This window comes from Vibrio algicola (genome assembly GCF_009601765.2).
In the GTDB taxonomy this organism is placed as follows: domain Bacteria; phylum Pseudomonadota; class Gammaproteobacteria; order Enterobacterales; family Vibrionaceae; genus Vibrio; species Vibrio algicola.
Genome location: NZ_CP045700.1, coordinates 803,544 through 918,886 on the forward strand (window position 1 = coordinate 803,544; position 115,343 = coordinate 918,886).

Here is a 115,343-nt window from a genome sequence, read left to right on the forward strand (position 1 = left end):
GTGCCATTTTTGCGACTTCCGATCAAAAGCAACAGCTAACCGAACATTTTGATGCCATGATGCAAGCCAGTCTGAATCAAGATGTTAATGCTTGGACGTTAGCGGATCTGCAATTTCATTCGTTAATATTTCAATCCACTGCCAATGATTTTTTTACCCCTTTTGGTAATTTGTTAACCACTGTGTATCAATGTTTTTTTACCCATTCTTCTGTGCGCGGTCATTTTTGCATTAAAGAACATCGAGCAGTTTATCAAGCGATTATCAAAGGACAAGCGACTGAAGCTCGTATGGCCTCGAATATTTTGTTAAAGAATAACCATGAGTTATTGTCGCTCAATCCAGCCTGATCCGCGCTTTCATATTCTATCAAGCTTGTGTCAAAACGATTGGTACCTTAAATATAAAAGCCCCGTAAATTATTATATTTACAGGGCTTTTCAGGTCATATGGTAACGGTTAGTGTGATTCAATTATCATGTCTAGATCTTCCAGTATCGTTTTCGTCACCTGTTTCGTCGCTATTTTATATTCTTTTCCCAATACTGATATAAACCATCAATATCAGAAGAGCACATTAAATCCATCGCATCTTGCAGGCTTTCTTCAGGCCATTGCCACCATTGCATTTGTTGTAATTTTTCAATCTGTTGCGGGGTAAAACGAAAACGAATATGTTTGGCTGGATTCGATCCGACGATTGAATAAGGCGCAACATCTTTGGTGACCACTGCGCGACTGGCGATCACTGCGCCATCCCCTACCGTAATACCGCTCATGATCATGGCTTCCGTACCAATCCAAACATCATTGCCGATCAAGGTATCCCCAGCACGTTCAAAACCGTCTTTGGCGTTAGAGAAATTCTTACCATCTTGGTAGAAGAATGGAAACGCGCTGACCCAATCGGGTTGATGCCCTTGATTGCCTGCCATCATGAATACTGCGCCAGAACCAATAGAGCAATAATTGCCAATGATCAGTTTATCGACATCACTACGACCCGAAATCAAATAGCGCGCACATTCGTCAAAACTATGGCCATGATAGTAACCAGAATAATAACTGTGCTTACCAACAATAATATTTTTATTGGTCACTTGTTGCGCTAAAGGCTTGCCTGCAAACGGGCTGTTGAAATAGTTTTCCATATTACCTGCTTATAATTAACGGCTACTGCCCTGTTGGAAGTACGGCCTCTTCGGTCACTTGCTTGGCGGCTAACCGACTACGATATAAAAAGCTGCCCGCGATCAAGATTAAACCGCCAATCACAATAAAGGTCGCCATATCATATCCGCTTTCAAAGGCTACACCAATAACAATAACCAACACGCCTAATGCCTGAGTTAATCGCCCTAAGTATGCCCCTTGACGACCATCGACTGGTGCTTCTTCTGCAGCCGAAATTGGCGTCGCTAGGTTAGTATAAAAAGTGTCTAATTCGACTTTACGTTGTCCGGTTGGCTCTTTATACCAAAGCGATGATAATGCAAAGAAACCACCAGAAATCACAATTTGCGCCACCAGCATCGCCACTACAGTCAAGTCGACAGATTCACGATGAGTAAAGGCATCAGCGCCAAATAAAGGCAATAACCAATTAATATTAAATAAAAATTGCATAAAGCACGATACGGTCAAACCCACCAATAATGTGCCCCAAGCCGACCAATCAGGCGTACGAACAAACACTAAAGCCAGCAAGGATGGGATCGCTAATGGCATTTGTAATAACGCGCCAAATAGCATCATTAAATCGAAAAAGCTGTACTCTTTAATTGAAGCAAATAGCAAGGCGGCCAATATCGACAATACGCCATTTACCACGGTAGAAATTTTACTTACTTTCATTTGTTGAGATTCGGTCGCTTGTGGGTTAAGCACCGATTGATAAACGTTACGTACAAAAATGCCGGCATTTCGGTTAAGGGCGGTGGTCATTGGCGCAATGGTGGCGGCGATCATGGCGGCTAAAACTAAACCTAACACCCCTTTTGGCATGTAGTATTCAATGAAATATAAATAAGCGGCATTGTTGGCATTGGAACCTAAATTCGGATAAAAACTTTGTAAATCGACATGCATGGTGGAGGTTACCCAAGGCGGAATAAACCACATCACCGGACCTATCACAAACAAGATACCGGCCACTAATGCCGCTTTACGCGCTTCTCTTTCATTGGTGGTCACCAAGAAGCGGTAACACGACATGGCATTATTAGTACCAATGGTTTGTTTGGCCATAATAAACACCACCCAGACCACGAATATTTGCCAGTAATTGATCCCCGTTCCCATCACTGAAGGAATCGAGGACTTTTCGATAAGTTGTACTGGGCCACCAATATAAATCAGCGCATAAGCCCCAACCACCATGGTGATCGCCATCAGTAAAATAAGTTGGATCACATTAGTGGCAGACACCGTCCATGAACCGCCACTGACCGCAATAAAGGTCACTAAAATGCCCACACCAATGATAGTGACGTATAAATCAATATCAAACACCGCCGCCACAAAAATGGCTAAACCATTAAGCCAAATCGCACACGATAAGATTGTGAGAGGAAATTGCAACCAAGTGTAGACTTGCTCGGATATTTTGCCAAAGCGCATCCTGATCACTTCCATCGCGGTATCCACTCGCAGTTTGCGATAGCGCGAAGCAAAGTACCAAGCCGCAACAAAGAAGCCTAACGCATTCCCCCAAAATAAAAACAATACCGCAAAACCATCTTCATAGGCTTTAGCTGCTGCACCGGTAAAGGTCCAAGCTGAAAATTGAGTCATAAACGCCGTGGCACCTGCCATCCACCACATCATCGCTCCGCCGCCACGAATAAATCCGGCAGAGGTTTTGGCAAAACGTTTGAAGATAAAAGCAGCCACAATAATGAAGATAAAGTAACCCACAATAATCGCGATATCTAACAGGTTCATGTGTTCTATAACTCTCTTTAATATGAAAAACGGGCCATTAATACTTTCGCATTAATGGCCCGATCAATTTTACACTAAATCAAAACAATATTTCATTTTTAAATTAGTTAATTTTTGCGTAGCAACCAGTCCATTGGTAAGTCGTACCAGCAAACTCAACCTTATGCTCTGTGTTTTCTAACTCAGCAGAAGCTGGACGGTTCGAAATACCAAATACATAGTTCTTACCTGAGGTCAGTGCAATCTCAATCACAGTGCCGGTTGCATTATGACCTATCACTGTCACGGCCTTAACTAAACCGCGAGCATCAATCGATGCTTCGATAGACTCATTAAAGTAACCGTGCGTTTCAAGTACTGAAGCAAATACGTGATTTTGCGCATTTTGACGCAAGATCAACGCAGGCTCCGAACGTAAGTTGAAATCGGGATCCGTTGCGCCGGTACGTGCAAAGATAAACTCGCTTTCGCCTTTACTTTCATTACCAAGATCAGCAGCAGGGGCACTTGATACTAAGCTGTAGTAGCTTGAATCATGCAACCAAGTGATCAATGTGCTACCAGAAACTTTCGCACTGCCAAGGTTCCATAAATGTTGGTAACCGTTGTCTGCACCAAGAGGTTTTAATGTGCTTTCAACTTGGTAGTCAAAATCGGTACGAATAACCTGACCTTTGTAGTGGTATGGTAAATCGTATTGATGTGGCGCATCCGCAAGAATACGATAAACATCAATCACTAATGGTTTTTCGAATTCTTCTAATTCAGCTAAGATCACACTACGTTGCATATCGATGCCATCATAGTATTGTGAAATAGTGCCACTCATGGCTTGCATGTTGCTGTTTTCAGCGTCAAAGAAATGCTTTTGACCAAATTTAGTTTCTGCTAGAGCAGTATTAAATTTGTTTTGCGTTTTTTGATCAACCACAACCGTGTTATGCGCGACCGTTTGTTTACAGTATGTTTTGTTCTCTGGGATGTAACGACCACCAAATTTAGGCTCCACGTTAACCCAACGACCATAACCGTAATCATGCAGAACTTCGTGACCACGGTTAAATACGCTTAGGTGTAAACCATCGTAGTGACCGTGATCTAACGCTGAATGATACTGATGATCTGAGCCATGTTGACCAAACCAAATCAATGCCATGGTATCGTCATCTTTGCTATCACGGTGACGCAGGATGCTTACCCCGCCTTTTTCACCCTTAGGACCGTCGGTAACAAATAAGCTACCCCAGTTAAATGGCTTGATTTCATCAGCCGCTTCAACTGCATTCGATAGAGTAAGACCAGCAGTATGAACCCAAACATCTTGTTGGTGGTTGGCCATACCAAGCAAAGTTTCAGTTTGCTCATAACGGTGATAACAAACCGACGTTGCCATGATCACGCCTTCATCATTGATGCTGATCGTTTTAGATGAATCATTTAATGCTGGTAAGGTTCCGTCTGGGAAAGCTGTTTTAAATACCGCGTAAGACGTGGTTTTAATCACAGAATCGTTAAACTCATAAATACCAAGTTCCGGCTGACGACGTTCAATCGATTCTGCAAACAGATAAATTGGACGTAATGAGAAACGGTGGTAGTAAGGACCTTCCATGTAGTAACCGTCTGGCGAGAACAATTGATCAAGTTGAGCTAAGAAACCACCACTCACTTTATCCATTTTCAAACCATATAGCGCTTTATCAACCGATGCTTGATCGTTGATTGCATAACCACAAATACCAACAGCTGCAACCGCCCATAAACCATGGTTATGTACGATGTCGAAGTCATGCCCGTAAGTCACAACAAACATGTGGATCATTTGCTTGAACAAATCATCTTCAATTTGACGCTTTTGTGCTTCTTCAAGTGTGTGGTAAACACAGCTGTATGCGCAAGATGAATACAGCATCCACATGTTTTCGTTCAATGTTTGGTGAAAAAATTTACCCGGAGGGTTTGAATCCAAGCTCACATTGCTTTCCAATGTTGGGTATACCGTCGCGTAAGCAGTCAGTAATTCAACAATGTAATCGCGGTATTTTTGTTCGCCAGTGATCAAAAATAAACGACCTGCAAGATCCATATTAATGTAGTTTTGCTTATGGCGGTTATGTTCGTAACCACCACCTTCGCCGTGACCTGGGACTTCAATACCTACGTTTGCCATGTAAGCATCCGTTTGTGCAATATCACGCGCAAGAGCTTTACCTAGTAGGCTATCCTTGCCCAGTTCTTTGCCTAATTCCGCGGCTTCTTCAAAACTTAATAATAGAGGTTGGTAGTTCATTTCTTTTTCCTTATTTTGACTGTACTTCTAATGAGTAGAATCCAGTCCAATGATAACTTTTGCCATTTGATTCAACTTTATGCGCAGTATTCTCTGTCGCATCAAGTTTGATTGCTCACCATAAAGGTAGCAATGCAATCTTGCGTTTCTATTTCAACCACAGAGCCGATGTCGGTATGAGCAATCACTCGAATGTCTTGCGCTTTACCCACGAGCATTGACCGATTGTTCAAATTCTTCGTTAAAGTAGCCATGTGTTTCAAGTACCGATGCAAACAAAGTAGAGTTTGCTTTGGTGCGTAGAATAAATGCAGGTTCACTACGTAGATTAAAACTTGGATCATTAGCACCAGTACGGGTAAAGAACACTTCTCCAGCACTGTTTGATTGTGCCGCATTGGAGTTTGTACCCAACCAAGTGTAGTAGGTATTATTTTGCAACCAACTGACTAATGCTGTGTCACTTGCCTTGCCACTGGCGAGGTTCCATAGGTGTTTGTAACCTAAGCTATCGCCTAAAGGAGATACTTCTTGATTCGCTTCATAATTAAAGTTGGTACGCAGCAATTGACCTTGATATTGATGAGAATAATCAAATTGATGCTCACCATCGTCTTCGGCTGTTAAACGATATAAATCAAGTAATAACGGCGACTCAAGCCCATCAAGTTTTAACATAAACACGCTACGTTGCATGTCAAAACCTTGGTAATGATCATTCGCAAACGCGCTCATACCATTAACCTTGGCATCATTCACTTTAAAGAAATGCGGTAAGCCATGCACCATTTCAGCACTTGGGATCTCAAAGTTATTTTGACATTTTTGATCAACCGTAACGGCATTATGCGCAATGGTTTGACGAGCGTAAGATTTGTTTTCATCGAGGTAACGACCACCAAACTTAGGTTCAACATTGACCCAGCGACCGAAACCGTATTCACGTAGTACTTCTTGACCACGGTTAAAGTAGCTGATCCCTAAAGTATCAAAGTGACCGTGATCCATCCCGTGTTGACCATAGTTCATCACCAGTTGGAAGACATCTTTGTTGTCATCTTGAGTTGAATCATCCTGCATACGGATAAAGCCTTGAGCGCCATTATGACCATCACGACCTTCATTCAATTCAACACTTTGCCAAAAAGGCAGACCGATATTTTTGCCGTCATTGGTGGCTTGTTCGTACGCACGAGAAAGCTCTAAACCACAAGGGTGAAGCCATACTTTGTTTTGAATTTTTGCCATGCCAAGCAGATTTTCATCCACACCCTTTTTCGGATCTGAATAATGTTTGCTGTATTGACTCACCGCCACTTGCACACCCATATCGGTAATGCCCATAGTATGAGATGAATCATTTAATGCAGGGAATTCACCATTTGGATAAGCTGTCGCCAGTAATGCTTGTACCGTATTGCCAATCACTTTGTCTTTAAAGTTAAAGATATCAAGCTCTGGCATGTGACGATGCAATACTTCGGCAAACACACATAAAGGACGGATCGCGAAGCGATGATAATACGGCCCTTCCATGTAATAACCTGATGGTGCGAATAATTCTGAAATTTGCGCTAAGAACCCACCAGGCCCCATTTCGCGTTTCCCTTTTTCAAAATTTTCCATGCCAAATACGGCCATGTCTAAATATTCTTTTTTGTTGACGACGATACCGCAAATGCCGACAGCGGCCACCGCCCACATGCCGTGGTTATGAATACGATCAAAATCATGACCATATTTCACAGTAAACATATCAAGCATAGGTAAGAAAAGGTTTTTCTCTACATGTTGACGTTCCGTTTCCGACATGAAGTTTGCCACACAAGAATAAGCAAGGCTGGCGTACATTAGCCACATGTGCTCATTTAAGATTTGGTGGAACAAGCGCCCAGTCGGGTTAGTGTTCTTTTGAACATGAAAATCAAACTGTAGATATTTGTCAGCGTATAACGCCAGTAACTCAGCAACAAATTTTGCGTATTTCACTTCTTTGGTGACCAAGAATAAGCGACCCGCAACGTTCATATAGTTGTAGTTTTGCTTGTGGCGATTATGCTCATAACCACCCGCTTCACCATGACCAGGAACATCGTGTCCCAACGCCATGAAGGCATCAACATCAGCTTTCATTTGAGTAATGGTTTTACCCATTAAGCTTGAACGACCTACTTCTTTTTGCAGTTCTAAAATTTCAGCTTCATTTAGCAGTACTGCGGGGATTTTCTTACTCATCCTTAAACCTCAAGCGACAATATTGATTCGAATTAGGTATAAAGTAATACAATAAGCTTAGATTTGCATCCTTCAAATGAAAAAAGAAAGAACTTAATCACATTAAATGCAGGCTTAAAAGCTTAACCAAGCTATACCTTCTCTTATGTTACACCCTCTCAATTACCGGATAAATAAATAGTATTTTTTTGATTTACATCACGATTCTCTAGGCTTATTGTATGACAATAAAACCTTTCAGGTAAGATGCCTCTATTGCAAATACAAACGAATACGATAATTAAGGATTAAAGATGACTTTTTTTAAGATTGATGACAATGAGTGGGAAGATATTGGCGACGGTATTAAGCGTAAAATCGTTGGCTATACTGACGATCTAATGGCGGTTCACCTTCGTTTTGATAAAGGTGCCATTGGCGCGCCTCATACTCATGAAATTCATGATCAAATCGGTTATGTAGTAAGTGGTAGCTTTGAAGCTGAGATTGGCGGCGAAAAACGTGTACTGACTGCGGGTGATGCATACATTGCAAGTAAACATACTGAACATGGTGCGATTGCTTTAGAAGAAGGCAGCATCCTACTGGATATGTTCTCTCCTGCACGTCAAGATTTCTTATAATATTTCGACTTAATTGGTGACACTATGACGACATTAAATATTGCTGTGATTGGCGAGTGCATGATTGAGTTACAGCAATCCGGTGAACTATTAAAGCAAAGCTTTGGTGGTGATACTCTAAACACTGCATTATACCTTGCTCGCTTAACTAAAAATAAAGCGGTGAATACCAGTTATATCACAGCGCTAGGCCAAGAAGCTTTTAGCCAAAACATGCTCGATCGTTGGTCACTAGAAGGTATTGATACTCAGCACATTGCTCGTTTAGATAACAAACAACCGGGTATGTATTACATCGAAACCGATGATACTGGTGAACGTACGTTCTTCTACTGGCGCAATGATGCTGCGGCAAAATTCATGTTCGATCAACCGCAGAGCCCTGCGTTAATTGATACCCTTTCAAGTTACGATGCTATTTACCTAACCGGTATTACCATTGCGATCTTAACCCAAAATGGTCGTGAGCAATTATTTGCCCTTTTAGAACAAGTGAAACGCAACGGCGGCAAAGTTATTTTTGATAATAACTATCGTCCTAAACTTTGGGAATGCCAACAAGAGGCGATCGACACTTACTTAAAAGTATTGTCTTTGACCGATATTGCACTACTCACTTTTGATGATGAGCAAGAGCTTTACGGCGACGACAATATTGAGCAATGCATTGCACGTACTCAAAATGCTGGCGTATCTGAAATTGCGATTAAACGCGGTAGTAAAGATTGCGTAGTGATCACCAAAGAAAGCGATAGTGAAGACAATATTCAATATGTCGCCACTAAACCTGCGGATAATGTTGTTGATACTACCGCAGCAGGCGATTCGTTCAGTGCGGGTTACCTTGCTAAACGTCTACTTGGATTCAGCGCCAAAGAATCAGCGTTGTCTGGTCACAAAGTAGCGGGTACGGTTATTCAACATCAAGGGGCGATTATTCCTCTTGAGGCAATGCCAGATATCGGTCTTTAATACTATTTTTATCTACAATATTAAAAAACCATCTTCACATATATACCCAAAGTAATTGAAGTTGCAGTGAGGCAGCAAGTAAACGAAGCCCCATGAGCTTAGCTTGCCTAAGTGATTGGGGTGAGTTAGCGCAGCCAACAAAGCTGCAGCTTCAAGTAAGACGGGTATAATGGTTGATTGATATTGTAGGCTATACATCCTTTACTGAATTAATAGAGAAGCAAATTATGTCTAATCTTGATCAACAACTTGCAAACCTTAAAGTTATTCCTGTTATTGCGTTAAACAAAGTTGAGCACGCATTACCGCTAGCAAAAGCATTAATGGAAAATGGCATGCCTTGTGCTGAAATCACTTTCCGTACTGAAGCGGCTATTGGTGCAATCAAAGCAATGCGCGCCGCATACCCAGAAATGCTCATCGGTGCGGGTACTATCCTAACGCCGGCACAAGTTGACCAAGCGATTGACGCTGGTGTTGACTTCATCGTAAGCCCTGGCTTAAACCCAACAACCGTTAAATACTGCCAATCTAAAAACATGCCAATCGTACCTGGTGTGAACAACCCAAGCTTAGTAGAACAAGCAATGGAACTTGGCCTTAAAACGGTTAAATTCTTCCCAGCGGGCCCTTCTGGCGGCGTTGGCATGCTAAAAGCACTAACAGCGGTTTACCCTGTTAAATTTATGCCTACTGGTGGCGTAAGCTTATCAAACATCGACGACTACCTAGAGATCCCTGCGGTATTAGCATGTGGCGGTACTTGGATGGTTCCTACTCAACTTATTGACAATGAGCAATGGGAAGAGCTAGGCGCATTGGTTAAAGATGCGGTTGCAAAAGTAAACTAATACACCTTGTTATACCTTAAGTTTCACCCTGAGTAATTTACATTTTATATTGATCACCCCCTGACAATATTTTGCCCTCAACGTAGTTTGAGGGTTTTTTTTAGCCTGGTTTTAGGTAATGAATACGCTGTACATTAAAAGGGTTGACCTTCCCCTACTGGTAACCTTTATGCTGATGTTATCCCATAAAATGAATAAGGTCGCATCATGAAGTTATTATCCTTTCTTACACTTTCTATCACGTTAATTTCAAGCTCAGTATGGGCGAATCAAGCCGATGATTTTAAACATCTCACCGCACCACAAGCCCTTGAAAAAGCACACCAGTATCACGGCACAGAGACGGCATCTATCCAAGTTTTCCCCGATCACATTCAAGCTAAATTTAAAGATGGTAGCAACATCAATATTCCGACTGGCGATCAGCATTTACTCTCTATTGCACCATACGAATTTAGCACTCACCCTTGCGGCTACCACGTACCAACCGGTTGCCAAGGTGAATTAGTTGAAAAATCAATGCAAGTCAAAATTACCGATTTAGATAGCAAAAAAGTATTAAAATACGGTATGGTAAAAACTCAAAAAGATGGTTTCATTGATTTTTGGATGCCAAAAGGTAAAGCGAATTTAGAGTTTACGTTTAACTACAATGGTAAAACCGTCACTAAAGTATTGAGTACCGTCGATGACGCACCTACTTGCATCACCACCATGCAATTGAGCTAAGAACAATTAAAGCTATTAGCTGACCATAAAGTGGCGACGGTTGTTATAATATCAAGCGTCGTTTTGTACCACTCACTTAATCAGGTTTATTGATATGAACATCAGCCAAGTTGCCAAATTGACCAGCCTTTCCGCCAAGTCGATTCGTTTTTATGAATCGCAACAGATAGTGGAAAGTCCTTTGCGTTCGAGTAATGGTTATCGGGTTTATAACGATGTTCATATCGAGCAGTTAAAATTAGTGGCCCGCGCCAAGGCTGTAGGGTTTAGCTTGGAGGATTGCAAAAGCTTGGTGCTCATGTCTCAAGATCCCAACCGCACTAGCGCGGATATTAAGAAAAAAGCCCAACAAAAGCTGGATGATGTTGAGGAAAAATTAGCCGAATTGAATAATATTAAACGACAATTAAATTCATGGATCGATGAGTGTCCAGGCGACTCAAGTCCATGTTGCCCGATCATGGATAACCTGCAAGGGAAGTGTGGGGAGTAGAGTTAGCAAGTACAAAAAAATACGGCATACTCAAGGTATGCCGTATTTTCATTTAGACTCTACTTTGAGTAGGCTCTAATTATTTTTTTAGACCGTTGAAGTAATCAAAGATGACAGGAACGTCGTTTTGACCAAGACCGGCATCAACCGCAGCTTGTAGGTTTGCAGAAGTACCTTGAGCGATTAGAGACTCGCTGCCTAGGTCTGAAACCATTTGATTGAAGTAACCAAGGTCTTTGTTTGCGTTTGCAACAGAGAAACCTAGTTTTTCTTCGCCGTCTACTGCGTAGAATTTACAGAATTGCATGAATGGTGAGTTAGATGGACCAGCAGACATGATGTCAAACAACTGTTGACCGTCAACACCAGCCGCTTTTGCAACAGCAAATGCTTGAGACATAGCCGTAACCGTTGTCATACCGATGAAGTTGTTGATAAGTTTTGTTGTGTGGCCAGCACCAAGTTTACCAAGGTGGAATACGTTTTCGCCTTGCTCTTCCAATAAAGGTTTTACTTTATTGAAAGTATCCATATCACCAGCTGCCATGATGTTTAATAAACCATCTTTAGCGTGTGCAGGAGTACGACCTAGAGGGGCATCGATCATGCCGCAACCTTTTTCAGCAAGTTGTGCGCCGATTTGGATAGTAGAAGCTGGGATAGAAGTACCGAAGTCGATTAGAGTAGAACCTGCTTTAATACCGGCTAACACACCATCTTCACCGTTAACGATTTTTTCAACAACCGCTGAAGTTGTAAGGCAAAACTCAACCACATCAGAAGCCGCTGCTAGTTCTTTAGCAGAAGTGAATTGAGTCGCGTTACCACGAGCAAGAACAGCATCAACTGCATCTTGGCTAAGATCCATAACGTTAACTTGGTAGCCACGTTTTTGTAGGTTTTCAACCATGTTGCCGCCCATAAGGCCAAGACCGATGAAACCGATTACTGGTTTAGACATATCTAACTCCTAAAATGTATTATTGTATGCTTTATTAAGTTTGCTAATAATATACGCCTACTGTTGTTTAAGCAATGTTTGCGTATCGAAAATTGGTGTTTAATGTGATCTATGCCTTTTTTCACTTAGGCACAATCACAAAGAGAGATAAAACCTTCAGCTGAAGGCTATTATCTCTGCTTAATGGTTATTGATTTAAATTCAGTTTAAAGAAACTCACTTGAGTGTAGTCGCCTTTATCAACACCGTTATTGGTACATTGTGAAGAACCAGTATTACATTGGTTGTAAGCACCCGCTTTAAAGTACATCCAATCTTGTGCATAGCTAGTGTCTTTTGCTTCACCTGGGTATGGCTTGCTTAGATCAACATCGAAAACCTTAACGACCTGATTGCTTTGACCGATATTTTTCTTAAAGGTTAAATGCATAACGTTATTGGTGATTGAGACATCATAAGAAAAAACTTCACCTAAACGAATGCCATCTTCCGGGTTGCTGTCATTAGCAGACAGTTTATTGTGACCGAATACGTCGTGTTTAATATCTTTACGGTCAGCTTTATTGGTTGGATTTGTTTCGTAATTCCAAGACACAGAACCGTATTCATGATTTGGTAATTTACGATAAATGATTTTTAATGGCTCATTATTTGAACCATGGATCTGACCAATAACCGTGGCATGCGCGCCAGATTTTGCATCGTTACCACTTAAACTCACCCAATCGACCGCTAAAGTTGCTGACAATTCACCACCGACAGAGCCGTAAGATCCAGCATCAGTATGGCTTGCTACCACAAAGTTATTCTTTGGATCGTTGTAACCATCCGCGAGCATTGCTCGTAGCTCAGTACGTGCATTTTTGCTGTTTGGTGTGGTTACCGCTTGGTTTGGTACACGAAATACCATGGCGCCAGTTTTAGCATCGGTAAAGAACCAATCTGGATTAGAGAACGCTGGTACTTGGTTATTTAATTGATCTTTTGATAATTCCATCACCTTACCGCGACGCTCTGGTTTGTCGTCTGGATAAGGAAGGTTGATTTTCCATTTAGTTAGATCAAAGTTTTCCGATGGCGCTTTAGTTACGTCTAATTGCTTAGAAAGCGCTTGTTGGTATGCGGTTGGCTGAGTCATTGGTGCCGTCATTGGCACAACTGATTTGGCCGTGGTTTCATCACTAGAAGAACAGCCCGCAAGCACGCCAGCAACTGCCAACGCTAAATATACTTTTTTCATTATTTTATTCCATTATGATTACTCGTCTACGCTAACTATAAGGTCTTATTGTATGATTTAATGTGATCTGAAATGAATTTCTACCATTTCATTGTTCTGATAGCAGAAAACCCCTCCTTCTAAGCGACTCATTACCCCCTATTCAACGAATTAAAAACGCTAATTTGATACCAACAAAACCTTAGTAAATGTGTGTCTTTTAACCAAAACCAGTTTGTCTATTAAAAGCTACAAGCCTTTTAAGTGGTGAATATAAAAAGTGTGATCAACAACAGTGCACTGATTATATTTCGAGCTAAATAAGTTTGTCAGATATGAAGACCATCAGTATTGAAACCACTGAAATCACTGGCATCATGCTGTTTATCATTGGTGCATCGACCATTATGTCTTGGGCGATGGCATTTACTGGCTTGCCAAGCATGATCAGTGATTGGATGCTGTCAATCTCAGATAATCCAATTATTATCTTCATTCTAATGAACATCATCTTGTTGATCATTGGTATGTTTATGGATTTAACCCCAGCGTTATTGATCTTTACCCCTATCTTTATGCCAATCGCGACTCAGTTAGGTATGGATCCTATTCACTTTGCAATGATGATCATCTTTAACCTTTGTATTGGCATAGCCACCCCTCCAGTAGGAACCGCCTTGTTTGTGGGTTGTAGTGTAAGCGGAGCCAAAATTGAAGATGTCATCCGCGCGATTTTGCCTTTCTGTGCGGTATTGATCGTCACATTAATGTTGATCACTTTTGTGCCAGCACTAAGCTTGTACTTACCAAAAATGTTCGGATTGATTCAATAAGCTTTACAATTTTTAATCTACATAATTCATGTAAAGCTTAGATTATCAGTATCAGCAATACGCACAACGGCAGGCTATAAGTACTCATTCTATGGCTTGTCGTTTCTTTATTTTTGTTATACCAATCGCGAACTTAAACCCTAGATTCTAACAATAAACTACCCAATTCTTAATCTGTGATAAATCTCACTACGTGAATAATTGTATTATAATAAGATGTTTCTGTTGGTTTGTTTTCAGCTTGCTTGAATATCGTGTAGTCCAACACCCCTATTTAACATTAATAATTAAAACGATAACAAGGACAGACAATGTTTAAAAAATTCCTCTACATGTCAGTGGTTTTAGGTTTTTCTGCTAACGCAATGGCACAAACTCAAGGCCATCTTCCAGTACCTGCCGATAAATTCAATATGATGAATTGGAAAATAACAGTACCTGAAGACAGAGATCAAAATGGCAAGATTGATGAGATTGAAGGGGTGGCGATGTTTAGCTATTCAAACCCTGATTTTTTCTATCTAGATGATAATGGTGACATGGTTTTCCAAGTACAAAATAAAGCCATCACCACATCGGGTTCTTCAAATGCTCGTTCTGAACTACGCCAAATGCTACGTGGTACGGATTTAACGGTTGATGTTAAAGCGCCAGCCAATAACTTTGCAATTCCGGCTCATAAGAATGCCGATCAATATGGTGCAATTGGCGGCAAGTTGTCTGCTACCTTGAAAGTAAATCATGTTTCAACGCATGCTAACCAGCCAGATAAGTTCCCGGCATACTCTGTGGTAGTGGGTCAAATTCACGCTAACAAAGATCCAAAACTTATTGCCGCTAATACCACTTTTGGTGAAGGTAATGAACCGCTTAAAATCTTTTACAAAAAATGGCCAGGACACGAAAATGGTTCAGTATTTTGGAACTACGAACGTAACCTAGCTAAGAAAGATCCAAACCGGGTTGATATTGCTTACCCAGTATGGGGCAACACATGGGATAACAAAGCCGATCCTAAAGATGCGGGTATTGCGTTAGGTGAAGAGTTTAGCTATGTGGTGAATGTTGAAGGCAATATTATGCATTTAACCTTCACATCGAAAAATCATAAGACGGTTAAATACAATATTGACCTGTCTAAAAATATCGATGCTAACGGTAAAGTCGATCCAAAAGATAACCCACACGGCTACGCACAAGATTCTTTCTATTTCAAGGCCGGTGCTTACGGTCAATGTAGTGTGAAAGATGATGCGGGCTTCTGGTCTCCAGGTTGTGCTGGTACTGGTGATTTCGCCACGGATATGAAAAATGGCGACTACAACAGTGTGTCTTTCTCTGCGCTAGAAGTAAGTGGTCCAACGGCTAAAAAATAAGCCTGATGTACTTATTAATAAACACAATAATTAACTAACGTCAAAGCCCGCTTTCTCCCCAAGTTAAGCGGGCTTTTTTTGATCAATATTGATGAGATTGGCGCAACTTGGTTCCGCTTATCTCGAGCGTGGAATGGGTGACTATGCTTGTTCTATGCGTGAATAAATCGAATTAAATTTAAGATAACAAATTGCCAAAATTGGAAGGAATAGAAAGATGACAGATAAAAAGAAAGTGCTCGTATTCGGTACTGGTTTTGCAGGCCAAGGTCACACCAAAGCATTTCGCGATGCGGGCGCTGAAGTTGTCGGAATTGTCGGTCGTAATATTGATGTGGTGAAAGAGGTCGCACAAAAATTAGATATTCCTTTTTTTGGTTCCGATTGGGCGAAAGCATTAGAGCAATGTAAGCCGGATATCGTATCGATTGCCACTCCAGGCGGCGCTCACGTTGAACCTATCACCCAAGCCATTAATGCTGGTTGTCATGTATTTTGCGATAAGCCCCTTTCTGAAAGTGGCGATAGCGCAACTAAACTGTACCAATTAGCACAAGAAAAAAAGGTTAAAACCGCTTTCGCTTCTAGCTTTTGTTACATGCCGCATATTATTCAAGCCAAACAAATGGTGGCAGAAGGTCTTATCGGTGAACCATTAGAAGTTGAATGTATTTCTCATTTCAATCTCGATAAACACATTCCCTTTGGCTGGTCACATCGCATCGAAAATGGTGGCGGTCGTCTAAATAACAACTTCACACACTTAGTGTCGATTGTGACCTCTGTGATTGGCGAAAATATTTTATCCTTTCACGGTGAAGTGCGTAATGACATGCCAAAAGCGCCGGTTGTTCAAGGGGTACATAACTTCATGGAGCGTCGTAATTTCATTCCTAACGACTTAAATGATCCGTCTTTAGAGTGGAAAGATTGCGATGTGGAATGGTCTTACACCGTACTGATGCAACTTGAAAGCCGCATTCCAGCGAAACAACCTGTCTCTGTGTTATTTAAACACGGCGGTTTAGTTCCTCGTTTTAACGAAGATCATATTGTTTTTCATGGCAGCAAAGGTTCTATTTATATTAAAGGTAACTACGGTGCGGGTCCTTTGTACCTTCTTGATCAAGAGGGAGATAAACAATGGCAAGAAGTGACTCTACCGGCTGAGATTAAAAAATTACTGCCAAATATCGAAGATGATACACAAAGAAGTTGGACCCACCTTGCGATTCAATTAGTCAAAGATGTGAGTGGCGAAACGGTTGAACCTTACCAAACGTTTAAAGAAGGTTCTGAGTACCAAGAGATCATCGATGTGATCAGAAACGGAAATAAATAACATGAAAATTACTGGCGCAGAAGTCTTTGTTGGTGGCCCAAATAAAAACTATGTCACCCTTAAAATTATGACCGATGAAGGCATTTATGGTTTAGGTGATGCCACTTTAAACACTCGTGAAACCTTACCGGCTCATTATTTACAAGAATATTTGATCCCGTGCCTAATCGGTATGGATCCGCGTAAGAGTGAAGATATTTGGCAATATTTTTACCGTGGTGCTTACTTTCGTCGGGGCCCGATTGCGATGGCGGCAATTGGTGCTATCGATATGGCATTGTGGGATATCAAAGGCAAAATTGCAGGTTTGCCACTGTACCAACTTTTTGGTGGTAAAAGTCGCGATGCGGCAATGGTTTATGCTCATGCCTCGGGTAACGATCTGGCAGAGTTGATGGATTCAATTGCTTACTATCGTGAACAAGGTTACCAAGCGGTACGTGTCCAATGCGGCATTCCGGGGATGCCAAAAGATGGCGGCTACGCGGTGGCTGAAAAAGGCAATACTAAAAACTACATTACCAATTTTTCAGGCAATGGACCCAAAATCGAAACTTGGAACACCGATAAATACATGCGTTATATGCCAGATGCTTTAGGAGAAATACGCGATAAATTCGGCTGGGACATGAAATTATTACACGATGTGCATCACCGCTTATTACCACGTGAAGCGGCGCAGTTTGCTAAAGAAGTCGAACAACATCGTTTGTATTGGTTAGAAGATCCAACCCCAGCGGAAGATCAATCGGCGCTTGAAATAATTCGCCAGCACTCCACCACCCCGATTGCTATCGGCGAAGTGTTTAACTCGATTTATGATTGTAATAAGCTAATCCAAAGTAACTTAATTGACTTTATCCGTGTATCGGCCACTTATGCTGGCGGTATCACTTCGGTCAAACGTATTGTGGATTTAGCCGCGTTGCATAATGTGCAAACCGGTTTCCATGGCGCGCCAAGTCACTCACCATTATCAATGGCGGCACAAGGACATTTGAATGCTTGGGCTCCTAACTTTGGTATTCAAGAATACTTAGTGTTAGGCACACCCGAATGTGACGCATTATTCCCATCAGAACATAAAATGGAAAATGGGTTCTTCTATGTCAGCGACGCGCCTGGCTTAGGTGTCGACTTTGATGAAAAAGAAGCCTCACGCTACGAATTTAAACGTGGTTACCATCCAGTCACTCGTTTAGAAGATGGGACGGTGTGGAATTATTAAGACCGACTCATAACAAAACAATCACGAGTGATTAGAGGCCGTTATACCAAAATAGTTACCGCCCCTTAATATAACTCATGAGCCACAAAGCCCGTTTACGTCCAAGTTAGCGGGCTTTTTCATTTTGCATCTTACACCAGATCATTTGATGTTCTTTATTTCCCACCACATGATAATTAACGTCATAAAAACCATAAGCACCATTGATTCGTGACGTTTAATTGCACTTGCTCCCACTTCGCCTAACTGCCAATGCGTATGCTTATCGCTCGACCATAATTGTTAACAATAATTTAACACCATGGCTGAGTAGAATAATAAATCGAGATCGAGCGATGCTGGTCGATACTCATTAATTACCCTAAGTTATTGAAGGGTATGTATAGGACATACGAAAAGGATGTAAGTTGATGATAAAATTAAAACAACTCTTCGCTGGCGCAGTGATCGCAACCACTTCACTTCTCTCGGTTAATTCTGCTGTCGCGGCCGATTACCCACCACATACTATCAATATGGTTGCTCCATCGGGTGCAGGTGGCGGTTGGGATCTCACCATCCGTACCGTCGCGAAAACCCTAAAAGATACTGGCATTGTGAATTCTAATATGCCCGTGATTAATCGTCCTGGTGGCGGTGGCGCGGTCAACTTAGCCTATATGCAAACGCAAAAAGGCAAAGGCGATTTGATCTCAGTTTACTCACCACCCATTTTGTTAACTAACTTAACCGGCTTAACGCAATACAGTTATAAAGACACCACCCCTCTCGCACGTTTGATCACCGATTACGCCGCTTTTGTGGTACCTGAAAATTCGAAATACCACTCAATTAAAGAGGTGATGGAAGCGCTTAAAAAAGATCCGAAATCAGTCAAGATTGGCGGTGCATCTGCCGCCGGTTCTATGGATCATATTCAATTCCTTTTAGTGGCCAAAGCCGCAGGTGTTGAGAACCTTCGCCAAATTGATTACATCTCCTTCCAAGATGGCAGCCTAGTGGCTCAAGCGCTCGGTGGGCATGTTGATCTTATTTCAACCGGTCTTGGCGATGTTGCCGGCCTAGTTGAAAGCGGCAAATTGCATGCACTGGCACAAACGGCGGATAAGCGCATTGGTTCTGGTCTAATTGCAGAGATTCCAACCGTAAAAGAAGAAGGCATTGATGTGACGTTCGAAAACTGGCGTGGTCTGTTTGGCCCGAAAGATATGCCAGCCGATGCAGTTAAATACTGGCAGCAAGCGTTAGAAAAAATGGTTGCAACGCCAGAATGGAAAGCCGCGCTAAAACGTAATGGTTGGGATAATGCTTATCAAAATGATAAAGATTTTACCTCTTTCCTATCCACCACTAATGAACAATATAAATCATTGATTAAAGAAGTATTTGGTCGATAAGTTCGTTATCAAAAGTAACAGGCAAGAAGGGGTTGCGCTCTTCTTCGCCTTCTTTTAACCATGACAAGTGAAGGTGAGATATGTCAAAACAACCAAATTGGGATGGCCTAACGGGGCTATTTAGTATTGTCTTTGGGCTGACTTATGGAGGTTATGCCTACAACATGCCTCAGCCCATGTTTGGCAATCCACTTGAAGCGATTTTTATGCCGCTTGCTATATCGGCTATCGCAATTTTTATCGGTGTCTTGCTTATCATTAAAGGCGGGATACAACCTTCGATTCTGGCCATAAAATCGTTGCTCAATGAAAGCCAACAAAGAAAAGTGGATCGTCGTAAGATCGCCATCACTTGTGTGATCAGTTTTTTATACGCACTGACTTTTGAGCATCTTGGCTACGTTGTCAGTACTTTCTTCTTTATGTTTGCCATGTTGATGGTGACTTGTGGACAACAATACTGGAAAAAAGGCGCATTAATCGCTTTTGTTTTCGCCACTGGGGTTTTCTTCACCTTTAATGACTTACTTTCAGTCAACCTCCCTCCTTTTCCATTATTTAACTAACGGAGCTAATCATGACGGATATTTTAGCGAGTTTAATGGATGGTTTTGGCATTGCGCTGCAGCCTTATTATTTATTTTTGATCACATTGGGCGGTATTTTAGGCACAGTGATCGGGATGCTACCGGGTCTTGGCCCTGCAACTGGCGTGGCTATTTTGCTTCCAATGACATTTTCTATGGGGCCAACCGCTTCATTGATCACCATGACTGGTGTGTACATTGGCGCGATGTTTGGGGGTTCACGCAGTTCGATTTTAATCAATACTCCGGGAGATGGTGCCGCGCTTGCCGCCACCTTTGATGGTTATCCTATGGCAATGAAAAGTTGACGCTACGCGCCAGAGCTAAATATGTATGAGCCATTTAGTTCGGCTATCGATATCAAATAGTTAGAACCAACAACATTGATTAAGCGATGCAGCGGTTGACTATTATTTACGTAACAACATCACAGCGAGTGTCACGACTGCACACCCAATAAGAACTATGCCTAAATTTTGTACCACCCCCGCCAGAGCTAAGCCAGCAGCAATGAGCAAATAATAACTCAGCCCAAATAATGCCCCTGCACTGCCCACTTGTTGTTTATAGTCGTTCAAAGCCATACTCAGCACATTTGGGATCGCGATACCAAATGACATCACCACCAGCAGCATCGGAATAACAAAGCAGATAGACCCTAACATCATATATACCCCAATTGCGCCAATAGTGAGTAATATCACCGCTAACCACAATAAAAAGCCTTGTGACAGTTTTTTACCTAATAACACTGTATTTAAGTAACTGCCGAGCAAGCTGCCAATCCCCAATGCGATACCGCTATAACCAAACTTATCCACTCCAAAACCGAGCTCGGAAAAACGAAATGCACCAAGTTGGTAATAAGAGAAAAGAGCAATATTGTATGACGCCACTAATAATGCCGATAACCAAATGTGTCGGTCTTTTAGCATACGAGCACTTAAGCTGGCTATTGCTACAGGCTGTGTTTGTTGTTGTGTTTCGGGAAGCTTAAATAGATTATAGCTAAATAGCACTAACGCCATAATAAATAAGGCGGAAAATACATATTGATAGCCTCCTATTAAAGACAATTGACCACCCAAAAACATGCCCAAAACGGGGCTAATAGAGATCCCTATCCCCATGAGACTAAAAACTTTACCCAATTCTTGCGCACTAAAAACATCACGAAGCATGGTCTGTGTGATCACTGACGCTACCGCGATACCGAATGCACTGAATGCCCGAGCAAGCATAAGAACGGTGAAGTTGTTTGTTTGCATCGCCACTAAAGCTGAGCAGGCGTAAATAAACAAACCCACAAGCATCGTTGGACGCCGCCCCCATTTATCCGCCAATATTCCCCACACAACCACACCAATCGCAAAGGCAGAAAAATACACTGAGAGTGTTTGGGCTGCTTGTGGGTAGCTCACAGAGAACGATTGAGCAATCGAGCCTAAAGCAGGACTGTAAATGGTTTCAACGATTTGTGGAAACATCAACATTGTCACCATCAACCATAAAGAAGGTTTTGTATTCATCTTGTTCTACTCATTGTGAATTAACTTGGCGGGCAGTATAGATGACGCTATCATTTGCCCATTAACAACATTAAAACCAAAAACAATAAGATTAGGACAAATGGCAATTATTAATGAACACTCCCAATTCAATGCGGATGCATTAAAGAGTGCCGTGATAGGAATCGCAGCGGATGTTGGTCGACATGACTCAGGCATGCACCAGCATCAAAAAGGACAGTTGCTCTACGCCTCTCAAGGATGTATGAGTTTTGCTTTAGAGCACTCATTGTGTATTTTGCCACCAACAAAAGCGGTTTGGATACCCCCATCCACTCCACATCGAGCGATGATGACCAACGTCGTCGCCTACCGTTCGCTTTATTTCGATTGCGAGATTGTAGACAGCCCTAATGACATCAAGATTATCGACGTTGATCCTCTCTTAAAGGCGCTCATTGATAAAATGGCATTATGGGAATGGGGTAAACCTGAAGATGAAATGAAAAATACAACCGTGCTTTTCTGGGAAGAATTCTACGCAGCTAAATGCCATTCTTTCCAATTACCTTTACCATCAAATCGTCGACTTGAAAAATTTAGCCAACAACTGATGCAAGAGTCTTTTTTGATCCCGCCGCTTAATGTCCTCGCCCAATCCGTTGGCGCAAGTACCAAAACACTGACACGACTATTCAAAGCCGAAACGGGCATGTGTTATCAAGATTGGAAACAGCAATGGCGCTTATTAAAATCGATTGAATTATTGTCGAGAGAAAAACAAGTCAGTGATGTTTCCCATTGGCTAGGCTTTTCTTCGGATAGTGCTTTTATCGCCTTCTTTAAAAAACAAACAGGAGAAACACCGCTGCGATTTATGAAGAAAACGACAGATTAAAACTTAATAAATTCAATATATTGTATATTCATCGATTAAAAAGGATGATGCGAAAATACATCTTCGATCATTTGTTCTAAAACCGCTTGATCATCACACACCCTGGCATAACTACGTAAACCCGCGATTTGATTTAGAAGTGGTTTTAGGCTTGTCACAAAAAGTGATCAGTAACTACGTCAACCATGTCGCTAAAACGCCAATGGATAGTCGCTTTGCTGAGTTTGCTTGGAAGTAATATTTCATTATAAAAAAATGGCTGCGGATATAATCCGCAACCATTTTTATTTAAATACCCTTGTTATCCCTGAATTTAGGTCTAACCTCGAATGATTTGATCAACCGTGGCGCGATCCAATCTTTCTGCTAATGCGGTGAGCAGTTTCACCGTATTCAAGTAATCTTGTTTATGGATCATTGATGTGTGTGAATGGATATAACGAGATGGAATACCAATCGACAATGAAGGAGCACCAGCGCCATTGATATGCATCGCACCCGCATCTGTACCACCACCATTGAGTACTTGATATTGATACGGAATGTCAAGCTCGGTACAAATTTGCAATACAAATTCGCGTAATGCTTTATGCCCAACCATAGAGGCATCTTTTAAGGTGATTTGTGGCCCTTTTCCCATCACACCTTTGCTATCACATCCCGGTGTATCATCGGCAATACCCACATCAACCGCAAAAGCAATTTCAGGATCAACGACATTGGAAGCGGTACGTGCGCCGCGCAAACCCACCTCTTCTTGCACAGTGCCAACGGCGTAAATTTCATTAGGATGAGATTTACCTTGCAGGTTATCTAGTACATCTAATGCAATCGCACAACCAATGCGGTTATCAAACGCTTTACCAACTAAATAATCTTTGTTGATCATCTCGCGAAATTCGATATAAGGGGTGATCATATCTCCTGGCTTAATACCCGCCTGATCCACTTCCTCTTTACAGCTGACACCCACATCAATATACATTTTGTCGATTTCAACCGGAGTTTTACGCTCTGCTGGAGTGAGAATATGTGGCGGTTTACTGCCAATCACCCCAAGAATTTTTTCGCCACTGGCGGTAGTAATTCGAACTTGTTGCGCCAACATCACTTGGTTCCACCAGCCACCTAAAGGGGTAAACTTGATAAAGCCTTGCTCATTGATTTCAGTCACCATAAAGCCAACTTCATCCATGTGACCCGCCATCATAATGCGTGGTCCATTGGCGATACCGATTTTTTTACCTATGATGCCACCAAGGCGATCATATTGGATCTCATCCACTTTACCGGCTAAACGCGCTTCCATGTATTGACGGCATTCCGCTTCATTACCTGGTACAGCATCAAGCTCTGTCAGAATTTTTAATTGTTCAATTTTATTCGTCATTTTGATCCCTATTATACTTCTTGAGATTGAAGATCTATATTTTGTTCGTCATCAGAACCGCCTCGTTCGATACGATCACTGGCAGCCAAGATTTTCTTGATAAGAATCGAACAGATAAAGGCGACCGCCACGATACCCACAGCTAATATAGTCAACAACTGAAAATAATCACCATAAGTATTTTGCACGAACTGCTGAGAAATCTTTTGACCTTTATCAAGTGCAATTGAAGTCGAGAATACTGCGCCAACTACTCCACTTAGTGCAATAGCAACCGAAAACAAACTCACAGAGAAATTTTCGATATGCTTTGGCGTAACAGACAAAATAAACGCCACCGCTAAACTACCTACAATCACTTCCGAGAATGCTTGGAATGAATGTGCAAGGAAAAAGTATTCCGGCACGATCACCGCATCAGAGCCCACAGATTGCGCCGCAAAAGTTAAAGTCCCAAATGCCAATGTGGTCATAATAAATGCAAATCCCACCTTTGTTGCAGTGGTAAAAGTGATGCCTTTTTTCTCAAGGTTGACGAAGATAAACGTAATAATCGGGCCGGCAACCATACACCAAAGCGGGTTCAATGCCATGGCAGCTTCAGGAGGAAGAGGAATAAAACCAAATAAGTCGCCGCGTAATGTGTTGATCGCAACCATATTCATCGAAGTCATCATTTGACCGTAATAAATAAAGAATGCCACCACTAGGATCAACATCAGTAAGATGGTACTCATGCGCATCGCTTCGGCTTTAGGTGCACGTAGCATCAGCAATATAAAGTAACCTATTGCGCCAAGTGCTAACGCATAGATAATGTATTGACCCACATCCATATTTGAGAACATAAAGAATACCGTGCCAAGCATGGCAGCTGACAAGACTAAGAACTGAATCATTTTGTTGGTTGGAATAGGCGCTTTATCAATATCAGTTGAAATCGCCACAATGTCTTTACGCAATATATATAAAACCAGGAAACCAGTGAAAGCCACAAAAGCGGCAATTGCGAAACTAAAATGAAAACCAATGACGACGACAATAATTGGGAACAAATACTGAGATAAGAACGCCCCAACATTATTGACTGAATAGTTAATTGGATAGGCATTTTCAAAGTCATTTTCATTTTTAAACGTGCGACGAAATAAACCAGGGAATGTCGGTGACATTAAAGCAATGCCAAACCATGAATAAGTTAGAGGCAATGCTGGAGTATTTATATCAACGTGACATCGCTGATATTGATTGGGCGGACATTGCTATGCGCTTTGGATTTAGCGACCAACCCCATTTGATCCGCACTTTAAAAAAACAAATTGGATTAACCCCTCAACACTACGCGAAACAAAGAGGCTTGACGATTGATGTGTATAGCGGAGTACAAACCTGATCAGAGCTTTGCATCCTTGTTGCCATATTGCTCCACTTTCTCTCTCAATTTTTGTTTTTCGGTATCACAGATAAAGCTCGCTTCAATCGCATTAAAACTTAACGCCATTAATTCCTTATTGGTGATGGGTAGCGCCTTCGCCACTGCAATAAAATTCGCCGTCATATAGCCGCCAAAATAAGCCGGATCATCGGAATTAATGGTGACACATAAGCCTTGGCGTAATAATTCAACAATGTTGTGTTCGGCCATGGTTTCAAACACGTTCAGTTTGATATTTGATAATGGGCATACCGTCAGTGGGGTTCGCTTAGCAATGAGCTCTGCCACCAGCTTGGGGTCATCGACACAACGTACACCATGATCAACCCGTGAGACGCCAAGCAACGAGATCGCATTATCAATATTCTGCGCAGGCCCTTCCTCCCCTGCGTGGGCAACGGTTAAAAAGCCATGCTCGATGGCAGTTTGAAAAACCTCGGTGAATTTTTGTGGCGGATGACCCTCTTCGGAGGAATCTAACCCTACCGCAATGATCTTATCTTTAAAAGGCAGCGCTTGTTTTAAGGTTTCAAAGGCTGAGTCTTGATCTAAATGACGCAGAAAACACATAATAATTTGGCTTGAAATACCAAGTTCTTCCTTTCCTTGTTTTAACGCTTTATCAATGCCATTAATCACCGTATCGAACCCAATACCCCGCGCGGTATGAGTTTGGGGATCAAAGAATATTTCAGTATGAACCACGTTATCTTGTCGGCAACGTAGCAGATAAGCCCAAGTCAGATCGTAAAAATCTTGCTCATGGATCAAGACATTAGCGCCTTGATAATAAATATCGAGAAACGATTGTAAGTTATTGAATTGATATGCCGCTTGCACTTCTTGCGGTGAAGAGAAAGGAATAGAAACTTGGTTGCGCTTTGCCAGCTCGAACAGTAAATCTGGCTCAAGAGAACCTTCAATATGCAGATGCAATTCGACTTTAGGTAAGCCTTGAATAAATTCGAGTTGTTTTTGCTTCATTGTCTACTCCCTTGTTTCAAACTGATTGATCAAAATGAGCGAGTAACGATTCGTTGCTTTGAATGATAAAATTCACCAATATGCATATTAAGTGTATACGCTAAAATAAAAATTGCAGTCAGGTATTCCTAACCTGACTGCGATGCCCACAAGACTTCTGATCTCAATTAAAATCAAGGGATAAAAACAGCCGAGTCTTATCTATTGCGGTCAATTCAGGAGAGCGGTGGACTAAGCCTGAGTCTTCATTTCCTAACCACATTTCGCCTTTCAATAAAGCCACATCCCCCATTCTTAATTGTTGAATCGAATCGCTGTCAGGATATAAACCAGATTGATGATCGGGTAAACCTTGATTTCCAGCTCCTAAGCGCTTTCGATTAACCTCATGGTGCGCCAACCACTGAGTTCCAACGCCACTGTAGGTCGTCACTAACCTACATGGCACATTATCAACATGAAACCTTGGACACATTGCCCGATCTAATGTTGCGAGTCGTAATCCGACATGGCGTAATTCAAATAAGCAGCAGAACATTGCCACTAATATTGAAATATCTGCGATTAATTCATCACGACACTCCCAATCTTCCAAGCTTGGAAAAATATCCGCTTTAACGCTGTCTGGGGTAACGGTCTTTTTAATGTTTACAGTTAAACCTTGAAGCAAATGAGCTTGGATACTCGCCTCTAGATCATGAGATACTTTTCTTTGCCAAATTGAAATATTATTTTCTGGTTGATAAATCTGACTTAAAATTTGTGCATGTTCACCTATTGCGACTTTTTGAATTGCAGTGTCATCTAAAGCAATATGGCGCGAGGATTCAGCGTTACGCATGAGCAAACTCCCAGATTGGAAAAGGGTCGGTAAAATCTTGCCAAGCGCCTGTTTTTAATTCCTCATCATTAAGCAAGCACATATCCAAAGCTTGGATCATCGCTTCTTTATTGAGTCCTTGCCCAATAAAAACAAGTTGTTGTCGTCGATCGCCATAAGGTTCAAGCCAAGCTTTGTGAATTTCATCAAGTGAGGCTTTATCAGTGGGCCAGTCTTCTTTGGCAATCGCGCTCCAAAACATCCCCGCAAAGCCATGATCGGCGATACCACCAGCCTGACTCCATTGTCCGACCATATCAGCTCGACTGGCTAACCAAAAATACCCTTTCGATCGGAGAAGTTTACCGAACGGTTCTAGCGCATGCAGAAATTGATAAAAACGTTCAGGATGAAATGGGCGACGAGCGAGATAATGAAAACTACTAATGCCATATTCTTCTGTTTCTGGAACATGCTCTCCACGGATCTCTTTTAGCCATCCAGCTGCTTGCTGTGCGCGTTCAAAATCAAATAGATGAGTATCTAAAACAGACTTGATGTCCACTCGACCCTGTGAAATAGGGATAATCCGAGCGGTGGTATTTAATGTTTTTAGAATAGCGGTTAATTGCGCAATTTCACTCGCCCCGATCAAGTCAGTTTTACTCATTAAAATGACATCCGCGAACTCAACTTGATCGATCAATAAATCAGCAACACTTCGTTCATCGTCATCACCAAGATGTTGCGTGGTGTCTTGTAACATCTCAGCGTGTTGATAATCGTTTAAAAAATTAACCGCATCCACCACTGTCACCATGGTATCGAGCGTCGCTAAGTCTGATAACGATTGGCCATTATCATCAGTAAAAGTAAAGGTCTCTGCAACCGGTAAAGGTTCAGAAATGCCGGTAGATTCAATCACTAAGTAATCAAATCTTCCTTCTTGAGCTAGCTTAGTAACTTCGATCAATAAGTCTTCTCGTAAGGTGCAGCAAATGCAGCCATTGCTCATTTCAATTAATTTTTCTTCACTATGATTAAGCGATACACCGCTTCTTACCATTGCGGCATCGATATTGAGATCGCTCATATCGTTCACGATCACCGCCACTTTTTTACCTTTTCTATTATTTAGAATATGGCTTAAAACCGTGGTTTTTCCCGCGCCTAAAAATCCTGATAGTACGGTAACAGGCAGTCGATATAACCTTGTCTCATTCATCTTCTTCTCATTCACCATTAATACAATGGAAATGTTATAACATAACAACAAGGTGTTTTAATAGCCTATTTTCCCATTGACTTGCATATAACGCACAACTCTTAAATCAAAAAAAACCTAAGTAAACGAATTCACTTAGGTTTTATTTATGATTTTAAGCTGGTTAACGACAAGGCGTGGATTATTTTTTCTGTTCCATATGCGCATTCATGACGCGATGAGCTTGCTGCCACTCTGGTGTCGATTGCAGTTCATTCAAACTAAAGCTTTGTTGTTTTAATAATGACATCGCTTGTGGCACTTCGGTGATCGGCAAGTTGTCGAGCACTTCAATCGCGGCTTTGCGGTTATTGCACATCAGCACCATGTCACAACCGGCTTGCATCGATTTAAGCGAACGCTCGGCAGGACCGCCCATAATGCTCGCCCCTTCCATGTTTAAATCATCGGAAAATACGATCCCTTCAAAGCCAAGTTGATCTCGTAATACCTTTTTTAACCAATAGCTTGAACCACTAGCAGGTTGATCATCGTAATTAGGATACACCACATGCGCGGGCATCATGGCATCGAGAATTCCGGCTTCAATTTGCGCTTTAAAAATCGCCATATCAGTTTCAAAAATATCATCGCGCTGATCAAATGGGGTTTCGTAATGCGAATCGACCACCACCCCACCATGACCAGGAAAATGTTTACCTGTGGTGGCCATGCCGACTTGTTTCATGCCTTGCATATAAGCGCTGCTGTATTTCAAAATGGTGGCTAAGTCTTCGCCAAATGCGCGGTTGCCTATCGCTTTACATTGGAAGGTTTTATCCAAGACTGGCGCAAAACTTAAATCGATATCGTGTGCGATCAGCTCAGCTGCCATTAGCCAGCCACCCATTTTTGCCGCATTGACGCCATCGAGCATGTTGGCGTAATCTTTGGCGGCAGGAATCGCGGTAAAACCATCACGAAAACGCTGTACACGCCCACCTTCTTGGTCCACACCAATTAAAATCGGACGCTTCGCTGCTGCTCGAATCGATTTATTGAGTGCCAATAATTGCTCGTTATCGTGGTAGTTACGCGCAAATAAAATCACGCCGCCCACGGTTGGATGCGCCAGAATTTCTTTTTCTACTGCGTCGATTTCAAACCCTTCGACATCTAACCACAATGGACCCATTCGTTATTCCTTTTAAAATATGACTAAATCACGATGCTATCGCCATATTTTGACACTATATGAGGGTATACTCAAAGCACAATATTGCTGTTAAAGGACGATTTATGGAAAAGTACATTGGCATTATGTCGGGCACCAGTTTAGATGGGGTCGATACCGCACTAGTTACTACAGATGGCAAACAAATCAAATTGTTAGCGCATGATTTTTTCCCGATGCCGCCCGATCTTAAAGCCGATGTATTGGATGTGTGTATTGGTCAGCAAACCAACTTAATTAAGATCGGTGAAATCGATCATCGCCTTGGGCATGTGTTTGCCGATGCGGTCAATCAATTGCTATCCACCAGCAATACCGCCCCAAGTGAAATAACAGCAATTGGCAGTCATGGTCAAACCGTGTTTCATGCGCCAGACTCAACCTACCCATTTACCATGCAAATCGGTGATGCCAATATTATTGCCGCCAAAACTGGCGTGACAACTGTGGCCGATTTTCGCCGTAAAGATATGGCATTAGGCGGCCAAGGTGCACCTTTAGTGCCAGCATTTCATCAAGCCTTATTTGATCATTTAGACAATAATATTGTGATTTTAAATATTGGTGGTATTGCCAATTTGTCGATTATTAATGGTGACCAAACCTCCGGCTATGATACCGGCCCGGGCAATATGTTGATGGACTCATGGGTACAAAAGCATTATCAGCAAGCTTACGATAAAGACGCTCAACTCGCGCTCAGTGGCACAGTTGATCAAGCGCTGCTACAAACCATGCTGCAAGAAGATTATTTTAAACACCCTGCGCCTAAAAGTACCGGACGTGAATTATTCAACCTGCCTTGGCTTGAAAATATCCTCGTGAATTTTTCGACCTCTATTGCCGATGTACAAGCAACGTTAGCCGAATTAACCGCCCTCACGATTGCAGAAGAGGTGAAAAAATTTGAACAACAAAATAACCTAAACGAGTTGTTGGCTTGTGGCGGCGGCGCACAAAACCCTTTACTGATGCAACGACTGGCACAGCTTCTTCCCCAGTGGCAAGTGGGAAACACCCTACAATATGGAATAGATGCCGATTACATGGAAGCAATGGCGTTTGCTTGGCTTGCTCATCAAACTATCCATCGCCTACCGGGTAACTTGCCTGCCGCAACGGGTGCATCTCGCCTTGCTGTGCTCGGTGCGATTTACCGCGCAGATTAAGTACACTTCCTGTTCGCATTTTTAACTAACAAGTTTTCACTTCAAAAAAATCGTCAAAAACACCTCCCGTTTTTGGCGATTTTTTTATCTCCATCGCAAATTTCCAATGAAAAAGCATACTTTTATCAATCCTAATGAATGAAATTAAACTGTAACATTTGCGACATCAATACTTCACAATTCTCTTTTAGAGTAATCGCAACCCCAAAGAAGACATGTAAGTCTCATTAAATCAATAGGATCAATACAATGAAAAAAGCAGTACTGGCTTCCGCTGTTCTTGCAGCACTTATTTCAACTTCTTCAATCGCCGCTTCTGTCTACAAAGATGACAGTTCAGAAATCACTTTAGGTGGTCGTGCTGAAGCTCGTTTTAATGTGTCAAATAATAATGAATATGATGCCGCAGGTTTAAAAACGAAAAGTAACTTTGACGATAAAACCCGTGCTCGTATCAATATCTCAGGTAACACTCAAATTAGCGATGGTTTAACCGGCTTTGGTACTTATGAAAATGAAGTCTACACCAGTGGTGAACCTATTTTCACTCGTTACCTATTTGCTGGTATTGGCACTGAAATTGGTAATTTCTCATACGGTAAACAAGATACTGCATTAGTGATGATCACCGATTTTACCGATACCATGGCAACCTTTGGCGCAGATGCCGATGGCGAGTTAGCGATTAACGCAGGTAAAGATAAACGTGGCAATAACTTTGCTTATGAAGGTGAATTTTCTGGTTTAACCATTGGTGCTAACTATGTCGCTGGCGAAGATAAAGACAGCGATCAATATTCACTTGGCGCTAAATACTCATTTGATTTTGGTCTTGATCTTGGTGTGGGTTATGCTGGCGGCAAATCGGCTGATAACGACGTAAATCAAGTAGACTTAGGCGCACAATACTCTATTGCTGACTTCACTTTTGGTGCCCTATACGAAATAAGTAATAATGATGATAACGCCATTGGTGACAATGATGGCTACGAAATCTCGGCTCAATATAAGTTCCAACAGTGGACCTTCGTTGGTGTTTATAACTACGCAACCACCAATGATGGCGATGACGATGCAGTCGATAACTTCGCGTTGGAAACCGTTTACAAATTCAACAGCAACCTACGCACTTATGTCGGTTACAAGTTTGAGCAAATCGACGACTTAGATGACCAACTGCAAGCGGGTATCCGTTACGATTTCTAAGCAACAATCTACATAAAATATCGATTAAGCCAGGCTCATTTGTCTGGCTTTTTTTATGCCATAACGCCTATCAAATTCACCTTATAAACCGTTTAAAGACCAACAAGTTATTTTTATCGTGACAGGAAAAATATTTCACAAGACGTGACTTCACATAATTGTTAAGGTCCGCAACATTCGCTACTCATGACGTTAATAACTTGTTATATTCAATAAAGACCTACATTTTATAGTGGCATGAAACTTAACCTTAGTGATCAAAAAACTATGACAGATAAAATCATCGTTGGATGGCGTGAAATGCTTTGCTTGCCTGACCTTGGAATTGATCTCATCAAAGCCAAAATTGATACTGGTGCGCGCAGTTCCTGTTTACATACCTTCAAACTCGAAACCTTCGAGCGCGATAATGAGCTTTGGGTTCGCTTCTGGATTCACCCATTACAAAATAACGATGAATATGTAAAAGAGTGTGAAGCCAAAGTGCTCGATCAAAGGACAGTCAAAGACTCTGGTGGTCATCAAGAACAAAGATATGTGATTGAGACTACACTTAGGTTTAACCATCAAGACTGGCCAATCGAAATGACCCTCACTAATCGAGAAAACATGTTATTTCGCATGCTCTTAGGCCGCACCGCGATGCAAAATAAAATCATCGTCGATCCTAGCGCTTCATTTTTAATTACTTAATTTCAACTATTTCTCAAGGACAGTTCATTATGAAAATCGGAATTTTATCGCGTAATAAGTCATTGTATTCAACCAAACGTTTAATTGAAGCGGCACAATCTCGTGGTCACGAAGTGAAAGTGATCGATGCCCTACGTTGCTATATGAACATCAACTCAGAGCAGCCACAAATTCACTTTAAAGGTGAAGAATTAAAAGATTTTGATGCCATCATTCCACGTATTGGCGCATCGGTGACCTTTTATGGTACTGCGGTTTTACGTCAGTTTGAGATGATGAATGTTTACCCTGTCAATGAATCGGTGGCGATCACTCGTTCGCGTGACAAGTTACGTTCAATGCAGTTACTTTCGCGTAAAGGCGTTGGCATGCCAATTACAGGTTTTGCCAGTAAACCGGATGATATTAAAGACTTATTAGAAATGGTTGGCGGCGCGCCCGTGGTGATCAAATTGCTTGAAGGCACCCAAGGTATCGGGGTGGTATTAGCCGAAACTCGTAAAGCAGCCGAAAGCGTACTGGAAGCCTTCATGGGGCTTAAAGCCAACATCATGGTACAAGAATATATTAAAGAAGCGGGCGGTGCGGATATTCGTTGTTTTGTGATTGGCGATAGGGTGATCGCCGCCATGAAACGTCAAGCGGGCGAAGGTGAGTTTCGTTCAAACCTACACCGAGGCGGAACGGCATCACTGGTGAAAATCACCCCAGAAGAGCGTAAAACCGCCGTCGCCGCAGCAAAAATTATGGGCTTAAACGTCGCAGGCGTGGATCTACTACGCTCTTCTCGCGGTCCATTAGTGATGGAAGTCAATTCCTCACCAGGTCTTGAAGGCATTGAGGCAGCAACAGGGAAAGATGTTGCAGGGATGATCATTGAATTCATTGAAAAGAATGCATCTGAAAAAGGAACCAAAACCCGTGGACGAGGCTAAATCGAAGTCAATTAAAGCAACCGATACTCAACCAAATGAGAATGTTGCTGCACCCGCTAAAAAAAGGGTGAAAAAGAACCCAGCTTTCGAATTCATGGGCAACTCAATTGCTGCCGGTGAACGTAAAGTAATGGAAATTGAAACAGCGAAGTTGTACACCAATTCACCATTATCGATCCCGGTTGAGATCATTCATGGTAAATATGCCGGTCCGACTTTGCTATTGGATGCGGCGATTCATGGCGATGAACTCAATGGCGTAGAGATCGTGCGTCAGATTATTGAAAAAACCGATGCCAGTAAATTAAAAGGCACCTTAATTGCTGCGCCGATTGTCAATGTTTTTGGCTTTATTCATAAGTCACGCTACCTGCCCGATCGCCGCGATTTAAACCGTTGCTTCCCGGGTTCAGAGAAAGGCGCATTAGCTTCACGTATTGCGCATACTTTCTTTACTAAGGTGGCACAACAAGCCGATTACATTGTTGACTTACATACTGGCGCGATCCACCGCACTAACTTGCCGCAAATTCGTGCTTGTTTAGACAATGCTGAAACCATACGCATCGCAAAAGCGTTTGGTACTCCGGTTATTATTGATGCCGCGTTGCGTGATGGATCTTTACGCGCCGAAGCAGAAAAACACGGTATTCCAGTATTAACTTACGAGGCTGGTGAAGCACTACGCTTTGAGCCGATCGCGATCAGTGCTGGTGTATTGGGGATCACACGGGTAATGCAAGAACTTGGTATGTTGCGTCCAGCGCGTAAAAAAGTGCCTGAATCGGTGATTGCGAAATCCAGCAGTTGGGTTCGCGCCGACAGTAATGGCATTTTGCGCACTATGGTGACATTGGGGGATCGCGTCAGCAAAGGGCAAGTATTGGCGTATATTAGTTCGCCACTTGGCCATGTTGAAATTACCATGAAAGCGCCAAAAGAAGGCATCGTAATTGGCCAGCAAACACTGCCTTTGGTCAATGAGGGTGATGCGGTATTCCACATAGCTTACTTTACCGAAGATAACGATTCGGTCGGCGATAAAGTCGAAACCTACATTGGGGATGTGATTGAAAATGTAGAGTTACGAGATGAGAGCATCACCACCGGCTTTATTGCGGTTCCTCATCAAGTAAAACCTTAATCTTCAATTAAAAGCAGTTCTAAATACATAAAGCCAGATCATCAGATCTGGTTTTATTTTTGATGCTTAATAATGATGTTTTAAACGTATAAAGAGGCCGCTTTACCCATTCAGAAAATTTAATGAGCGAACAAAATTGGATGCAGAGAAAAGTGTCAAAGGCCATGGATGGCCTTTTCTCAAGCGACCAAGGACGGATCAGCGTCTTTTCGGCGTATTCAAATTGATCGAATATTAAATGGAATTGGTATAATAACCAATAACCAATAACCAATAACCGATTTATTTTATTGCTTCTTTTTCATCTTCTGGCTGTGCGGTATCGTCGCTTTCTATTGATTGATTGTCGCTGGAATACTCTTCTAACGCTTGCTCCACAATGCCTGCCACCTCTTCCGTATGTTCAGGCGCCGCTTTTTCAACCGTCGAAAGCACATCGGCGACGGTATGATCCATATCAATCGCTTCTCTATCCGCCGCGCGCATATTTTCCGTTGCTTCAGTGACGCTATCGACCCACTGTTGAGTAAATTCAGGGATTTTTTCTGGGTCAACTTCGGCTAAAATTTCCATCACATTGAGCTTCTCATGTTCATTCGCCGAACTTATCGCCGCTAATGAAGAATATGCACTTTCAGGCCCTTTATGAATAAGCCATTCCACCAGTTTTTGCGCTTGTTGATAATCCGATTTCGTCGCTACAACCACATATTCAGCCAATTTATCAGGTGCACTCAATTCTAAAATCCGATACAACAAAATAAGATCAACACCACCTAAATCCGAAATCCGAAATCCGAAATCCGAAATCCGACTGATCAAAGGCACCACCCAATCAGGCTCTTCTAGTGAGACAGAACGCAAATAACGCACCGCTTCATTACTATTCTCATCAAGATTATCTTTATCGAGTAAACTTACTAATTCTTCATACGCGAGCTCAAAGGGTTGAGAGTGCTCTTGATATTCAACACGGGGATCCAACTCTTCCGTAATAGCTGATGGACTGTGCATCACAAAGCTTTCTTGATCTTCCACTGGACGCGCCTGGCGCACCGACATTCGATACAAGATAAAAATAACCAAGCTCAATTCAAGTAAGATGAACACTCCAAATAGCGCATCATTACCCCAATATTGCATCGCGACAGAGGCGGTGTATGGACCAATAATCGAGCCGACCGCATAAATACAAAGCAAGCCTGACAACACTGGCACTAACTGAGTTTTTAAGGCGCGATCAAAGGTTTCTGAAATGCTTAGCGGGTAATAACAAGCCACTCAGTCCGTGACTGGCCATTAAAAAAAAGGAACTAACACACAGCAGTATTAGGGGACGTATCGCCGCCATCGCATTCATAATAATCCTTTATGACTTCATGCTTTTAAATCGGTAACATCTTAATACTTCAGATGATCTTCAACACAAAATAATAACATAAAGCCATAAACGATAACATAATGAAACAGCGGATAGCTAAGTGATCTCAAGAGACACGGCTTAGATACTTAACTGCCCACTTTAGATTTTAGATCTGCTCAATCAGGGTTAAAACATCTTGAGTCGAACCAGTTTCAGCCATGCGAGGGAAGATTAAGTTCACGCTATTATTATGGGTATCAAGATTTAAATCTGTCATTGCATCTGTCGCTAAAGTCACGTTATAACCCAGCTCCCATGCTTGACGAGCAGTTGATTCCACGCCAATGCTGGTCGCTACACCGACGATCACAACTTGAGTAACGCCTTGCGCTTTTAAATATTGATCAAGGTCGGTATTAACAAATCCGCCCCATGTTTTTTTAGTCACAAGGTGATCGCTTGCTTGTACATTTAAACGCGCATCCAGTTGTATAAATTCGGCTGGGAACTCACCATGTGAAGCGCCTTGATCGGTACGACCCGGCGCACCTGCCGCAACATTAACAAGAACGACCGGTAGATTTTTGTCACGAAAAGCCGTCACTAACTGACATGATTTTTCCACCACAGGATCGGTATCGTGGCAAGTTGGCAGGGCCAAAATTCCTGTTTGTAAATCAATCACGATTAAGGCAGTTTTTGGATCTAAGGTTGTAATAGACATCGGCTCTCCGGCTTTAGATAAAATAAGTAATGATAATAATGTAACTAATCGCAATCATAGACCGGAAAGCGTGATCTTGGTTCAATTTTGTGTCAGGTTTATCGATTCTCTTTCCACCTTTACTAGGGGCTGTTGATCTTTCGTGATTAAATTTTGTTCGAGATAAAAGCCTTTTAATCGAGGCAAAAACAACCACGAAAGATCAACAGCCCCTAATACTAATTCAGTCAATTTAATGATCGTTCAAAATTGAGTACAGAGAAAAGTGTCAAAGGCCATGAATGGCCTTTTCTCAAGCGACCAAGGATGGATCAGCGCCTTTTCGGCGTATTCAAATTGATAAAATATTAAACGAAATTGGTATGGCATAAAAAAACGAGCCACAAAGTGATCCACTTTCGTCGCTCGTTTTTATAGAGAAAAAATTGAAATTTATCGTTTATAGATATTCACACAAGTAAGCGGTGGGAGTCGCTACTCTTAAATCAAACGATGAGTCACCAATGACATCAAAGGCTTGTCCTGCTTCATAAGTAACCCATGCTTCAGTGCCTGGTAATTTTACCGTTAGCGCGCCTTTTACTACCGTCATTTTCTCTGGCGCGGCGGTGCCAAAGGTGTATTCACCAGCCGCCATCACACCAACACTGCTATCGCCATCGGCTTGAGTAAAACCTAATGATTTTACTGAACCTTCAAAGTAAGTACTTTCCTTGATCATTTTGACTTCCTTAATAAATTGACTTGTCATACTTGAATCTAATAAATGGACATTTCTTTTTATCTGAGCTTGGATACGTACTCAAGATTTATTTTTATTAGTGCGGAGTTTTACTCACTTTAATAACGATTTTTCCACCAAGCGCTCAAAGGCTTGCATGGTTTCGTCGGCTTTCATGATTCGGTTATGTCCATACCCTTGCACGCTAATCAAATCGACCCATTGACTTTGCTCACTCATTTCAACACTAATACTATGGTTGGCAAACTTATCCTCGCTGTCATGCACGATCATAGTAGGTGCTTGACGCTCGATTAAACGTTTTTGTGGATCGATACTTTGCAAAGGATATTGATATTGGCTTTCCACTTCTGAAATCACTTCATTAAATAATTTAATCGAAAAACCAGAGCGTTGGATCATCAGCATTAAGTTATCAAGATAATTGACGACCGGGGCTACAAGCAACAAAGGCTTGTCTTTTAAATTGCGATGTTTCGATTCTAAAACCGCGGCGCTGCCCATGCTATGAGCGACGATACCGGCAATATTATCAACAGAATCTGCCATCGCATCCATTGCATTAACAAAAGCGGGTAAATGGCCATAACGCCCACCACTTTCACCATGCCCTGCGTAATCAAAGGCTAAAGCGGTAAACCCTTGCGCGGCAATATGCTCCATTAAAGGAAAAAATTGCGATGTCGAGCCCGACCAACCATGCGTGATCAGCCATACCGGCCCTTCCCCTAATGAGTAAGTGGCCAGTGGTCCTTCTTCGCACGCGACTTTGCCTCGGATCAGATTTTGTGGATCTGGGTTTTTCGCCTTTAATCGCGCTGGAGTTAACAGCAGTTTTTTGGCAGTTTTAATCGCATGTTTACGAGCAATCGTATGATGTAAACGTGTGGTCACATTCACCATGCTGCGCTTAACACTAAAGCGACCGGGAGTATTAAAGTAAATCTTATTGCTCATAAAGTGATCTCATGTCTTTTTAAACTGGGTGCATTGTCATATCTTCACAAGTAATATCATATTGAGATAATTAATAATAATGGAATTTGTTAAAATTAAGTTAATTGCCGTTTTACTGATACTATCTTGAACATAATATCTTTTTTATTTGTATTATTTATACTGGAATCTGTCTTTTTCTCCAATCTAGCACCGTTTTTCAATTATTTTACGGATCAAGCATGAATGAACTAATACAACACTTCGCTTTTTCGGCCTCGATTACCGGCCCAATATGCTTGATGATCCTACTTGGGGTGGTATTGCGTCGTTTTGAGGTGATCAATGATAATTTTATTGATGTGGCCTCTAAACTGGTGTTTAAAGTCACCTTACCTGCGATGCTTTTTTTAAGTATTATCAACTCAACCTCAATTGGCACTGAAAGCATCCCGTTAGTCATGTTTGGCGTAATAAGCAATACACTCTTTTTTCTGTTTACCGCTTTTACTGTTCGCTTTTTTATTAAAGATCCTAGTCAAAAAGGCGTCGTGGTTCAGGGTGGGTTTCGAGCAAATACGGCAATTATTGCTTTAGCCTATGTCGCCAACGCTTATGGTGAAACCGGTGTGGCTATCGCTGCCGTTTATGTGGCTTCTTTGACCATGCTATATAACATTCTCGCGGTTATTGCTCTTACTCCTAAAGGAGAAAATTCAAACGCTAAGGCGTATCTTGGCATGATAAAGTCAATGGCGAAAAACCCTTTGATACTTTCAATTTTATTGGCTCTCATTGTCTATACATTAAGTATTCCTGTACCAGAAATCATCACCCATGCTGGGCAATATTTTGCCAATATGACACTGCCACTGGCGCTATTATGCACAGGGGGGTCACTTAACATTCGTGAACTTAAACATGACCGATTTCCGAACATTATCGCCACCGGTTACAAACTGATTTTAGCGCCATTATTTATCACCATTACGGCTTATTATTTTGGTTTCAACAATCAAGAGTTGGGTATTATCTTCTTTATGAGCGCCGCCCCTACCGCTGCAGCCAGTTATGTCATGGCACGCTCGATGGGAGGAAGCGCGACCTTAGCCGCCAATATTATTGCGTTAACCACAATCGGATCGATTGTTACTTGCAGCTTAGGCATTATGCTGCTTTCAAGCTTGAATTTAATGTAATACCCTTGAGCGCTTAGCCCAAATTTCAGCCTAATGAGATCAATGTGACCCAACAATTAAAACAAGACATTACCCTGCTCGGTGGTATTGGTCAGCTATCGACCACTTTACTCGGCACTGGGTTATTTATGATCCCCGCCATTGCCGCCAACTTAGCAGGCACTTGGTCACTGTGGGCATGGCTAATTCTATTTATTGCCATTTGCCCTATCGCTCTCACTTTTGCCATTTTAGGACAACGTTATCCTAATGCCGGTGGCACAGCTTATTTTGTCCGTCAGGCTTTTAATCCGAAAACCGAACGCAGTGTCGCTTGGTTATTTTTAAGTGTGCTTCCAGTCGGTTTGCCCGCCGCTATCACCTTAGCCGGCGGATTTGGGCATGCGTTATTACCTAACTTTCTTAGCCATGGTATCGGTTTTTTAAACGGCCATTATTTAGCCGAATTGCTTACCATCGTGCTTATTTTGACTATCACTTTAATGGGCAGTAAGTCTTCGTCCCATTTTCAGACTTTAATTGCTTTGAGTATTTTTGCGCTGGTTGGAGTGTTCTTTTGGCAAGGGCATATTGGTTTAGATGATATTTCGATGCCGAGCTTAAATTCTTCAGCCATACTGCCGATTGGTACTGCATTAGCGGTGATGTTTTGGTGCTTTGTTGGGATTGAAGCTTTTACCCACATGGGAGAAGAGTTTAAAAATCCGCAACGAGATTTTCCTATCGCGATCATTCTGGGTTGTTTTGTGGCCGGCTTTATTTACTGGGCATGTTCGGTAGTGATCTTAAAATTTCATGCCTTTGAGCCCAATATTTCCGCCCACAGTTCAATCCCTTGGTTAAGCGAACAGTTACTTGGCAATAAACTGGCCGCCGTTATCACGGTGATTGGCTATTTCGCTTGTTTTGCCAGTATTAATTTATACACCCAAAGCATGATACGTTTGGTTTGGTCACAAGCTCGAGACTATAAACCCAGCAGTCGCTTAACCCATTTATCCAAACGTGGCGTGCCCACTACCGCGACATACGCTGTAGCGGTAGTGCTGTTTTTATCTATCACCTTTGGACACCTCACCAATCTCGATTTAGAAACTTTAGTCAAACTGGCGAACAGCGTCTTTGTGTTGCTGTATTTGCTTGCGATGTTATCGGCCTATCGATTATTGACTGGTTGGGCAAAATATCTCGCAGGGTTCTCAACCTTATTATGCAGCGTAGTATTTCTATGTTTAGGTTGGAGTATGTTGTATGCGATCAGTATCTTCGCAGTACTGATACTACCGTGGGGCAAGTGGTTAAAGAAAGGTAAGCCGTCATTATCCAACACCCCTTAAGTTAATAAGTGCTGAGCTAAGTTTGCTAACCGATGAACACGTTTAAATTGAACTGTTAATCTCTGAAACTTGGCACATCATTTTTATTCGATTCTTGTTGCTGATTAATATCTTGTGCCCATTGTCTATCCGCAACATCCGCCTCTAATCCTTCTTGATTTGAGCCATAAGCAGGATTATAGACAAGTCGAGTAAGCAAAGAGAAATGATCCGATCCAATAGATGGTAAACGCTGAATCGATTTCAAAGTAAAATGCTCACTATGGAAAAGATGATCCAACGGCCAACGTAAAAAGAAATAATCGACATGAAAGGTATTAAACATCCCTCTCCCAACTCGTGGATCGAGTAAGCCACTAATTTTTCTAAACAGCCGAGTAGTGGCCGACCATGCCACATCGTTAAGATCCCCCGTGACTATGATGGGTAAATCACTTTCCGCTACACTTCGACCGACGATCACCAACTCTGCATCTCGCTCTGTCGATTCTTCATTTTCAGTTGGGCTTGGCGGCGCAGGATGCAGGAAATGAACCCGAATCTTATCGCCCGTGGGTAATACTAATAAAGCATGAATAGAGGGAACATCCTCTTCAATTAAAAAAGAAATCGTAGGATCTTCGAGCGGAAAACGTGAAAAAACATGCATGCCATAAAGGTTATCCAATGGACACTTAATTCTATAACCCATCTCATCACTCAGTTCTACCAGCTGATCTTGCCACCATTGATCCGACTCCAATGTGACCAATACATCCGGTTTATGCTCCCTCACCAACTCAATTAACGCCTCAGCATTGCGGTTAGGCGTTAATACATTCGCGGTTAAGATGCTAACTTCACTGTCAGGGCGATGATCTCTCGCGGTTTTTACTTCTTTTTTCCACAAAGGGGTATAAGGCAAAATCCACCACAGTTGCCAACTTAAACATACCATCGATGTCAATAGTAAAGTCCAACTGCTCCCCAAATTAAAGTCGAGAAATACTACATCGGCAATCACTAAAAAAATCAAGAAAAGAGCAATTTGTAGCCGAGGAAAGTCCATGGCTCGCACTATCCAGTGAGGGTGACGAGACAAAGGTACAACACAAAAAATCACGCATAGCACAGTGCAAAAAAATAGTAACCAAAACATGATACCGGCATCCTTACTGGTTATTTATCATCCAAATACAATACAGGCTCTGCGCTAAACGACAAAATTAAAGTGTGTCACCATTCACCAAAGACCAATGGTGAGGCATCAGTTCTCGAATAGACTTAAAGACCAGTTTATTATCAGCAGTGGTGATCGCAGCTTGTACATCACCGCCCCAATGCACTAGCCGTTCTTGGCAAATACCGCACGGCGTCAATATTAAAAATTTGCTGTTTTCATCTTCACGACATAGACACAGTGAATGAGTCACTCGTTCATTGAGTTTATGCGCTTCTAAATAAGCCCCCACCTCCATACACAGTGATAAGCCATCATTTTTAACATCTGGCGCGATGCTGGTCAGTATCTTACCCGACTCAGTTCGAATCGCTGCCGCACCACCCCAACCTGCAGGGTAACGTGATTCAATAAGATTAATTGCGGCTTGATAAAGCGACATTTCAATATTATTCATAACATTCTCATACTCTCTTTTGATGAAAAGATAGCCAGTTAACACAGCAAAAACAACGGATCTTAAAAAGAGTTATTAATAAATTTGATAGAAGTTCGCTTATTGGTAAAAACACGCTGACGCCACTAGCTATGATCCTATACACTGAATTGGGTTTTTAATTTGCAGGAAGCAAGTTTGATGTTGATTGAATGGCAAAAAGATCGAGTATGGTATGAGGATATGCCATATCGAAAGTTTGGATTAACGCATATTCAGCGTATGATCGTGGTGAAACTCGAACAAGATAAATTGTTGGTGATCTCTCCGATTGAACTCAATACGCAAAAACAATTAGAGTTATCCAAACTTGGCACCGTTAAAGCAATCATTTCCCCCACCGCGAGCTACCATCAATACTTATCTGAATGGTGGTTGGCTTATTCTAAAGCCTATTTTTACGCCACTCATGCCTTAATTGAAAAGCGTACCGATCTCAAATTTGATGACGTTTTATCCCATCGCACTCCTAAACTATGGCAAGGCCAACTGCTACAGACCTCAATTGTGAGTGACGATCATCCTAATAAAATGATTTTTTGCGATCCCATCAGCCGCACCTTATTTGTCAGTAATAACCTGATTGCGATCCAACCTCACTTACCGACTGGGCAAAAGATACTGACCTTGGCACAAGGGGTAAATCACGAACTCAAGCTGCCTTTTTATCAACGTCGAAAGTTTAAAAACAAAGCCAGACTCAGAGTGTCGGTTCAAGAAGTAATGACCTGGCCATTTGATCGTTTATTGTCATCCAACGGCTTAGTGATTGAGAAAAATGCCAAAGATGCTTTCTATCAAGCGTTTTGGTGGGCGTTTCAGTAATTCCACAATTGCCTTCAATTTGCCTCATTCATAAAAATTGACCATCAAATGACTTTTCTTTATGCGGAAAGCGTGACAACCTACGCATCTAAATCAAGGTGATGATCCGCATCGCCTTTCAGTTAACGGTATTCTGGTCAATGAACTATTTCTATACTTACCTCAAAGGCGTTGCGATGGGCGCAGCGGATGTTGTTCCTGGTGTTTCAGGCGGTACGATTGCCTTTATTACTGGCATTTACGACACCTTACTTGGCAGCATTCAAAAAATTAACCCTAGCCTATTGGGTTTATGGAAGCGTGAAGGTTTTAAAGCGGTTCTGCTGCACATCAATGCCGGATTTCTAGTCGCACTATTTGGTGGCATTTTAACCAGCATCTTAACCTTAGCCAAATTGATTTCTTGGCTCTTGGTGACCCACCCTATTCCGTTATGGTCATTCTTCTTTGGTTTGATTTTAATTTCTGTGGTGCATATTTTAAAACAAGTAGAAGGCCGAAAACTCAGCTATTTGATTTTCTTGGCGCTAGGGGTGGCTCTCGCCTACTCCATCACTGTTCTACAACCATTAAATATGCAAGCCACTCCGATTAATTTAATTATTGCCGGTGGTATTGCCATTTGCGCCATGATTTTGCCGGGTATTTCAGGCAGCTTTATTCTATTGCTGTTGGGTATTTATCCAACCATTTTAGCGGCGGTGAAATCTCTCGACCTTGGCATTATTAGCTTATTTGCGATTGGCGCGGTATGTGGTTTATTAACCTTTTCACATCTACTGGCTTGGCTGTTAAAACGACACCGCGATGCCACTTTAATTTTCTTAACGGGCTTAATGGTGGGCACGCTACCAAAGATTTGGCCTTGGAAAGAAACCGTGAGTTGGATGATGAATTCGCATGGCGAAAAAGTGCCACTGCTGCAACACAACTTATTGCCAACCACCTTTGAACATACCATGGGGCAACCTTCGCAATTGTTACTGTCCATCGTATGTATGTTAGGTGGGATCTTAGTGGTGTGGCTGCTGGAGAAGTTTGCGCAGCACGATTAATATCTGAAGTGACACACTCAAATAGACACCGCCCAGTTTCGATTGAATCTGGGCGTTTTATTATGGAACCATTAGCTCACAAACCAATAACAAATACTGCTCCATTTGATACCTTATGGTAACATCATTATCAGTCACCATATTGATAGGACAGGGAATTGTCAGCAAACTCAGCCTCAAGTAAGCCAAGTAACGCCTCTAAATTTATTCCGATTTTATTGATTGGAATAGCTTTAGTGGTTGGTTTTTACGCCCCCAGTTTTTATTCCTTTATTAAGCAAAATAAGGCTTTCACATCGACCGCACCTAAGTGGGATTTATCGCGTTATTGCGCCTTATCCACCACTACATGCCAACAAAATAATGTCAATATCACCTTAGATAACGATATTGTTCGCCCGTTAGACGAAACACATATTAAGGTCGAGTGGCCGAATCAAACCAGCGATAAGTTAATGCTTACCCTACGCGGGTTAGAAATGGATCTCGGCGTGGTGAAATTCCCCGTGCTCAAACAAAAAGATGGCAGTTATCAAGGAAGTATTGTTTTGCCAATTTGCACCTACACTAAAATGACTTGGATTGGCTCTTTAACCGATAGCCACCAACAAAAAATTTACACGTCAGTTAGGATGGAAAAATGAAGACGTCTTGGATTATTTTATTGATTTTAGCCTCTATGATTGGAGTGGGGGCGAATTTATATCTCAGCAATTCAGCCTTAAATAGCGCAAAAAATTCCACCTTATCAAACAGCACTGTATTGCAAGCCGATGACGGCAAAGAGGTGAATATTTTTGACCCGCAAGATCCGCGTATCCGAGTGGTGTATTTTGGTTTTACTCGCTGTCCAGATGTGTGCCCAACCTCACTGGCCATGTTGTCTGCGGCTTTAAAACAACTGCCTCAAGCGGAGTTAGATAAAATCCGCCCCATGTTTATTACTCTCGACCCTGAGCGCGACTCTGGCACCGATGCTCAAAAATACGCCCATTACTTTCACCCAAACATTGAAGGATTTTCAGGCTCTGTCGACAATATTTCCAGCTTGGCACATCGCTATGGAGTGATATTTCAAAAAACCGAGCTGAAAGATTCGGCATTAAAATACACCATCGATCACAGTTCTTATTTCTACTTTTTAAAACCCGATGGTACCTTGCTTAAAAAAGTACCACATACCCTCAACCCACAACCGATCATTGTTGCTATTGAGCAATTAGAAAAGGAAAACTCATAATGAAATGTAAAGCAGCCTCACTCGCGACTCTTTCTCTTAGTGCGCTACTTTTAAGTGCCTCAGCCTTGGCTCATGATGGGTTAAAATACGACAATCCTTATGCCCGAGCCACGCCGCCAAATGCGGTTAATAGCGCCGTGTTTATGACCATTGAAAATCATCAAGATAAAGACCGAAGCTTAGTTTCCGCTTCCAGTGATGCAGCTGAAAAAGTCGAACTTCATACGGTTGAAATGAATGGCGACATGATGAAAATGCGCCAGGTAAACAACATACCATTGCCATCAAACGGTGAGTTAGTGTTAAAACCGGGAAGTTTTCATATCATGCTGCTGAATGTAAAACAGCCATTAGTCGAGGGGAAAACCATTAGTGTAACGCTTACTTATGCCAATGGTGACACTGAAGAATTAACCGTTCCGGTCAAAAAAGTCATGGCAGGCATGAAAAATATGTCGCATCACGGTGAGCATAAAAAAGGCGAGATGAGCGACGAACATTCAATGGATCATTAAGATTCAATCTGAAATGGAATGTCCATCAAAATGGGATACGAGATACAAATATGTGTTAGTTTCTTATCAACTAACACATAAAAGAACGTTTGAATTTTTCATGGTTTTCAATGTTACTTTGTAAATCGTTGATATCCCAGATTTGTAATTCCCAAGGGAAATAAAAATTAGATTTATTTTTGAAATAAACATGTAGACCGCGATAACCTTCTTTATCACGTAAGTACCAATTTTTAAGATTCAGCTCTTCTTGCCAACCATCAAGTTGTTCCATGATAGATTCTATTTCATCCGCACTTAAGATAACCCGTGCACCAAAAATATCGTTAAGCCAATTATTGACGGGGTATTGATCGTCGCGCATTGAATATCGACTGATTTTATCATCAATACTTTCACGCGTTTTTACTCGATAAAAATATTTGATATCAATATCCGCCGTCATTAAATAATCATTAATGCTTTCATGCAAAGTTAAGCGATAAGTGTAAATGTGGTTAACTGGCACCTTGCTAATCGTGCGAAATAGATTCATTGGCTCAATTCTGCCAGCTTCAAAATAATCGCGAAAAAATTGAAGATGTAAGCGGTTAACTTCGTTGATCAGCTGTTTCACTAAGTTAATTTTGTTCATGCTAACTCTCCAACGTATCCGATTTAGGAAATAACAATTTTATGAGAATATTTCACTTTGCATCTTATGGAAAAATGAATAAACCAGCAATCCATAAGCCTATGTAAACATTTAGTGTGATACTTTACCTCTCAACCACAAGACTAGCTTTAAGAGTTTGCATATTATGGCCAAGCCTCAAACCCTCTCCATCACAGTGCTATTCACCGTTATTGCGCTGATCGCCTTTGCGGCTAATTCGGTACTAGGCCGTTTGGCATTAACCGTGGCTCACTTAGATCCATACAGTTTTACCATTATTCGCTTAACCTCTGGCGCGATGATGTTGTGGTTGGTATTACAAGGTCGAAACGTCTTTTCTGCTGCCACCAGCTCGGACAAAAACAACCATTCTAAAGCTCAAGGCAGTTGGCTATCGGCCTTGATGTTATTTCTGTATGCGGTCACCTTCTCTATCGCTTATCTCTCGCTCGATACTGGGGTTGGGGCGTTGATCTTATTTGGCGCAGTACAAGTCACCATGATTTTATATTCATCACTCACTGGCGCTAAATTAAAAACGGCAGAATTATTGGGCATCGCGTTAGCTTTTTGTGGCTTCTTATACTTAGTTTTACCCAACTTAAGTTCGCCATCTTTAAGTGGTTTTGTGTTGATGTCGATTGCTGGTATTGCATGGGCAGGCTATACCATTCGTGGTAAGCAATGCGATGATCCTTTATGCGATACCAGCGGAAATTTTATCCGCAGCTTGCCTTTCAGCTTATTGTTATTATTGGTTTTTATCTTTATCCCCCCTCAATTAAGCTTTGATGGGACATTATTGGCGATAACATCAGGGGCAGTCACATCCGGCATAGGGTATGCATTATGGTATGTGGCGTTGCGAGGATTAAGCGCCACTCAAGCGGGCGTGGTGCAATTACTGGTTCCGGTGATCGCGGCGCTAGGTGGCATGATATTGATTGCCGAGCCGATCACCTTATCGTTTGTGGTCGCCTCTTTGATGATTTTAGGCGGAATTTTGCTGGTGATCTTACAAAAAAATAAAAAAACGCCTTAATGATGAAATAAGTGCATCAATAAGGCGTGTTCAATTTTTACTATTTAAATCAACAAATAAAGCCTTTAAATTTCGGCCGAAATATTCGTATCCGCTTCTTGTTTGTGATATTCGTTTCTTTGCAATTCGACGATATTACCTTCCGCAACCGCCTCTCGGTAACACGCACTTAATTTGATGGCAAGATACATATCGGAACGAATAATAATACCGCCATCCCCGACGGGTATCCCCATGACATCGCACCAAGATCGTAACTGACGTTTACGCCCTGCCAAAATCAAACGAACCCCTTGTTTTTTAAGCTGTATTTGCAAGTCACTGATCATCGACATGACACTGACATCCATGTGCGTAAAACAGGCCACCGAGTCAATGATCACGCAGCTTAGATCTTTCTTATCAGTCAAATAAACATGCTTTAACAACTGACGTTTAAAGTATGGCGCGTTGAAATAGGTTAATGGTGAGTTAAAGCGATAAATCAGCAACCCAGGGATAGGCTTGGCTTTATTGCCACTGTCGATCGTTCTTACTCGCCCTTGCTCACTCAGGCCTAAGATTTGATCGCTCGGGCGCATCACAATTCGTACAAATTGGAATAAACCAAGCAAAACAGCCAAAGTAATACCCGGAATAACACCAATCGCCAATACCGCAATAAAGGTGGTCACAGCTAAGTAAAAAGCGCTTTTATCTCGCCGTCTTAACGCCCACAGCCCTTTAAGATCAAGCAGTGAGAATGAAGCAATGATCAACACCATACCGAGTGCTGCAATCGGAATGAATTCCAGTGGCTGGTAGGCAAAAATGGCAATTAAACCAATACTGACCCCGGCAATAATAGACACCAATTGCGATTTACCACCATTGGCATCATTAACCGCAGTACGAGAATCAGCGCCACTAATCGCAAAACCAGACGACAAGGCAGAAGCAATATTCGCAAAGCCTAGCGCTCTAAATTCTTTATCTGCATCAATCTCATAACCATTTTTAGCCGCAAAACTACGCGCGGTCAGCATCATGCTCACAAAGCTCACCATTGCCAAGTTAAAAGCAGGCATCACCAATTCTTGACCATCAGCAAGACTAAATAATGGCGCTTGGAATACTGGAAAACCGCCATCAACAGTACCCACAATATCGACACCAAAATTATTTAACTGCCCAGCCCAAGTTGCCAACGCGGCCAAAGCAATGGCAAACATCGCCGCCGGCCAAGTTGGTTTAAACCGCTTGCACACAAAATAGATAATGGCAGTCGCCGCACTGATCATCACCGTTTGCCATTGCACATTAGTCAGCATTAAAGGCGTTTCAATCAATTGCTCAAGCATCTGATCTTTATTAAAACTAAGCCCTAATACTTTGGCAAATTGACCCACAATGATGGTGATCGCCACCCCATTTAGTAAACCAAGCAAAATCGGACGGGATAAGAAGTCGGCTAAAATACCTAATTTGAAATAACTGGCTAATAAACACCATCCTCCAGTCATTAAGGTCATCGTGATCACTAATTGCCAATACACCACAGGATCGCCCCCTGCAAGCGGAGCAACTACTGCGGCCACCACAGCGCAAGTGGCCGCATCGGGCCCAGTAATTAACTGCCGAGAGGTACCAAAAAAGGCATACACAATCATCGGGAGGGCACACGAATACAAACCAACAATTGCACTGACACCCGTTAATTGGGCATAAGCAATAGCAACCGGTAAGGCCACCGCGATCACCGAAAATGAGGCGCGAATATCATCGCCTAACCACGCTCGTTGGTAATCTTTAAATTGGTAAAGTCCCGGAGCCCAATAATTTATACATCCCTTAATCAACTCAATTTACCCTTAAATTTTTCAATCAAAAAACCACGCCGAATCAGCTAATTATAGCCGAGAGTGTTAAAGATTCGATCATTTATTTCATGAATAATCAACAATTATCCAATTATTTTTTTTGCTGTGACTTCACACTTTCCCGTTTTCATATCAATTTTTTATGATTCTCTAAAAATCATACTGAAAACTGTGCTACCACCCCGATACATAAAGGCTAAGCCTTGTTTTAGCCCTTTAAAATTAATTACATCACTAATCATTACCTTATCTTTTAACATAAATACATCAACACTTATTTATCCAATAAAAACAATTGAATAGCCATTAAATTCATATTAACCCAACAAATTAGGGGTTGAATTAATTCATCAGCACGTTATGATCCCCCTCGAAATTGATTAGTGCACTAAACAATCCTCATAGACATTGATGAATTGAGCACTGATTGAAATGACTAACCCACACCCATAATGTTTATGGTGTGAGAAAAAGAAAAATAGGGCAATGATGATTACGGCACCGTGGGTTGCACACCCCGAAAAAGTGACCAGCACTCAGGACGAGTGGACATTTAGAAAACCCGAAATAAGCGATGGTACTCAGGTCAACAATCTGATCGAATCGTGTCCCCCTTTAGATACTAACTCGGCGTATTGCAACTTTTTGCAAACCTCCCATTTTAAAGAAACCTGCGTGTTAGCAGAAAAAAATGGTGAACTGGCCGGATTCGTTTCCGCTTATCTCAAACCTAATACCCCACCCGAACAACCGGTATTATTTGTTTGGCAAGTGGCTGTTTCACCCAACAGTCGCGGTTGTGGATTAGCGTACCGCATGATTAAAGCTTTGCTTGAGCGTGATGGTTTAGTGGATGTGTCTGCAATCGAGACCACCATTACCAAAGATAACCTCGGCTCGTGGCGCTTATTTCGCAAAATTGAGCGAGAAGATGGCGCGCCTGGCAATGTGTCAGTATTTTTGGATAAAGAGCGTCATTTCGATGGAGAACATGACAGCGAATTTTTATTCCATATCCCACTCGCAAGCTAATACTCTTGCTGCTAAAACGCTTTAGTTTTATTACTTAATAAACTTTATTGCTTAATAAACACAAAGCGTCTTATTAAATCGAACATAAAAACAAATTCACTCAGATCAATCTGAAGCATAAACACATCTATAGATTGATAAAAATGAAATGGAAGACAGGATCAGACATGAATATCTTTAAAAAGCACGAATCAAACGTTCAATGTTATGCCAACAATTTCCCCGTTGTATTTTCATCTGCAAAAGGTTGCTGGCTACACACCGAAAACGGCGATCGCTACTTAGATTTTCTTGCCGGTGCAGGTTCATTGAATTACGGACACAACAATCCCGTTCTCAAAAAAGCATTACTTGATTACATCGATCAAGACGGGTTAACCCACGGTTTAGATATGCATTCAGAAGCTAAAGCGCATTTTCTAACCAGCTTCACCGAGAAGATTTTACAGCCGCGCGAACTGGAATATAAAGTTCAGTTCACCGGCCCAACTGGTACCAATGCGGTTGAATCTGCTATGAAATTGGCGCGTAAAGTAAAAAATCGCACCAATATCGTTGCCTTTACCAATGGTTTCCACGGAGTTTCTTACGGCGCATTAGCCGCAACCGGTAATCAGCATCATCGTGGTGGCGCAGCAATGCCGCTCTCTGGTGTGACGCGTATTCCATACGAAGGTTATGCCGATATCGATGGTTTAGCATTATTTGAAACCATGCTCAACGATAACTCAGGTGGCCTAGATAAACCCGCTGCCGCGCTCGTTGAGGTAGTGCAAGGCGAAGGTGGTTTAAACGCCGCATCAAATGAATGGTTACAGCGTTTAAGTAAGATTTGTAAAGACAACGATGTATTGCTGATTGTCGATGACATTCAAGCGGGTTGTGGTCGTACTGGTACCTTCTTTAGTTTTGAACCTGCCGGCATTAAGCCCGACATGGTGACATTATCAAAATCAATCGGTGGTTACGGCTTACCAATGGCGATCATGCTCATGAAGCCAGAGTTAGACCAATGGGCTCCGGGTGAGCATAACGGTACTTTCCGTGGTAACAACCATGCCTTTATCACCGCCGCCGAAGCGATTGATACTTATTGGCACAATGATGATTTTGAGACTCATATTAAAGATCGCGCCGCGCAGTTAAATAAAGCACTGCAAAAGACACTTAAGCAATATTCAAACTTATTTGTCGGGATTAAAGGTCGCGGATTAATGCAAGGTATTGAGTGTAAAGACGGTGATGTGGCTGATTTAATCACCAGCGATTGTTTTGAAAATGGCATGGTGATCGAAACCGCCGGCCCGAATGACGAAGTGGTGAAATTCTTCTGTCCATTAACCGTCAGCGAGTCTGAGCTTGAACAAGGTATTCATATCTTCGAAAAAGCCGTTGCGAAAGTATCGACTCAGTTAACTCGGAGGGCTTCCTAGCCACTCGGATTGTTTGACCACAAGCCAATCGCTGAAAGATGAGATCTTAGGGGGTCTCCCTCTCAATAAAATACCAGTGTGGCAAGCGTTAGCAATACGCCAGTAAAGCTTAATAGAATTAAAGCTAAGATTTAAAGGATTAGAAATGATAGTAAGAACATTAGAAGAATGCCAAAACAGTGAACGTCGTGTCGTAGCAGAAACATGGGAAAGTGTGCGTATGTTATTGCGTGACGACAATATGGGTTTCTCGTTCCACATTACCAATATTTATGCCGGAACCGACACCCATATTCACTACCAGAATCACTTAGAGTCGGTGTACTGCATCTCTGGTGAAGGCGAAATTGAAGTGGTTGATGGTGAAACTTACCCAATCAAACCTGGCACGCTTTATATTCTGGATAAACATGATGAGCACCAACTTCGCGCTTATAAAGACGCCGATATGGTGATGGCTTGTGTCTTCAATCCGCCAATCACTGGCGCAGAGACGCATGATGAGAATGGTGTCTATCCACTGATCGACTAAATCCCCATCTTAATTGAATGACTATGTTCATGAGGCTGCACTTTCTTGTCGCCTCACTGCAACATCAATTACTTTGGGAGTTGATCAATAGAAACGTTCAATTCCAGTTAACTTCGTATTCATGTTTTATCAATTTTTATCCCGACCACTTGTGACCACTTTCCAAGTGAACCGGATATACAGGAGACTATTTTGACTTCTTCAACTAGAAGCCACACTTCAGATTCAAAAACTTCAGCCGCTGCTAATACCCCTAACAACCCGTCAATCGGTCATAGCGTCGAAAAGATCGGTGGCACGTCAATGTCTGCCTTTGACGCTGTATTAGACAATATTCTACTGCGCCCAGAAAACCCATATAACCGCATGTTCGTGGTATCGGCTTATGGTGGCATTACCGATGCATTATTAGAATGTAAGCGTACAGGCAGCTCAGGTATCTTCCGCTTAGTCGAAAATCGTGATGATACTTGGACAGATGCAATGAATGAGTTAGAGCAACGCATGCTATTGATTAATGAAAACATGTTTGCCGATCCAATCAGTCGCCGTCGCGCCGATACGTTTATTAAAGATCGCCTTGCTAAAGCCAGCAGCTGTATCAGCAATATCATGGAAACTTGCCAATACGGCCAGTTCTCAATGCCACATTACCTGCCTCAAATTCGAGAGTTTTTATCTTCTATCGGTGAGGCGCACAGTGCCTACAATACTTGTTTGAAGCTAAAAACTCTTGGCGTTAATGCGACCTTTGTTGACCTTTCAGGTTGGGACAGCGATGAAAATGGCCAAGTAGTTTCAGGCAAACTAGATTGTATTATTGAAAAAGCATGGTCGAAAATTGATGTCAGCAAAGAACTGCCGATTGTTACCGGTTATGTGTATTGCGATGAAGGGTTAATGAAAACCTACGACCGTGGTTACAGTGAAATGACCTTCAGCCGTTTAGCGGTATTGTCACAAGCTCAAAAAGCAGTGATCCATAAAGAGTATCATTTAAGCACCGCCGACCCACGTGTTGTCGGCCCTGAAAAAGTGCGCCCGATGGGAAAAACCAACTACGATGTCGCCGACCAACTGGCTAACTTAGGAATGGAAGCCATCCACCCTAATGCCGCCGCCGGCTTGCGTAAAAGTGGCATTGAGCTGGTGATCAAAAACACCTTTGAGCCAGAGCATAACGGCACCTTAATATCGCACAGCTACGATCCGCACAGCGATGCAGACAGCGCCGATAAAGTCGAGATCATCGCCGGTCGTAATAAAGTCTTTGCATTGCATGTGTTTGATCAAGCGATGGTCGGTCAGGTGGATAACGTCGGTTATGAATTAATGGAGATCATTAATGATGAGCGCGTTCAATTAGTCGGTAAAGAGATGAATGCCAACTCGATAACCTATTACTTAGGCGGCAATTCAAATAGTAAAAACAAAGTGCTATCACGCGCCGAGAAAACGTTCCCGAACGCAAAAATCACCGGCAAGATGGTCGCCTTGATTTCAGTTATTGGTGCCTCGATTGATACCAACAAAGCATTAAGCCACGGCATGATCGCGTTAATGAATCAAGACATCACCCCAAAAGCCGCCCACTCTTCAATGCGAAATGTAGACGTACAATTTGTGGTCGATGATGAAAATTACGAAGCGGCAATCTGCACCTTGCACGATGAATTTATCGAACACAGCGTGACAGAAAACCTGCGTAAGAAAGTAAAAGCAGCGTAGGTTGTTGCGTTGTTAATTTAGATTAAAGCCAGCTGAGAAGCTGGCTTTTTTGGTTTGCCGCTTTCCCTCAAAATACTGGAGCTTGCTGTGATGCTGGTTTAGATGATTTAACAGCTTTGGATCTAACGCGGTTTTGGACAATTTTGAGTTAGTGATTTTACTAATTTAGTAAATTACGGATTAGTTGATGTATGGAAAAAGTAACGCCGCGTTAAGCGGACTAAAATTGCGGGTTAAAATGTGTAGCGAAGCGAAACGTAACCCACTGTTTTAGTTCCGTTTAAACGCCTTGTTAAGTTGCTTCTAACCTATACTGATCACGAGACATCTGAGCCTTTATAATTTTAGGATTACATGTATCACTCATGGATAATGTATGTACTAAACTTTTTAAAACATCAAAGTCATCATCAGAAATATTAACACCGCCGATAACTTTCGTGATCATACTTCGATCAATATTATGGATGCCAGGGCCTTTCTGCATTGCAAGCACTCTATATTCTGACTCATATTTCCAATCAAGAGACTTAGTCAAAAACACGTCTTTAACTGCATTGAAATCTCTAGTTCCCGCTGTAATCATTGGCATGTTATTTGAATATTCAACATCCCACCCAAATAGTTTTTCTTCGACATTGCCCATGTGCATTTCATAGTCTTTGTGTGACAAAGTAAATTCAATTACAAAGCCTTTATGATTATCTGCATAATGCGACCACATCAGTAAATTGTCGGGTGTTTTTGTTAAGCAACATATTCCAACTTCACCAATAATCCCTTCGTGAAACTCTCCAGTTTCTAATGAAGCCCTCATTTGACTAAGCATCTTATCTTTTGTTTGCTCAAGGCCAATTTTTGACAATCCCAATTGTCTCCCTGCTTCACTAAATATATCTGGTCGAGTGTTTACATACTCCATCGACTTTTCAATGTCATAAGCTGTTTTACAATCAAAAGGATCATTAAAATCAGAATAATGGCTAAACTTCATAGTTCCATCAGACAATATGCGTTTTGAGCCTTCCGAGAATGGTAGATATTTATAAACTTTCAATATGTGAGTTCCTGAAATTTATGATTGCAACTTAACGCCCGCATTTGCGGCTGGTTTGGAGCGCAGCGGAAAACCAGTCCGACAACATGCGTTTGTTAGATTTTTACTGGCGATAAATTACGATGGCCGAAGTACACTAGGAAAGATGCGAATATACAAAATCCTGCTCCCACCCATACATACCAATCAGTTTTTCCATTAATCAAATGCCAAACGGCAAAACACCCAAAGCCGCCGTAAGCTATTGAACCAAAGTATTTCATAAACCTTGGAGATTGCATTAGCTGATCGAACTCGCCGACTATGGGAAGTAGACGTAATATCTTTGATTGTGAACTAGATAGACGTATACCGTCGGACTTAACTATTTCTTTTACACCTTTTATTTTTCCCGCGATAGAAAATTCCTCGCTGGAGCTTCCGTTGTGTATTATTTGAATTACCAGATAGTCTGCATGATCAAGAAAATCAAAATCTATTGAAAACACAGCCCCTTGTTCTTGCTGAGTCACTTCACCCAAAGTTACTAAGTTTGACTCAGTGCTAACATCAATGATTTGTATATCAAGAAGCTCAATGCCATCAGGAGTAACTACTCTTAGCTGGTCTCTTTCAACCAAGTCAGATTTATCAATCGTATCTCGCCCAGCGTTCCAGAGTACTAATTTGGTAACGCACACACGCTCTTGGGCCTGACCTTTATAATGCACTTCTAATCCATCAAGAGCTTGGTTCAAGCCTTCTATAATTGTGTTGCTTGAAGAGTCGTAACAAGGTGTCTTATCTTTTTTAGATCTGACATAGAAAATAATTGCCAAAACAATACCAAATAGGGCTAAGGCGAAACTGCCCAAGGTTATATATGGGTTTTGCGAAAGTGTTTGAAGGTCTATTTGCATTCTTGCTCCTGAAATCTAACGCTTTGCTAAGCGGCTAAGTACAATTTGCTATAATGCGCGGAGCGCGAGCAAACTGTACGTGTCCGTTTGAGCAACTTGTTATATGCCTTTATTCAATGACATTTGAGCATCTTGAATTTTTAAAGTGATATCAATACTACTTTCAAGTTTTGAAGATGTAGCAAAGCCTATTTTATCTTTCGTTCGTTGGACTTCGGGCCAAACTTCAGCGTAAACAGCTAAACATGCCTTAACAACCTTAAAGTTTACGTCCAGAACAATATGGGCTAACCAATCAAACTGTTCTTCTTTGCCTTTAAACCCAACAGCACGATTTTCTTTCTTAATACTGCCGTCCTGTTTAAGTTCATACTTCCTTGTTTTGACTTCTATTTTACCGAATTTTTTGTTCTTAATATCAAATCCTTGCGTAACAGCAGTTTGCTTTTCTCCGCCTAAGGCTTCTAAAACAAGAAATTCACCGTAATCACCTACTAAATCTCGAATTCCATTTTTAGACAAGAATTGGTTTATCTCAATTTGAGATTCAATAGCTTCTTTTAGTGACGATATTGGCATAGTGCCTCCTTGGCATATAACAGTGTATTAGCAAGAAATTCGGATAAACCCGAATGGATTTTACACACGATCGCTGCTAATCACTTCATTTATTCCCATAAGATACTCTAATAACAGTTTTTTAAAAGCATTTAGCCGATTTTATGCGATGGAGAAAGCGAGAACTGAGTTTAGCGAGCCAGTTGTGACAGGTGTGAACTTTCAATGTTTATATATTATGGTTAATTAACAATGCTTTATCATGAAATATATCAAATCACATCTAAGCATAAGTTCTCGCTTTCACACAAAACCGCTTATTACCAAAAAAATCGAATTATAACTGTATAGACATACAGAACGAGACAGAAGACGATTTACCTTTCAGAAGAATACTTAATGTATTGAGCAAAATTTTAGTCTTAACTAGGAATGGTGTAGTAACGCTCCAACCCTGCCTAAATTTTGCTTGGTGGAAAGGCTCGATTTGATACACCAATCATGGATGATTGGTGAGGCTTCTTGCGCACATGGATGTGCGGTTGAAGCCGTTATCAAAGTAGAGTGTTGTAACCAAGGTCAACAAAATTTCTAGCAGCGGCCTTTTTGCCACCTTTTTTGGCTGTTGAAAAAAGGTTGGTCGCCGAAGGCTGTGCGATGGACTCGTCACGATATCAAGATTCAAATAAGCTACTATGGTTCAACGTATTAGAACGAGTTTTCAACTAGAGCATTAGGCATTTAAAAGTAAGAATGGAAAAGCGAGATTCCCTGTCTATTCGCTTAGACTCACGCATGGAATGACGGGGATTTACCAACAAAATCAGTCATCTCGGGAACGAGGGAGGAGTTATCCGTGATCTCGCTTTTAATCTTTATCTTCCGTTCTCGAGTATCGAGAGTCAGGGCTTGCTTGGTGAGCGTTGAAATAACCACGACAACTCAACCACCCCCTCCCTTTACCAGATGCATTGCCGTTAAACATCTGAATTGTCAGGCAAGGGAGGGCTGGGGCGGGCTGTTGCTTTGATATACAGTGAAGTACTAAATCGCTTTTGAGCAAAAACACCAACCCAAAGCGGCAAGTTAGAGTTATAAATCAGGCTGCTAACTGAGCTATTGAAAGCTGAAGTAAGTAATGTTCAAGCTCTGAATCTGTGACAATTTCAAAGTCTGTAAACAAGGCGACTGGTTTAATTGACTTACCATGACCTTGCTCTAAGCGCACAAAACCTTTTTCGTTTAATGCTTTAAGTGTATTTGATAAGTTAGATTTAGCGCGCCCTGTTAACTCGGACAATTGAGTTAAACTATCAGGTCTTTCAGAGTCAATCATACGTAATAAGGCGATATTCTCAGGGCAGAGGATCTGAGAAACTGCGTTAATTGATGTGTACCAAACTTTAGGTTCATTTGATTGAGGTTTGTATTTACCTTGAGCAATTGCCAGTAGCCTCATACGAATGAGCTTTTCAGACATTATTCCGATTTTTGCTCGCATATTATTTCCCCTCTATTGCAGCAATGGTTTTGTCTATACCCTCGAAGAAATCCTGCAGCAAGCTATTGAAAGAGCAATTCGCCAACCTTTCAATGTTACAAAAGCGTTAAATATATACATATTGGTCGCATATCTGAACGTATTCCTTGTTCTGCTAACGTAATCTAGGTCAATTAATGGACTATACCCATCTAACTTGAAGCTATGCCTTCAATGGTTTTGGGTCAAAAAATAAGGCTAAGACAATGGCGAACCAAGCAACTCGCAGCGATTTCGATCAATATATGACACCGACTTATGCTCCTGCCCCGTTTATTCCTGTTTCAGGTAAAGGCTCGGTGGTCATGGATCAAAATGGCAAAGACTACATCGACTTTGCCGGTGGTATTGCAGTCAATGTTTTGGGACATGCCCATCCGAAACTTAAACGTGCATTGACTGAACAAGCAGAGGCGTTATGGCATACCGGCAATGGTTACACTAATGAGCCGATCCTCAAGCTGGCGCGTCAGTTAGTCGAAAGCACTTTTGCTGATAAAGTTTTCTTTTGTAACTCCGGCGCTGAAGCCAATGAGGCGGCATTAAAACTGGCGCGTAAATACGCTCGTGACCATTTTGGTGAGCACAAAAACCAAATTGTTGCGTTTAACAATGCCTTCCATGGTCGTACCCTCTTTACCGTTTCTGCTGGCGGGCAACCTAAATACTCCCAAGATTTCGCTCCGCTTCCAGGTGGGATCAATCATGTGGAGTATAACGATTTAGCCGCCGCCAAAGCCGTCATTAATAACAATACTTGCGCTGTAATTGTCGAACCAATCCAAGGCGAAGGTGGCGTGATCCCAGCGGATACTTCATTCTTACAAGGCCTGCGCAAACTGTGTGACGAACATGGCGCCGCGCTGATTTATGACGAAGTACAAACCGGTGTCGGCCGCACAGGTGAGTTATATGCTTACATGCATTACAACGTGACACCGGATATTTTATCCACCGCTAAGGCTCTGGGTGGCGGCTTCCCTATCGGCGGCATTCTGACGACCGATAAATTTGCGCCATCATTAGCGATTGGCACTCATGGCACCACTTATGGCGGCAACCCAATGGCAGGCGCAATTGGTGGCGCGGTGCTTGAAGAAGTGAATAAACCGCAATTCTTACAGGCGGTAAAAGATCGTCATGATCAATTTATTGACCGCATGACTCAAATCAATCAAAAATTTGACCTCTTTAAAACCTTCCGTGGTGTCGGCTTATTAATTGGCTGTGAATTGAATGATGCCCATAAAGGCCAAGCAAAGTTGATCAGTAATATTGCTGCAGAGCATGGTTTGATGATGTTAATTGCCGGACTTGATGTAGTGCGGTTTGCCCCTGCGTTAAATATTACCGCGCAAGAAGTTGATACCGGTTTAGATCGCTTAGAAGCCGCGCTCGGAGCTTACCTTAGTCAAGGATCATAATTATGATGATACTGCGTCCGGCAAGATTGAATGACATTGAATCGATTCTAGCCTTGGCAAAAATCAGCGGCCCAATGGTATATACCTTACCTGCGGATCGTGAGGCATTATTGCAAAAAATCGAACGTTCTATTTCAGCATTCGAGCAAGACGTATTTTGTCCTGGAGAAGAGTTTTATTTCTTTGTATTAGAGGATTCAAGGAATAAAAAACTCGTCGGAACCGGCGCGATTAATGCTTTGGCTGGGTATGAAGCGCCGTTTTATGCGTTTCGGAATGACACCTTGATCCATTCATCACGCCAGCTCAATGTACACAGCCGCATCCATGCACTGACACTCAGCCACGATCTCAGCGATCACTCTCAATTGTGTTCGTTCTATGTGCTGCCAAACGTCACCGATAGTTCGCAGGCCGATCCCTCTGAACAAGATATTTACCGTCATTGTTTGGAGTTAATTACTTTGGGTCGCTTGTTATTTATGACCACTTACCCAGAGCGATTTTCTCGTAATTGGATGGCGGTATTACCGGGCGTATTTGATAACAATGGTCGAGCGCCATTTTGGGAGCATGTTGGGCGTAAATTCATCAACCTCAATTACCATCAAGTAGAAGAACATCATGGTACTCAAGCCAGCACCTTTATTGCCGAACTAATGCCTCATCATCCATTGTATGTGCCACTTATCGCTCCTGAAGCGCAATCTGTGATGGGACAAAATCACCCTCGCACCGAAAGACAATGTCACTTGTTAAGCGAACAAGGGTTTAACTCAGATAAATACGTCGAAATATTCGATGCTGGGCCTATTTTTGCTGCCCCTAGGCATGCGCTTGATATCTGGCAGAAAAAGCAATCTGTCAGCCTGAAAATAAAAGAAAGCATTAATAACAAAATCAAACAAACCCACCGCTATTTAATTGGCATTACCGATAGCCAAGGTTTTCGATCGTGCTTTATTGAAGGTGTATTACAAGGTGAACAATTGCATGTCACTCAAGAACACGCACATCAGGCGCATTTAACTCAAGATCAATCACTCTGGTGTCTCGCTTTGTAAGTAAGCCCGATGTTTATCAGCGAACCCGATCATTACTCGACTATTTGAAAAGCTGTGGCTTCAAATACCAAGAGTAAATTCAAGGAATGAAACCCAATATGATGATAATTAGACCCATTAATATCAATGACAAGCAAGCCATCTTAGATTTTGCCACCAAAACGGGCACCGGCTTTACCTCTCTTCCGCAAAATGAAGAGCGGTTATTAGCGCGATTAACGCGAGTGTTAAATACTTGGACTGGTGATGCTACGCCTGCCGAACAAGGCTATTTGTTTGTTTTAGAAGATACGGATACTCAAAAAGCCGTCGGTATTTGCGGCATTGAAGTTGCTATTGGATTAGATGAACCTTGGTATAACTTTCATGTTGGCACTCAAGTTCACGCCTCGAAAGAGCTTGGTGTTTACACTCAAATGAAGACCTTAGTGCTTACCAATAATCACACAGGCTATAGTGAATTGTGCACTTTATTCCTCGACCCTGACTATCGCGAAAATATGAATGGTCACTTGCTGTCTAAAAGCCGCTTAATGTTCATTGCTCAATTTCAGGATAAATTTTCCGAAAAACTGATCGCTGAAATGCGCGGTATGCACGATGAAAACGATCAATCGCCGTTCTGGGAAAGCTTAGGTCGCCATTTCTTTGCGATTGAATTTAGTCAGGCCGATTACTTAACAGGGATTGGGCAAAAAGCCTTTATTGCTGAGCTGATGCCTAAACATGCCTTATATGTGGATTTCTTAACCGATGAGGCCAAAGCGGTAATGGCAGAAGTGCACCCAAGCACTGCGCCAGCACGCAGAATTTTAGAAAATGAAGGCATGCGCTATGAAGGCTACATCGATATTTTTGATGCCGGGCCGACCCTTGAAGCCTACACCAAAGATCTGCGCGTGGTGCGAGACAGCCAGCATCGACAAGTTCGCATTACCGACCCATCTAATTTAACCGGCGATCACACCATCTTGATGAGCAATGATAAATACCAAGATTTCCGCGCGGTGATTGGTGAGCCATTAATTGATGATACCCATATTTCCATCTCTCTGGCTCAAGCCGAAGCATTAAAAGTGCAAGATGGCGATCCGATCCGATTCGTTCAACTTCATAAACAGGAGAACAACTCATGATACAGCCTTCTCATTTTATCGACGGACAATGGCTAACGGGCAGTGGCATTCATTTTTCCAAACAAAACCCAAGTGATAATGCCACAATCTGGCAAGGTACTGAGGCAAGCGAACAAGAGGTTTCTCAAGCGATCCAAGCCGCCAGAAAAGCTTTTCCATCTTGGGCAAAAACCGAATTGAAGCAACGCATTGAAATTTTAGAGCGTTTTGCACAAGAGTTAAAAAATGAGCACCATCCGTTAGCCGCGATTATTTCCCAAGAAACCGGCAAGCCAGAATGGGAAGCCAGAACCGAAGTGCAAGCCATGATCAACAAGGTGGCGATTTCAATTCAGTCTTATCATGAAAGAACGGGAGAAAAAATCACCCCAATGCCCGACGGACAAGCGGTATTACGTCACAAACCGCACGGCGTTTTAGCGGTCTTTGGTCCCTATAATTTCCCGGCCCATTTACCGAATGGTCATATTGTTCCAGCATTATTAGCCGGTAATTGCGTGGTATTTAAACCGAGTGAACTGACCCCGTGGACCGCGCAACGTACGCTGGAAATTTGGCAAAAAGCAGGCCTACCCAATGGCGTCATCAACCTGATCCAAGGCGCTAAAGACACCGGTATCTCGCTCTCCAATCATACTGGTATTGATGGCTTATTATTCACCGGCAGCGCCAATACCGGTTATCACTTGCATCGTCAACTGGCCGGGCAACCTGAGAAGATTCTCGCGCTTGAAATGGGCGGCAATAATGGATTAATTGTTGAGTCATTCGAGCAACTTGATGCTGCGGTCAATATCGCGATCCAATCCGCTTTTATTAGTGCTGGGCAGCGTTGCACCTGTTCGCGTCGATTATTGGTGCGTGAAGGCGCGCAAGGTGATGCCTTTATCCAACGTTTAGTTGAAGTGAGCCGAGATATTCAAGTCGGAGCATGGAACGCCGATCCTGCGCCATTTATGGGGCCCGTTATTTCCAATCAAGCCGCCGAAAATATGATGACGGTTCAACAACAGCTCTGCGATCTAGGAGCGAAATCCTTACTTGAAATGACAAAACCCACGCCCGATACCGCCTTTCTCACCCCTGGCATTATTGATGTGACTCAAGTGAATGCCCTACCTGATGAAGAATACTTTGGTCCCTTGCTGAGCGTTATTCGCTATCAAGATTTTGATCAAGCGATCGAGATTGCCAATCAAACTCGATTTGGTTTAGCGACCGGTTTAATTTCAACTGAACGCCGCGATTATGACCAACTATTAATTGAAGCTCGCGCGGGTATTGTAAATTGGAATAAACCATTAACTGGCGCATCCAGTAATGCGCCATTTGGTGGGGTTGGCGCGTCGGGTAATCATCGCGCTAGTGCTTATTATGCTGCGGATTATTGCGCGTGGCCGATGGCATCGGTGGAATCGGAAACACTCACAATGCCAGCAAGCAATTTACCGGGTTTACGTTTTTAACTGTGAAATTTTACGTTTCACACAGCACAAGGATGCCGCATGTCAGCATACGAAGTTAATTTTGATGGTTTGGTTGGGCTAACTCACAACTATGCGGGGTTGTCGTTTGGTAATGTCGCTTCAACCTCAAATAAAAATGCCATCGCTAATCCGAAACAAGCGGCGTTGCAAGGGCTAGATAAAATGAAAGCGCTGGCCGACCTTGGCTTCAAACAGGGTGTATTGCCGCCGCAACAACGCCCATGCGTCAAAACACTGCGGTCATTAGGTTTTAGCGGCAATGATGCCAACGTATTGCAACAAGCCGCCAAAACAGCGCCACATCTTCTAGCAGCCGTGGGTTCCGCCTCTTCAATGTGGGTCGCCAATGCAGCAACGGTGTCACCATCTTCAGATACTGCTAATCACAAAGTGCATTTTACTGTGGCCAACTTGAATAATAAGTTTCACCGTGCGATTGAAGCGCCAACCACCAGCAATGCACTGCAAGCTATTTTTGCCAATCAGCAGCACTTTGAGCATCACGCCGCTCTGCCTCAGCAAAGTATTTGGGGGGATGAAGGCGCAGCCAATCACAACCGTTTATGTTCTGAGCATGGTGCATCTGGAGTCGAAGTGTTTGTTTATGGCTGCCAAAAATATGGCGTCCAAGCTGATGCGAAATACGTCGAACCAACCAAATACCCTGCTCGCCAAACCAAAGAAGCCAGTCAAGCCGTGGCAAGGTTGCATCAACTCGATGACAATAAGACCGTGTTTGTACAGCAAAATCCCGATGTGATTGATCAAGGTGTGTTTCATAACGATGTGATTTCAGTCAGCAATGGCAATGTATTATTTCATCATCAACAAGCGTTTTTAAATCAAGCTCAGGCGTTTAATGAGATCCATCACAAACTTGAAAACCTTGGGGCGCAATTTATGCCCATTGAAGTGCCCACCGCGAAAGTCAGTGTGGAGGATGCAGTAAAAACCTATTTATTTAACAGCCAATTACTGACTAAACCCGATGGCAACATGTTAATTGTGGTGCCCGAAGAATCAAAAAATAACCCTCGCGTGTGGCACTACTTAAACGAGCTCATCCAAAGCGGTGGCCCAATCAATGAAGTCCGAGTGTTTAACTTACGCGAAAGTATGTGCAATGGCGGTGGGCCTGCTTGTTTACGCTTGCGAGTGGTGCTTAACCAAGCCGAACTTGATGCCACCAATCCGCAAGCCATGCTCACCGACAGCAATTACACTGCGTTAACCGCTTGGGTAAATAGCCATTACCGCGACCGTTTAAGTGAAGCCGACTTAGCCGATCCACAATTATTAATCGAAAATTATACCGCCTTAGATGAACTGACTAAGATCATGAGTTTAGGCTCAATCTATTCATTTCAATCTTAGCAACATCGCCTGTCTATCTATTTAAATTATGGATAAACAGGCGAAGTGAACATGTTTTATGAAAAGAACCAACAAGGAAGGGTATGTTTGATTTTTTAGCCGAATCACTTGCAGGTGATGATATATCATCCGCGTCTGGAACAATAAAGAGCAGCGCATCGTCGATAAATTGGCACCGCCCAGACACCGGTATAATTGTCTTTGAACCGACTCAAGATGTGAGTGGCAAACCAGATTTAGAACATAGCATTGATAAAGATGTGGTGATCTCGTGCGCCATACACGGCAATGAAACTGCCCCAGTGGAAATTGTTTCTGAGTTAGTACAAGGTTTACTCACCGGACAATACCCTCTCAAGGTTCGTTTAATGGTGATTTTAGGCAACCTGAATGCGATGCGGCTAGGTGAGCGTTATATTGATATCGACTTAAATCGTTTATTTTGTGGCGCTCATGCCAACCATTCGTCCAATCTTGAAACCCTACGTGCAGAAAAATTAGAACAACAAGTCGGTGAATTCTATCAGGCAGAGCCCCAACACTCACGTTGGCATTTTGACTTACATACCGCGATCAAACCTTCCCGTCACATTCGTTTTGGTTTATTGCCTTTTGTTGAGTCAGGGCAATATTGCCCAAGTATAATGAACTGGTTACAAAGCGTAGGATTAGAAGCATTGGTGATCAATCATGCCCCTGCCTCGACCTTTAGTTATTTTACCAGCCATCTATTTAATGCCGAAAGTTGCACCTTAGAACTTGGTAAAGCGCTTCCTTTTGGCAGTAATGATTTAAGCCAGTTTGAAGGCATCCGCAACGGCTTGATCCATTTAATAAACAATAACTTCTCAAGCACCAATCCCGATCAAAAAGCGGCGCCAATCATATATAAAGTGGCACAACAACTGACCAAAGTGACTGACCAGTTTCGCTTTAATATCAATGAAAACAGTCACAACTTCACCGAGTTTAAACAAGGCACCCTACTTGCCAGTGACCAAAACACACTATATATGGTCAAAGAAAATGCCGAGTATCTTTTGTTTCCTAACAGCAAAGTCAAAACAGGATTTCGAGCGGGGTTGATGTTGAAACGAGTGGATACATTAAAGCACTTACTTATTAAAGGTGAAAAAAGCGGCATTGCTGATCATGATTTTGACTCGTTTATCAATGAACTTGATAGCGAACAGCAGAAAGAAAACCTTTCAGATTAACCCACCAAACTCAACAACCACAATACCAACCACCAAACCATAGTTAAAACCGAGATCACTAAGGTAAAAGCTGAGATGTTCAGCCACACATGAAACGTCCAACCAAGTAGTTCGCTTTGATTGGATAGTAAGTAAATCGAGGCAAACCATGCCGCGCATAATACCGCGCCAACCAGCAGGCCCCCTTTCAATGCGTGTTTAAAATCCGCAGTACTCGGCACGCAATGAAAACACACCAATGAGGCCAATAATAACCACAAGACATTGAGCCAACTGGTGGTCGAAAAAGTAAAAATCTGCCCCCATAACATCAACGCATGCTGCCAAATCGACGAGACCAACTCTAACAATGATGGGGTAAATAAGTGACGGCGACTGGATTCAACTAAGTGAATGTCAAGATGAGTCGCCAGCCCCCATAGTGCCAACATCGCCACCAGCATGGGCGCTATCGCAATAAAGAACATCCCTACCGATTGATATATCGAGCGTCGATTCCAATTATGTTCGACATAACCTAAGCGTCCATCTTGACCAAACTGGAAAAATTTTATCTTGTGAATTTTATGCCTAAACAACAACGCCATCACCGCGTGGGATAACTCATGCAATGGCGTCCCAAACATCGCCGATGCATAAAACATCCCTTTAGACAAAGGACGCTGCGCAATCTTACGCCCAAGCGCACGGCTTAGCCCTTGATGGACAACAATCAGCAGCGTGATAGGGCTAAGTAGTAATAGAAAAGCAATCGCGAAAATCAGCATAAAATGGCATGTAGGTCGGAAGTTAGAAGTAGTGGCATGTTAGCACGGATCAAAGCTGAACTTTTATCACTAAGACTCGAATTTAAGGAACATAAATAGCAGTCGTATTTAATAACTATTGTATTTAATAACAATCGCGTCGAATAACAACTGGGTTCACAATTTGTGAATGGTGTAATTTGATGCTATATTCACATTTAGTGAACCAAGAGGGGTTTTATGCACGTCATATCAAGAAAGCCATTTAGTGATGCATCTCGAAAATATCCTAATGATGCTACCGCGATCGATGCATTATATAAATCATTAAAAAATAACAACTTCTCAAATCCTTTAGAGATGAAAAATGTATACCCTAGTTTAGATAACTTTAAATACAAAGATAAATGGTATGTTTTAGATATCGGTGGCAATAATTTACGTCTAATCACCTTCATTGAATTTAGAGATCATCGAATGTTCGTAAAGTGTATTGTCCCTCATGCTGAATACGACAAGCTATGCTCAAGGTATGCCAAGGAGTCCAAATGAAAAATTTCAATCAACTAAAATCAACAGCATTAGAACTATTTACCATGGCAAGCTTTGTCGGTCATATCTCCAACGATGAAGAATACACAGAAGCATTAGCGCTGATGGAAGAACTCATTGAGGAGTATGATCTTTATAAGCCTTTAATCGAAGTTCTCGCAGTATCAATAGAGCGTTGGGAAGATAATGCGGATGAGTTTGCCGAATTTAATCGTCGGATTGAAGGTTTAGATAACGGCGTTGCGACTTTGCGAGTATTAATGGATCAATACCAATTGAAAGCTGACGATCTAAAAGATGTTATCGGCGGAAAAAGCTTGGTATCGATGATCTTAAATGGGTCGCGAAAGCTAACCAAAGAACACATCCAAGCCATTTCTTCTAAATATAACATTAGCCCTGCGTTATTTTTTGCTAGCGTATAAAACCGAACTTGGCCGCTATTTGGCATGAATCGCGGCCGGATATTCGCTCTCCCAAAAAACCACTCTTTACAGTGTAAATTCACCCATTCAGGACATCACTCACATGGGGGCGCTAAATGGATCAAAGCCAAGCCGCCGAGTGAGGTTTCTCGGTATTTTCGGTTCATGTCTTTGCCGGTTTCAAACATGGTCGCGATCACTTTGTCTAGCGATACCACGCTTTTACTGTTGCGCCTTAATGCCATACGCGAAGCATTGATGGCCTTCATTGCGCCCATAGCGTTACGTTCAATACAGGGCACTTGCACTAAGCCGCCAATCGGATCGCAAGTCATGCCGAGTGAATGTTCCATTGCAATTTCTGCCGCCACGCAAATTTGCTCGTTAGTGCCACCGCATAACGCGGCTAAACCAGCCGCAGCCATCGATGATGACACGCCGATCTCACCTTGGCAGCCAACTTCCGCACCAGAAATCGAGGCATTGGTTTTGTATAAAATGCCGATCGCCCCTGCAATTGCAAAAAAGTCGATTAACTTATTGGTATTTAACGCTTCAATAAAACGATGATAGTACATCAATACTGCAGGGATCACGCCAGCGGCACCATTGGTAGGAGAAGTCACCACTTGACCACCCGCGGCATTTTCTTCACTGACGGCAAAGGCGAACAAGTTAATCCAATCCATAATTTCCATTGGATCGGTACTTAAATGGGAGCCACTTTCTAAACGCATGCGTAAGTTTGGCGCACGACGTACCACCCCTAATCCGCCGTCTAAAATACCTTCCGTTTCAAAACCGCGTTGCATGCACTGACTCATCACTTGCCAAATTTGATCTGATTTAGTCCGAATGGCGTCCATTTCAAAAAATGACAATTCATTACGCAACACCATTTTGGCTAACGATAAGTTATGGCTATCCGCTTGTTGCAACATCGATTCGGCGTCATGGAAAGGAAACTCCACCGCCACCGTTTCCTCTTTTCCTCTATTTTGCATTTGAGTCGAGGTAAGAATAAACCCGCCACCGATCGAATAATAAATTTCACTGACTAGCTCTTGATCATGTTTATTTAACGCGGTGATCACCATGCCATTTTCATGCAGAGGTAAGTTGGTTTTAAGAAATTGAATGTCGCTATCGTAATCAAACTCAATGCTATTCGTGTCACTTAAAGCTAACTGCTGACGCTCTAATGCCACCTTTAAAGTTTGATTGGCCGCAGCGATATCAATGGCGTCGGGACGATTCCCCAGCACGCCCAGAATTACTGCTCGATCGGTATGATGACCAATGCCGGTTAACGACAATGAACCGTATAAATCGACCCGAATACGACTGACATTGTCTAAGTGCGGTTGCATTAATTGACTGAATTGAAACCCTGCGATCATAGGGCCATTGGTGTGAGAACTGGACGGCCCAACGCCTATCTTAAAAATATCAAAAATGGATAACATCATTACCTCAAAATAAATCATAGCCACTATGAATATTATAGTTAAATTTGTTAATAGGTGATGCTTAAAAAATGAAATGAAATATAAATGACATCGAATCAACTAAAAACTGAAAGATAACTGCAGGCAAAGTGTCACATTTGTTGTCTAGGATGCGTTATGTACTTACTTACCACGCTGTATTTACTGACCTAGTCCAAAGGAATCGACACTATGAAACGTTTGTTAATCAGTACCACTTTAATGGCAACGCTTTTTTCTGCCCATACTTTCGCCCAAAATAATGACATCCAACCTTTAATTGATGCCGCTAAAAAAGAAGGTCAGGTTTACAGTATTGGCATGCCAGATACTTGGGCTAACTGGAAAGGCACTTGGCAAGACTTGCAACAACAATATGGCTTAAAGCATCAAGATACCGATATGAGTTCGGCGCAAGAGATCGCAAAGTTTGATGCCGAAAAAAACAACGCCACCGCCGATATTGGTGATGTCGGTTTTGCATTTGCACGTATCGCGGTCAAAAAAGGTGTCACTCAACCATATAAACCGACCACATGGGACAGCATCCCAGATTGGGCAAAAGACAAAGAAGGTAATTGGGCACTGGCTTATACCGGCACTATCTCTTTTATTTCCAATAATAATCTGGTTAAAAACCCACCAAAAACATGGGATGACCTGTTAAAAGGCGATTACAAAGTCACCGTAGGAGATGTGGGTGTTGCCGCGCAAGCCAATAACGCCGTTCTAGCGGCAGCCTTCGCTAAAGGTGGCAGTGAGAAAAACCTGCAACCTGCGCTTGATTTATTTGCCAAACTCGCTAAACAAGGTCGTTTATCTTTTACCGACCCAAGTGTTGCTAACCTTGAAAAAGGCGAAGTCGAAGTTGCCATTTTGTGGGATTTCAATGCGCTTAACTACCGTGACCAAATCGACCGTAGCCGTTTTACGGTGAGCATTCCTCAAGACGGTTCAGTTATTTCCGGTTACACCACCATCATCAATAAATACGCTAAAAACCCGAATGCCGCCAAACTGGCGCGTGAATATATCTTTAGCGATAAAGGCCAAATCAATTTAGCCGATGGTTATGCCCGCCCTATCCGCACCAGTGTTAAGTTGCCACAAGCGATTCAAGATAAATTATTGCCTAACTCTCAATACACTCATGTTCACCCAGTCAGCGACTTTGCGGCATGGGAAAAATCAGCCCGTCAATTGCCGCGTCAATGGCAAGAAAACGTGTTAATCAGTCAGCAATAGTGTAGGAAATAGCATGAATCACAAGGTCATCTTAGTGCTCCTCGATGGCCTCAATTACCAAGTAGCTCATGATTGTATGGGCTACTTAAATGGATTAATTGAGCAAAATCGAGCAACACTATTTCAACTTCAATCCGAGCTACCTTCAATGTCTCGGCCTCTTTATGAATGCCTTTTAACCGGCGTTCGACCTGTAGATAGCGGCATCGTGAATAATCAAATTGTTCGCTTATCTAAGCATGAGTCCGTATTCAGTTTAGCCAAGCAACAAGGGAAAGTAACCGCTGCTGCTGCCTATCATTGGATGAGCGAGTTGTACAACCAAGCCCCTTATGATGCAGTTCGAGATAGATTTACTCATAATACATCGATGAATATTCAACATGGTTATTTTTATCACTGGGACCATTATCCCGATGAAGCGTTATTTCTTGATGCCGACTATTTACGTCGCCGTTATCAACCCGATTTTTTGTTAATACACCCAATGAACATTGATGATACAGGGCATAAATTTGGCTTAGATTCGCGCCAATATCGTAACTGCGCTCGCGCTGCCGATATCCACCTTTCCAATTACATCGACCAGTGGTTAAGCGATGGCTATCAAATATTGGTCACTAGTGATCACGGTATGAATAATGATTTGTCTCATGGCGGTATTTTGCCACAGGAACGAGAAGTGCCTTTATTTGTGATTGGCGATGCGTTTAACCATCAAGCTCCAACCAATAAAGAGGCACTCCCTGCAACAATAAAACAAACTGAGATCTGTGGCAGCGTATGCCAATTGCTGGGGTTAAACCACAACAAGGCTTATTACTCGTCCTTTTTTACGACCGATGCCACCTGTACATTGGCAGCGTCTTCATCAACCAACAATACGGCCTCAAACCATGACCAGAAGTAGTATTGATATCAGCCAGTTATCAGTAAAAAAAGCTGAAGCACACTATGAAAAACAATCCGAAAACGGCTCTAACAATCCAGCAAGTAAACCCGTTAAATCAACAATGTCGGTTTGGTTGAAGCGCTTTAAGCCTGCACTGTGGTTTATTCCATTCTCAGTGGTTTTCTATTTATTTCAACTAGCGCCCATGTTTTGGGTCTTGGTCAATAGCTTTATTTATGACGGTGAATGGTCGGTAACAAATTATCATGACATTCTTAATTCTAAGTTTATGCTGCAAGGTTTCAGTAACAGTATTTGGTTGTCCGCTTGGGCGAGTATTTTAGGTTTAGTGATCGCCGCTTTACTGGTTTCGTCATTACGACATCTAGACAATAAGATCCGTGATTGTGTGATTGCCTTTACCAATATGAGCAGTAATTTTTCCGGAGTGCCGCTCTCATTCGCTTTTATCATTATTCTAGGCGTGAATGGCGCGCTCACCTTGTTACTAAAGCAATATGGATTGATCGATGACTTTAATCTTTACGGAAAATGGGGATTATTAGCCATCTATGTTTACTTCCAAATTCCATTAGCGGTATTACTGCTCTATCCCGCTTTTGACAGCCTAAAACCCGATTGGAAAGAAGCCGCCGCGTTACTGGGAGCCAACACCTATCAATATTGGTGGCGGATCGCGCTGCCAGTTTTAACCCCTGCATTGCTAGGAACCTTTATCATTTTAATTGCCAATGCAATTGGCGCGTATGCCAGCGTGTATGCGTTAACCGGTGGCAGTTACAACCTTGTCACCATACGCATTGCCAGTCTGGTATCGGGAGATTTATTCCTAGAGCCTAATTTAGCTGCGGCAATTTCAGTATTACTGCTTGCCTTGTTAGCCTTTATTACTGTGATTAATCAATGGTTAATTTCAAGGAGTTACCATGTTAAACACTAAAACGATGCTCCCTTCATCTTCCAGTGTATTGATCCATAAATTTATCGTTTACGGCATTGTTGGGGTCATGTTATTACCGATCCTTGCCACACTGTTGTATTCATTTTCATCCCGTTGGGGAGCCACCATATTACCCGACGGTTTAACTTTTGATTGGTATTATCAATTATTAACCGATGACCGATTTATTGCTGCATTTGGGCGCTCGTTAATCTTAGGCTTTAGCTCACTACTCTTGAGTGTGGTGTTAATTCTGCCGACTATTTTCGTGGTGTTTTATTACTTCCCAAAAATGGATAAAGTAATGAACATTTTGATATTACTGCCATTTGCGGTGCCGCCCGTGGTGTCATCAGTCGGTTTATTACAACTTTATTCCGACAGCGCCATTCCATTGGTTGGCACCCCTTGGATTTTGATTGGCACTTACTTCACCATCGCCTTGCCTTTCATGTATCGCGCGATCTCCAACAGCTTTAGCGCCATCAATTTACACGACTTAATGGATGCAGCGCATTTACTTGGCGCCAGCACCCCAAGAGCTTTCTTTTTAATTGTGTTGCCTAACTTGAAAAAAGGGCTATTGGCTTCTTTGTTTATCTCATTCTCTTTCTTATTAGGCGAGTTCGTATTTGCCAATATTTTGGTCGGTACGCGCTTTGAAACCATGCAAATTTATCTCTACAACATGCGTCAAACCAGCGGCCACTTTACTTCTGCTTTAGTGATGACCTATTTCTTATTTATTTTTGTAATGACTTGGCTTGCCAGTCGCTTTAGCCAAGAGGAAAAATCATGAATACCTATTCAAAAACAGATTACGTCACCGTTTCCAATCTCACAAAACGCTTTGGTCAAAATACCGTATTTGAAGGTATTGAATTTGGCATAAAACAAGGTGAATTTGTTACCTTACTTGGGCCAAGTGGTTGCGGAAAATCCACCTTACTGCGCAGTCTAGCGGGTTTAAATCCGGTCGATAATGGCACGATATTAGTAAATGGTGAGGATATTACTCATCAAACCCCACAAGAGCGAGGCATCGGTATGGTGTTTCAATCTTATGCTCTTTTTCCTAATATGACGGTCGAAGCCAATATTGCCTTTGGCTTAAAAATGAAAAAACTTGATGCCAACACCATTAAAAAAGACGTCGAAAAAGTGATCCAATTGGTCGATTTATCCGGCAAAGAAGCCTATTACCCGCATCAATTATCAGGTGGACAACGACAACGAGTCGCCCTTGCACGCGCGTTAGTGGTTAAGCCTAGAATTTTATTACTCGATGAACCGCTTTCAGCCCTCGACGCCAAGATCCGAAAACGTTTAAGGCAGCAAATCCGTGATATTCAAAAAGAGTTAAACCTCACCACGGTTTTTGTGACTCATGATCAAGAAGAAGCGATGATCATGTCCGATCGGATTTTCTTAATGAATAATGGTGAAATTGTACAGCAAGGAACACCAGAGCAAATCTACACCCAACCGGAAAACGAATTTGTGGCTGGGTTTATGGGTCATTACAATTTAATGGAAGCCAAGCAAGCCAAACAACTGTTCAACATGGATACCCAAAAGAAACTCGCCATACGCCCAGAATCAATCTATGTCGAAGAAGTGGGTCGTCATTATCCTGAGCATATTTCTCTGCCATTAAAAGCCACCATTCAACATCAGCAATTATTAGGTAATGTTATTCGTTATCGTGTCGCGATGGAAAACTGCCAAGATTGCCATTTAACCGTCGATTTACTCAATCGTTCATCAGAAAGGCTGCTTGCTAATGGTCATCAATTGCATTTACGATTTAACCTTAACGAAATTCAACCCGTGAGAGCGTAACAATGCCTAATTCATTGATTGTTTTTGATATGGACGAAACATTAATCAACGCCGACTGCGCGATGCTTTGGCATGAGTTTTTGGTTGAGCAAGGCATTGCCACTCAACCAGGTTTTATTACCGAAGATAAACGATTAATGGCGCTGTATGCTAAAGGTGAATTGGATATGCAACAATATTTAGCCTTTTCAATTCAACCGATCAGCCATTTAAGCGTACAACAAGTATCACAACTGGCCGATCAATGTGTTGAGGAAAAAATACTGCCTTTATTGTTCCCTCAAGCTAAAATATTAATTGAGCAACTTCATCAACGGCAACAAGTGATGTTGATCATTTCCGCTTCGGTTTCATTTCTAGTAACAGCGGTCGCTAAACGCATTGATATCCCACATGCGATTGGTATTGATTTGGTTGAGCAACAAGGTCGATTTACTGCCACAATTCTAGGCACGCCAACTTATCAACAAGGGAAAGTAACTCGACTACAACAATGGTGTCAGCAGCACCATGAAACCTTCTCAGCCGTGCATTTCTACACCGATTCGATCAATGATTTACCTTTGTGTCAATACGCCGATTTCGCTTATTTGGTCAATCCATGTGAAAGATTAGAAAAACAAGCGCAAGGTAAACCGTGGCAAATATTACATTGGGGTTAAGCCCGAACTAAATCGTCGCCAACGCATCCAAATCGCCCATCGTCATTGTGGGCGTTTTTCTTTATCATAGCCGCATGATCACTATTGCACTGCCCTCACTCATCCACCGCATTGGTGGTGTTCGAGTTAAACAAGCAAAAACCATCGCACTCAAATTAGGGTGTGAACTTAAACGTATTCGTCGCTCAAGAAATTGGCAACTGCAAGGTGAAGTCGAACCGCTGTCAGAATTAATCGAAACCCTGACCGCAACCGAACCAGACACGATGAGTTATTTGATCAAAAAAATCACCGACGGAATAAACACAGCGTTAATCTCAGAGGAAGATAGTCAACCACCACCCAGCATGGCCGATAAATTGGCAGCGTTAATTCAAAGTAATCCAGATATCACATTAAATGAGTTAATGGCCATCACCGACTGCACCATGGCGCAAGCACGCAGTGTCCGATTTGAAATGCAGGATTTTGATTGAGAGCTTCATTTGATTTTATATAACAGAACTAGAGTCTGTTGAAATAACATCTCCGCACACTTTATCCATCACCATCGGGATATCTACCATACCTTTTTCACGCCTCACACCATCAATACGATTAAATCCGAAATTTTTGTAGATCTGCTCTGCACGGAGTGCTGAATTAACAGTAAAACGTCCTCTGTTCCCATTTTTCATCGCTAGATTTTTAGCTACCTCCCAAAGTTTGCGTGATAGTCCGATACCTTGGAAACTATCATGAACAAACAAATGAAATAGGTGAGAATTATCACGAATACCTACAACGCCGATCACTTCGTTATTATCAGATATCGCAACTAAATATGAATAATTACTCGATAAATATAACTTAATTCTATCCGTAGACATCGAAGCTAGTAAAACATCATGCACTGATACATCGCAGTCTGGACAAACGTATTTTCGTGTCAGCGGTACAATTAAGTTACTAATTGATTCTGCATCACCCATCAGTGCCGTTCTGATACTAAATATCATTTTTTCCCCTAAGTGTGTTAATAGCGTGAATTTAAAAGAGCATTCATAATGTAATACCTACATTGTTACTGCTAATTGTTCAATTAGTCACCATAAAATACGCTAATGACAATCCTTTTTAAACATTTAATTAATATTATAAGGAAAGCGAGAATATAAATATTTCATCATTCCGTACAAGAACTAAAGCGAAGAAAATACCATATTTCGCTTTCTCGCTAGTTTCATTAATCTAATGAGATTACGGATAACTCGTGCCTCGTTTCCGAAATAACGAAACTTAACTCCATGATTTACAGGTAAGAGTGTTCCAATACTGCCTAAATATTGCTTGGTGAAAATACTCGATTTGATACAACAATCATGGATGATTGGTGAGGCTTCTTGCGCACAGGGATGTGAGCTTTAAGCCGCTATCAAAAATAGAGTATTGCAACCAAGAACAACAAAATTTCTAGCAGCGGCCTTTTTGCCACCTTTTTTGGCTGTTGAAAAAAGGTTGGTCGCCGAAGGCTGTGTGGTGAACTCACCACTCAATCAATATTCAAATAAACCACGACTGTTCCATACTTGAATATTCTCGCTTTCTCGCTAGTTTCATTAATCTAAGAGATTACGGATAACTCGTGCCTCGTTTCCGCAATAACCGTTTTCTGAGAAGAAATAAATCCCACATAGCAAAAAACGCCATGCTGCGATCCTCAATCAAGGAGTCACAACATGGCGTTTGGGATTTAACTCTAAAGCAAGAGAAAGAACAGCGTTTTAGTCTTGTTGCTTAGCGCGCTTATGCTTTGGCACATAGTTCAAGACTGAAATTGGCACGTCTTTGATTGGAGTAAAGCCTTCAACGGTTTTACGCTTGATCAAGTGCCCTAAACGACTTTCAATCATGCATAAGTTTTTAAAGTCGTCTCGTGATACCAAAGATACCGCTTCACCTTTTGAACCCGCACGTCCAGTACGACCAATACGGTGTACATAGTCATCGGCTGGGAATGGCATATCGTAGTTAATTACGCACGGCAGGTCGTCGATATCGATACCACGCGCTGCAACGCCTGTCGCAACTAAATACTTCACGGTTCCAGCTTTAAACTCATCTAATACCCGCGCGCGTGAGGCTTGATTACGACCACTGTGAATAGCTTCTGCTGCAATGCCGCGCTTTTCAAGTTGCGAGACTAATTTGGCAGCGCCATGTTTAGTACCGATGAAAATCAACGCTTGAGACCAATCACGCTCGGTGAGTAAATGGGTCAATAATGCAGACTTTTTGTCTTTATCTACCGTGATCATGTATTGATTGATCGAATCTTTCGAGGCGCTGTGTTTGGCAATCGAGATCTCAGTTGGATCATTAATGGCAGTACGAGCCAGATCACGCACTGGGTTCGATAGCGTGGCTGAGAATAATAGATTCTGAATATTTTCTGGTAAACGTGCGATGATCTTGTTGATGTCTTCAATAAAGCCCATATCAAGCATGCGGTCCGCTTCATCGAGCACCAGCATTTCAACTTCATCAAAATGAACAGAATGTTGACCGTATAAATCAATCAAACGCCCAGGGGTGGCCACTAAAATATCCACACCATCAATCAAGGCTTGCTTTTGTGGCGCATAATCGACGCCACCGTACATGGCAAGAGACGTCAATTCTAAGTATTTTCCGTAGGCTTGAATATTCTCTTCAACTTGGATCGCAAGTTCGCGAGTTGGCACTAAGATCAACGCGCGAATACGTTTTTTACGCTGCGTCTGGCCTTTGCTTAGCATCTCTAGGATTGGCAATACAAAACTGGCGGTTTTACCAGTACCGGTTTGCGCTGCTGCGATCAGATTTTCACCGCGTAAAACCACTGGAATGGATTTAGTCTGGATGTCGGTTGGCTTATCGTAACCTTGTTCGGCAACGGCTTTTAAAATTGGATCGCTTAACCCAAAAGAAGAAAATGGCATGGAAGATCTCAGTAATGGAAAAATAAAACAGGGATTTGCTATATCACTATAGTGTAGCGGTTTTAGAGGGCAGATGTTATCTGAATTTGGGCTTAAATGCTGTTAACACTCAAGCCCAATTTGAAGATTGTATTGCTATAAGTACTGGTTTAATCGACTCGAGGTTGCGTCACTCGCAAGCTACTCACAACCGCAGCAACAACAGCAAAACTGCCCGCTAAAATCAGCGAAGCGTGAGTGCCGTTATCGTGGAACATATTAAACATTAACGCCACCAGCGCCGCACCGACACTTTGCCCAAGCAGGCGCGCCGTGCCTAACATACCACTAGCCCCACCACTTCGATCGCGTGGAGCCGATGAAATAATGGTGTGATTATTCGGCGTTTGGAAAATACCAAAACCAAAACCACACAGAGCCATTCGCCAGACAATATCAAAATCACTTGGATTATGCGGTAACAACACTAAGCCAAATAGACCGCAAGCAAATATCCCTAAGCCCACACCGCCAAGTAAACCAGCATGGAAACGCTCCAGTAAATAACCCGAAAGTGGCGCGGCGATCATGGTTGCCAGTGGCCATGGGGTTAACAATAATCCGGTGGCTACTTCACTGCGATCTAATACCGTCTGTAAGAAAAACGGCAGCGAAACTAACGCTAACATTTGAGCGATAAACGATGATACTGACGTCCCCATTGAGAGTGAAAAAATTGGGATCCTCAGTAAATCCACCGGCAATAACGGGAACCCCATAGAGAGCTGACGACGCACAAAAAAGAAGCCAACAATCACCACCGCGACTAACTCAACGCTCACAATGGTCAGAGGTTGCCCTTGCGAGAAACCAGTAATCGCGGCAATTAATAGACCAAAGAATAACGCATTCATAATTGCGCTAGGAATATCAAACCGTTGCCCAATGGATTTTTTCAAATTAGGTGGTAAATATTTCAGCGCTAATGCTAAAGAAATCATTCCAATCGGCACGTTAATTAAAAAGAGCCATTTCCAAGACGCGACCGATAAAACTGCGGCGGCCACCGTCGGCCCTGCGGCAGAAGATACGGCCACCACAAAAGAGTTGATCCCCATGCCTCGGCCAAGAAAACGCTTAGGATAAATCAGGCGGATTAAAGCAATATTGACACTCATTAATGCCGCGCCGCCAAAGCCTTGTAGCACTCGGGCTAACATCAACATTTCTAAAGAGGTCGAGAGCGCGCAAAACACCGATGTTAAGCAAAATAGCACTAAACCGACTTGATATACCCGACGATAGCCGACAATGTCACCAATAAAGGACATCGGCAGTAATGAAATGATGATCGAAATTTGGTAGCTGTTCACCACCCAAATCGATTCGGCTGGGCTGGCACTTAAATCACGCGCAATAGTCGGAAGCGCGACGTTAGCAATCGCGCCATCCAGCACCGCCATGGTAATACCAAACGCAATCGTGAGGATCGCGCCAAGACGTTGTGGGTTGGGTAACCCATCGGGATATTTGTTATCCATGAGGAATATAAACCTGCGAATTAAAAAGTAAAAACGAACAAAATCAAATCGTTGAAAAGAGGGGTAATTCTCTGCCTATTGCCACATTTTGTAAATTAAAACGTGATCAAACTCGCACTTATTTATAACCCATTTTATTTACAGTCCATTCCACAAACACAAGGTGGCATAAGCTCGATACGGTTGCCACGCCTCAGCTTGTTGCAACACCACTTTGCGTGAGGGATAGTCACCTTCTACAGCCAATGCTTTTAATACCCCTAAGTCTTTATCAGGGAAGCTATCTTGAATACCTAAACCGCGCATGGCGAGATAATTTGCCGTCCATGGCCCTACTCCTTTTAATGCGGTCCATTGTTGTAAATAATCTTCAAATACTTGGTCTTTATTCAGGCTAATCAACTGACCTTGCAGTGCTTGGATCACGGTAATTAAAGTGCCAATGCGGGTCTTAGTTAATCCTAAACCTTCAAATGATAAATCGATCACATCGGTAAGTTGTGGGAAGAAACAATCTAACTCACGAGGAAAGCTCGCCGGCGTTTGTAAATCTGCAGCATGCGCCACTCTGCCGGCCAACGTGGTGGCCGCTTTAACAGAGACTTGTTGACCTAAAATAGCGCGAACGCAAAATTCAAATGAATCAAACGCTTTTGGCATTCTTGGTACATGCCCATTCACAAAGCCTCGCTGTAGCACTTGATCATGTTTTAACTTAGATTCGATTTCGCTCATATCGGTATCCAGATCAAACATAAATCGAATCCGCTTTAATACCGGCTCAACCGCTGCGGGATGATTGCAAACAATAGTCACTTCTAACTGATTGGATTTGGTTAAATACGCGACTTGAATACGACCAGTATGCATTTGACGGCTGTTATTATCGCCGCTGTTATCGATGACGTTATTGGAACTATTGTCGCAACCGCTATCGGTGGTATCGGTATCATGATGAGTGCTACTGTCAGCAACAAATCGAAAGCTGCGCGCATAAACATTATCAACCACCGACTCCACCCCAACAATCATTCTTGGCTGGATAAACGACAACATAAAAGCGTAATCAAAATCGCTTGGGCAATCCAATGTTTGGGTATGAGTGTGAGGTGAAGTAAATGAACAAATAGGGATATTAGTCATAGAATAGCCTTTTTAATTGAGTGGCTATCCTACTTGATAACTAAGTTTCTGGCACTTAAATTAAAAAAACATAGTTTTTAATTGTTGAATTCTATTGATACACATCAAGTTACATAATATAAAACACTGTAGCATTGCGGTGTTCACAGTTCATTATCAACATGGGATACATAAATGATAAAAAACTCAATTTCAATACTAATTACTACTTTAGCTTTTTCTGGATTTACTTTCGCTAATGAGAATGGCGCATATATAGGTGGAAGTTTATCTTTAAAATCTAACTTCACTGACAGTGGATTGTCTGAAGATTATCAAGTATCTAATAATAGTTCTGGTGGTATTGAATATAACAACGATTCAAGCTCTGCGGTTGATGATGTTACAGGTATAGGGTTTAGTCTCTATGCTGGTTATTATGTTAACCGTGTATATGGTATTGAACTAGGATACACCCAATACGGTGATTTGAAAAACAACCGTGGCGAAAAAACTTTATCTCCTGCTTCATTTTCAATATCTAATAATTTAGGTTGGACTTTCAGTAACGGATTACGCCCATTTGTTTTAATTGGTCTCAGTGCTTTCCAATTACATGAATCTTCTGATTCTGTTTATGATGAAATCAGTGGCGGTGGTGTAGGAATACACTATGGAGCGGGGTTAGAATATCAACCAACATTTATTCCTCACCTAACAGCACGTTTATTTTATCAAGCGGATTTGTCTTTTGTCGAAGTGGAAACTATTGGTGGCTATACTGATTATAGCGATGCATACACTTTAAATACTTCAGCTATAATGCTTGGAATGGCTTATAAATTTTAACTTTTAACTTTTAACTTTTAACTTGGATATACAATGAAAAAAATTAAATTTGCAATAATGTTAATATCATTATTAATTGTAGGTTGTGCTTCTAATCCAATGGACGTGACAACAGAGTCAAAGGTTCAGGAAGCAGCACCCAATGAAGCACAAATCGTTTTTATGAGAGATTCTCTTTTAGGCGCAGCAATTAGTTCTTCATTATTTGATATAACAAACCCTAATAATGACCCTGTTTTTGTTGGAATACTAAACAATAATACCAAAGTTATATACAAAACTGAACCAGGTCCTCATCTATTCATGGTAATTGGAGAGTCAGCTGATTTCATGAGTGCTAATATAATTAAAGGAAAAACATATTATAGTCTCGTCACCCCTAGAATGGGCATTTGGAAAGCTAGGTTTTCTTTATGGCCAATAAAGCCAAATGTAGATGCTGATTACTCATACTCAGATAAGAAAAATTTCAATCAATGGAACAATACTCATATTGCATTAATAACTGACAAGGCGTTATCTTGGTATAATAACAACAAAGATAATATTATTGAAAAACGAAATGATTACATAACAGATTGGAATGAATATTCTGCAGATAGTAAAGCTAAAAGAACATTAGATAAAAATGATTATTATCAAGATCTTTAACTGATTAAAATAAAACACCCTATAACGAACAATCCCAAGAGATCTATCGTTATAGGGCGTTTCAAATTAACAGAAAAATCAAGCTTGTTTCTGCGTTAACATCCCTTCAGTAATAATGAAATCAATGATGAAATCTAAGCCAATACTTTCTTTTAAATTGGTGAAGATATACGGTTTGTTTGGACGCATACGTTTCGTGTCAGACTCCATCACTTCAAGCGATGCCCCGACATACGGCGCGAGATCGATCTTGTTGATCACCAATAAATCTGAGCGAGTAATTCCTGGGCCGCCTTTACGTGGGATCTTCTCGCCTTCGGCTACATCAATCACATAGATAGTGAGATCGGCAAGTTCGGGGCTGAAAGTCGCACTCAAGTTATCGCCACCGCTTTCTACAAACACCACATCCAAATTTTTATGACGCTTTGCCAGTTCTTCGACTGCGGCTAAGTTCATCGACGCATCTTCACGGATCGCCGTATGTGGGCAACCACCCGTTTCGACCCCAATAATACGGTCGGCATCTAAGGCTTCGGCGCGAGTTAAGATTTTGGCATCTTCTTGAGTGTAAATATCATTAGTAACCACCGCGATGTTTAAGCGATCACGAATTGCTTTACATAATACTTCCAATAATGCCGTTTTTCCCGATCCAACCGGACCACCAATACCTATGCGTAATGGTTGTTTGTAGGTTTCTTGTGATGACATTCTCTCTTCCTTGTTTGATAGCATCTTATTTGAAATTGCAAATACGACGAAAAATCATGAGCGAAATAATCTTGTATATTGCCGTTCATGGCAACTGCTTGCGATGGCAACCGAGGGCGTAAAACTGCCAATATCGTCATCTTGGATTTGATTGGCCCGCTCGATCGCTTGCGGCAACCAATTGGCTAACTCAATCAAAGATTTTTGCCCTGCGGTTTGACCCAGTGGCACCAGTTTTACTCCTGCCATGACCATGTTTTCCGCCCAACTCCATAAATAACCTTGTTGCAAGTTATGTAATGAAATACCCCATTGTTTGGCGGCAACACAAAAACCTAACAATTGATTTTGGGTCGCAGCATTGGGGTTATCTTGTGGCTGCCAACGGGATTTGATCGGAATATCCAATTGCTTTAGTAGCGTGAATAACGCCTTGCCTCGTTGCAATTCTTCTGCCCGTAATTCACGAGTTTCACGGCATGAATACAAATAATCACTCCAATATTGAATACTGGCTTCATCGTCTTGTTCTAATGCTTGGTAGAACTTGGCGACAATCGGTAATTCCAACGTAGTGAGGCTGTTATTAAGCATCATTTCAAGCCATTGCATCATTTGCGGTTGATTGCTGACCCAGCCTTTTTCAACTGCCCATTCTAAGCCTTGTGAGTAGGTAAACCCACCAATCGGCAAAGAAGGGCTGATCAGTTGAAACAAGCGAAAGCATGCGACATCATTCATCGCGCCGTGATTAACTGATTCCATAGGCATGTGTAATTAAGACGCTATCATTAATGCCACACCAGATGCAGCAATACCGCCACTAAGCCACTTGTTGGCCAAGGCAGAATGGGCAATAAAGTGAGATAAACGTTCGCCCGCAAAGATGATCGCCGCCGCCGAGATCAACATCCCTGCGCCAAAACCGGTTAAGCTTCCGGTTGCTTCAACGCCATGCGCAAAACCGTGGAAAAAGACCAAGCCAATTGACGCAGTGACTAAGAATTTAGTGATCGACTCACGACTGGTAAAGGCATTCCAAATGCCAAGCGCAACCACAAAAATAGAAGCCGCAATCATTAATTCAACACCACTTACCGCGCCAACCACACTACCGACCAGCAAACCAATCGCTAAACTCACTAAAGCGGCAGCACCCAAACTTAATTTAAGTTTTGAGGATGAATACTGCGCCGCTGATTTTGTTGCCGCAATACAACTGATCAAAATCCCCAGACCAAACAGCATCACCAAATGATCAAGCCCAGTAAGAGGATGCAGTATACCTTCAACCAAAGCGTTGTGATGGGTATGACCTGGATGAGCAAAAGCCGCTGGAGCAATAAATAAAGCAGAGAGTGTGAGTAAGCGAAATTTCATAATTAACGTCCTTTTAAAAATTAGAATTGTTTTAGATTTTATTGATTAATTGCAATGGCTTGTCGAATAAACCGACAACCTCAAGTAACACAAATATTTAGTGATGATGTTGGTGCTGATCATCATGCTCGCCGTGACTGTGTCCACCAGATCGGCCACCATAAGCCCCATCTTCAGGCTCAAAGGGGGCTTGTTCGACCGTAACCTCGGCATGCAACCCCATCACCATATCGTCTAATACGTGATCGTGTTGATAACGAACCCAACCTTGCGCAATTTGCAATGGAACATGGCGGTTTCCTAAATGGTAAGTCATGCGGTTTAATAACAATGCATCTTGACAATAGATCGTTGAAACCGTTTCTAGTGCGGCTTTAATTTCAATGTACAAGCCGCATTGGCTTTTCACGATTTGTCCACCACGTATAATATTCCCGCGAGGTAAAAACAAGCCGGCATCACGTCCATCATCCAATACCACTTTTAAGCGGCTTTTAATTCTGCTGTTAATTGGCAGACTTAATGTGCCATCAATTTTCTGGGGTGTTTCAGTTAAGATCTGCGTTAGTTCGATCATATTCTGTCCATTAATATTTTATTTATCTTATAGATTAAAAATGAAGAATGTTATTATTCGTCATCTCGTACATGAGCCTAAGCGAAGAAGATACGAGATCTCGCTCTTAATCATCAACGCCATTAAAGTCTAGGATCCGGACAACTCGTCCCTTCTTTCCACCATAACAACTGATTTAGAAAAGAAAATATCGCTGCGCCATCGGCAATGCTTCTGCCGGTTCACAAGTGAGTAATTCACCATCGGCATGCACTTGATACGTTTGTGAATCGACTTCAATTTTTGGCTGCCAATCGTTAAGCTTCATATCCGCTTTAGAAATATTGCGACAGTTTTTAGCTACACCAATCAAACTGCCTAAACCAAGTTGCCCAGAAATATCGTTTTCTTGCGCGGCTTTAGAAACAAAAAGCATAGAGGTATGTTTAGAAGCTTGACCATAACTGCCAAACATTGGGCGGTAATGCACAGGTTGTGGGGTTGGGATCGAGGCATTAGGATCGCCCATTGGCGCCATTGCAATCATGCCACCTTTAATAATGGCACTAGGTTTGACCCCAAAAAATTCCGGTTTCCATAACACTAAATCAGCTAGTTTACCGGTTTCAATCGAGCCCACTTCATGGCTAATACCATGCGTGATCGCCGGATTTATCGTATATTTGGCTACATATCGACGCAAACGGAAGTTATCACTGGGTGTTTGATGTCCAAATTTTTCTTCTTGTGCATCGAAGTCCGTTTGATCCTCTTTAAGTGAACCACGTTGCACTTTCATTTTGTGCGCCGTCTGCCATGTTCTTAATACTACTTCACCCACTCGGCCCATGGCTTGAGAATCGGAAGAGATCATCGAAAATGCACCCAAGTCATGCAAAATATCTTCGGCTGCGATGGTTTCACGACGAATTCGCGATTCCGCAAACGCCACATCTTCGGCAATAGAGGGGGATAAATGATGACACACCATCAACATATCTAAATGTTCATCGACAGTATTGACGGTGTAAGGACGAGTCGGATTGGTAGAAGATGGCAGAATATTAGATTCACCACAGGCTTTGATAATATCAGGAGCATGACCGCCACCTGCGCCTTCGGTGTGATAAGTATGAATAACCCGATCGCCAATGGCCGCCAATGTCGATTCAACAAAACCAGACTCATTTAATGTGTCGGTATGGATCGCGACTTGTACATCCGTGAGATCGGCCACGGTTAAGCAATTATCAATCGAAGCAGGAGTGGTGCCCCAGTCTTCATGTAATTTTAAGCCTATCACGCCCGCTTCAACTTGTTCGATTAATGGCTCAGGTAAACTGGCATTGCCCTTACCCAGTAAACCGAAGTTCATTGGGAATTCATCTAACGCCTCAAGCATACGGTGAATGTTCCACGGCCCTGGCGTACAAGTAGTGGCATTGGTTCCGGTTGCAGGCCCTGTTCCGCCGCCAATCATAGTAGTAATACCAGAGGCTAATGCTTCTTCAATTTGTTGAGGACAAATATAGTGAATGTGAGAATCAATCCCACCTGCGGTGACAATAGAACCTTCGGCGGCAATAATCTCGGTGCCAGGACCAATCACAATATCCACATTAGGTTGCACATCAGGATTTCCCGCTTTACCTATGCCGCAGATACGTCCATCTTTAATGCCAATATCCGCTTTTACCACGCCCCAATGATCAAGGATCACGGCATTGGTGATCACTAAATCTGGCGTAAATTCAGAGACTAATTGGCTTTGTCCTTGCCCATCACGAATCACTTTTCCACCGCCAAATTTCACTTCGTCGCCATAGACAGTGAAATCTTTTTCAACTTCAAGCCATAATTCAGTATCGGCTAAGCGAAGTCGATCACCAGTCGTTGGGCCAAACATCTCGGCATAAGCTCTTTTTGAAATTGTTGCCATCGTAATAAATCCTTTTAACGAATCTTTTATTTTTATATCTCACCAATCTGAAGATTATCAAACAGTGCAAAATCCCGCATAACTCGTCCCTTCCTTCCGAATTGACGCAGTCTATTTTTCACTTAATGGCTCACTATCCCGTCATTCCCTACAGGAGCCTAAGCGAAGAAGATAAGAAATCTCGGTTTTAAACCATTGAATCCACAGGTCCCATCACTCGGCCTTTAAATCCATAGACTTCACGCTTACCGGCATATTCAACCAACTCAACCGTTCTTGATTGTCCCGGTTCAAAACGTGTGGCAGTCCCGGCTGGAATATTCAGGCGAAAACCTTTTGCTGTCTCTCGGTCGAAATTTAACGCATCATTCACTTCAAAAAAATGATAATGGGATCCCACTTGAATAGGGCGATCGCCTAAATTTTCAACTTTGATTTGAATCGTTTCTCGCCCAACATTCAGCTCAATTTCGCCTTTTCCAGACACAAGTTGACCAGGAATAAAAGCATTAGGATTGGCATTATTGGTTTTCATAGCGATTCCTTAAACGATGGGATCATGGACAGTGACAAGCTTAGTTCCATCAGGAAACGTCGCTTCTACCTGCACATCTGGGATCATCGACGGAATACCTTCCATCACATCATCAACGGTTAAAATAGTGCGACCAAAATTCATCAGTTCGGCAACGGTTTTACCTTCACGGGCCCCTTCTAAAATGGCGCTACTGAGTAAGGCAACTGATTCGGGATAGTTGAGTTTTAAACCTTTATCTTTACGTTGTTGTGCCAACATGCCAGCACAAAAAATCAATAATTTGTCTTTTTCTCTTGGCGTGAGTTCCATATTACGTCCTTCGAATGTCCATTTACGTCGCCCAAATCCTTGGTGGTTCAGGTACATAATCAAACCATTGCAGTCTAAATTGTTGCCAAATTAAGGTGAACGCTTCTAGCATCGGCTCGGTCCACTTTCCTAACGCTCGCACCACAATTAATTGATTAATTTGAGTTGCACCAATCACTAATTCATCATTAGTTGTAAGGTCATAAAGCAAGTCTTGTACCATATTGATATCATTATCATTGGTTACCGTAATGAAAAAGCTACCCATCATAGGAAAGCCTTGTAATCCACTGTTTAATATCGACTTATCTCCTCCGGTCAATTGCACGTTTTCGGTGAGAATCGGTTTATTGTCGACAAAAACTTGCGTCTTACCCCATACTTTTCCTGCTTCAAAGCACTCATTTAGTGCAGGCCGGCCAAAACAGTGCAACTCCCAACCCATAAATAGTGCGCCGGATTCTAAGTGAATATCGGTATCAACTCGCACTTGTCCAGTAGGGAAAAAGATGTTTTCTTGTGGTAGCCATTCTAAGCAACTGCCAGATTTGGCGGTTAAGATTTGTTTTTGACGGGCAATTTTACCTTGTGAACGATAAAATTTTGTCGCCCCGGGAGTGGTCACTAAAGCATGTGCGCCATTATGTGTTGTGGCTTGGATCAGCAGTTCATCACCGCCAACCACGCCACCAGGAGGATGTAAAAGATAGGTATGGCAAACATCACCTTCTGGATATAACGGGCGCTGAATAGCCAATGGGCCAAGCTGGGTTTTGTGCCCTACCACGGTTTTATCGCCACGATCGGTAAAGCCTAAAACTAACTCTGCTTTCCAACCATCACTACTCAACTGGTCTGATTGAGACGTTCGTACATGAGAAATGGGCACTTGAGAAACAGGCGCTTGTGGAATACATGATAGCGACATGAATAACGACTCCTTTTGTTATCATGTCAAAGCTTTGCAATTCTCATGCCTAAATGAGGTGAAGTTAAATTCAATCAATCCTTTGATAATAAAAACTCTCGTGCTTAATTCCCTCTTGCGACAATTTTATCCAACATTTTAGCGGATAAAATACGACGCAAATAACCGAAGATATAGCTCGGCTTGGTAACATAATATCTCGCTTTAGGACGCTGACTCGCTAAAATTTTCTGCAATGGCTTTAATACCGCTTCAGGTCCTAAGGTAAAGCCCGTCGGAGCCTCCGCGCTGGCTAAACGAGCCACCGTTTTTTGATAACCTTGATGATGACGTGACCCTTCAACATCAATATTAGTTTGCACCGCTTGTAACGAATTCGCCCTAAATTGACTCACTATCGGACCGGGTTCAATTAAACTCACTGCAATATTGGTATCCATTAACTCTAAGCGAAGTGCATCGCTGTAACCTTCCAAAGCAAATTTACTGGCAACATAAGCGCCACGATATTTCATGGCTACCAATCCCAATACCGAGCTATTTTGTACAATTTTGCCATGCCCCTGCTTTAACATGACTGGGATCACCGCCCGCGTCAGTTCATGCAAGCCAAATAAGTTGGTTTCAAATTGCGCCCGCAAGGCATCGGTTGGCAAGTCTTCTACCGCCCCGCCTTGTCCGTAACCGGCATTATTAAACAACACATCGAGCCTGCCACCGGTGAGCTGCAATGTTTGCGTTAATCCCGCCTGAACAGATTCGACATCGGTCACATCAAGTTGCACACACTCGAGCCCTAACGCTTTAAGTTCGTTAACATCTTGTTGTTTGCGGCAACTGGCGATCACAAGAAAACCCGCTTGATGTAGTTGCTCGGCGCAATAGCGACCAATACCGGTGCTGCAACCTGTAATGAGAATGGACGTTTTTGTCACGGATTAAGATTCCTTTTATCAAATAGACTCAATTGACACTAAGCTTGATTACGTCGAAACCATATCCCCTAGTGAGGATAAAGACGCCAATATCGCGATAGGGGATAAAACCTTGCTTATCCCACCTAGGGGATATAGAATGAATTAATCTCATTAGAATCTCTAGCAAAAAACTATAGTCAAAATGTTTGTTTCTCACATCATAGGGTGACGTCATGATCTATAATCCAAAACAATTAGCCAACCAGTTAAAACTGATCAGAACCCAACGAGATCTTACTCAGAGTGAACTGGCTAAAAAAGTAGGTATCAAGCAATCAACGCTATCGAGTTTTGAAACTCACCCTGAAACTACCCAACTCCAAACAGTATTTAAGATCATTCAAGCGTTAGAAGTCGACTTTGAACTTCATAAGAAACAGCTATCTACAGTAGCAGTTACCGATGAGGAATGGTAATGGCATCCTTAATCGCTTATATGAATGGAGAACGGGTTGGTGAATTGATTAAACTCACTAATGGTGCTCATCAATTTCAATATGATAAAACTTGGATTGAGAGTTCATTAGGCCGGCCATTATCCTTATCTCTTCCACTGCAATACCCAAAAATAACTACCGACAGCGTGATCAATTACTTTGATAATTTGTTGCCGGATTTACCAGAGATCCGCGCTCGAATTGTCGCTCGCTACCAAGCAAAGTCATTACAAACCTTTGATCTATTAAAAGAAGTCGGCAAAGACAGTGTTGGTGCAATATCCTTATTAACCAATAATGAAACTCCGCACCCCAAACAACTTAATTATGAAGTACTCAGCCAAACAAGATTAAAGCAAGTATTAAGCGCCTATCAATCCAACATCCCACTAGGCATGTTAGAAGATCAAGCGGATTTTCGAATTTCAGTGGCAGGTGCACAAGAAAAAACGGCACTGTTAAAAATAAACGATCAATGGTGTATCCCCCAAGCGGCGACACCCACCACGCATATCATTAAATTACCAATTGGAAAAATACAGCAACCCAATGCGGTACTCGATATGACAGATAGCGTGGAAAATGAATATCTGTGCTTACAACTGGCTCAAGCTCTCGGATTCCAAGTACCCACAGTTGAAATCCTTCAAGTTGAGAATATAAAAGCCCTTGCAGTAGAACGATTTGATCGTCGTTGGTCTAAAGATAAAACATGGTTATTAAGACTTCCTCAAGAAGATATGTGTCAAGCATTCGGCCTACCTTCAGCCATAAAGTATGAATCGGATGGTGGTCCTGGGATCACAGCCATCATGCAATTATTAATGGGCTCTAGCCACTCTCTACAAGATCGCGACACCTTTATGCGCTTCCAAGTTTTCCAATGGATCATAGGAGCAACCGATGGCCATGCGAAAAATTTCTCAATATTCATCAACACCAAAGGGACTTATCACTTAACTCCATTTTACGACATATTATCGGCCTACCCAGTACTTAATGGAGCAGGGCTAAACATTCGCGCATTAAAATTGGCGATGGGACTTAAAGCGACCAAAGGTAAAAAATATCCATTAAATAAAATTTACCCTCGTCATTTTTTAGATACTGCAAAAGAGGTTGGCTTTGATCCACACCGCATGCAGGCTATTTTAGATGAAATGATGACAGCATACCCAAAAGCCATAGAGCATGTCGTACAAGCATTACCGCAAGGATTTCCACAACATATTACCGATGCAATCGTTGTAAATTCATTAAAAATGCTCGAAAAACTCAATTTAAGAAATATTAAATAAAACTAAATGCAAGAATAAAGCAACAGCCCTCCCAAATTGAAGCTAGTTGGTCTGCTTAAACCGTCAAATGCTCTTTTATCAGTTGTTCATTTAAATCGCCCATTTCTCCCTTGGCGACGGCTTTTCCTCGGTCGAGTAGACAAAAGTTATGACCAACTCGACGGGCGAATGGGAGCTTTTGTTCCACTAGCAATACCGTTAAGCCATGTTTGTCATTGAGCATACGAATAATGTCGCCAATTTCTTGAACTATATTAGGCTGAATCCCTTCGGTTGGTTCATCTAAGATCAATAGATCGGGTTCGACAACCAAAGCTCTGCCGATGGCGAGTTGTTGTTGTTGACCACCAGATAAATCTCCGCCTCGACGATGGAGCATCTCTTTTAACACAGGGAAGATCTCGAAGATAAATTCAGGGATTTTACGATCACCACGCTTACGGATAGGCAAACCAATTTCGAGATTTTCTTGTACAGTGAGCATCGGGAAAATTTGACGACCTTGTGGAACATAACCAATGCCGATGTGTGGACGTTTCTCGGTCGATTGCTTCACTATGCTGTTGCCATTAAAAATGATGTCACCACTCTTAATTGGGTTTAACCCCATAATGCATTGCAGTAAGGTGGTTTTCCCGACCCCATTACGCCCCATTAATACGGTGCATTTTCCTTTTTCGATGTCTACATCGAGATCCCAGAGGATGTGGCTTTCGCCGTAAAATTGGTTTACGCCTTGTACTTGCAACATTCCTATTCTCCTAAGTAGACTTTTTTCACTTCCGGATGCGCTTGGATCTGATCCATATTCCCTTCCGCTAATACATGCCCTTGGTGCAGTACCGTAACTTGGTCGGCAATAGAACGTACAAACTCCATATCATGCTCCACCACCACCACCGAATGTTTCCCCGATAGCGATTTAAGCAGTTCAGCAGTACGATCCATTTCTTGGTGAGTCATACCAGCAACCGGCTCATCCACCAGCAATAGCTTAGGTTTTTGCATTAATAACATGCCAATTTCTAACCATTGCTTTTGACCATGAGATAAGGCACCCGCTAATAAGTTTCGGCAGTTTTCTAAACCAATAAGCGATAACACGCCATCAATTTCATCACTTTGCTCACCATTTAATTTAGCGCGAAAAGTCGACCACGCTGTGCGCGCACCTGTCATTGCAAGTTCCAAATTATTCCATACGGTCAGGCTTTCAAAAACAGTGGGCTTTTGGAATTTTCGTCCAATACCCGCGTTGGCAATTTGCGCTTCATTCATGGTCAGTAAATTGGTTTTCGAACCTAACCATACCTGGCCTTGATCGGGGCGAGTTTTACCTGTGATGATGTCCATCATAGTGGTTTTCCCTGCGCCATTTGGGCCGATGATACAACGCAGTTCGCCTTCTTTGATGTACATATTCAAATCATTAATCGCTTTAAATCCATCAAAAGACACCGACACGCCTTCCATATACAGCATGATATTATGACGAGTGTCGATCATTGGGTGTTCAACGGGTTTTAAAAAATCAAACACTTGATCTCGACGAGTAAAATTACCAAACCCTTCACCAACACGCTTTAACGGGCTAGATACCGATCCTAATGCGCTCATGATGCCACCTCGCTATTCTCTGTTTTAGCTTGTTGTTTTGGTTCTGAATTGGATGTCGATTTATTGGCCCAACGTTCCGACAATGCGCCCATTACCCCTTTAGGTAGACACATAGTAGAAAGCACGAAAATGCCGCCTAATGCGAATAACCATATTTCGGGAAATTCCACTGTGAACCAACTCTTAGCGTAGTTGATCAACAATGCACCGACGATAGCACCAAATAAGGTTGCTCGACCGCCTAACGCTACCCACACCACGATCTCGATTGAGTTAATCGGAGCAAATTGCGCGGCGCTAGTACTGCCGGCTTGGGTGACATACAACGCCCCTGCAATGCCAGCAAGCACCGCCGATAGCACGAATATCCACAATTTAATGCTGTCAACATCGTAACCGGTAAAACGTGTACGTAATTCAGCATCTCGGATCGCCATAGAGACTCGACCTAAGCGGCTTGAAATGACTAAACGACAAATCATATAACCGATGATCAACGCGCCAATCGTCACCACTAGTAAACCGACTTTTGTACCATCTTGTTGCAAGCTAAAACCAACAACATCTTTAAAGCCAGTTAAGCCACTGCTACTGCCAAATCCCATTTCATTACGAGAGAAAGCCAGCATCAATGCGTAAGTAAGTGCTTGCGTCATGATGGATAAATACACGCCCGACACACGGGAACGAAAAGCTAAAAAGCCGAACACGAAAGCCAATACACCAGGTACTAACATCACCATAATGGCGGCATAACCAAAGTGATCGAAACCATGCCAAAACCAAGGCAATTCTTGCCAGTTTAATGACACCATAAAATCGGGTAATATTGGGTTGCCATACACACCGCGCTCGCCAATTTCGCGCGTTAAATACATTCCCATCGCATAGCCACCAAGCGCAAAAAATGCCCCATGCCCTAAGCTCAAAATGCCGAGATAACCCCAGATCAAATCTACCGCTAATGCCACTAAGGCATACGAAAGATATTTCCCCATTTGAGTCACGGTAAATGAGCTGATATGAAAGAGGTTTCCTTCTGGTACCACTAAATTCAGAAAGGGCACTACGATTGCTAATGCGAGCAAGAATATAATCGTGATCTTGCCGCCTTTATCAGACGCAATAAACGAACGGCGAGCAGTAAACGTTGAAGCGCCATTGGTCGCTAAATGATCGACAGAGGGTTGAGTTGTTGTGTTTGTCAATGAGATATTACTAGTCATAAATCCTCCTTATTCTGCCGCGCGGCCACGTTGTGGAAATAAACCTTTCGGCCGCTTTTGGATAAAGAGAATAATAAATACCAACACTAAAATTTTGGCTAATACTGCCCCTGCCCACGGCTCTAAGATCTTATTGAATAAACCTAAACTTAACCCTGCGACTAAGGTTCCCCATAAATTTCCGACACCACCAAACACCACCACCATAAAGGAATCAATGATGTAATTTTGTCCCATATTCGGTCCCACGTTCGTCAGTTGAGACAAGGCAACACCTGCAACACCTGCAATCCCCGATCCCAATCCAAACGTCATGGCATCCACACGTTCCGAGCGAACCCCCATTGCACGCGCCATAGCACGGTTTTGCGAAACAGCGCGAACTTGTAAACCTAATGGGGTTTTCTTTAATACCGCGACAAGGGCTAAAAACACCATAAAACAGAAAATGATAATGTAGAGGCGGTTATAGGTAAGCGATAACATCGGGTTGATGCTTAATGCTCCCGACATCCAATCGGGGGTACTGACGGAGCGGTTTAAAGGAGAGAAAATACTGCGAACCGCTTGCTGTAAAATCAAACTGATACCAAAAGTGGCTAATAATGTTTCGAGTGGTCGGCCATATAAACGACGGATCACTGTACGTTCAATTAAAATACCCACTAAACCAGAGACTATAAAGGCTGCAGGGATCGACAACAACAAAGCCGCACCAATATTATTTGGCATTAATTGTTGTATGACATAAGTGGTGTATGCGCCGATCATGATCAACTCGCCATGCGCCATGTTGATCACGCCCATCACTCCAAAAGTGATCGCTAAACCAATCCCAGCCAACACTAAAACGGAACCTAAACTCAAACCAAAGAATAACGTCTCAATTCCACCGTTAATGGTTTGGCTTTGCTTATATTGGTTTAAACCCAATTGCGCCGCTTTAATTACCTTGGCTTCTGCATCACTGTTTATCACTTGAGTTAGCGTGCTATACACTTGCGGTTGTTTCGATTGTTCAATGATTTCAATCGCATCAATTTGTTCTGCTGCGTTAGTACTGGTCAATACTTGATTAATTGCTAAACCTAATTCTAATGCGTGTCGAACTTGTTTGTCTGTTTCTACCGCAAGCTGCGTTTGCATTTTAGCGATGACTTTGTCGGATTTATTGCCTAATAAGTTATTGGTTGCCGTTAAACGCACTTTAGGATCGCTGGCGCTGATATCCATACGATCTAACACATCACGGATCAAAGATCGTAATGAGTTATTAGTCCTAACTTTGGAAAAATGACGCTTATTCTCAATAACCACACTGCCTTGTGTTGTGACTGAGTTGCTTGGATCCGTTACATCGTTTGGGAATAGCGTTTGAGCTTGCTTACCTTTGGCAAAATCTGTGCTAACAAATAATACCCCATCCGTTTTACGAGAATACAAATCACCCGCCAACCATGGGCGTAGGATCGATTTTGCTTGCTCTGGATCATTTGATTGCGCTAACCATTCAATTGCATCTTTTCTAATGCTGCTTTTTTTAGACAGCAAAGCCGTGTTTATTTGTTCTAAAGATTGAATATTTTGACTATCAATCTTGCTGTCATTAGCAATAGAGGCAGTGGCGAACACACCCTGAGCAAAGGTGAACAATAAAAAGGTTGTGATCGTTATTATTAATTTTTTCACGTGATACGTCCTTGTAAAACCTGCTTTAACCTTTATGAGAAGTTGCAGCCAACAAGACTGCAACTTCAATATCAATATCAAAAGGTATTATTCAGCACCTAAACACGCTTTAGTTTTCGTGTTGTAACTTCCGCATGAAATAGGAGCGGTCCAGTCTGAAACCAAATCAGCGGAACTTGGTAAGAAGTCGGACCATGCATCACCTTTCACTTCTTTTTCAGTTTCCCATACCACATCAAATTGACCGTCATCTTGGATTTCGCCAATCAAGACTGGTTTGGTAATATGATGGTTAGCCAGCATCGTCGCAGTGCCGCCAGTTAGGTTCGGAACCGATAAGCCAATGATTGCCGCGCTGACTTTATCGGTATCGGTAGTGCCGGCTTTTTCGACCGCTTTCACCCATAAATTAAAGCCAATATAAGTCGCTTCCATTGGATCGTTAGTGACGCGTTTGTCATCTTTAATATACTTATGCCAAGTTTGAATGAAGCTTTCGTTAGCTTCTGAATCAACACTCATAAAGTAGTTCCATGCCGCTAAGTGACCAACCAGTGCCGAGGTATCCATACCAGACAATTCTTCCTCACCTACCGAAAACGCAATCACAGGAATATCTTCTGAAGAGACACCTTGCGCTGCTAGTTCTTTATAAAATGGAACGTTCGCATCACCATTAATGGTTGAAACTACAGCGGTTTTTTTACCTTCTGCACCGAACTTTTTAATGTTAGATACAATAGATTGCCAATCGGAATGACCAAATGGGGTGTAATTCACCATCACATCCGCATCGGCAACGCCTTTACTTTTCAGGTAAGCGGCTAACACTTTATTGGTGGTGCGAGGATAGACATAATCGGTTCCGGCCAACACAAAACGTTTTACACCAAGATCATTGATTAAATAATCCACTGCTGGGATCGCTTGTTGGTTAGGCGCAGCACCGGTGTAATAAATGTTTTTCGACGACTCTTGCCCTTCATATTGAACCGGATAAAACAAGATACTGTTCTCTTGCTCAAATACCGGCAACATCGCTTTACGTGATGCCGAAGTCCAACCCCCAAAGGTCACCGCCACTTTATCTTTTTCGATAAGTTCACGTGCTTTTTCTGCATACATTGGCCAGTTAGAAGCAGGATCGACCACAACAGGTTCAAGTTGCTTACCTAATACCCCACCCTTTTTATTTTGTTCTTCAATCAGCATTAATACGGTGTCTTTTAAAGTGGTTTCGCTGATCGCCATGGTGCCAGAAAGAGAATGAAGCACGCCGACTTTAATCGTTTCGGCTGCCTGAACACTGAACGCGCAAGCACTGATCGCTGCCGCACTGGCTAGTACTTTTAAACGAGTTTTCAACGTTTTATTTTTCTTTTCAGCTTGATTTAGAGTTGGATCTTGATGTGGATTTAACATATCGGTATCGCTCCTTGATTAATAACACCTCATTTGTTGAGATAATTAACAAAAGCAAAGAATGTGCCAAACAAAATAAAACTATATCCAAAATAATTGGAGTTGCAGTGAGCCGGCAAGTAAATGAATACCCATTAGCTTAGTTAGCCTAAGTGATTGGGGTAAGTGCACGTAGTCAACAAAGCGGCTGATTCTAGTGCGACGGGTATATATAGAACGGTTTTGTACATTAAACAGTAAATAAAGTAATTAATATTTGCTCATTAATAGTGCATAAATTTCATTTAAATCACCAAAATAGTGATATCACTCGAAAATATTACGGGATGGATGTAATCGGTACTATCGGCGCACTGTTTGAGTGCGGGGTAGAAAATTCGAAGACAAAAAAACCGCCGCAAGCTTGCACTTGCGGCGGTTTCAATTTAAACGATCAATCGATCACATTATTACATCGCTTGAGTAAAGATCTCTACGATGTCGGCATGAGAACCTTGTTTTGGGTTAGTAAAACCACAGGCATCTTTTAGCGCATTGGTGGCAAGTGTTGGTAGATCTTGCTCTTTTGCGCCTAATTGCTCTAAACCTGCTGGGATGTTTACATCTTGAGATAATTGCATGATCAACTCAATGGCTTTTTCTGCGCCTTGCTCTGGTGTTAATTGCTCTACATCGGCGCCAAGTGCTTTTGCTACATCACGTAGACGCTCTGGGCATACTTGAGCATTATAACGTTGTACATGAGGTAATAAAACCGCATTACACACGCCGTGTGGTAGGTCGTAGAAACCACCTAACTGGTGCGCCATAGCATGAACATAACCAAGTGACGCATTATTAAACGCCATACCCGCCATAAATTGTGCATACGCCATTTGCTCACGTGCTTCTAGGTTTTCACCGTTGGCAACCACTTCGCGTAAGTTCGCTTGGATAAGCTCCATCGCTTTAATCGCTACCGCATCAGTAACCGGTGTTGCTGCAATAGAAACATAAGCTTCAACCGCGTGAGTTAATGCATCCATACCGGTTGCCGCAGTTAAAGATGCAGGCATAGCAAGCATCAATTTAGGATCGTTAACCGACATAATTGGAGTGGTATTTTTATCCACGATCGCCATTTTGATATGGGTTTCTTCATCCGTAATGATACAAAAACGCGTCATTTCAGAGGCCGTACCCGCAGTGGTATTAATTGCAATGATCGGTAGTTGTGGCTTTTTAGATACATCCAAACCTTCATAATCAGCAATTTTTCCGCCATTGGTTGCCACTAATGCAATACCTTTAGCGCAATCATGTGGCGAGCCACCACCAAGAGAAATAACGAAGTCACATTGGTTGGCTTGCAGCAGTTCTAAGCCCGCTTCAACGTTTTTAATGGTTGGGTTTGGTTGAGTACCATCGAAAACAACGGTTTCAATATTGCGTTCTGAAAGCAATTTAACCACTTGATCAACCATACCAATTTTGTTGAGAACTTTATCCGTTACGATCAATCCTTTTTTAAAACCGTAACCCACGACTGCGTCTGCGGCTTCAACAATACAATCTGCACCCATAAGGTTTACTGCAGGAATAAAAAATGCGCTCATAATTTTCTCCAAATGTGTGAGTGAGTTACCTTCTGGTACCTATACGTCACGTCAATGATTATAAAAAATGGGTATTAAAAAGTTAAGATCACTATGCGCCCAAATCGGAGAGATTAAATTGATCTAAAACAGGTAACCATTAGGTGGTAGATAGGTTATCGATAGCCTTCCTAAAGATAGACACAGCGGAAGCTGGAGATGTGATCACAAACGGTAACGTCACCAGTATTTCTAATGATCCCTTGATTTAATCTCTGCTTTATCCTTGTTATTTACGAGATAAGGATAAAAATCGAAGCCGAGCATGTCATAATAGTGCCACTTAAAGCTCAACTAAAAAGAACCAATCCATGACTGAATTAATGACACCACAAGAAAACGCCCTTGCCACTTTTAAAAGCAATCTACACCTTCCCAATGGCGGTTTTCATGCATTAATTGTTGAGTTAGCCCGTGAGTTTCAACTGCCTTTTCACACCGTCAAACCGGTATTGAAAAAATCACAGAAAGTCGTCGAGAAAAAAATAACAAATGATTTTGAAAATATCGCTGAGCACGATCTGAGCCAAGAAAACTGGCTCGCATTAATTCGTTCGGCGCTTATTACACTTGTTGAACAAAACGTTCCATTAATGGTGAGTTTGACCCAAAACCAAGATTATAATGATGCAATTGCAATTATGGCCAAAGCAAGCATCACTCACTCAGAGCAACAACAGGTGCTAGAACACCTTGCGATGGCTTATGAAATGCAAGTGTACAAACCGCTGACGGCTATGCTGTACACCTCTATTTTATATTGGAAAATTTCTGATGATTTGTATCAAGTCACACCACAAACTCAGCAGGAATTCAGTGGCTATCCGCAGCATTTAGAAGCAATCAACCATCTGCTAAAATTAAGCGAACAAGTAAAAGCGATGAAGCTAACGGATTAAACCCTAGCTCCTAGCAACACTCTAATCACGCGACCACGGATAGACTTTTTCATCACTGTGTTTTTGGAAAAACTGATAGTTATGCTGCATAAAATCATCTTTACGCAATAATTCTATCTGCCACGCTTGATGATCCAACTTAAAAGCAAAGTCTTTATTGGTTAGATTAAGGTAATGCAAATTACGCGGTGCAATTCTAAATACAAGCTGTTGATTATCTTCACAATGCAGCGTGACATCTTTTGCCGCCGCCTTGTTAACCGACAGCTTGGCGTGATAAGTCATTTGAGTATCACAAGGCATCAGCTTAATAAAAGTAAACAACATAAAGTTATTATTGGTGGTATTCACAAACGCCGAAAATTGCTGATCAATATCAACCTGCCTATATACCAGTTGGTGTGAGTGCGGCGTTCGAGCTTGTTGGATGCCATGATGCAGCGGTTGATAATCGACCCATTGCCATTTCACCCCACCATCCATAAAGGTTAATGCACGCTGAGAGTCGTACCATAAATAAATGGTGCTTGCGACCACACAGGTAAATAATGCACATAAAAGTATAAATGCTCTTTTCTGCCAAATAGTCACGTTTATCTCTGCCAAATATGTGGAATATAGTGGGATTGTACACCTAAAAAACGAATCACTCATCCTTAGTGATATTTTTAATCTAAACGCGTAAAATCCCTGCTCAATTATTATCAATTCGAGTCCATCATGCTAACCATCGATCCAAATTTCACCTCTTTGCAACCGCATTGCGATGGTTTGACCTTACCAGAAAAATTCACCTTTCCATTTTGTTATGACGTCGATCCGTTATCAGAACTCGCGGCACAACAGTTGCAACAGCGCTTATTAACCCAAACTCAATGGCAATATGATTTTCAATCAGACGGTAAGATGTTTGGGGTGTTGGTGGTGAAAAATCAACAAGGTGAACTCGGTTTTCTATCCGCGTTTTCAGGCAAACTGGCGGATCAAAATCATCTGCCTCATTTTGTGCCTCCGGTATTCGATATGTTAAAAGATGATGGATTTTTTCTGCAAGGCACGGCACCAATCAATACTATTAACACCGAGATTAAAACCTTAGAACATGCACCCAAATTGGCGGAGTTGAAACAACAGTTAAGTGATATTCAGCAACAAGCGCAAAATGAATTAGAAACGCTGCGCTTAGATATAATCAAGAGCAGAAAACAACGAAAACTCATACGAGCACAAGCGCACCATAATTTAAAAACAAGCGATTTGAACGATAGCCATTTAGAAGCACTTGAATTCGAAGCCATATTGCTCGATCTTGGCAAACAAAGCGTGGCAGAAAAAGCGCAACAAAAGCAGTTAAAACAACATTGGGCACACCAAATAGCTGAGAGTGAACAGCACTTCAATCAATACACTGCGCAAATCAAGGCGTTAAAACAGCAACGCAAAACGCTGTCTTCCACACTGCAAAATACCCTTTTTGAGCAATATCGATTTTTAAATCAAGCTCAACAATCTAAATCGTTATTGGATATTTTTGGAGATATCACGCCACCCGCGGGTTCTGGGGAATGCGCTGCGCCCAAACTGTTACACTACGCCTTTGAGCATCATTACACTCCAATTTCGATGGCGGAATTTTGGTGGGGAGTGTCGCCAAAATCAGAAATTCGTCAGCATAAAAAGTTCTATCCATCATGCCAAAGTAAGTGCCAGCCAATTTTAGCACACATGTTAAAAGGGATTGAATTAGATGATAATCCACTTCTTAAAAATCATGCAGAAGGCAAAGAAATTGAGATCGTTTATCAAGATGACGCGATTGTGGTGGTCAATAAACCGGCTGAGTTTTTATCGGTGCCAGGGGTTAATGTCAAAGACTCGGTATCGACGCGACTGCAACAACAATTTAGCGACGCTGAAGGTTTGTTTGTATTGCATCGTTTGGATATGTCGACCTCGGGTTTATTGGTGTTTGCTCTCACCCGTCGCGCTAATAAAAGCTTACAAAAACAGTTTATTACTCGTGGGGTAGAAAAGCGTTACGTGGCATTACTCGAAGGAAAAGTTTCGCAAACAAGTGGCAATATCACCCTTCCACTGCGTGGCGATTTAGAGGATAGGCCAAGACAAATGGTGTGTCATGAACATGGTAAAGCGGCAGATACCCATTGGGAATTAATAGAGCATCAAGTGAGTAACTCGAGCGATAACCAAGTTCGCAGCAAGGTGTACCTCTACCCTAAAACTGGACGTACTCATCAATTGCGAGTGCATTGCGCCCATATTGATGGTTTAAACCTGCCAATTTTAGGTGATGACTTATATGGAAAAAAAGCCAATCGACTACACTTACACGCACAGCAATTGGCTTTTGATCATCCTTATACCAAACAAAGAATGGTATTTGAGGTTGAAGCTGAGTTTTAAATATTAATCCTCAACCCCATCAAGTTTGCGGATCAATCTCGCGGGTGTGCCACCATACAAACAATCTGGTGGTACATCTTGATTCACTACCGAATTGGCGGCTATCACTGAGCGAGCACCAATGGTGACGCCTTGATTGATCACCGTATTGCCACCAATCCAGACATCATCTTCCACCACAATCGGTTTACTGAACGTCTCCCAACGATGTCGGCTGCGATAATCCATAGAGTGACTGGCAGTATAAAACTGCACGCTAGGAGCGATTAACACATGATCACCAATGGTGATCGAGGCATTATCCAACATCACGACATTCATATTAATAAACGTATTTTCACCAACAAATATGCTTTTACCAAATTCACAGCAAAAAGGGGGAGAGATAATACTTTGCTCACCAATGCTACCTAGCATCTCTTTTAAAATATCATGCTGATCTTGCATAGTGATAGATTGATTAAGCCTTAGCTTTAATTTTGAGGTCTTCTCTCGGACATCAGCAATGCTGGCATCTAAGCCATCAAAGTCTTGTCCTGCCAGCATTTTTTCAAATTCAGTCATCCGTACTTCCATTGCAATTCTTTTACATAAAACAGATTGGCACTTAAAGCAGATAGGTATTTAAAACCTATTCACTCTTAAAACCTATTCACTCTTAAAACCTATTCACTCTTAAAACATATTCGCTCTTAAAACATAAAGGTTTTCACGCCTGACAGAATAAATTGCACCCCCATCGCAATCACAATCACCCCCATATAACTAGTGATCATTTTTCGAGCGGTGGTCGGTTCTTTATTGTCACCAGAAGACTGGATAGAAAGTACGAAAACTAGCGCCAACACCAGCAAAGTCGCGCCAACACCAATCATTGCTGTTAATGGAATACCTAACGAAGAATGACTGGCCGCGACGGTAATAACCCCAGTAATCGTGCCAGGGCTAGCCGCAAATAAAATGAGTGGTGCAACTGAACCTGCGCTTGGATGTTCTTCTAGATCTTGATTTTTAGATTGCGCCGATTTAATCATACCCGCGCCGATCCACACTAAAATACCACCACCCGCACAAGAAAATGCTTGTAATGAAATACCAAACACATGCAGTAATGAAGTGCCACCAAAGGCTGCCAGTAGTAAGACAATACCGATAGTTACAACGGTTTTAAACGCCTCTTTAAATTTTTGCTCTTTGTTGAGATTACTGGTGCATTCATTAAACATCTGCGCACAAATGGCAGGGTTGACCAGCGCAAGGATAGTCAGGGTTGCTTGAATAAATTCTTTCATCGAGTCGTTGTTATACCTATGGTGTTATTTGCCATGCTTATTGGATTTATCTTATTTAATTCTAAGCCTTAACCAGATTGAGTTCTAATAAAAAATGATGGTATTTTAATCTGTTAGCATTCAATTAATCATCTCACAACGCTCACCCCACACCGGCTATCGCATGAATAGCAGTCGTATCATACCGCGAGATTTGTGTATCACTTTGTCCAACCAATAATGCAATCTCAGTGCAGCCTAGGATCTTTTGAGGTAAAAATGGCAGACCTAAAGTATTGCATCCTTGCTCATTAACGATAGAGTCAAAGATCGGTTAATGACAATCATGCTAACAGGTTATTTATGACTTTTCTCACCAACAACAAGTACACCTTTTTTGGGATTGCCGCCATTTTACTGTGGAGCTGCGTTACCGCTTTTATTCGTGATTTATCTGAGTTGTTTGGCCCAACGGGTGGCGCGGCTTTGATGTATAGCGTGAGTGCGATTTTTTTGATGTTGGTGATGGGCATACCAAAAATCAAACATTATCCGAAGCGCTATTTAATCATTGGAGGTACCTTGTTTGTCGCCTATGAAGTCTGCTTGGCATTGTCGCTTGGTTTGGCTAATAGCCGCCATCAAGCGATGGAAATGGCGATTATCAATTACTTATGGCCAGCGTTAACCATTCTATTTTCTGTAATATTGAGCAAAAATAAGGTCAATATCTTAGTTTATCCGAGCATCTTATTAGCCTTTTCTGGCGTGGCTTGGTGCATATCCGGTGACCAAGGGCTTTCACTTGAAACTTTAATGCATAATATTGCTGATAACCCTATTACTTATCTTATGGCATTTTCTGCCGCCATCATTTGGGCTTTTTATTGTGTGATCACCACTAGGATCAGCAATGGTAAAAATGCAATTGCCCTGTTTTTTGCCGCCACCGCGATAACATTATGGGTAAAATATGCTTTTAGTCATGAGCCCAGTTTTCACTTCACTCCACACTCTACGCTGATATTACTTCTTTCAGGCATTGTGATCGGAACGGGTTATGCTTTGTGGAATCAGGCGATGATCGGCGGCAATATTATTCTTTTGGGAACACTGTCCTATTTCACACCAGTCTTCTCTACTTTGTTTGCTTCGTTTTACTTATCGATTTCTCTGGGTGGCTCATTTTGGCAAGGCGTATTCCTGGTAACGTTAGGATCTCTTATTTGCTTTATCGTAACGCGCTCGAAAACGCCACAACCAGAAAATAAGCACACCGCCGTCAAACCCTCAGAATAAATATCGATTAAAAACAAAGCCTCAAGCCAATCTGACTAAAAAACACCCAACTTAGTATTGACGATAATAAAAACGCCCTATAAGATACATCTCAAATGCAACTTATAAACAGGAATCAACATGGCACTTTCATTTACTAAAATTTTCAAAAAAGACGACGCGAAAGCAGAAGATGCGAAATTAGTACAGCAACCAACAGCAAATGAAGCTCAGTCTGCTGAAAGCACTGAAAAGAAAGCCAAGAAACATGGCGAACCTGGTGTTTGTTGCGGTTCTTGCTCGTAAGATCTTCTCTGCTAAGCCCGACTGATTAGAGCAACCCCAAATACATAAAAGCCCGCTCAGCAATGTGTGAAGTGATCCCTTAAACTTCTGGGCTTTTTAAGTATTCATCTATATCGCTATAACTTCAACATTCGCTTTTTCAATCGCGCCAGTTCAATCGGATTAGAGCGCACCGTCAGCTTAATATGGTCATATTCATATTCTTCTTTAGTAACACTCATGCTCGAGCGAATTTCACCCATAATGCCTTTCGCGGTATAGGGCACGATAACTTCTTCTTCAATCATTTCGTGTTCCGCTACATCCACAATATATTGATGCAGTTTCGCCACATCCAGCGGATCGCGCGTTGAAGTCATCATCGCATCAGGGAATTCTTCCATTAATGCTTGTTGTTGCTCAAAGCTCAATTGATCAGATTTATTCAAGACCAATAATTTCTTGATATCGTCCACACCTACTTCGGCTAGTACTTCATGCACCACATCAAGTTGCAGGCGGAATGTAGCATCTGACGCATCCACCACATACAGCAATAATGACGCATCATGCGCTTCGGCCAAGGTTGAGTGAAATGATGCCACAAGATCATGCGGCAGTTTCTTAATAAAACCCACCGTATCTGACACTAATATGCGCGGTTGGGTTTCTGGAGACAAGGCTCGCACTGTGGTGTCTAAAGTGGCGAACAATTTATTTTCGACTAACACTTCACTGCCAGTAAGCGCTCGCATCATCGAAGATTTACCGGCATTGGTGTAACCCACTAACGCGACACAAAATAATTCTGAACGTTGACGACGACGCCCTTTTAGTTCGGCTTGAACGCTGACTAACTCGCGTCTAAGTTCGGCTAATTGATCGCGTACTTTACGGCGGTCCAGCTCAAGCGTGGTTTCACCCGCGCCTTTACCCATTTGGCGTTCTTTATTGCCAATGGTCGATTCTCGCAAGCGAGGGGCAACATAGTTAAGGCGTGCAATTTCAACTTGTAGTCGCGCGGTTCGAGTCCGAGCATGACGGCTGAAGATTTCAATAATAATGCCAGTACGATCATACACTTCAACCCCGAGCTGATTCTCAACATTACGCAGTTGTGATGGGCTTAAATCACAGTCAAACACCACCACATCAGCGCACGCAAAAGGCAGATCTTCACTCGGGAGCTCATCCCAAGACGATTCATCCAGCAGTACTTCGCCAAATTCATCTTCATCGTCTTCCATCTCACCTTTATTACCCGTGAGATGAGCAATTTCAGCCAGTTTTCCCTCACCTAATACATTTTGTCTTTGATTTGAACGTTGCATTTGTGACTGCGTACCAACCACTTTAAAGCCCAAAGTCGTGACTAAGCGGCCCAGTTCTGCCAACGATTCCGCTGCTTCTTCACCTTTAAATTGCGGTGTGCAGATAGAAATAAGTAATGCATGATTCAGTGATGGTTTTGCCGTTAACTTCATAATTTTGATATTCGTGCACCTAACAGTGCAAACCTAGTGTTATCGAAAGTAATGTGATCCTACGCTGTTATGGCTAAGCTTGATACAGCAAGGCGTGACTATTTATTTATAGGCGATTAAACCATTGATATTAAAAGTGAGAACCAAACGATAAAATCAATCTCATGCTCACAATAACGATTAACATTCCGCGATTCCTGATAAAGAAGTCTACCTCATCATCGAAACTTTAGCCGCTAGGACAAAAAGTGCGTATACTCGCCGGCTAGCAAATCGCTCAATTATATTTGGAAAGCATCATGTCAAAGCAATTCTTCAAAGGCCGTATTGAAACTCGTCAAAACCATGTTAAATCTGGCTACAACGTTAACCGTGAAATCAAAGCAGGAAGCGAAGAAGCGCCATTAAACCTTATCGTCACCAGTGAAGCGCGCCAAACTGAAATTGAAGCGATTTTAGAGCAACATCAGTTAGTGGCAACTATCACGCTGGATGCGACTCAACAAGAAAATATTGTTGAATTAGATACGGTGCTCAATAAGCCACAACCGACCACCTTTGAAAAAACACCGAACCGTAATGATCCATGTACTTGCGGCAGTGGTAAAAAATACAAGAAATGCTGTGCTTAATTTTTATTAACAGCCTTTTATAGCGCTCAGATATTGTTTACGAAAATCTCGGGGTGACAGCCCATGATATTTACGGAAGCGATGAGTAAAGTTAAAAGGATCGGGGTAACCCAACCGATGGGCGATCATCGCGATCGTCCAGTCTCGGTGGCGCAACAAATCGGCCGCTTTTTCCATTCTAAAACGTATTAATTGCTGGCTCGGCGTCTGTTGATACAACTGCTTTGAAATTCGATTTAACTGCTCTTCACTCAAAAAGCTGCGTTTGGCGATCTCTTTGACCGTCCAAGGTAAATGCAATTGCGCTTCCACTTGATTAAACACACTCTGCACTCGGAGCGAAGCATTCGAAGGTTGGCTATCGGTTGAACCAAGCAGAATTCGAGTCAACTCACTAAGCAATAATTGCCGAAACGTCGAACGACCTTGGAGCCCCCTATCTTGCCCTTCTTGATGTAATAAATTCAAAATAGACCAAACTGATTCGCACATATGAGTCGGTTCGACTCTTTGCGCGCTATTATCGAGTTGTTGCCACTTATGGGTTTTCGGCAGTAATATCCATGCCACTTGCCAATAATTGTTATCACCGAGTTCAAAACGAAACGGGATGCCTTCGGGTAAAATGGTCACGGTGTTCGCTTCGACTTGCTGAATACCTTGTTTGGTTAGTAATCGTCCCCCTCCTGCTTGGGTAAACAATAAGGTATGAATTTCTGGTAGCTTTCGTTCAACAATGTAGCCATCAGAAAGATCGGCCAACCCAGCCATCGTGATCCCTTCAGCGCCCAATTCAGCGATCTCCGATTGAACCACAAAACGTTCTTTGCAACTATCTGCGAGGTAGATCTGATCTTGCCAATCTCGAACGGCTAGATTTTGCCCAATGACAGATTTGCACAGGTTTTCTCTGATTTCAAACATGTTGATTTACTCAAAGCTCTTTTATATTTGCAACCTCAGCATGAGGAAAATTGCGTATGTCCATTCAACCACAGTCTTATCATCAAACCAATGCCAAGGGATCACATTTGCCCCCGAATCTATTCTCAAAAATGGCAAAATTGGCGCTGCCTGTCGCATTGCAGAGTGCATTAGTGGCGATCTTAGGATTAGCTGACGTATTAATGGTGAGCGACTTTGGTCAAAGCGCGACAGCAGCGGTTGGGATCGCATCTCGCTGGCATTTTGTGGCGATCATGATCATGGCGGCATTGGCTATTGCGACCGGATCGCTAGTGGCGCAATACTGGGGTAAAGACGACAAAAATACCGCCAAAACCGTTACCGTAATGTCTTTGAAGTTGGGCTCGATCATTATGATCCCAGTAACCTTATTATTGGTGGGTTTTTCTTCACAAATTATGCGTTTGCAAACAGATGATATGCAAGTGATCAACCAAGGGGCCGATTATTTACTTTATAGTCTGCCGTTATTAATGCTGACTCATTGGGTGATCACAGCCGAAGCCAGTTTACGTTCTAGTGGTAATGCTATGCTGCCACTGATTTTAGCCGCCATCACGATTGCACTTAATATTGGCTTAAATATGTGGTTAATTCATGGCGGGTTGGGCGTACCAGCGTTAGGTGTTGCGGGCGCGGCATTATCCACCACCATTGCACGCGTGGTTCAAGTTCTACTGATCTACTCAGTGTTAAAGTGGCAAAATCATTGGTTGATCATCAGCGATTATCAAAAGCGCCATCCGCGTTTATGGCAGTCGTATAAGAGCTTAGCCATTCCAACCACTTACAATGCCGTATTATGGGCATTTGGAACGCTCACTTACCAAACCATTTTTGGTCACATGGGCACTACTGAACTGGCAGTGTACAGCTTAATCGGACCGTTTGAAGGTCTATGCTACGCCGTTTTTATGGGCATTTCCGTTGCTTGCTCAGTGTTACTGGGTCAAGCCTTAGGACGTGATGAACACATACAAGCACAAGCAATGGCGAAATATTTTATTCGTTTTATTTTCATCACTGGCATTATCGCGTGTGGGGTATTATTTTTTAATCGCGATAGTGTGATGCGCTTCTTAGAACTCGATAAACCAGCTCTATTTGATATAGCCCAACCCGCTTTTATTGTGATGAGTTTTGCAATTATTATCCGCATGACCAATATGTTGATCATTAACGGCATTTTACGCGCTGGTGGTGATAATCATTTTTGTCTGCGCATGGATTTTATTGCGATGTGGTTAGTGGGTATTCCACTTACCGCTTATGGCGCGTTCGTGGCAGACCTTAGCTTTGCATGGGTCTATTTACTGATGATCACCGAAGAAGTGGTTAAATTTGGCTTATGCTTTAGCCGCTATTTGAAGAAAAAATGGATGAATAACTTAACTCTACAGACGGCATGAAAATCTAAATTTGATACATAAATTCATCCAATACATCCTGATGAGAGTTCAGTCGCATAATTAATGTGGATTGCCCTTTCATCCGTAACAGAGGTGTATTCCGAGTCAGGTTATGTTCATAATTTCCTCAGGCAAATTTTTTCTGAGATAGTTATGTTGAAAAAACTGATATTTATCGCACTGGTCGCTTTGGCTGTATGGCAATTTTATAATCCCAGCATAGAGCCTGAGATCTCCAAAGCTAAACCCACTATTGCCAGTTTTTTTGATATGGATACTCATTCATCTAATAGGCGTTCTCATACCAAGCCCCACGGCATTTTCGAGTGCGATAATCGACAGTTGTGTACCGAAATGACCACTCAAGCAGAAGCGGCCTATTTTTATCAACATTGCCCCAATCAAAAAATCGCCCTAGATCCTGATGGTACACCTTGTGGTAAATATTTTGAGTGATAGCCGTCCACACCACATAAAAAAACCGAGTCTCTTTCTGGCCGGAAAGATAACTCGGTTAGGTAAAATATCTCTACCTGACAATCGGTGTTGCTATGCCTACTTTTTTTATTTTAAAAAGTAAACCTTGGCGCATTTAACGGGTTTCGCGCGCGGCGGTTAAGTTTCGCTCCAGTGTTTGAATATCTTCACGCTCAAATAACGTATGCAAAGTAGAGGTCAATTTACGGCGCCAGTTTGGATATTCGTCCATGGTGCCAGGAATATTGACCGGCGTATCCATTTCAAGCCAGTCTTCTAACTGTAAACTCAATAACGCGCTCGAACCGCTCGCCATATGAATTTGCATTGCTTCGCTTAACTCTCGATTAATCATCACATTACCATCCTCATCTCGCGCCACTTCAGGCAAACGATCATGGGTAATTAATGTGTCAATAATATGACTACGACGGGTCTTTCGATCATCAAAAAGTACTTGTAATTGTTTAGGATCGGGATACAAGCCAATCTCTTCACCCAGAGTTAAATCCGCACTGTTCCAAAAACCGCGCAAGGTCGGCATATCATGAGTACACAATGCAGTCATCGATTGCGACTTGTATTTATTAGGCGCGATATACTCACCACTTTCTTCGGTTTCAAAGAAAAAAACCTTGTATGAGTGAATACCAGCATCATTAAGTTTTTCAACAATTTCTTCCGGCACGGTACCAAGATCTTCGCCGATAACGGTACATTGGTTACGGTGACTTTCTAACGCTAATATCGACATAAGATCATCAACGGGATAGTACATATACGCCCCATCTTTGGCGGTTTTGCCTTTTGGGATCCACCACAGGCGCAATAAACCTAGCACATGATCTATTCGCAACGCGCCACAGTGACGCATATTAGCTTGCAATAAATCAATAAACGGTTGGTACGCTTTAGCTTTCAGTTGATACGGGTTAAACGGTGGTAAACCCCAGTTTTGCCCTAGTGGACCAAAAATATCGGGCGGCGCACCAATGCTAACATCTTGGCAAAGCGCCTCATGATCCGCCCAGGTTTCTGCGCCAGAATCACATACCCCCACCGCCAAATCGCGGTATAAGCCCATCACCATTTTTTTGTCTTGTGCCAGTGTTTGTACCTGATTTAGCTGCTCATCTGCTAGCCATTGCAGGTACATAAAGAGTTGCACCTTATCTTTATTTTTTGCGATAAACGTTTGTACATCAGCATGATCAAAGTGTTGATATTTTTCTTCAAAAACCGGCCATCCCCAAACAGAATCATCCTGCGCTTTTAACTCATCATGCAACGCATCAAATGCCGCTTGATGCACTAAACTGTCGCCGCCTTGCTCTATAAAGGCTAAAAATTGCTGCGCGCGTTCCGTATCTAGCTCCAGCTCCTGGGTGACAAAAGTGCGGTATAACTCAGGTAACACCGCCATTTTCAAGGCTGAAACTTCAGTGTAATCGACCCATTTTTTATCTCGGTTGACTTGTAAGCGTTGCTGGAATTCAGCCGTGGCAACCATCGTATTCGCTACCTCACTGTGAGAAAACTCAGGTACCGCTTCAACATCAATGTACATCACATTCAACCAGCGGCGAGAAGAAGGGCTATACGGGCTTGCTCCTTCTGGGTTGGCAGGAAAAAGGGAGTGGATCGGATTTAAACCAACAAAATCGCCACCTCCATCTGCAATGTTACCCACTAAGTATTTAAGATCGGTAAAGTCGCCAATTCCCCAGTTAGTTTCCGAAGTCACAGAATAAAGCTGAATACTTGGTCCCCATAAGCGTTGACCTTCAACCAATTCAGGTTGCTTAAAACACGCGGCCGGTGTGATGATCAATGTCATTTCAAACGGCTTGTTGCGTCGTTTACGCGTTAATGTCAATTGATGATAACCAAGCGGTAGGGTATTCGAGAGTGAAAAAATCAAATACCCTTCTTGTTGACGGTGATCTTCGACTACTTGAGATTCTAAATACCCATCAAAGACTTGACCTTGTTCGGTAGTAACTTGCCATGAAAATTCACTCACTCGTGCAGACGCGGCAATATACAATTTGATATGAACATCTTTGCCTTGATGAACCACTTGCACACTCGGCAGTACATCCACTTTACTACGTTGCTCTGCCTGAGCTAATAATAGTGTTTCATCATCGGTGTTATAGCCTAATGCTTGTAATAATTCATCAATTGTAGTGTCACACACATAGGCCTCATCGCCCCATGCACTAATGTAGCGATCCACAATCCCTTCTTGCGCCGCCACTTGTTTTAAGACCGTTTGAGACGGTGTGTTTGAATTTTGCATTGAGTGCTCCATCGGCAATATTTCGAATTCGAGAAAGACTCAGATCCGAATCAATCATCATATTTTCCATTTGAGATAAGTTTGCCGATAAATTTGAGCACTCACATCCTCCTTAAAATCATGCCAAAGGGAGGAGTGTTGGGGCGTAGAGAAGGAGAGCACTGAACAAAGTGAGATCTAGAGCAAAAAACACCATCAAAATTCAAACAAGGTCACATAACAACGCGACTTACATGATAATTTGATATGAAACTGACTCGGTAGATTCATCAATAAAAACACCAAAACTTGATCTGTATTACAGATTAATACTAACCAGAACATGCTAGGCTACTCACACACACTTAAAGTGAAATCAGCTATCACAGAATAGCGACCTAAAAACAATGTACTATTTTTCGCTGCTGACCAAAGAGAATAAAAACTACCATGTGGATACCTTCCAAACTCAATCGCCCTGCCCGTTTACACAATGCTATTTTGCGCTCACGCTTACTCGAAGCACTGACGCATGCGCCTTATTATAAATTAGTATTATTTCGCTCTCCGGCAGGCTATGGCAAAACCACAATGGCTGCCCAATGGTTGAACAATCACCCTAATCTGGGTTGGTTTAATATCGATGACAGTGATAATGACATTTTCCGCTTTGCTAACTACTTTCTGCAAGCATTCAATAAAGCCACCGACCAAGCTTGCCCTAACACTCAAGCGATTGCTGAACGTCGTCAATTTGCTAATTTGACCAGTTTATTTAGCGAATTATTTGCCGAGTTTGGTTTTAATGACACTCAAAGCTATGTGGTGCTCGATGACTATCATTTGATCACCAACGATGAAATTCATGAAGGCATGCGTTTTTTACTCAAGCACATGCCCGATAACATTACCATTGTGGTCACCAGTCGCACTCATCCGCCCTTAAATATTGCCAATTTACGCGTGCGTGATCAGCTGATTGAAGTGGACCATTCATTGCTGGCCTTTGATCAAGAAGAAACCACCCGCTTCTTCCAAAAACGCATTGCCGATAATCAATATGAATCGCAAGTATTAGAATCGCTGCGCACTCAGGTAGAAGGTTGGGCATCGGCGCTGCAGTTAATCGCGCTACACGTACAGCAATTCCCTGGCGCATTAGAAAACTCAGCGGTATCAATTGCCAATTTCAATCAAGAGCATATTTGGGATTACTTAGCGGAAGAGGTATTTGATCAACTCAGCTCCGAGCTACAAACGTTCTTATTACAATGCTCGGTATTAGATATATTCAATGCCGAACTGGTCACAGAGTTAACCGGTCGAGCCGATTCATTAGCCATGCTCGACTCACTTAATCGTTACGGTTTATTTGTCCAACCACTAAAAGGGGCCGACAATTGGTATCGATTCCACCACCTCTTCGCCGATTTTTTACGCCACCGTCGTTATTCCCAAATGCCCGAACAACGTAATCAGTTACACACCAATGCCGCCAAAGCGTGGTTAAAACAAAACCAACCACAAAGCGCCTTAATGCACGCGCAAAAAGTGGCCAATGATGATTTATTGTGTGACATATTAAATCAGTATGGTTGGCAGATGTTTAACCATGGTGAATTGAGTACGCTTGAAAAGGCAATCCAAACCTTAAGCGATGATGCTTTATTTAGCTCTCCGAGATTGTGTTTACTTCGCGCATGGTTGGCGCAGAGCCAACATAGGTACAACCAAGTTGCCGATTTAATATTAGAAGCTGAAGAGAAGCTCGCCGCACGAAGCATCGAATTAACCGATGCTCAAGTTGGGGAGTTTAAAGCACTGACCGCACAAGTTGCGATCAATCAAAATCGCCCTGAATTTGCTCTAGAAACCGCCGAATTTGCTTTGCTGCAATTACCTAAAACCAGCATCCTCAGTTGCATTGTCGCGACCTCGGTAATTGGTGAAGTTTACCACTGTATTGGTCAATTAGATCGTGCACTTGAAATGATGCAACAAACCGAGATCATGGCGCGAGAAGCAAAAGTCTACCCGCAAACCTTGTGGGCAATTCTGCAGCAAAGTGAAATACAATTGGCGCGAGGCTACGGTCAAGCGGCATTTGAACTTCTCACTCGAGCTGAGCTATTAATTAAAGAACAGCAATTGCATCAACTGCCTTTGCATGAGTTTATGCTGAGAATCAAAGCGCAAATTTTATGGTGCTGGAATCGCTTAGATGAAGCAGAACAATGCGCACATGCTAGCTTAGATGTACTCGCCCCATACGAAATTGACAAGTCGCTACAGTCTTATTCAATGCTAGCGCGCATTGCTATCTCTCGTGGTGAGTTAGACAAGGCGGCTCGTTATTTAGACACCTGTACCCAACTCAAAACCAGTAATCAATATCATATCGATTGGCGCGCCAATGCAGACTACAGTAACTTACTCTATTGGGATGCCACTCAGGATAATGAAGCCATTACACAGTGGTTAAAAAACAGTGAAGAGCCGACCGAGGCGGAGAATCATTTTCAGCAGTTACAATGGCGTAATATTGCCAGAGCCTGTATGGCAACCGGAGATTTAACCCGAGCAGACGCGGTTTTATCTAAGCTACAACATGCAGCTCAAGCCCATAAATTAGTGTCCGATCGCAACCGAAACTTAGTGCTTGAAGCCGCATTAGCGACATTAAAGGATGATAAAGCACAAGCCATGCAGCATATAAAGGAAGCGCTCACACTGACCAATAGCACCGGTATGATTGGCGACTTTTTATGTAGCCGCCAATACGTACTGCCTCTTTTAAAAACCTTAAGCCAAGATAAGCAACTGGCTGAACTTGAGCAGCACCGAGCACATAGTTTAATTCAGTTAATGTCGAGTAAAGAGCACACTCGCGCCGTGCATTTTGATGAAGCGTTTGTCGAAAAACTGCTTAATCATCCAGATATTCCAGAGCTGATCCGTACCAGTCCGCTGACTCAACGAGAATGGCAAGTATTAGGCTTAATTTATGTTGGCTTTAGTAATGATCAAATTGC

At 42.2% G+C, this 115,343-nt stretch carries 105 protein-coding genes and 9 pseudogenes (2 of these 114 cut by a window edge); 61 read left to right on the forward strand and 53 right to left on the reverse strand.

All coding sequences use genetic code 11. From position 1 onward, the window contains the following. Positions 1-350 carry the 3' portion of a FadR/GntR family transcriptional regulator gene (locus GFB47_RS15525; RefSeq protein ID WP_153448876.1) on the forward strand. Its footprint begins 367 nt before the window's first position, so only the last 350 of its 717 coding nucleotides appear in the window; its start codon lies beyond the left edge, outside the window; its stop codon occupies positions 348-350. Between the two features lie 171 nt (positions 351-521). Here GFB47_RS15525 and catB read toward each other — a convergent pair whose 3' ends face one another. The 4 genes and pseudogenes from catB to GFB47_RS15545 form a co-directional block, all read right to left on the reverse strand. Next, positions 522-1,151 (reverse strand): type B chloramphenicol O-acetyltransferase, encoded by a 630-nt coding sequence (catB, locus tag GFB47_RS15530; protein WP_153448877.1) that lies wholly within the window; start codon positions 1,149-1,151, stop codon positions 522-524. 22 nt (positions 1,152-1,173) lie between these two features. Beyond that, the gene (locus tag GFB47_RS15535) at positions 1,174-2,943 is read right to left on the reverse strand and encodes a sodium:solute symporter family transporter (protein ID WP_153448878.1); all 1,770 of its coding nucleotides are present in this window, start codon (positions 2,941-2,943) and stop codon (positions 1,174-1,176) included. Positions 2,944-3,046: 103 nt separating this feature from the next. Beyond that, entirely contained in the window at positions 3,047-5,233 is a 2,187-nt protein-coding gene (locus tag GFB47_RS15540) for a heparinase II/III domain-containing protein (RefSeq protein WP_153448879.1), read from the reverse strand. Positions 5,234-5,243: 10 nt separating this feature from the next. Further along, positions 5,244-7,468 (reverse strand): annotated as a pseudogene (locus tag GFB47_RS15545) (heparinase II/III domain-containing protein). 293 nt (positions 7,469-7,761) lie between these two features. On the opposite strand from GFB47_RS15545, the gene GFB47_RS15550 reads away from it, so the two are divergent. The 5 genes from GFB47_RS15550 to cueR all read left to right on the forward strand — a co-directional run bounded on the left by GFB47_RS15550 (position 7,762) and on the right by cueR (position 11,136). Next, positions 7,762-8,091, forward strand: a complete 330-nt coding sequence (locus GFB47_RS15550) for a cupin domain-containing protein (protein WP_153448880.1) — start codon at positions 7,762-7,764, stop codon at positions 8,089-8,091. Between the two features lie 24 nt (positions 8,092-8,115). Beyond that, complete coding sequence (gene kdgK, locus GFB47_RS15555) at positions 8,116-9,063, forward strand: 2-dehydro-3-deoxygluconokinase (RefSeq protein ID WP_153448881.1); 948 nt, start codon at positions 8,116-8,118, stop codon at positions 9,061-9,063. A 227-nt stretch (positions 9,064-9,290) separates the two neighbouring features. Then, positions 9,291-9,914, forward strand: coding sequence for a bifunctional 4-hydroxy-2-oxoglutarate aldolase/2-dehydro-3-deoxy-phosphogluconate aldolase (locus tag GFB47_RS15560; protein WP_153448882.1), 624 nt, complete (start codon positions 9,291-9,293; stop codon positions 9,912-9,914). Between the two features lie 207 nt (positions 9,915-10,121). Then, the gene (locus GFB47_RS15565) at positions 10,122-10,643 is read left to right on the forward strand and encodes a CueP family metal-binding protein (protein WP_153448883.1); all 522 of its coding nucleotides are present in this window, start codon (positions 10,122-10,124) and stop codon (positions 10,641-10,643) included. A 94-nt stretch (positions 10,644-10,737) separates the two neighbouring features. Further along, on the forward strand, positions 10,738-11,136 hold the full coding sequence (gene cueR, locus GFB47_RS15570) for a Cu(I)-responsive transcriptional regulator (RefSeq protein ID WP_153448884.1): 399 nt from the start codon (positions 10,738-10,740) through the stop codon (positions 11,134-11,136). Positions 11,137-11,215: 79 nt separating this feature from the next. On the opposite strand, the gene GFB47_RS15575 is transcribed toward cueR, so the two are convergent. Beyond that, entirely contained in the window at positions 11,216-12,097 is an 882-nt protein-coding gene (locus GFB47_RS15575; protein ID WP_153448885.1) for an NAD(P)-dependent oxidoreductase, read from the reverse strand. Positions 12,098-12,284: 187 nt separating this feature from the next. Next, positions 12,285-13,247, reverse strand: a complete 963-nt coding sequence (locus GFB47_RS15580; RefSeq protein ID WP_325077780.1) for a polysaccharide lyase family 7 protein — start codon at positions 13,245-13,247, stop codon at positions 12,285-12,287. 404 nt (positions 13,248-13,651) lie between these two features. Between GFB47_RS15580 and GFB47_RS15585 the strand changes: the two are divergent. The 7 genes and pseudogenes from GFB47_RS15585 to GFB47_RS15615 all read left to right on the forward strand — a co-directional run. After that, positions 13,652-14,149: pseudogene (locus tag GFB47_RS15585) on the forward strand (SLC13 family permease); the annotation flags it as partial. Between the two features lie 311 nt (positions 14,150-14,460). Beyond that, positions 14,461-15,525: a polysaccharide lyase family 7 protein gene (locus GFB47_RS15590; protein WP_153448887.1), complete on the forward strand. Its 1,065-nt coding sequence runs from the start codon at positions 14,461-14,463 to the stop codon at positions 15,523-15,525. A 217-nt stretch (positions 15,526-15,742) separates the two neighbouring features. Continuing rightward, positions 15,743-16,867, forward strand: coding sequence for a Gfo/Idh/MocA family protein (locus GFB47_RS15595; RefSeq protein ID WP_153448888.1), 1,125 nt, complete (start codon positions 15,743-15,745; stop codon positions 16,865-16,867). A gap of 1 nt (position 16,868) precedes the next feature. Then, on the forward strand, positions 16,869-18,095 hold the full coding sequence (manD, locus tag GFB47_RS15600; RefSeq protein ID WP_153448889.1) for a D-mannonate dehydratase ManD: 1,227 nt from the start codon (positions 16,869-16,871) through the stop codon (positions 18,093-18,095). Between the two features lie 410 nt (positions 18,096-18,505). Then, positions 18,506-19,492 carry a Bug family tripartite tricarboxylate transporter substrate binding protein gene (locus GFB47_RS15605; protein WP_153448890.1) on the forward strand — a complete coding sequence of 329 codons (987 nt, stop codon included), beginning with the start codon at positions 18,506-18,508 and terminating at the stop codon, positions 19,490-19,492. Between the two features lie 80 nt (positions 19,493-19,572). Continuing rightward, positions 19,573-20,058: a tripartite tricarboxylate transporter TctB family protein gene (locus GFB47_RS15610; protein ID WP_153448891.1), complete on the forward strand. Its 486-nt coding sequence runs from the start codon at positions 19,573-19,575 to the stop codon at positions 20,056-20,058. A gap of 11 nt (positions 20,059-20,069) precedes the next feature. Beyond that, complete coding sequence (locus GFB47_RS15615) at positions 20,070-20,387, forward strand: tripartite tricarboxylate transporter permease (protein WP_225874333.1); 318 nt, start codon at positions 20,070-20,072, stop codon at positions 20,385-20,387. Positions 20,388-20,489: 102 nt separating this feature from the next. Here the strand turns inward: GFB47_RS15615 and GFB47_RS15620 are convergent, their stop codons facing one another. Further along, on the reverse strand, positions 20,490-21,608 hold the full coding sequence (locus tag GFB47_RS15620) for a multidrug effflux MFS transporter (RefSeq protein ID WP_153448892.1): 1,119 nt from the start codon (positions 21,606-21,608) through the stop codon (positions 20,490-20,492). Positions 21,609-21,708: 100 nt separating this feature from the next. Here GFB47_RS15620 and GFB47_RS15625 point away from each other — a divergent pair, with 100 nt between their 5' ends. Further along, complete coding sequence (locus GFB47_RS15625; RefSeq protein ID WP_153448893.1) at positions 21,709-22,485, forward strand: AraC family transcriptional regulator; 777 nt, start codon at positions 21,709-21,711, stop codon at positions 22,483-22,485. A 35-nt stretch (positions 22,486-22,520) separates the two neighbouring features. On the opposite strand, the pseudogene GFB47_RS16635 reads toward GFB47_RS15625, so the two are convergent. Then, positions 22,521-22,616 (reverse strand): annotated as a pseudogene (locus GFB47_RS16635) (TetR/AcrR family transcriptional regulator); the annotation flags it as partial. 2 nt (positions 22,617-22,618) lie between these two features. Here GFB47_RS16635 and GFB47_RS16640 point away from each other — a divergent pair. Beyond that, positions 22,619-22,723, forward strand: a pseudogene (locus tag GFB47_RS16640) (carboxymuconolactone decarboxylase family protein); the annotation flags it as partial. A gap of 81 nt (positions 22,724-22,804) precedes the next feature. Here the strand turns inward: GFB47_RS16640 and GFB47_RS15630 are convergent. Together GFB47_RS15630 and GFB47_RS15635 are read right to left on the reverse strand one after the other, a co-directional pair. Further along, on the reverse strand, positions 22,805-23,875 hold the full coding sequence (locus tag GFB47_RS15630) for a M42 family metallopeptidase (protein WP_153448894.1): 1,071 nt from the start codon (positions 23,873-23,875) through the stop codon (positions 22,805-22,807). Between the two features lie 11 nt (positions 23,876-23,886). Continuing rightward, positions 23,887-25,050, reverse strand: a pseudogene (locus GFB47_RS15635) (POT-type proton-dependent oligopeptide transporter); the annotation flags it as partial. Between GFB47_RS15635 and GFB47_RS15640 the strand changes: the two are divergent. Beyond that, a pseudogene (locus tag GFB47_RS15640) lies at positions 25,041-25,268 on the forward strand (helix-turn-helix domain-containing protein); the annotation flags it as partial. The pseudogenes GFB47_RS15635 and GFB47_RS15640 overlap by 10 nt on opposite strands. On the opposite strand, the gene GFB47_RS15645 reads toward GFB47_RS15640, so the two are convergent. The 4 genes from GFB47_RS15645 to nagZ all read right to left on the reverse strand — a co-directional run bounded on the left by GFB47_RS15645 (position 25,269) and on the right by nagZ (position 29,513). After that, complete coding sequence (locus GFB47_RS15645; RefSeq protein ID WP_153448897.1) at positions 25,269-26,294, reverse strand: adenosine deaminase; 1,026 nt, start codon at positions 26,292-26,294, stop codon at positions 25,269-25,271. Positions 26,295-26,457: 163 nt separating this feature from the next. Next, a complete protein-coding gene (locus tag GFB47_RS15650) occupies positions 26,458-27,135 on the reverse strand; it encodes a DUF1826 domain-containing protein (protein WP_153448898.1) in 678 nt (225 codons plus the stop codon). Further along, a complete protein-coding gene (zigA, locus tag GFB47_RS15655; protein WP_153448899.1) occupies positions 27,128-28,339 on the reverse strand; it encodes a zinc metallochaperone GTPase ZigA in 1,212 nt (403 codons plus the stop codon). Before zigA ends, GFB47_RS15650 begins: the two co-directional genes overlap by 8 nt. A gap of 181 nt (positions 28,340-28,520) precedes the next feature. Further along, on the reverse strand, positions 28,521-29,513 hold the full coding sequence (nagZ, locus tag GFB47_RS15660; protein ID WP_153448900.1) for a beta-N-acetylhexosaminidase: 993 nt from the start codon (positions 29,511-29,513) through the stop codon (positions 28,521-28,523). A gap of 104 nt (positions 29,514-29,617) precedes the next feature. Between nagZ and GFB47_RS15665 the strand changes: the two genes are divergently transcribed. The 5 genes from GFB47_RS15665 (at position 29,618) to GFB47_RS15685 (ending at position 34,699) form a co-directional block, all read left to right on the forward strand. Continuing rightward, on the forward strand, positions 29,618-30,721 hold the full coding sequence (locus tag GFB47_RS15665) for an anhydro-N-acetylmuramic acid kinase (protein ID WP_153448901.1): 1,104 nt from the start codon (positions 29,618-29,620) through the stop codon (positions 30,719-30,721). 249 nt (positions 30,722-30,970) lie between these two features. After that, the gene (locus tag GFB47_RS15670) at positions 30,971-31,927 is read left to right on the forward strand and encodes a porin (protein ID WP_153448902.1); all 957 of its coding nucleotides are present in this window, start codon (positions 30,971-30,973) and stop codon (positions 31,925-31,927) included. Positions 31,928-32,194: 267 nt separating this feature from the next. Beyond that, positions 32,195-32,620, forward strand: coding sequence for an ATP-dependent zinc protease family protein (locus GFB47_RS15675; RefSeq protein WP_153448903.1), 426 nt, complete (start codon positions 32,195-32,197; stop codon positions 32,618-32,620). Between the two features lie 29 nt (positions 32,621-32,649). Further along, positions 32,650-33,555: a 30S ribosomal protein S6--L-glutamate ligase gene (gene rimK / locus GFB47_RS15680; RefSeq protein ID WP_153448904.1), complete on the forward strand. Its 906-nt coding sequence runs from the start codon at positions 32,650-32,652 to the stop codon at positions 33,553-33,555. Between the two features lie 94 nt (positions 33,556-33,649). Further along, a complete protein-coding gene (locus GFB47_RS15685) occupies positions 33,650-34,699 on the forward strand; it encodes a succinylglutamate desuccinylase/aspartoacylase family protein (RefSeq protein WP_178306547.1) in 1,050 nt (349 codons plus the stop codon). 282 nt (positions 34,700-34,981) lie between these two features. Here GFB47_RS15685 and GFB47_RS15690 read toward each other — a convergent pair whose 3' ends face one another. The 4 genes from GFB47_RS15690 to GFB47_RS15705 form a co-directional block, all read right to left on the reverse strand. Beyond that, positions 34,982-35,980 (reverse strand): hypothetical protein, encoded by a 999-nt coding sequence (locus GFB47_RS15690; RefSeq protein ID WP_153448906.1) that lies wholly within the window; start codon positions 35,978-35,980, stop codon positions 34,982-34,984. Between the two features lie 248 nt (positions 35,981-36,228). Continuing rightward, positions 36,229-36,786 carry an isochorismatase family protein gene (locus tag GFB47_RS15695; protein ID WP_153448907.1) on the reverse strand — a complete coding sequence of 186 codons (558 nt, stop codon included), beginning with the start codon at positions 36,784-36,786 and terminating at the stop codon, positions 36,229-36,231. 439 nt (positions 36,787-37,225) lie between these two features. After that, positions 37,226-37,507 carry a pyrimidine/purine nucleoside phosphorylase gene (gene ppnP / locus GFB47_RS15700; protein WP_153448908.1) on the reverse strand — a complete coding sequence of 94 codons (282 nt, stop codon included), beginning with the start codon at positions 37,505-37,507 and terminating at the stop codon, positions 37,226-37,228. Between the two features lie 114 nt (positions 37,508-37,621). Continuing rightward, positions 37,622-38,485, reverse strand: coding sequence for an alpha/beta hydrolase (locus tag GFB47_RS15705; protein WP_153448909.1), 864 nt, complete (start codon positions 38,483-38,485; stop codon positions 37,622-37,624). Positions 38,486-38,706: 221 nt separating this feature from the next. Here GFB47_RS15705 and GFB47_RS15710 point away from each other — a divergent pair, with 221 nt between their 5' ends. Continuing rightward, the gene (locus tag GFB47_RS15710) at positions 38,707-39,663 is read left to right on the forward strand and encodes an AEC family transporter (protein WP_153448910.1); all 957 of its coding nucleotides are present in this window, start codon (positions 38,707-38,709) and stop codon (positions 39,661-39,663) included. A 44-nt stretch (positions 39,664-39,707) separates the two neighbouring features. Beyond that, positions 39,708-41,000: an L-methionine/branched-chain amino acid transporter gene (gene yjeH / locus GFB47_RS15715; RefSeq protein ID WP_153448911.1), complete on the forward strand. Its 1,293-nt coding sequence runs from the start codon at positions 39,708-39,710 to the stop codon at positions 40,998-41,000. Between the two features lie 55 nt (positions 41,001-41,055). Here the strand turns inward: yjeH and GFB47_RS15720 are convergent, their stop codons facing one another. Next, positions 41,056-42,048, reverse strand: coding sequence for an endonuclease/exonuclease/phosphatase family protein (locus tag GFB47_RS15720; RefSeq protein ID WP_218619100.1), 993 nt, complete (start codon positions 42,046-42,048; stop codon positions 41,056-41,058). A 157-nt stretch (positions 42,049-42,205) separates the two neighbouring features. Next, the gene (locus GFB47_RS15725; protein ID WP_153448913.1) at positions 42,206-42,616 is read right to left on the reverse strand and encodes a cytidine deaminase; all 411 of its coding nucleotides are present in this window, start codon (positions 42,614-42,616) and stop codon (positions 42,206-42,208) included. A 180-nt stretch (positions 42,617-42,796) separates the two neighbouring features. Here GFB47_RS15725 and GFB47_RS15730 point away from each other — a divergent pair, with 180 nt between their 5' ends. From GFB47_RS15730 to GFB47_RS15750, 5 genes are all read left to right on the forward strand, one after another. After that, positions 42,797-43,480 carry a hypothetical protein gene (locus tag GFB47_RS15730; protein WP_153448914.1) on the forward strand — a complete coding sequence of 228 codons (684 nt, stop codon included), beginning with the start codon at positions 42,797-42,799 and terminating at the stop codon, positions 43,478-43,480. A gap of 140 nt (positions 43,481-43,620) precedes the next feature. Continuing rightward, positions 43,621-44,535 (forward strand): DUF368 domain-containing protein, encoded by a 915-nt coding sequence (locus GFB47_RS15735; RefSeq protein ID WP_153449039.1) that lies wholly within the window; start codon positions 43,621-43,623, stop codon positions 44,533-44,535. 158 nt (positions 44,536-44,693) lie between these two features. Continuing rightward, complete coding sequence (locus GFB47_RS15740) at positions 44,694-45,179, forward strand: hypothetical protein (protein WP_153448915.1); 486 nt, start codon at positions 44,694-44,696, stop codon at positions 45,177-45,179. Next, positions 45,176-45,775 (forward strand): SCO family protein, encoded by a 600-nt coding sequence (locus GFB47_RS15745; RefSeq protein WP_153448916.1) that lies wholly within the window; start codon positions 45,176-45,178, stop codon positions 45,773-45,775. Before GFB47_RS15740 ends, GFB47_RS15745 begins: the two co-directional genes overlap by 4 nt. Next, positions 45,775-46,290: a copper chaperone PCu(A)C gene (locus GFB47_RS15750; RefSeq protein ID WP_153448917.1), complete on the forward strand. Its 516-nt coding sequence runs from the start codon at positions 45,775-45,777 to the stop codon at positions 46,288-46,290. Before GFB47_RS15745 ends, GFB47_RS15750 begins: the two co-directional genes overlap by 1 nt. A 70-nt stretch (positions 46,291-46,360) precedes the next feature. Here GFB47_RS15750 and GFB47_RS15755 read toward each other — a convergent pair whose 3' ends face one another. Further along, complete coding sequence (locus GFB47_RS15755; RefSeq protein WP_153448918.1) at positions 46,361-46,924, reverse strand: nucleotidyltransferase family protein; 564 nt, start codon at positions 46,922-46,924, stop codon at positions 46,361-46,363. Between the two features lie 166 nt (positions 46,925-47,090). Between GFB47_RS15755 and GFB47_RS15760 the strand changes: the two genes are divergently transcribed. Beyond that, positions 47,091-47,987 carry a DMT family transporter gene (locus tag GFB47_RS15760; protein WP_178306534.1) on the forward strand — a complete coding sequence of 299 codons (897 nt, stop codon included), beginning with the start codon at positions 47,091-47,093 and terminating at the stop codon, positions 47,985-47,987. 65 nt (positions 47,988-48,052) lie between these two features. Here GFB47_RS15760 and GFB47_RS15765 read toward each other — a convergent pair whose 3' ends face one another. Further along, the gene (locus GFB47_RS15765; RefSeq protein WP_153448919.1) at positions 48,053-49,825 is read right to left on the reverse strand and encodes a SulP family inorganic anion transporter; all 1,773 of its coding nucleotides are present in this window, start codon (positions 49,823-49,825) and stop codon (positions 48,053-48,055) included. Between the two features lie 507 nt (positions 49,826-50,332). Here GFB47_RS15765 and ectA point away from each other — a divergent pair. The 4 genes from ectA to GFB47_RS15785 all read left to right on the forward strand — a co-directional run bounded on the left by ectA (position 50,333) and on the right by GFB47_RS15785 (position 54,571). Next, complete coding sequence (gene ectA / locus GFB47_RS15770; protein WP_178306535.1) at positions 50,333-50,878, forward strand: diaminobutyrate acetyltransferase; 546 nt, start codon at positions 50,333-50,335, stop codon at positions 50,876-50,878. A 167-nt stretch (positions 50,879-51,045) separates the two neighbouring features. Beyond that, positions 51,046-52,311, forward strand: a complete 1,266-nt coding sequence (gene ectB, locus GFB47_RS15775) for a diaminobutyrate--2-oxoglutarate transaminase (protein WP_153448920.1) — start codon at positions 51,046-51,048, stop codon at positions 52,309-52,311. Between the two features lie 145 nt (positions 52,312-52,456). After that, a complete protein-coding gene (locus tag GFB47_RS15780) occupies positions 52,457-52,843 on the forward strand; it encodes an ectoine synthase (protein WP_153448921.1) in 387 nt (128 codons plus the stop codon). 267 nt (positions 52,844-53,110) lie between these two features. After that, on the forward strand, positions 53,111-54,571 hold the full coding sequence (locus tag GFB47_RS15785; protein WP_153449042.1) for an aspartate kinase: 1,461 nt from the start codon (positions 53,111-53,113) through the stop codon (positions 54,569-54,571). Positions 54,572-54,863: 292 nt separating this feature from the next. Here GFB47_RS15785 and GFB47_RS15790 read toward each other — a convergent pair whose 3' ends face one another. The 4 genes from GFB47_RS15790 to GFB47_RS15805 form a co-directional block, all read right to left on the reverse strand. Continuing rightward, positions 54,864-55,628, reverse strand: a complete 765-nt coding sequence (locus GFB47_RS15790) for a DUF2971 domain-containing protein (RefSeq protein ID WP_218619101.1) — start codon at positions 55,626-55,628, stop codon at positions 54,864-54,866. 95 nt (positions 55,629-55,723) lie between these two features. Continuing rightward, a complete protein-coding gene (locus GFB47_RS15795; protein ID WP_153448923.1) occupies positions 55,724-56,527 on the reverse strand; it encodes a hypothetical protein in 804 nt (267 codons plus the stop codon). Positions 56,528-56,626: 99 nt separating this feature from the next. Further along, complete coding sequence (locus GFB47_RS15800; RefSeq protein WP_153448924.1) at positions 56,627-57,106, reverse strand: hypothetical protein; 480 nt, start codon at positions 57,104-57,106, stop codon at positions 56,627-56,629. A 1,078-nt stretch (positions 57,107-58,184) separates the two neighbouring features. Further along, complete coding sequence (locus GFB47_RS15805; protein ID WP_153448925.1) at positions 58,185-58,586, reverse strand: HVO_A0114 family putative DNA-binding protein; 402 nt, start codon at positions 58,584-58,586, stop codon at positions 58,185-58,187. A 245-nt stretch (positions 58,587-58,831) separates the two neighbouring features. On the opposite strand from GFB47_RS15805, the gene GFB47_RS15810 reads away from it, so the two are divergent. The 7 genes and pseudogenes from GFB47_RS15810 to GFB47_RS16815 form a co-directional block, all read left to right on the forward strand. After that, positions 58,832-60,049: a bifunctional succinylornithine transaminase/acetylornithine transaminase gene (locus GFB47_RS15810; RefSeq protein ID WP_153448926.1), complete on the forward strand. Its 1,218-nt coding sequence runs from the start codon at positions 58,832-58,834 to the stop codon at positions 60,047-60,049. Positions 60,050-60,051: 2 nt separating this feature from the next. After that, the gene (locus GFB47_RS15815) at positions 60,052-61,113 is read left to right on the forward strand and encodes an arginine N-succinyltransferase (RefSeq protein ID WP_153448927.1); all 1,062 of its coding nucleotides are present in this window, start codon (positions 60,052-60,054) and stop codon (positions 61,111-61,113) included. Positions 61,114-61,211: 98 nt separating this feature from the next. Next, positions 61,212-62,249, forward strand: a complete 1,038-nt coding sequence (gene astA, locus GFB47_RS15820) for an arginine N-succinyltransferase (protein ID WP_153448928.1) — start codon at positions 61,212-61,214, stop codon at positions 62,247-62,249. Next, complete coding sequence (gene astD / locus GFB47_RS15825) at positions 62,246-63,715, forward strand: succinylglutamate-semialdehyde dehydrogenase (RefSeq protein ID WP_153448929.1); 1,470 nt, start codon at positions 62,246-62,248, stop codon at positions 63,713-63,715. The genes astA and astD overlap by 4 nt, the downstream gene beginning before the upstream one ends. Positions 63,716-63,754: 39 nt before the next feature. After that, positions 63,755-65,110, forward strand: a complete 1,356-nt coding sequence (astB, locus tag GFB47_RS15830; protein ID WP_153448930.1) for an N-succinylarginine dihydrolase — start codon at positions 63,755-63,757, stop codon at positions 65,108-65,110. Positions 65,111-65,193: 83 nt separating this feature from the next. After that, a pseudogene (gene astE, locus GFB47_RS15835) lies at positions 65,194-66,201 on the forward strand (succinylglutamate desuccinylase); the annotation flags it as partial. Positions 66,202-66,216: 15 nt separating this feature from the next. Further along, positions 66,217-66,327, forward strand: a pseudogene (locus tag GFB47_RS16815) (type II toxin-antitoxin system ParD family antitoxin); the annotation flags it as partial. Here GFB47_RS16815 and GFB47_RS15840 read toward each other — a convergent pair. Continuing rightward, a complete protein-coding gene (locus GFB47_RS15840; RefSeq protein WP_153448932.1) occupies positions 66,324-67,094 on the reverse strand; it encodes a hypothetical protein in 771 nt (256 codons plus the stop codon). The pseudogene GFB47_RS16815 and the gene GFB47_RS15840 sit on opposite strands and share 4 nt — an antisense overlap. Before the next feature lie 219 nt (positions 67,095-67,313). Here GFB47_RS15840 and GFB47_RS15845 point away from each other — a divergent pair, with 219 nt between their 5' ends. Beyond that, a complete protein-coding gene (locus GFB47_RS15845) occupies positions 67,314-67,625 on the forward strand; it encodes a type II toxin-antitoxin system HigB family toxin (protein ID WP_153448933.1) in 312 nt (103 codons plus the stop codon). Next, positions 67,622-68,050, forward strand: coding sequence for a helix-turn-helix domain-containing protein (locus GFB47_RS15850; protein ID WP_153448934.1), 429 nt, complete (start codon positions 67,622-67,624; stop codon positions 68,048-68,050). Before GFB47_RS15845 ends, GFB47_RS15850 begins: the two co-directional genes overlap by 4 nt. A gap of 95 nt (positions 68,051-68,145) precedes the next feature. Here GFB47_RS15850 and GFB47_RS15855 read toward each other — a convergent pair whose 3' ends face one another. After that, positions 68,146-69,516: an L-serine ammonia-lyase gene (locus GFB47_RS15855; protein WP_153449043.1), complete on the reverse strand. Its 1,371-nt coding sequence runs from the start codon at positions 69,514-69,516 to the stop codon at positions 68,146-68,148. Between the two features lie 213 nt (positions 69,517-69,729). Between GFB47_RS15855 and GFB47_RS15860 the strand changes: the two genes are divergently transcribed. The 7 genes and pseudogenes from GFB47_RS15860 (at position 69,730) to GFB47_RS15890 (ending at position 75,615) form a co-directional block, all read left to right on the forward strand. Then, the gene (locus GFB47_RS15860) at positions 69,730-70,782 is read left to right on the forward strand and encodes an ABC transporter substrate-binding protein (RefSeq protein WP_153448935.1); all 1,053 of its coding nucleotides are present in this window, start codon (positions 69,730-69,732) and stop codon (positions 70,780-70,782) included. Positions 70,783-70,795: 13 nt separating this feature from the next. Beyond that, positions 70,796-71,602: pseudogene (locus tag GFB47_RS15865) on the forward strand (alkaline phosphatase family protein); the annotation flags it as partial. Positions 71,603-71,795: 193 nt separating this feature from the next. Continuing rightward, positions 71,796-72,635, forward strand: coding sequence for an ABC transporter permease (locus GFB47_RS15870; protein ID WP_178306548.1), 840 nt, complete (start codon positions 71,796-71,798; stop codon positions 72,633-72,635). Positions 72,636-72,639: 4 nt separating this feature from the next. After that, on the forward strand, positions 72,640-73,434 hold the full coding sequence (locus GFB47_RS15875) for an ABC transporter permease (protein ID WP_153449044.1): 795 nt from the start codon (positions 72,640-72,642) through the stop codon (positions 73,432-73,434). Beyond that, complete coding sequence (locus tag GFB47_RS15880; protein WP_153448938.1) at positions 73,431-74,477, forward strand: ABC transporter ATP-binding protein; 1,047 nt, start codon at positions 73,431-73,433, stop codon at positions 74,475-74,477. Before GFB47_RS15875 ends, GFB47_RS15880 begins: the two co-directional genes overlap by 4 nt. A gap of 2 nt (positions 74,478-74,479) precedes the next feature. Continuing rightward, entirely contained in the window at positions 74,480-75,139 is a 660-nt protein-coding gene (locus GFB47_RS15885; protein WP_153448939.1) for an HAD family hydrolase, read from the forward strand. Between the two features lie 74 nt (positions 75,140-75,213). Continuing rightward, entirely contained in the window at positions 75,214-75,615 is a 402-nt protein-coding gene (locus GFB47_RS15890; protein ID WP_153448940.1) for a ribosome recycling factor family protein, read from the forward strand. A 15-nt stretch (positions 75,616-75,630) separates the two neighbouring features. Here the strand turns inward: GFB47_RS15890 and GFB47_RS15895 are convergent, their stop codons facing one another. The 4 genes from GFB47_RS15895 to GFB47_RS15910 form a co-directional block, all read right to left on the reverse strand. Continuing rightward, on the reverse strand, positions 75,631-76,137 hold the full coding sequence (locus GFB47_RS15895; RefSeq protein WP_153448941.1) for a GNAT family N-acetyltransferase: 507 nt from the start codon (positions 76,135-76,137) through the stop codon (positions 75,631-75,633). 765 nt (positions 76,138-76,902) lie between these two features. Further along, complete coding sequence (locus tag GFB47_RS15900) at positions 76,903-78,099, reverse strand: DEAD/DEAH box helicase (RefSeq protein WP_153448942.1); 1,197 nt, start codon at positions 78,097-78,099, stop codon at positions 76,903-76,905. Between the two features lie 149 nt (positions 78,100-78,248). Beyond that, a complete protein-coding gene (locus GFB47_RS15905; RefSeq protein ID WP_153448943.1) occupies positions 78,249-79,619 on the reverse strand; it encodes an MFS transporter in 1,371 nt (456 codons plus the stop codon). Positions 79,620-79,757: 138 nt separating this feature from the next. Then, positions 79,758-80,762, reverse strand: a complete 1,005-nt coding sequence (locus GFB47_RS15910) for a DNA-3-methyladenine glycosylase 2 (protein WP_153448944.1) — start codon at positions 80,760-80,762, stop codon at positions 79,758-79,760. Between the two features lie 174 nt (positions 80,763-80,936). Between GFB47_RS15910 and GFB47_RS15915 the strand changes: the two genes are divergently transcribed. Both GFB47_RS15915 and GFB47_RS15920 read left to right on the forward strand, forming a co-directional pair. Then, positions 80,937-81,590, forward strand: a complete 654-nt coding sequence (locus GFB47_RS15915; RefSeq protein ID WP_153448945.1) for an outer membrane beta-barrel protein — start codon at positions 80,937-80,939, stop codon at positions 81,588-81,590. 33 nt (positions 81,591-81,623) lie between these two features. Next, positions 81,624-82,241: a putative periplasmic lipoprotein gene (locus tag GFB47_RS15920; RefSeq protein WP_153448946.1), complete on the forward strand. Its 618-nt coding sequence runs from the start codon at positions 81,624-81,626 to the stop codon at positions 82,239-82,241. Positions 82,242-82,319: 78 nt separating this feature from the next. On the opposite strand, the gene ureG is transcribed toward GFB47_RS15920, so the two are convergent. The 9 genes from ureG to GFB47_RS15965 all read right to left on the reverse strand — a co-directional run bounded on the left by ureG (position 82,320) and on the right by GFB47_RS15965 (position 89,540). Beyond that, on the reverse strand, positions 82,320-82,955 hold the full coding sequence (ureG, locus tag GFB47_RS15925; protein WP_153448947.1) for an urease accessory protein UreG: 636 nt from the start codon (positions 82,953-82,955) through the stop codon (positions 82,320-82,322). A gap of 54 nt (positions 82,956-83,009) precedes the next feature. Beyond that, a complete protein-coding gene (locus tag GFB47_RS15930; protein WP_153449045.1) occupies positions 83,010-83,720 on the reverse strand; it encodes an urease accessory protein UreF in 711 nt (236 codons plus the stop codon). Between the two features lie 12 nt (positions 83,721-83,732). Beyond that, entirely contained in the window at positions 83,733-84,335 is a 603-nt protein-coding gene (locus GFB47_RS15935) for a HupE/UreJ family protein (protein ID WP_153448948.1), read from the reverse strand. Between the two features lie 97 nt (positions 84,336-84,432). After that, positions 84,433-84,912 (reverse strand): urease accessory protein UreE, encoded by a 480-nt coding sequence (gene ureE, locus GFB47_RS15940; protein ID WP_153448949.1) that lies wholly within the window; start codon positions 84,910-84,912, stop codon positions 84,433-84,435. A gap of 175 nt (positions 84,913-85,087) precedes the next feature. Next, entirely contained in the window at positions 85,088-86,830 is a 1,743-nt protein-coding gene (gene ureC, locus GFB47_RS15945; RefSeq protein ID WP_153448950.1) for an urease subunit alpha, read from the reverse strand. Between the two features lie 187 nt (positions 86,831-87,017). Next, positions 87,018-87,365, reverse strand: a complete 348-nt coding sequence (locus GFB47_RS15950) for an urease subunit beta (protein WP_153448951.1) — start codon at positions 87,363-87,365, stop codon at positions 87,018-87,020. Positions 87,366-87,374: 9 nt separating this feature from the next. After that, positions 87,375-87,677, reverse strand: a complete 303-nt coding sequence (gene ureA / locus GFB47_RS15955; protein ID WP_153449046.1) for an urease subunit gamma — start codon at positions 87,675-87,677, stop codon at positions 87,375-87,377. 22 nt (positions 87,678-87,699) lie between these two features. Next, positions 87,700-88,605 (reverse strand): urease accessory protein UreD, encoded by a 906-nt coding sequence (locus GFB47_RS15960; protein WP_153448952.1) that lies wholly within the window; start codon positions 88,603-88,605, stop codon positions 87,700-87,702. A 104-nt stretch (positions 88,606-88,709) separates the two neighbouring features. Then, positions 88,710-89,540 (reverse strand): SDR family oxidoreductase, encoded by an 831-nt coding sequence (locus GFB47_RS15965; protein WP_153448953.1) that lies wholly within the window; start codon positions 89,538-89,540, stop codon positions 88,710-88,712. 215 nt (positions 89,541-89,755) lie between these two features. Here GFB47_RS15965 and hipB point away from each other — a divergent pair, with 215 nt between their 5' ends. Together hipB and GFB47_RS15975 are read left to right on the forward strand one after the other, a co-directional pair. Continuing rightward, a complete protein-coding gene (gene hipB / locus GFB47_RS15970; RefSeq protein WP_153448954.1) occupies positions 89,756-89,998 on the forward strand; it encodes a type II toxin-antitoxin system antitoxin HipB in 243 nt (80 codons plus the stop codon). After that, complete coding sequence (locus tag GFB47_RS15975; protein ID WP_153448955.1) at positions 89,998-91,317, forward strand: type II toxin-antitoxin system HipA family toxin; 1,320 nt, start codon at positions 89,998-90,000, stop codon at positions 91,315-91,317. The genes hipB and GFB47_RS15975 overlap by 1 nt, the downstream gene beginning before the upstream one ends. A gap of 55 nt (positions 91,318-91,372) precedes the next feature. Here GFB47_RS15975 and urtE read toward each other — a convergent pair whose 3' ends face one another. The 6 genes from urtE to yiaY form a co-directional block, all read right to left on the reverse strand. After that, positions 91,373-92,068 (reverse strand): urea ABC transporter ATP-binding subunit UrtE, encoded by a 696-nt coding sequence (gene urtE / locus GFB47_RS15980; RefSeq protein WP_153448956.1) that lies wholly within the window; start codon positions 92,066-92,068, stop codon positions 91,373-91,375. Between the two features lie 2 nt (positions 92,069-92,070). Further along, positions 92,071-92,934, reverse strand: a complete 864-nt coding sequence (gene urtD / locus GFB47_RS15985; RefSeq protein WP_153448957.1) for an urea ABC transporter ATP-binding protein UrtD — start codon at positions 92,932-92,934, stop codon at positions 92,071-92,073. Beyond that, the gene (urtC, locus tag GFB47_RS15990) at positions 92,931-94,160 is read right to left on the reverse strand and encodes an urea ABC transporter permease subunit UrtC (protein WP_153448958.1); all 1,230 of its coding nucleotides are present in this window, start codon (positions 94,158-94,160) and stop codon (positions 92,931-92,933) included. The genes urtD and urtC overlap by 4 nt, the downstream gene beginning before the upstream one ends. 9 nt (positions 94,161-94,169) lie before the next feature. Next, a complete protein-coding gene (gene urtB, locus GFB47_RS15995; protein ID WP_225874363.1) occupies positions 94,170-95,756 on the reverse strand; it encodes an urea ABC transporter permease subunit UrtB in 1,587 nt (528 codons plus the stop codon). Positions 95,757-95,936: 180 nt separating this feature from the next. Next, positions 95,937-97,271 carry an urea ABC transporter substrate-binding protein gene (gene urtA / locus GFB47_RS16000; protein WP_218619102.1) on the reverse strand — a complete coding sequence of 445 codons (1,335 nt, stop codon included), beginning with the start codon at positions 97,269-97,271 and terminating at the stop codon, positions 95,937-95,939. Positions 97,272-97,720: 449 nt separating this feature from the next. Continuing rightward, complete coding sequence (gene yiaY / locus GFB47_RS16005) at positions 97,721-98,869, reverse strand: L-threonine dehydrogenase (protein ID WP_153449049.1); 1,149 nt, start codon at positions 98,867-98,869, stop codon at positions 97,721-97,723. Between the two features lie 347 nt (positions 98,870-99,216). On the opposite strand from yiaY, the gene GFB47_RS16010 reads away from it, so the two are divergent. Then, entirely contained in the window at positions 99,217-99,804 is a 588-nt protein-coding gene (locus GFB47_RS16010) for a hypothetical protein (RefSeq protein WP_153448959.1), read from the forward strand. A 21-nt stretch (positions 99,805-99,825) separates the two neighbouring features. Here GFB47_RS16010 and GFB47_RS16015 read toward each other — a convergent pair whose 3' ends face one another. Next, positions 99,826-100,395 (reverse strand): hypothetical protein, encoded by a 570-nt coding sequence (locus tag GFB47_RS16015; RefSeq protein WP_225874334.1) that lies wholly within the window; start codon positions 100,393-100,395, stop codon positions 99,826-99,828. A 129-nt stretch (positions 100,396-100,524) separates the two neighbouring features. Between GFB47_RS16015 and GFB47_RS16020 the strand changes: the two genes are divergently transcribed. Continuing rightward, positions 100,525-102,228, forward strand: a complete 1,704-nt coding sequence (locus GFB47_RS16020; protein WP_153448960.1) for an RluA family pseudouridine synthase — start codon at positions 100,525-100,527, stop codon at positions 102,226-102,228. Between the two features lie 3 nt (positions 102,229-102,231). Here the strand turns inward: GFB47_RS16020 and GFB47_RS16025 are convergent, their stop codons facing one another. Next, the gene (locus GFB47_RS16025) at positions 102,232-102,792 is read right to left on the reverse strand and encodes a sugar O-acetyltransferase (protein WP_153448961.1); all 561 of its coding nucleotides are present in this window, start codon (positions 102,790-102,792) and stop codon (positions 102,232-102,234) included. A gap of 128 nt (positions 102,793-102,920) precedes the next feature. Continuing rightward, on the reverse strand, positions 102,921-103,520 hold the full coding sequence (locus tag GFB47_RS16030; protein WP_153448962.1) for a MarC family protein: 600 nt from the start codon (positions 103,518-103,520) through the stop codon (positions 102,921-102,923). A 342-nt stretch (positions 103,521-103,862) separates the two neighbouring features. On the opposite strand from GFB47_RS16030, the gene yddG reads away from it, so the two are divergent. Both yddG and GFB47_RS16040 read left to right on the forward strand, forming a co-directional pair. After that, positions 103,863-104,798, forward strand: a complete 936-nt coding sequence (gene yddG / locus GFB47_RS16035; protein WP_153448963.1) for an aromatic amino acid DMT transporter YddG — start codon at positions 103,863-103,865, stop codon at positions 104,796-104,798. Between the two features lie 120 nt (positions 104,799-104,918). Continuing rightward, positions 104,919-105,083: a CCGSCS motif protein gene (locus tag GFB47_RS16040; protein WP_153448964.1), complete on the forward strand. Its 165-nt coding sequence runs from the start codon at positions 104,919-104,921 to the stop codon at positions 105,081-105,083. Positions 105,084-105,199: 116 nt separating this feature from the next. Here GFB47_RS16040 and hflX read toward each other — a convergent pair whose 3' ends face one another. Next, positions 105,200-106,546, reverse strand: a complete 1,347-nt coding sequence (gene hflX, locus GFB47_RS16045; RefSeq protein WP_153448965.1) for a GTPase HflX — start codon at positions 106,544-106,546, stop codon at positions 105,200-105,202. Between the two features lie 299 nt (positions 106,547-106,845). Here hflX and GFB47_RS16050 point away from each other — a divergent pair, with 299 nt between their 5' ends. Further along, entirely contained in the window at positions 106,846-107,178 is a 333-nt protein-coding gene (locus GFB47_RS16050; RefSeq protein ID WP_153448966.1) for a PBPRA1643 family SWIM/SEC-C metal-binding motif protein, read from the forward strand. A gap of 6 nt (positions 107,179-107,184) precedes the next feature. Here the strand turns inward: GFB47_RS16050 and GFB47_RS16055 are convergent, their stop codons facing one another. After that, positions 107,185-108,102, reverse strand: coding sequence for an AraC family transcriptional regulator (locus GFB47_RS16055; protein WP_153448967.1), 918 nt, complete (start codon positions 108,100-108,102; stop codon positions 107,185-107,187). A 56-nt stretch (positions 108,103-108,158) separates the two neighbouring features. Here GFB47_RS16055 and GFB47_RS16060 point away from each other — a divergent pair, with 56 nt between their 5' ends. Both GFB47_RS16060 and GFB47_RS16065 read left to right on the forward strand, forming a co-directional pair. Then, positions 108,159-109,553, forward strand: coding sequence for an MATE family efflux transporter (locus tag GFB47_RS16060; protein ID WP_153448968.1), 1,395 nt, complete (start codon positions 108,159-108,161; stop codon positions 109,551-109,553). Positions 109,554-109,706: 153 nt separating this feature from the next. After that, on the forward strand, positions 109,707-110,009 hold the full coding sequence (locus GFB47_RS16065; RefSeq protein ID WP_153448969.1) for a hypothetical protein: 303 nt from the start codon (positions 109,707-109,709) through the stop codon (positions 110,007-110,009). A gap of 136 nt (positions 110,010-110,145) precedes the next feature. On the opposite strand, the gene malQ is transcribed toward GFB47_RS16065, so the two are convergent. Beyond that, on the reverse strand, positions 110,146-112,332 hold the full coding sequence (gene malQ, locus GFB47_RS16070; protein ID WP_153448970.1) for a 4-alpha-glucanotransferase: 2,187 nt from the start codon (positions 112,330-112,332) through the stop codon (positions 110,146-110,148). A 429-nt stretch (positions 112,333-112,761) separates the two neighbouring features. Between malQ and malT the strand changes: the two genes are divergently transcribed. After that, positions 112,762-115,343 carry the 5' portion of an HTH-type transcriptional regulator MalT gene (gene malT / locus GFB47_RS16075; RefSeq protein WP_153448971.1) on the forward strand. The gene runs 136 nt beyond the window's last position, so the window shows 2,582 of its 2,718 coding nt (coding positions 1-2,582); its start codon is at positions 112,762-112,764; the stop codon falls past the right edge of the window.

What these genes read in the sequence shown, in the direction of transcription:
- catB (WP_153448877.1), bottom strand. Translation starts at nt 1,151, where the DNA reads ATGGAAAACTATTTCAACAGCCCGTTTGCAGGCAAGCCTTTAGCGCAA.
- GFB47_RS15535 (WP_153448878.1), bottom strand. Translation starts at nt 2,943, where the DNA reads ATGAACCTGTTAGATATCGCGATTATTGTGGGTTACTTTATCTTCATT.
- GFB47_RS15540 (WP_153448879.1), bottom strand. Translation starts at nt 5,233, where the DNA reads ATGAACTACCAACCTCTATTATTAAGTTTTGAAGAAGCCGCGGAATTA.
- GFB47_RS15550 (WP_153448880.1), top strand. Translation starts at nt 7,762, where the DNA reads ATGACTTTTTTTAAGATTGATGACAATGAGTGGGAAGATATTGGCGAC.
- kdgK (WP_153448881.1), top strand. Translation starts at nt 8,116, where the DNA reads ATGACGACATTAAATATTGCTGTGATTGGCGAGTGCATGATTGAGTTA.
- GFB47_RS15560 (WP_153448882.1), top strand. Translation starts at nt 9,291, where the DNA reads ATGTCTAATCTTGATCAACAACTTGCAAACCTTAAAGTTATTCCTGTT.
- GFB47_RS15565 (WP_153448883.1), top strand. Translation starts at nt 10,122, where the DNA reads ATGAAGTTATTATCCTTTCTTACACTTTCTATCACGTTAATTTCAAGC.
- cueR (WP_153448884.1), top strand. Translation starts at nt 10,738, where the DNA reads ATGAACATCAGCCAAGTTGCCAAATTGACCAGCCTTTCCGCCAAGTCG.
- GFB47_RS15575 (WP_153448885.1), bottom strand. Translation starts at nt 12,097, where the DNA reads ATGTCTAAACCAGTAATCGGTTTCATCGGTCTTGGCCTTATGGGCGGC.
- GFB47_RS15580 (WP_325077780.1), bottom strand. Translation starts at nt 13,247, where the DNA reads ATGACGGCACCAATGACTCAGCCAACCGCATACCAACAAGCGCTTTCT.
- GFB47_RS15590 (WP_153448887.1), top strand. Translation starts at nt 14,461, where the DNA reads ATGTTTAAAAAATTCCTCTACATGTCAGTGGTTTTAGGTTTTTCTGCT.
- GFB47_RS15595 (WP_153448888.1), top strand. Translation starts at nt 15,743, where the DNA reads ATGACAGATAAAAAGAAAGTGCTCGTATTCGGTACTGGTTTTGCAGGC.
- manD (WP_153448889.1), top strand. Translation starts at nt 16,869, where the DNA reads ATGAAAATTACTGGCGCAGAAGTCTTTGTTGGTGGCCCAAATAAAAAC.
- GFB47_RS15605 (WP_153448890.1), top strand. Translation starts at nt 18,506, where the DNA reads ATGATAAAATTAAAACAACTCTTCGCTGGCGCAGTGATCGCAACCACT.
- GFB47_RS15610 (WP_153448891.1), top strand. Translation starts at nt 19,573, where the DNA reads ATGTCAAAACAACCAAATTGGGATGGCCTAACGGGGCTATTTAGTATT.
- GFB47_RS15615 (WP_225874333.1), top strand. Translation starts at nt 20,070, where the DNA reads ATGACGGATATTTTAGCGAGTTTAATGGATGGTTTTGGCATTGCGCTG.
- GFB47_RS15620 (WP_153448892.1), bottom strand. Translation starts at nt 21,608, where the DNA reads ATGAATACAAAACCTTCTTTATGGTTGATGGTGACAATGTTGATGTTT.
- GFB47_RS15625 (WP_153448893.1), top strand. Translation starts at nt 21,709, where the DNA reads ATGGCAATTATTAATGAACACTCCCAATTCAATGCGGATGCATTAAAG.
- GFB47_RS15630 (WP_153448894.1), bottom strand. Translation starts at nt 23,875, where the DNA reads ATGACGAATAAAATTGAACAATTAAAAATTCTGACAGAGCTTGATGCT.
- GFB47_RS15645 (WP_153448897.1), bottom strand. Translation starts at nt 26,294, where the DNA reads ATGAAGCAAAAACAACTCGAATTTATTCAAGGCTTACCTAAAGTCGAA.
- GFB47_RS15650 (WP_153448898.1), bottom strand. Translation starts at nt 27,135, where the DNA reads ATGCGTAACGCTGAATCCTCGCGCCATATTGCTTTAGATGACACTGCA.
- zigA (WP_153448899.1), bottom strand. Translation starts at nt 28,339, where the DNA reads ATGAATGAGACAAGGTTATATCGACTGCCTGTTACCGTACTATCAGGA.
- nagZ (WP_153448900.1), bottom strand. Translation starts at nt 29,513, where the DNA reads ATGGGTCCATTGTGGTTAGATGTCGAAGGGTTTGAAATCGACGCAGTA.
- GFB47_RS15665 (WP_153448901.1), top strand. Translation starts at nt 29,618, where the DNA reads ATGGAAAAGTACATTGGCATTATGTCGGGCACCAGTTTAGATGGGGTC.
- GFB47_RS15670 (WP_153448902.1), top strand. Translation starts at nt 30,971, where the DNA reads ATGAAAAAAGCAGTACTGGCTTCCGCTGTTCTTGCAGCACTTATTTCA.
- GFB47_RS15675 (WP_153448903.1), top strand. Translation starts at nt 32,195, where the DNA reads ATGACAGATAAAATCATCGTTGGATGGCGTGAAATGCTTTGCTTGCCT.
- rimK (WP_153448904.1), top strand. Translation starts at nt 32,650, where the DNA reads ATGAAAATCGGAATTTTATCGCGTAATAAGTCATTGTATTCAACCAAA.
- GFB47_RS15685 (WP_178306547.1), top strand. Translation starts at nt 33,650, where the DNA reads ATGGGCAACTCAATTGCTGCCGGTGAACGTAAAGTAATGGAAATTGAA.
- GFB47_RS15695 (WP_153448907.1), bottom strand. Translation starts at nt 36,786, where the DNA reads ATGTCTATTACAACCTTAGATCCAAAAACTGCCTTAATCGTGATTGAT.
- ppnP (WP_153448908.1), bottom strand. Translation starts at nt 37,507, where the DNA reads ATGATCAAGGAAAGTACTTACTTTGAAGGTTCAGTAAAATCATTAGGT.
- GFB47_RS15705 (WP_153448909.1), bottom strand. Translation starts at nt 38,485, where the DNA reads ATGAGCAATAAGATTTACTTTAATACTCCCGGTCGCTTTAGTGTTAAG.
- GFB47_RS15710 (WP_153448910.1), top strand. Translation starts at nt 38,707, where the DNA reads ATGAATGAACTAATACAACACTTCGCTTTTTCGGCCTCGATTACCGGC.
- GFB47_RS15720 (WP_218619100.1), bottom strand. Translation starts at nt 42,048, where the DNA reads ATGGACTTTCCTCGGCTACAAATTGCTCTTTTCTTGATTTTTTTAGTG.
- GFB47_RS15725 (WP_153448913.1), bottom strand. Translation starts at nt 42,616, where the DNA reads ATGAATAATATTGAAATGTCGCTTTATCAAGCCGCAATTAATCTTATT.
- GFB47_RS15730 (WP_153448914.1), top strand. Translation starts at nt 42,797, where the DNA reads ATGTTGATTGAATGGCAAAAAGATCGAGTATGGTATGAGGATATGCCA.
- GFB47_RS15735 (WP_153449039.1), top strand. Translation starts at nt 43,621, where the DNA reads ATGAACTATTTCTATACTTACCTCAAAGGCGTTGCGATGGGCGCAGCG.
- GFB47_RS15745 (WP_153448916.1), top strand. Translation starts at nt 45,176, where the DNA reads ATGAAGACGTCTTGGATTATTTTATTGATTTTAGCCTCTATGATTGGA.
- GFB47_RS15750 (WP_153448917.1), top strand. Translation starts at nt 45,775, where the DNA reads ATGAAATGTAAAGCAGCCTCACTCGCGACTCTTTCTCTTAGTGCGCTA.
- GFB47_RS15755 (WP_153448918.1), bottom strand. Translation starts at nt 46,924, where the DNA reads ATGAACAAAATTAACTTAGTGAAACAGCTGATCAACGAAGTTAACCGC.
- GFB47_RS15760 (WP_178306534.1), top strand. Translation starts at nt 47,091, where the DNA reads ATGGCCAAGCCTCAAACCCTCTCCATCACAGTGCTATTCACCGTTATT.
- ectA (WP_178306535.1), top strand. Translation starts at nt 50,333, where the DNA reads ATGATGATTACGGCACCGTGGGTTGCACACCCCGAAAAAGTGACCAGC.
- ectB (WP_153448920.1), top strand. Translation starts at nt 51,046, where the DNA reads ATGAATATCTTTAAAAAGCACGAATCAAACGTTCAATGTTATGCCAAC.
- GFB47_RS15780 (WP_153448921.1), top strand. Translation starts at nt 52,457, where the DNA reads ATGATAGTAAGAACATTAGAAGAATGCCAAAACAGTGAACGTCGTGTC.
- GFB47_RS15795 (WP_153448923.1), bottom strand. Translation starts at nt 56,527, where the DNA reads ATGCAAATAGACCTTCAAACACTTTCGCAAAACCCATATATAACCTTG.
- GFB47_RS15800 (WP_153448924.1), bottom strand. Translation starts at nt 57,106, where the DNA reads ATGCCAATATCGTCACTAAAAGAAGCTATTGAATCTCAAATTGAGATA.
- GFB47_RS15805 (WP_153448925.1), bottom strand. Translation starts at nt 58,586, where the DNA reads ATGCGAGCAAAAATCGGAATAATGTCTGAAAAGCTCATTCGTATGAGG.
- GFB47_RS15810 (WP_153448926.1), top strand. Translation starts at nt 58,832, where the DNA reads ATGGCGAACCAAGCAACTCGCAGCGATTTCGATCAATATATGACACCG.
- GFB47_RS15815 (WP_153448927.1), top strand. Translation starts at nt 60,052, where the DNA reads ATGATGATACTGCGTCCGGCAAGATTGAATGACATTGAATCGATTCTA.
- astA (WP_153448928.1), top strand. Translation starts at nt 61,212, where the DNA reads ATGATGATAATTAGACCCATTAATATCAATGACAAGCAAGCCATCTTA.
- astD (WP_153448929.1), top strand. Translation starts at nt 62,246, where the DNA reads ATGATACAGCCTTCTCATTTTATCGACGGACAATGGCTAACGGGCAGT.
- astB (WP_153448930.1), top strand. Translation starts at nt 63,755, where the DNA reads ATGTCAGCATACGAAGTTAATTTTGATGGTTTGGTTGGGCTAACTCAC.
- GFB47_RS15840 (WP_153448932.1), bottom strand. Translation starts at nt 67,094, where the DNA reads ATGCTGATTTTCGCGATTGCTTTTCTATTACTACTTAGCCCTATCACG.
- GFB47_RS15845 (WP_153448933.1), top strand. Translation starts at nt 67,314, where the DNA reads ATGCACGTCATATCAAGAAAGCCATTTAGTGATGCATCTCGAAAATAT.
- GFB47_RS15850 (WP_153448934.1), top strand. Translation starts at nt 67,622, where the DNA reads ATGAAAAATTTCAATCAACTAAAATCAACAGCATTAGAACTATTTACC.
- GFB47_RS15855 (WP_153449043.1), bottom strand. Translation starts at nt 69,516, where the DNA reads ATGTTATCCATTTTTGATATTTTTAAGATAGGCGTTGGGCCGTCCAGT.
- GFB47_RS15860 (WP_153448935.1), top strand. Translation starts at nt 69,730, where the DNA reads ATGAAACGTTTGTTAATCAGTACCACTTTAATGGCAACGCTTTTTTCT.
- GFB47_RS15870 (WP_178306548.1), top strand. Translation starts at nt 71,796, where the DNA reads ATGTCGGTTTGGTTGAAGCGCTTTAAGCCTGCACTGTGGTTTATTCCA.
- GFB47_RS15875 (WP_153449044.1), top strand. Translation starts at nt 72,640, where the DNA reads ATGCTCCCTTCATCTTCCAGTGTATTGATCCATAAATTTATCGTTTAC.
- GFB47_RS15880 (WP_153448938.1), top strand. Translation starts at nt 73,431, where the DNA reads ATGAATACCTATTCAAAAACAGATTACGTCACCGTTTCCAATCTCACA.
- GFB47_RS15885 (WP_153448939.1), top strand. Translation starts at nt 74,480, where the DNA reads ATGCCTAATTCATTGATTGTTTTTGATATGGACGAAACATTAATCAAC.
- GFB47_RS15890 (WP_153448940.1), top strand. Translation starts at nt 75,214, where the DNA reads ATGATCACTATTGCACTGCCCTCACTCATCCACCGCATTGGTGGTGTT.
- GFB47_RS15895 (WP_153448941.1), bottom strand. Translation starts at nt 76,137, where the DNA reads ATGATATTTAGTATCAGAACGGCACTGATGGGTGATGCAGAATCAATT.
- GFB47_RS15900 (WP_153448942.1), bottom strand. Translation starts at nt 78,099, where the DNA reads ATGCCATTTTCTTCTTTTGGGTTAAGCGATCCAATTTTAAAAGCCGTT.
- GFB47_RS15905 (WP_153448943.1), bottom strand. Translation starts at nt 79,619, where the DNA reads ATGGATAACAAATATCCCGATGGGTTACCCAACCCACAACGTCTTGGC.
- GFB47_RS15910 (WP_153448944.1), bottom strand. Translation starts at nt 80,762, where the DNA reads ATGACTAATATCCCTATTTGTTCATTTACTTCACCTCACACTCATACC.
- GFB47_RS15915 (WP_153448945.1), top strand. Translation starts at nt 80,937, where the DNA reads ATGATAAAAAACTCAATTTCAATACTAATTACTACTTTAGCTTTTTCT.
- GFB47_RS15920 (WP_153448946.1), top strand. Translation starts at nt 81,624, where the DNA reads ATGAAAAAAATTAAATTTGCAATAATGTTAATATCATTATTAATTGTA.
- ureG (WP_153448947.1), bottom strand. Translation starts at nt 82,955, where the DNA reads ATGTCATCACAAGAAACCTACAAACAACCATTACGCATAGGTATTGGT.
- GFB47_RS15930 (WP_153449045.1), bottom strand. Translation starts at nt 83,720, where the DNA reads ATGGAATCAGTTAATCACGGCGCGATGAATGATGTCGCATGCTTTCGC.
- GFB47_RS15935 (WP_153448948.1), bottom strand. Translation starts at nt 84,335, where the DNA reads ATGAAATTTCGCTTACTCACACTCTCTGCTTTATTTATTGCTCCAGCG.
- ureE (WP_153448949.1), bottom strand. Translation starts at nt 84,912, where the DNA reads ATGATCGAACTAACGCAGATCTTAACTGAAACACCCCAGAAAATTGAT.
- ureC (WP_153448950.1), bottom strand. Translation starts at nt 86,830, where the DNA reads ATGGCAACAATTTCAAAAAGAGCTTATGCCGAGATGTTTGGCCCAACG.
- GFB47_RS15950 (WP_153448951.1), bottom strand. Translation starts at nt 87,365, where the DNA reads ATGAAAACCAATAATGCCAATCCTAATGCTTTTATTCCTGGTCAACTT.
- ureA (WP_153449046.1), bottom strand. Translation starts at nt 87,677, where the DNA reads ATGGAACTCACGCCAAGAGAAAAAGACAAATTATTGATTTTTTGTGCT.
- GFB47_RS15960 (WP_153448952.1), bottom strand. Translation starts at nt 88,605, where the DNA reads ATGTCGCTATCATGTATTCCACAAGCGCCTGTTTCTCAAGTGCCCATT.
- hipB (WP_153448954.1), top strand. Translation starts at nt 89,756, where the DNA reads ATGATCTATAATCCAAAACAATTAGCCAACCAGTTAAAACTGATCAGA.
- GFB47_RS15975 (WP_153448955.1), top strand. Translation starts at nt 89,998, where the DNA reads ATGGCATCCTTAATCGCTTATATGAATGGAGAACGGGTTGGTGAATTG.
- urtE (WP_153448956.1), bottom strand. Translation starts at nt 92,068, where the DNA reads ATGTTGCAAGTACAAGGCGTAAACCAATTTTACGGCGAAAGCCACATC.
- urtD (WP_153448957.1), bottom strand. Translation starts at nt 92,934, where the DNA reads ATGAGCGCATTAGGATCGGTATCTAGCCCGTTAAAGCGTGTTGGTGAA.
- urtC (WP_153448958.1), bottom strand. Translation starts at nt 94,160, where the DNA reads ATGACTAGTAATATCTCATTGACAAACACAACAACTCAACCCTCTGTC.
- urtA (WP_218619102.1), bottom strand. Translation starts at nt 97,271, where the DNA reads ATGTTAAATCCACATCAAGATCCAACTCTAAATCAAGCTGAAAAGAAA.
- GFB47_RS16010 (WP_153448959.1), top strand. Translation starts at nt 99,217, where the DNA reads ATGACTGAATTAATGACACCACAAGAAAACGCCCTTGCCACTTTTAAA.
- GFB47_RS16020 (WP_153448960.1), top strand. Translation starts at nt 100,525, where the DNA reads ATGCTAACCATCGATCCAAATTTCACCTCTTTGCAACCGCATTGCGAT.
- GFB47_RS16025 (WP_153448961.1), bottom strand. Translation starts at nt 102,792, where the DNA reads ATGACTGAATTTGAAAAAATGCTGGCAGGACAAGACTTTGATGGCTTA.
- GFB47_RS16030 (WP_153448962.1), bottom strand. Translation starts at nt 103,520, where the DNA reads ATGAAAGAATTTATTCAAGCAACCCTGACTATCCTTGCGCTGGTCAAC.
- yddG (WP_153448963.1), top strand. Translation starts at nt 103,863, where the DNA reads ATGACTTTTCTCACCAACAACAAGTACACCTTTTTTGGGATTGCCGCC.
- GFB47_RS16040 (WP_153448964.1), top strand. Translation starts at nt 104,919, where the DNA reads ATGGCACTTTCATTTACTAAAATTTTCAAAAAAGACGACGCGAAAGCA.
- hflX (WP_153448965.1), bottom strand. Translation starts at nt 106,546, where the DNA reads ATGAAGTTAACGGCAAAACCATCACTGAATCATGCATTACTTATTTCT.
- GFB47_RS16050 (WP_153448966.1), top strand. Translation starts at nt 106,846, where the DNA reads ATGTCAAAGCAATTCTTCAAAGGCCGTATTGAAACTCGTCAAAACCAT.
- GFB47_RS16055 (WP_153448967.1), bottom strand. Translation starts at nt 108,102, where the DNA reads ATGTTTGAAATCAGAGAAAACCTGTGCAAATCTGTCATTGGGCAAAAT.
- GFB47_RS16060 (WP_153448968.1), top strand. Translation starts at nt 108,159, where the DNA reads ATGTCCATTCAACCACAGTCTTATCATCAAACCAATGCCAAGGGATCA.
- GFB47_RS16065 (WP_153448969.1), top strand. Translation starts at nt 109,707, where the DNA reads ATGTTGAAAAAACTGATATTTATCGCACTGGTCGCTTTGGCTGTATGG.
- malQ (WP_153448970.1), bottom strand. Translation starts at nt 112,332, where the DNA reads ATGCAAAATTCAAACACACCGTCTCAAACGGTCTTAAAACAAGTGGCG.